Origin of the sequence: Janthinobacterium glycogeni (assembly GCF_051380725.1) — a bacterium.
Taxonomy (GTDB): domain Bacteria; phylum Pseudomonadota; class Gammaproteobacteria; order Burkholderiales; family Burkholderiaceae_D; genus Janthinobacterium.
In genome coordinates, this window is the sequence record NZ_JBNYXP010000009.1 from 56,034 (window position 1) to 171,376 (window position 115,343).

Genomic DNA, 115,343 nt, shown 5'->3' on the forward strand with positions numbered 1-115,343 from the left:
CACGAGCCCATTTCCAGGGTCAGCGGCAGGAACACGCGGCCCGTGTAGCTGGTGCCGTTCAAATACAGATAATCCCACAGGTCGCCATGCGTGCGGTATTGCCGGCTTTGCGGCTCGAACACATAGTTGTGGTTGGGGTAGCTCTGGCTGAACAGTTCTTCCAGCGCGCCGATCTCGGCCAGGTGTTCGATCGGCACCTTGGTATGGGCGTGCGGAAACCAGATACGGTCGCGCAAGCCGAAACCGGAATGGCAGTCGAGGGCGATGCTGAACTGGCGCGACAGCAGTTCGCGTTCGACGAAGTCGCACACGGCGGCGCTTTCCAGCTCCATCGGCGCGTCTGGCGCGCCGCGGTACCAGGGCAGGCGGGGGCTGTAGCGCTGGCCGCCGAGCATGAACGGCACTTTTTCGCGCGCACTCAATGGCGCATTGCGCATCAGGTCCACGCCGCGCGGATTGCAGCGCGTGGCTTGCCACATGCCGCCCGGATTGACCAGCGGCATGAACACGAGGCGCATGGTTTCCAGCTGCTGGTGCAGCGTGGCGTCCCAGCGCAGGCGCGCGACCAGGCTTTCCAGAAAGGACAACAGTACTTGCGTGCCGATGCGTTCGAGGCCGTGGATGCCGCCGAAAAAGCCCAGCACGGGCACGTCGGGGCCGGGATTGCCCATGGCGATCGAATACACGGGAAATGCGCGTCCATCGATGGCGATGCTGCAGGGCGCGGCCACTTCCAGGTGACTGCCGCCCTCGTCGATGAGGCGCTTCAGCATGACCAGCTCGGGCAGATTCTTTTCGATCATCAGGCGTCTGAAAGGGAAAGTAGCAGCCAGTGTAGCCGAAATCATTGCCGCGACCGACGTACCGCATGGCGAAATTTATGGCTCTGTCATCGGCAAGTAGGGGACATGCCGGAATCTTCCCATGGCGGTGCTGTCTGACTCTGCATACCCACCACACAGGGAGCAGATCATGCAGCCAGCCGAATGGATCCGCTTTATCGCGCAGTTTGCGCAGTTGAACCGGCGCCAGCGGCAGACAGGCATGGCCCTGCTGCGTGGCAACACGCCACACGACGCGACCGTCGCGTTGCTGGAAAGCGTGGCACAGCCGCGCTTGACCTGTCCCGCCTGCCGTTCGGCTCACCTGCACCGGCATGGTCATGCGCACGGCCTGCAGCGCTACCGCTGCGTGCCTTGCGGGCGCACCTTCAATGCGCTCACCGGCACGCCGCTGGCTCGCCTGCGCCATAAATCGCTGTGGCTCGACTACGCCGATTGCTTGCTTGCATCGGATTCCGTGCGCCAGGCGGCCAGCCAATTGGGCGTGCACCGCAACACCACGTTTCGTTGGCGCCACCGGTTTTTATCGTTGGCAAAAACGGACCGGCCGCACGGCCTGCATGGCATCGCCGAGGCCGACGAGTTATATGTGCTGGAATCGGAAAAGGGCTCCAGACAGATGACGCGTCCGGCCCGCCGCCGGGGCGGCCATGCGCAACGGCGCGGCATATCCAACGAGCAAGTCTGCATCCTGGTGGCGCGCGACCGCACGGGCCAGACCCTCGATTTCGTCACAGGCAGAGGCGCGTTGACGAAGGCGCAGCTGCACCGCTGTTTATTGCCTGTCATCGACCAGGATATCCTGCTGGTCACGGATGGCCATGCGGCCTACCGGGCGTTTGCGCGGGAAGCGGGCCTCAGTCATCAGGCCGTCAACTTGCGCGCCGGCATCCGCGTGCAGGGCGCCGCGCACGTGCAGAACGTCAATGCGTATCACAGCCGCCTGCGGCAATGGCTGCGTCCGTTTCACGGCGTCGCCACGCGCTACCTGCCAAATTACCTGGGCTGGCGCTGGATACTCGACGCCAGACGTATCCGCTCACCCGAAACGTTATTGAAAGCAACGCTGGGTGCATTCCCACATCTGACGGTGACATAGCCAAATTTATTGGTGACAAGCATGTCACGAAGCCGTCATGTTTGCTGTGTAGTCTGTTGCAGTTGACGCAAGGATTGTTAATTGTAAACACCCCAGGCGTCCGCTTTACTCCTCACACGATAGCGAGACGATAGCGATATGACAGGCAGCCCGGCATCCGTCCATGTGCTTGCGCTGGCCGGATACCTGGTACTGCTGGGTTTTCTGGCCGCGGTGGGGCCCGTGCGGGCGCAGCCTGCCGACGGCGCCGTCTTGCAGTTCGATATCGCCGCGCAAAACCTCGGCGACGCGCTGGATATCTACAGCCGCCGCACGGGCATCGCCGTGCTGATCGACCAGCGTTACGCGCAGCGCCGGTCGGCCGCCGTGCGCGGCCCCTATGCGGCCGCCGCGGCCCTGCAAGTCTTGCTGGAGGGTACGGGGCTGCAATCGCGCCTGTCCGACGCGCAAGCCGTCATCGTGTATGCCCCTGCCGCGGCTTCAGCGCCAGCCGCAGCGGACCTGCCGCCAGCCGCCATTCTGGCCGCCGCCGATATCCCGGGCGCCACGCAGGGCGGCGGCGGCCATGCGGCCTATGTGGGCCGGTTGCAGCACGTGCTGCTGGGATTGCTGTGCCGCGCCGCGCAGACGCGCCCCGGCGGCTACCGCCTGGCGCTGCAGCTGTATCTGAACCGCGCCGGCGTCGTGGACCGCGTGCATCTGCTCGACAGCACGGGCTTGCGCGCGCGCGACACGGCCATTGCGCGCGTGGTGCTGGGTATGCGCGTGGGCGCGGCGCCGCTGCCGTCGATGCCGCAGCCCGTTTCCATCCTGCTGCTGCCGCAAGGGCCGGGCAGCGAAGTCGATTGCGCCGCTGGCGCGCAAAGAAGCGCGGCGCCATGAGCCTGCCCGACCTGCGCACCCGGCTCAAAGGCCACCTCAGTTCGCGCTACGCCGTGCTGCGCTGGCGACTCGAAAGGGTGGTCGGCTGCAAGCACCATGCGGCCGATGCGCTGCAGGAAACCTGGCTGCGCCTCGAAGCGATGGTGGCGCCAGGCCCGGCCGCCGCGCCCGTCCACAATCCCGACGCCTACCTGCTGCGCATGGCCGCCAATATCGCCACCGATGCCTACCGCCGCGACCGCATCATCGTCACCGAGCGCGAACGCGAGGAGCTGATGCACATGGCCGACGAAACGGGCGACGACATCAGCGACCCGGCGCGCATCGTCTCGGCGCGGCTCGACGTGCAGGCGCTCGACGCGGCCTTGGCGGGCCTGTCGCCGCGCCGCCGCGCCATCCTGACGGCGGCGCGCATCGACGGCATGCTCAATGCGGAGATCGCCGAGCGCTTCGGCATTTCCGTGGCCATGGTCAAGAAAGAATTGCAGGCCGCCATGCAACACTGTAAAACGTGCATGGCCGACGCCGATGCGGCCCAGCGCAGCGATGTGGCGGGCCGCCGTAAATATTGATGAATCCCATGACCGCTTCCGACCGCAATCCACGCGACCTTGTTGAACATGACGACACCGCCATCGGCCGGGAGGCCGCTGCCTGGTGGGCGCGCCTGCGTGCCGACGATTTCACGCAGGCCGATGCCGACGCCTTGCGCGCCTGGTGCGCCCTCAGCCCCGGCCATGCGCGCGCCTGGCGCGAACTCCGGCAAGTGTGGCAGGCGCTCGATCCCGCCTTGACCCGCGCTGCCGCCGCGCCGCAGCGGGAAAACGTGCTGGCGTTTCCGCTGCGCCCGGGGCGGCGCGCCTTTCTCGGCGGCGCGCTGGCGGCCGGCGTGGCCGTGCTGGCCCTGCGCCCGCCGCTGGGCGCCTGGCCGTCGCTGCAGGAACTCAGCGCCGACTACCGCACGGGCACGGGCGAGCAGCGGCAACTGGCCCTGTCGCAGCAGATGACGGTGCAGATGAACACGCAGACGCGCATCAATGTGCGGGCGCCGGAAGCGATCGAACTGCTGGGCGGCGAAGCGGAAATCCTCGCCAGCGGCGCGCGCCAGCCCGTGTCGGTGGTGGCGGGCGCGGGGCGTTTATTGGCGCAGTCGGCCCGCTTCAATGTGCGCCACACGGGCGACGCCGTGTGCGTGACTTGCCTGGCGGGCGCCGTCGAGGTGGTCTGGCAACAGCGGCGCCAGACCCTTGATGCAGGACAGCAACTGGTGTACGACGATGGGGGCGCGCAGGCCGCCACGGTCGCACCAGCGGAGGAGGCCAGCGCGTGGCGCACGGGGGCGTTGTCGTTTGCCGGCAAGCCGCTTGCCGAAGTCGTCGATGAAATCAATCGCTACCGGCCGGGCCGGGTGGTGCTGCGCAATGCCGAGCTGGGGCGCCGCCTCGTGCGCATGCGTTTTTCCATCGGGCAAACCGATGGCGCGCTGGCGATGATACGCGACCTGTACGGCGCGCAAATGACCAGTTTGCCGGGCGGCATCGTGCTGCTCAGTTGATTTCCGCTGATTCCAGGTTTCCCTTTGGCAGGCTTATTTGAAAATATTTGAAAATATTTTTCAAAAAACATTATCCCTTCCGCCGCCCAGCTACGTCATGGAGGCATGGACGCTTGCGCTAACGCCAGGCTCCGTTCCCTTCTCTCTAGCCAGGAAACCATTGCCATGACCAAGCTTCACACTGCCCAGCGCCCAGTCCCAACCGTTGACACGGGCGCGCAGCGTACTTCCACGCTGGGCAGCCGCCTGCGGCTCACGCCGCTTGCTTACGCACTGACCACCATGCTGATGGCGGGCGCCTTCACCACGCCGGCGCGGGCGCAGCAGGCGTTCAGCGGCGGCTGGTTCGCGGCCAAGGGGGCGGCGCAGAATACGGCTGCCACCTCGGGCCGCCTGCCGAATGGCCAGCCGCTGCCGCTGGGCAGCCGGCCCGAGGGCCAGCAACAGCAGGCCAATCAGCAGTTGCAACGCTCGCTCAACAACCTGAACCTGGCCGCGCGCGCCATCGCCGCGCAGCAATCGGCCCAGGCGCAGGCGCGCCAGGCGGCCGCCGGCGGCGCCAGCGCGCCGAATGGCCTGGCCCAAGGCGGCTTGCAGGTCGACACCAACAGCCTGACGGCCGGCTGGCTCAATGCCCAGGCCCCCGTGCAGACGGTGGCGAACGGCAAGACGGCCGTGGTGGTGCAGCAGACGGCGGACAAGGCCATCCTGAACTGGGAAACGTTTAACGTCGGCAAGGACACGACATTGACGTTCCAGCAGCAAAAGGACTGGGCCGTGCTGAACCGCGTGAACGATCCGCAAGCGCGCCCCAGCCAGATCCAGGGCCAGATCAAGGCCGACGGCACGCTGCTGCTGGTCAACCGCAACGGCATCGTGTTTACCGGCACGAGCCAGGTCGACACGCGCAGCCTGGTGGCGGCCGCGGCCCGCATCGGCGATGCGCAATTCCAGAAGAACGGCATCTACAGCCCCGGCACGGCCGGCGCCACGAGCTTCACCGATGCGGGCGGCAAGGTCCAGGTAGAGGCCGGCGCGCGCCTGGCCAGCCATGCGCCCAAGGGCAGCACGGAAGGCGGCGGTTACGTGATGCTGCTGGGTAAGGAAGTGCACCATGCGGGCGAGATCGCCACGCCCAAGGGCCAGGCCCTGCTGGCCGCCGGCGACAGTTTTACCATTAAAAAAGGCGTGGGCACGGATGGCAATCCGCTGTCGACCACGCGCGGCAGCGAAGTCACGCCGCAGTTCGCGGCCGGCAGCACGGCGGGCAAGGTCGTCAACACGGGCCTGATCCAGGCGCGCGAAGGCGACGTCACCCTGACCGGGCGCGACGTGCGCCAGGAAGGCGTGCTGCTCGCCTCCACCACGGCGGCCACGCGCGGCACGATACACCTCAACGCCCTGGGCAGCGACGCGGCCGTCACCGTGGGGCGGGGCGCCACCACGGCCATCCTCGTCGAGGACGACGGCAAGACGACGGCGCTCGACAGCCAGCGCGACGCCATGCGCGGCCCGGCCGTGACGGACACGGAAAACGTCGTCGCCGTCAACGACCGCCGCGACCAGTCGCGCATCGAGATCGGCAGCGCCGGCACGGTGGAATTCATGGGCGACTCGCTGACCCTGGCCACGGGCGGCCAGATCGCCGTCAACGCCGCCAGCCGCAGCCTGCTGCGCGACGGCGCCCAGCTCGACGTCTCCGGCGCCGTGGGCGTGAAGGTGGCCATGGAGGCGAACAATATCGAGATCAATGTGCAGGGCAACGAGCAGCGCGACGCGCCCGTCAATCGCGATGGCAAGGCATTGCTCAACAGCAATATCTGGGTCGACCGCCGCAAGCTGGTGTTCGTACCGAAGGGCACGAACGGCTACGACAGCGACCGCTGGTACACGGCCGGCGGTTTGCTGGAAGTGGCCGGCTACCTGGGCACGCAGGGCCATTCCGTCAGCGAATGGATGGCGCAGGGCGGCACGGTCAGCTTCGGCGGCAAGGATGTCGTCACGCAGGCCGGCTCCGCCATCAACCTGTCGGGCGGCACCCTGGACGTGCAGACGGGCGCGGTGCGCCAGACCTGGCTGAAAGGCTTGGACGGCAAGCTGCACGAGGCGGGCAGCGCGCCCGCCGACCTGGCCTACCTTGGCGTGTACAAGGGTTACGAGGAAGAACACGCGCGCTGGGGCAAGGATGCCAGCGCGTTCTACGCCAATCCATTGATCGCCGCGCAACAGCGCCTGGAAAACGGCTACACGGTGGGCCGCGACGCGGGCAAGCTGGTGGTCGCCACCGGTTCGGCCGTGCTCGAAGGGGGCATCGCGGGCGATGTCTTCCAGGGCGAGCGCCAGACCCAGGCGCCGCAGGCGCTGCTGGACGGCTACCAGCAGTCGCAGTTCGCCGCCGCGCAGCGGGGGCAGCTGATCGTCGGCCAGTACCAGCCGATGTTCGACAAGCGCACTGGCGTGCTGCAGCATGCGCTGTCGGCCGTCATGGACGAGGTGCGCCTGACGCGCGTGCAGGACGGCATCGCCGCCGGCCTCGACGTGGCGGACGTGCTGGCGCCAGAGCGCCAGGGCAAGCTGCTGCTCGACACGGGCTTGCTCAATGACCAACATCTGGGCGCCATCCGCCTCGCCGCGAAAGGATCGATCACGGTCGACAGCGCGCTGCAGGTGGCCGACGGCGGCAATATCACCCTGTTCGGCAAGGACGTTGCCATCAACAGCAGCCTGCGCAGCCGTGGCGGCAGCATCGCGGCCGGCAACGTGCTGAACCAGATCGGCGCGCTGGGCATGGTCGATACTCTCGTCAATCCGGGCGCTCCCCTGGGCAAGCTGGTGTTGGCCGATGGCGTGAGCCTCGATACCAGCGGCCTGCTCAGTAACGTGCTGCGCGATCCGCTGGCCGTCGCCGGCCTGCCCTATATCAACGGCGGCAATGTATCGCTGCGGGCGAATGGCGACGTGCATATCGGCAGCGGCAGCCTGGTCGACGTCAGCTCGGGCGCGGCCATCCTGGCGCAGGCGAAACAGCAGGGCGGCAAGGGCGGCAGCGTGACCCTGGCCAGCTATGGAGCCAAGGCCGACCTGATGCTGGGCGAGGGCGCGCAAGTGCGCGGCCATGGCGTGCAAGGCGGCGGCAAGCTGGAACTGCAGGCCAACAAGATCATGATCGGCAACGTTGAAAAATCCGGCGCGGGCAGCCTGCAGCTGGACGGCGGCTTCTTCGACCAGGGTTTTTCCAGCTACAGCCTGGTCGGCAAGCAGGGCGTGACGGTCGCGGACGGCGCGCAGGTGGAGGTGCGCATGCCCGTGCTACGCGTGGTGGACAATGAGAGCCTGGCCTTGTGGACGCCGGAACAGGTCACGGAAAATGCGCTGAAGGGCACCTTGACGCAGCGCAAGGGCGCCAGCCTGGCCCTGCAAGCGGGCGATATCCAGTCCGGCGCGGCCGACATGGCGAGCGCCGAACTGCTGATAGGCAAGGGCGCGGTAGTCAGCGTCGATGCGGGCCAGTCCATCAAGCTGGCCAGCGTGGGTCAGCTGACGGTGGACGGGCGCCTGAACGCCTGGGGCGGCAAGATCAGCCTGGGCGGCGTGGGCGTCGACCGGACGGTTTCCGAGGCGGTGGAAGCGGCCGGCCATGGCCGCTCCATCTGGATCGGCGAGAACGCCGTGCTCGACGTCGCGTCGCGCGCCGTCAGCGCCACGGATGCGCAGGGCCGGCGCTACGGCAAGGTGGTCGATGGCGGCAGCATCGTCGTCGGCGGCGAGATCGACCATGCGCAGGGCAGCACTTCGGCGGCCAGCCTGTTCGTCGTCGTGCGCGACGGCGCCGTGCTCGACGCTTCCGGCGCGCACGCCGTGCTCGACGTCAATGGCGACGCCATCGACGTGGCCAGCGCGGGCGGCAGCATCGCGCTGGCGTCGAACAATGGCTTGTACCTCGATGGCCAGCTGCGGGCCAGGGCAGGCGGCGCGGGTGCGGCGGGCGGCACCCTGTCCGTGGCCACGGGCACGCCCGAATACCTGAAAGTGCTGGCCACGGACAAGGTGCTGGCAGGGCGCGAGCTGCGGCTGACGCAGCGCCAGGCCGCCAGCGACCTGGCCTCCGCCGTGACGGCACGCGATGCGGCGGCGACGCTGAAGTATGGCCATGGCCGTTTTTCCGTGGAACAGGTGGAGGCGGGCGGTTTCGGCAACCTGGCGCTGCTCGGCGCCGCTTCGTTCGATGGCGACGTGTCGCTGACGATGCGGCAAAGCTTCCAGCTGTACGGTGCGCCGCTGCTGTCGCCCGGCAGCCAGCCCGGCGCGCGCATCGGCATCGCGGCGCCGTACGTGCGCCTGGCCAGCATCAAGCCGGCCGGCCGCGATTTCTATACGACGCCGGGCAGCGCGGGGGAGTCGCCGCTCGCCAGCCAGATCAGCATCACGGGCGACCTGATCGACGTGCGCGGCATGGTGAACATGCTGGCTGACGACGTGCGCCTGAGCAGCCGCGGCGACCTGCGTTTGCTGCTGTCCCCGCTGGGCTGGGATGGCAACCAGGCGACGACGGTGCTGTCCACACCGGGCGACATGACCCTCGTTGCGGCCCAGCTGTATCCGGAATCGGGCGCCGGCGCCGCCGTGCGTGCCGGCCATGGCATCATCGATGGCAAGTTCGGCTATGACCCTGCGCGCAGCCTGACCATCGGCCGCGCAACCGACGCCGTGCCGGCCATGCCGTATTCCGCCTTCGGCTCGCTGGAGCTGGAAGCGGCGCATATCGAGCAGGGCGGCGTGGTGCGCGCGCCGCTGGGGCGCCTGGTGATCGGCGCGGCCCGCTATGACAATGACAAGAGCCTGAGCGTGAATCTGCTGGCCAACAGCATCAGTTCCGTCAGCGGCGCGGGCCTGGTCATGCCGTATGGCGGCACCGTCGATGGCCAGACCTGGAACGTCAGCGGCAAGCCGGTCACCTTGATGGGCGTGGGCGGCATCAATTCGCAGGGCGGCCTGCTCAACGGCGTGCAATTGGGCGGCGTGGCCGTGGACGTGCGGCCGGGCGCGCTGCTCGACCTGTCCGGCGGCGGCGAACTGGCGGGCGCCGGCTTCATCGCGGGCCGCGGCGGCTCCACCGATGCGCGCTACCATCCGCTGGCGCAGGTGGGCGCGAACGGCGGCTTTGTCCTGCCGGGACTGGCCACCAACCCCGTGTACGCCATCGTGCCGGGCGCGCAGGCGCCGCAAGCGCCCGCGGGCGGCGAAAAGGCGGCGTCCGATCCGGCCGTGGGCCGGCAGGTGACGATAGGCAGCGGCGTGCCGGGCCTGGCGGCCGGCACCTACACGCTGATGCCGTCCACCTATGCGTTGTTGCCGGGCGCCTTCCGCGTGGAACTGAACGGCCTGGCGGGCCAGGGCAGCACCGGCACGCTGGCGCAGCAGTTGCGCAACGGTTCCTGGGCCGCGCCCGGCACCCTGTCGATCGCCGGCACGGACATCCGCGCGCCGCTGGCCAGCCAGCTGATACTCACGCCTGCCAAGGTCTTGCGCACGTATTCGCAGTACAACGAAACCGGCTATGCCGCCTTCGCACTGGCCGATGCGCAAACGCGGGGCATTCCGCGCGCGCTGCTGCCGTCCGATGCGAAAACGCTCAAGCTGAGCATGATGCAGGACGGCGGCCTGGACACCTTCCAGTTCAAGGGCACCGGCAAGTTCGGCGCTGCGGAGGGCGGCTATGGCGGCACCGTGATCGTGATGCCGAGCAATAGCGCCAAGGGCGACATTGAAATCCTTGCCGACGGCGCGCCGGCCACCCGCGACGCCGGACTGGTCAGCGTGCGCGCTTCCAGCCTGAACAGTATCGGTGCGGCCCGTATCCTGGTGGGCAATGCGCCGTCGGTGGAGTATGGCCAGGCCGGCAACTACGTGAGTTTCGGCGCCAATTCGGCGCGCTCCATCTACCTGCGCGCGGGGGCCGTGCTGTCGGCGCCCGAGGTGTTCCTCGTCGCCCAGGACCCCAGCAGTTATCTGCTGGGTGACGGCTTGATCGATATCGCGGCCGGCGCCGGCATCAGCACCCTGGGCAAGGGCAAGGCGGCTTACGATGCCAACGACGGCTTCATCTACAAGAAGGGCCGCGCGGACGTGCACATGCTGGCCGCGTCGAACGGCTTGCTCAATGTGGCGCCCGTCAGTGGCACGGCGCGCGGCGGCATCCGCATCGGCACGGCCAGCCTGTACTCGGAAGGCACCTTGCTGCTGTCGACCAATGGCAGCTTCGCGCTGGACGACTCCGCCCGCTACGGCACGCGCAACCTGAGCCTGGCCGTGGGCGCCATCAACATGGGCAGCAGCGAAGCGCTGGCGGCGGCCCAGGCCAACGGCACGCGCGCCAACGGCCTGGCCATGAACCAGGGCGTGCTGGACCGCCTGCTGCGCGGCGACACCAGCGCGGGCGCGCCGGCCCTGCAGGCGCTGGTGCTGAGCGCGGCGGACGGCGTCAATTTCTATGGCGACGTGGTGCTCGACACCTACGACAAGACGACGGGGAAATCCACCCTGGAGCGCCTGGTGCTGACCACGCCCGCCATGTATGGCCAGGGCGATGCGGGCACGATGGCCACCATCCGCACGGCCAATCTGGTCTGGGGCGGCGCCCTTTCGCCGGCCGGCAATGTGATTGCGCACGGCGCCGGCACGGGCAGCGGCACTCTGAACCTGGAAGCGGAACGCATCGATTTCGGCTTCGGCCCGTTCACGCAGCCGGCCAGCGTCGCCTCGTTCGACCGCCTGGCGCTCGGTTTTGGCACGGTCAACCTGAAAGCGTCGGGACAAGTCACGGCCAACCACAAGGGCAGCCTGTCCGTCTACCAGTCGCAGGGCGCGTATGAGACGGGCAAGGGCTACCAGTACAGCGGCGGCAATTTGAACATCAATACGCCGCTGCTGACGGGCGACGCCGGTTCGGCGCACAGCTATACGGCGGGCGGCGCGCTGAAGGTGGCGGCGCCGGCCGGCGCGGCGCCAGCGGCACCCGTCAAAAATGGCGCCGCGCTGGGCGCCCAGCTGGCCTTGAACGGCGACAGCGTGAGCGTGGCGACGGCCGTGGTGTTGCCTAGCGGCAAGCTTACCGTCAACGCCCTGCACGACATCACCGTGGCTGACGGCGCGCGCATCGACATGGCGGGCCGCAAGACCACCTTCTTTGACGTGGACAAGTACAGCTGGGGCGGCGACGTGACCCTGGACAGCCGTGCCGGCGATATCCGCCAGGGGGCGGGCAGCGTGATCGACCTGTCGGCCGAGCACAACCGCGCTGGCAGCCTGAAGGCCGTGGCGCTCGACGGCGCGGCCGGCATGGTCGATTTGCAGGGCAAGATACTGGGCGGCGCCAGCGGCAGCTATGACGCGGGCGGCACCATGGTGCCGTACAAGCAGGGCGGCGTGGACGTGCGTGCGCAGACGCTGGGCGCCGGCGGCACCCTGGACAGCCAGTTCGCGTCGCTGAACCAGCGCCTGAATGAAGGCGCGGTGACGGGCGCGCGCAGCTTCCAGCTGAAACAGGGCGACTTGACGATCGGCAACGAGCTGAAGGCGGGCGAAGTGCAGGTGGCCGTCGACAACGGCCGCCTCACCGTCGCCGGCACGATCGACGCCAGCGGCGAGCGCGTGGGCAGCATCCGCCTGGCCGGCCAGCACGGCGTCACCCTGGCCGGCAACGCCGTGCTCGACGCGCATGGCACGGTCTTGCGCGTCGACAGCTATGGCAAGATCATCGACAGCCCGAACCGGGCCATGGTGGAACTGAATGCGGGCGAGGGCACATTGGATCTGGCCGGTGGTGCGCAGATCGACGTGCGCCACGGCACGGCGGCCGTGGTTGGCAAGGGCAAGGGCGAACACGACGGCGCCGCGCGCGGCACGGTGGAGCTGAGCGCGCCGCGCCTGGGCAGCGGCGGCGCGCGCACGGACCTTGACGCGGCCACCTTCGGCGACATCGACGTCCGTGCGGGCGGCGGATTCACCGTGCGCGGCGCGAAATCCATCGCCGTCAACGCCATGCAGCGCTACGACGACGCGGCCTACGCCACGGACCTGTCGGCCAGCGGCCGCCCTTACCAAGTGATCAACCAGGCTTATCTCGACGGCAAGCATGCGGACAGCACGACCTTCATCGATGCGGTGCTGGCCAACACGAACTTGCGCAGCGGCAAGCTGGCGGGCCTGGCCACGGCCGCCTATGCCGACGCGCTGCATCTGCGCCCCGGCGTCGATATCGTCAGCAAGACGCCCGATGGCGACCTGGTGGTGCGGGGCGACCTGGATCTCTCAAACATGCGCTACGCCAGCCTGAACCCGCGCTTTCAAGTAAGCAATCTGCGCGGTTCGGGCGAGGTGGGCAGCCTGCTGCTGCGCGCCGGCGGGGATTTGAGCATCTATGGCAGCATCAATGACGGCTTCGCGCCGCCGCCCGCCACCCAGGACGACAGCGGCTGGAAACTGCTGCCGGGACGCGACATCAACGGCAGCGACGTCATCGTGCCGGGCAAGGGCGTGACCCTGGCCGACGGCACGCTGTTCCCGGGAGGCATCGCGCTCAATTACGACTTGCCCGTCAAGGGCTTCGATCTGCTGGCTGACACGCGCCTGCCCGCGGCCGTGACCCTGGACCAGGCGATCACCGTGCCGGCAGGCACGGTGCTGGCGGCCGCCGTGCGCGACGGCGCCGGCAATATCGTCCACGCGGCGGGTACCCTGCTGGCCACGGCGCAGACCTTGACAGCCGGCATGCGCCTCGATGCGGGCAGCGTGCTCAGGCAAACGGTGAAAGTGGGCGCCATGACTTGGCCCAAGGGCGTGCCTCTGCCTGGCGTGGCCGGCGAACGCTCGGTGTTCGCCCTCAATGGCAACCTGGCGCTGGCCGTGGGTGCGCTGATACCGTCGGGCACCGACGTCAAGCTGTTGCCCAATGTGGATTCAATCGCGCTGCGTCCGGAAGTGGCGGGCAGCCAGGGCAAGCTGTGGGCTATCGCGCCCATGCTGGCCGAGGGTTCGCAAGCGTGGGGCATGCGCCTGGTGGCCGGCGCCGACCTGGAGGCGGCCGACACGCGCAGCGTGCAGGCGCATCCCGCGCACGGTACCTTGCGCCTGGCCGACAGCCACTACGGCATGTATGGCGTGCTGGTGCCGCCGAAGGGCGTGCAGTACTGGACCAAGGAAGCGCAGGAACTGGGCGAGCGCGAGGGCATCCCCGGCATCGTGGCGGGCGAACCCATCACCGAGGAATTCACCAGCCAGTTCGGCCAGACTGTCGAGGTATTCTGCGCCAACGACCCGACGCTATGCCTGCTGAAAGTGGCCTACGTGTGGACCAAGGCAGGCGCGGAAGAATTCGCCGACCCGAGCGTGAAGGCGGGCGACGTGGTCGACCTGGCCGGGCTGGGCTGGCCCACCATGTGCGAGGAAAATCCCACCTGGTGCGGCACGTCGAACCCCACGTTCGACTACAAGGCAAGCAGCCTGCGCTACAGCGTGCTGCGCACGGGCACGGGCGACCTGGACCTCGTCAGCGGCGGCAGCCTGCGCATGGACAGTCTGTATGGCGTGTACACGGCCGGTATGTCGTCCGCGCCGACGGCGGCCGGCGACCCGTACAACCTGCCGCGTGCGCGCAATGCGGACGGCAAGGTGCTGGGCAACCCCGACGGCGCCCATGAACGCCTGGTCGACGGCGGCGCCGACAGCATCTACCGCGCCTGGTATCCTGAGCAGGGCGGCAATCTGTTGCTGCAGGTGGCGGGCGACTTGAGCGGCTCGCTGGTCGACGCGGCCAGCGCAAGCAACCTGCGTCCGGTCAGCAAGGATGGCATGGCCGATTCCGTGGCAGTAGGCAACTGGCTGTGGCGCCAGGGCAGCGGCGGCGTGGCCACGGGAGGACAGCCTCAGCCGGTGGCGTGGTGGATCAATTTCGGCAGCTACGTGGGCCGCCCCACCCTGGCCGACACGGTGCTGGGCTTTACGGGTTTCGGTACCCTGGGCGGCGGCAATGTGCGCGCCGAGGTGGCGGGCGACGCCGGCGTGCTGGCGCCGCTGACCGGCAGCACCTATAACGCCAACATCAATCCCCGTTCGCAGGGCTTGCTGCTGGCCGTGGGCGGCACGGGCCGCATGCAGGCCGACGGCAGCCTGCTGCAGACGGGCGGCGGCGACCTGGACTTGCGCGTGGGCGGCGGCCTCAACCCCGGCGGCGGCTCCGCTGGCCGCCACTTGAATGGCGCGTTGGTCGATTTGCGTGGCCATGCGGAAGCGTCGGCCACGCAACTGGGCAGCGTGGCGCTGCAGTACGGCACCTGGGGGGTCGATCACGTGCCGCTGGAATCGCGTGCCTACGATGCCTTCCGCGCCACGCGCGCCGCGCCCCGGGGCGCCATGACCCTGGTACCTGGCGACGCCACGTTCAGCGTGGCAACCCTGGGCGACCAGGTGCTGCAGGATGTGGCCGACCCAGGCCGCGTGACCCCGTTCAATGCCACGCCGTTCACCGGCGCGGCGGGCGAGCAGGGGTATGGCTACAGCTGGTTCAGCCTGTGGACGCCGCACACGGCGCTCGATCTGTACTCCGCCGGTGGCAACATGATCCCGCTGACTGCGGCGATCGACACGGCCACCGACCTTGCCGTCGTCTATCCGTCCATCGTGCGGGCCGCGGCCGCGAATGGCAGTTTGTATTATGGCAAGGCGATCGGCAGTCCGAATGCCGTCCGCGACTATGACCACCCACTGCTGCTGGCGCCGTCGCCCAACGCCCAGCTGCAATGGCTGGCCAGCGACTCCATTTATGCGGGCGGTTTTTCCGTCAGCCAGTCCGGCGCCTCTGCCGACAGCATGGCGACGCCGTTCAAGCCGGGTTTCACGGGCTGGGATGTCAGTCCTTACGTGACCGATCCCCTGGCCGCGAATGTCTCGAGCACGGGGGCGCCGGCGACGCAATCGAACTTCCCGCTGTTCGCCTTCGGTCCCGACTCCTCGGCCGGTCCCGCCAACAGCGGCACGCAGACGGCCCGCATCTATGCCGTCACGGGTGACCTGGTGGGCGTGAACAGCGGCCGCATCCTCGAATTTTCCAATGCCAAGCGTGCAGGCATTACCTGGTACGAGGGCGCCCAGCCCGTGTGGATGAAGGCGGGCCGCGATATCGTCGGCAGCGGCACGGCGCAGCTGGAAGCCATTAACGGCACTGCCAGCGGCAGAGACATAAGCTTCCGCAATATCAACAACCTGGTCGTGCATAACAATGTGTATGACGTATCGGTGGTGTCGGCCGGGCGCGACATCCTGAACAGCTCCTTCAACGTGGCCGGTCCCGGCACGCTCGACATTAGCGCCGGGCGCAACATATTGATGCAGGACAAGGGCAGCGTCGTCAGCCTCGGTCCCGTGGTGGCGGGCGACAAGCGTCCGGGCGCCGGCATCGCCATGCAGGCGGGCGTGGGCGCGGCCGGACTCGATTACCTGCGCTTCGTCAAGCCCTACCTGGACCCGGCGAACGTGGCGCAGAAGGGCGTGCCGCTGGCCGACCAGGCGGGCAAGGTCGTGAAAGCGTACGGCAGCGAACTGGCGGCGTGGCTGGGCGAACGCTACGGTTTCAAGGGCACGGCCGCCGAGGTTCTGGCCTTTTACCTGGCCTTGCCCGAGCCGCAGCAGCGCGTGTTCGCCCGCAATGTGTATTTCGCGGAACTGAAGGCGGGCGGGCGCGAATACAACGATGCGGAAAGCTCGCGTTATGGCAGCTTCTTGCGCAGCCGCAACGCCATCGCGGCCCTGGCGCCGGTCACGGACGCCAACGGCAAGGCGCTTGCCTATGCGGGCGACATCGTCATGTATCGCGGCCTGTACGCGGTGCGCAATGAGAACGAGCAGCGCTGGGATTACTACCCTCGCAGCGGCTACGTGCACACGAACTTCGGCGGCGACATCCAGCTGCTGACGCCGGGCGGCAAACAGGTGTTCGGCATCGAAGGCGAGGCGCCGCCGTCGACTTCGGGCGTCATCACCAAGGGCGGCGGGAATATCAACCTGTTCTCGCACGGCAGCATCCTGCTGGGCCAGAGCCGCGTCATGACGACGTTTGGCGGCGATATCCTCGGCTGGTCGTCGCAAGGCGACATCAACGCGGGCCGTGGTTCGAAGTCGACCATCGTCTACACGCCGCCCAAGCGCGTGTATGACAACTGGGGCAACGTGACCCTCTCGTCCGACGTGCCGAGCACGGGCGCCGGCATCGCCACCCTGGCGCCGATCGCCGAAGTGCCGGCCGGCGACGTGGACTTGCTGGCCCCGCTGGGCACCATCGACGCGGGCGAGGCGGGCATTCGCGTCTCGGGCAACGTCAACCTGGCCGCGCTGACGGTGATGAACGCGGCGAACATCCAGGTCAAGGGCGAAGCGAAGGGCATGCCGACGGTGGCGTCCGTCAATGTGGCTGCCATGACGAACGCCAGCGCGGCCGCCACGCAGGCGACGGCTGCCGCGCAAGACGTCGTGCAGCGCGAGCGCGCCGCCACCCGCGCCGCGCAGCCATCCGTATTCACGGTGCGCGTGCTGGGCTTTGGCAACGACGCGCCGCCCGACAGCGCGCAAGCTTCTCCGCAGGATGGCGCGCGCATCGAGGCGGCCGACTACAACCCGCGCAGCGCCGTGCGCGTGCTGGGACTGGGGACGTTGCCGGAATCGGCCACGCGCCAGTTGACGGCGCAAGAGCGCAGCAGGTTGTCGCCATGATGGCCGGCATGGCTGGCACCTTGCCCTTGCGCATGGCAGGTGCCATGCGGCAGGCAGGCATGGTCTGGTACCGGCCCGCCATCCGGCCCCGCATGCAGGCGGCCAACGATATGGCGCCCGTGCCAGCACCGGCGCCAGGGCAGGGCCCCCGGCTGCAGGCGGTGTTGGAAAGCAATTACGCAGCCCTGCACCGGCGCCTGACGCGCCACCTGGGCTGCGCCGAGCTGGCCAGCGACAGCCTGCACGACGCCTGGCTGCGCCTGGGCGTGCTGACAGCCGGGGACGGCGCGGCGCTGGCGCACAGCCCCGTCGCCTATGTGTTTCGCGTAGCATGCAACGCGGCCATGGATAGCCTGCGCCGCAACCGCGCCTGGCTGTATGCGGACGAGGAGGATGGCGTCGCCAGCCTCGTCGATTTCCTCGCCGATACGGCGGCGGGACCGGAGCGCCTGGCCGAGCTGCATGCCGATGTGCGCCGGCTGGCGCAGGCCGTCGACTTGCTGCCGCGGCGCCATCGGCAAGTGCTCGAAGCGCTGCGCGTGGACGAGCTGACCCGCCAGGAAGTGGCTGCGCGGCACGACATGTCGCTGCGCAACGTCGATACGGCCTTGCGCCAGGCGCTCGACCATTGTGCCCGCCACACGGGCTACGCGGCGCAGGGCGGAGTCGGCACGACCCGGCGCAGCCTGAGGCTGAACGTTCGTTCGCGTACAGACTCTTAGGCATCCGGGCGTCAGACTGCTGCTTCGGGCCTGCATGCGCCCACCCAGCCAGGAGGAAGCGCGAGATGACAGACTGTAATCATATCAACGCCGGCAGGCGCGGCGTGCTGATCGCCGGCGCGCTGTCGGCCACGGCGGTGGCCGTGCCCGGCGTGACCGGGGCAGCCGAAGCGGCCCATGCCGCGGCCCAATCCGGACAGGCGCCGCCCGTCCTGATGAAAGTCGGCCTGAACGTCAACGGCCAGCGCCACAGCCTGGAACTCGACACGCGCACCACCTTGCTCGACGCCTTGCGCGAACACCTGCATCTGACGGGCACCAAGAAGGGCTGCGACCACGGCCAGTGCGGCGCCTGCACCGTCATGCTCGACGGCCAGCGCATCAATGCCTGTCTGACCCTGGCCGTGATGCATGACGGCGCCAAGGTCACCACCATCGAGGGGCTGGGCACGCCGGAGAAACTGCATCCGATGCAGGCCGCCTTCATCGCGCATGACGGTTACCAATGCGGCTACTGTACCCCGGGGCAGATCTGCTCGGCCGTCGCCGCGCTGGGCGAACTGCGCCAGGGCATCCCCAGCCACGTCAGCGCGGACTTGAATGCGGCCCCCTCGGTGACGCCCGAAGAATTGCGCGAGCGCATGAGCGGCAACCTCTGCCGCTGCGGCGCGTATTCCAACATCATCGAGGCGATTGCCGAAGTGGCGGGGAGGCCGGCATGAGAGTGTTTACTTACCAGAAGGCCGCCACGCCGGCCGAGGCGGCGGCCGCCGCCTTGAATACGCCGGGCGCCCGCTTCATCGCCGGGGGCACGAATCTGCTCGACCTGATGAAACTGGAAATCGAAACGCCCGCGCATTTGATCGACGTCAATGGCCTCGCGCTCGATACAGTGGAAACAACGAAGGACGGCGGCTTGCGCATCGGCGCCCTCGTGCGCAACACGGCCCTGGCCGCGCACGCCACGGTGCGGCGCGACTATGCGGTGCTGTCGCGCGCCTTGCTGGCCGGCGCCTCGGCGCAATTGCGCAACAAGGCGACGACGGCCGGCAACCTGCTGCAGCGCACGCGCTGCCCGTATTTCTATGACACGAACCAGGCTTGCAACAAGCGCATGCCGGGCAGCGGCTGCTCGGCCATCGGCGGCTTCAGCCGGCCGCTGGCCGTCCTGGGCGGCAGCGAGGCTTGCATCGCCACGCATCCGAGCGACATGGCCGTGGCCATGCGCGTGCTCGACGCCGCCATCGACACGGTGCGGGCCGACGGCAGCACGCGCAGCATCCCCATCGCCGACTTTTACCGCTTGCCGGGCAGTACGCCGCAGCTGGAAACGGTACTGCAGCCGGGCGAATTGATCACCAGCGTGACCTTGCCCCGGCCTATCGGCGGCACGCACGTCTACCGCAAGGTGCGCGACCGCGCCTCGTATGCGTTCGCGCTGGTGTCCGTGGCGGCCATCATCTTGCCCGATGGCACTGGCAGGCTGGCCCTGGGCGGCGTCGCGCCGCAGCCGTGGCGGCTTGCCGCCGCCGAGCAGGCCATGCCCGCTGGCGCGGCCGCCGTGAGCGAACGCCTGCTGGCCGGCGCCAGGCCGACGGCCGATAACGGTTTCAAGCTGATCCTGGCGCAGCGCACGATCGCCTCGGTGTTGGCTGACGCACAAGCGAAGAAAGGCTAGGGCCATGAAATTCACGACACCTGCGACCACCAACCCCATCGACCAGCTGAAAGTCGTCGGCCGCCCCACGGACCGCATCGACGGCCCCCAGAAAACCACGGGCACGGCGCCATACGCGTACGAACAGAACAAGGCCGCGCCGCACGCGGCCTACGGCCACGTCGTCGGCGCGGCGATTGCCAAGGGGCGCATCGCCTCGCTTGACACCAGCGCCGCGCGCCGCGCGCCCGGGGTGCTGGCCGTGGTGACGGCGGCATCGGCTGGCAAGCTGGGCAAAGGCAAGATGAACACGGCGAAGCTGCTGGGCGGGCCGGACATCGAGCATTACCATCAGGCCATCGCGCTGGTGGTGGCGGAAACCTTCGAGCAAGCGCGCTCGGCCGCGCAGTTGCTCGACGTTAAGTACGTCGAGCAGCCGGGCGCCTTCGACCTGGCCAAGGCCAAGGGCAGCGCTGCCAAGCCTAAGGATGGCAAGCCCGACAGCAAGACGGGCAACTTCGCCGGCGCCTATGCGGCTGCCCCCGTGCGCCTGGACGCGACCTACACGACGCCCGACCAGTCGCACGCCATGATGGAGCCGCACGCCTCGATCGCCGCCTGGGAGGGGGATAAATTGACGGTGTGGACGGCGAACCAGATGGTGGACTGGGGCCGCGGCGACCTGGCCCGCACCCTGGGGCTGTCGAAAGACAAGGTACGCATCGTCTCGCCGTATATTGGCGGCGGTTTCGGCGGCAAGCTGTTCGTGCGCGCGGAAGCCTTGCTGGCGGCCCTGGGCGCGCGTGCGGCGCAGCGCCCCGTCAAGGTCGCCCTGACGCGCCCTTTGATGTTCAACAACACGACGCACCGGCCCGCCACCATCCAGCGTCTGCGCCTCGGCGCCACGCGCGACGGCAAGATCACGGCCATCGGCCATGAATCGTGGTCGGGCGACCTGAAGGGCGGTCAGCCGGAAACGGCCGTGATGCAGACGCGCCTGCTGTACGCGGGCGCCAACCGCATGACGGCCATGCGCCTGGCCGTGCTCGACTTGCCAGAAGGCAACGCCATGCGCGCGCCGGGCGAGGCGCCGGGGCTGATGGCGCTGGAAATCGCGATGGACGAGCTGGCGGAAAAATTGAAAATGGATCCCATCGTCCTGCGCATCCTGAACGACACCAAGGTGGACCCGGAAAAACCGGGCAGACCGTTTTCCCAGCGCCGCCTGATCGACTGCCTGCGCACGGGCGCCGTGGAATTCGGCTGGAAGGAGAGAGCAGCCCGGCCGGGCATGCGGCGCGACGGCCGCTGGCTCGTCGGCATGGGCGTGGCGGCCGCTTTCCGCAACAACCTCGTCATGCAGTCCGCCGCCAGGGTGCGCCTCGACGGCAACGGCATCGTGACCGTGGAAACGGACATGACGGATATCGGCACGGGCAGCTATACGATCATCGCGCAGACGGCGGCGGAAATGCTGGGCGTGACCTTGAACCGGGTCGTCGTGCGCCTGGGCGATTCGGATTTTCCCGTTTCGGCCGGTTCGGGCGGGCAGTGGGGCGGCAACAGTTCGACGGCCGGCGTGTACGCGGCCTGCGTGCGCCTGCGCCAGGCCATCGCCGGCAAACTGGGCTTCGACGAGAATGAGGCGCGCTTTTCTGATGGACAAGTCAGCCAGGGCGAGCGCAGCGTCCCGCTCGCCACCGCCGCCTTGCACGGCGACGTCGTCGCGGAAGACCATATGGAATACGGCGAGCTCGATAAAAAATTTCAGCAATCGACGTTCGGCGCGCATTTCGTCGAAGTGGGCGTGGACAGCGACACGGGCGAAGTGCGCGTGCGCCGCATGCTGGCCGTGTGCGCGGCCGGCCGCATCCTGAACCCGAAAGCGGCGCGCAGCCAGGTGATCGGCGCCATGACCATGGGCGTGGGCGCGGCCCTGATGGAGGAACTGGTGGTCGACCGGCGCCGGGGCTTCTTCGTCAACCACGACCTGGCCGGCTATGAAGTGCCCGTGCACGCCGACATCCCGCACCAGGACGTCATTTTTCTCGACGAAACGGACCCCATGTCCTCGCCCATGAAGGCCAAGGGCGTGGGCGAGCTGGGCATCTGCGGCGTGGCGGCGGCCGTCGCCAACGCCGTCTACAACGCGACGGGCGTGCGTGCGCGCAACTATCCGCTGACCCTCGACAAGCTGCTGCGCGGGCTGCCCGTCATGCACTGACATCTGCCCGGCGCCGGCGCGCGCGTGACAAAGCGTGTATTTTTGGTAATTTTCAGATGCTATGCTCGGAACGCATGCTGCGGGGAAATTTCCCTATCCGCAAGGCCATGCTGCCAGGAGAATGCATGAACAGATCAACAATGCCGCCGCGGATACTGATCGTCGATGACGAGCTGGCGCACGTGCGCGCGCTGTGCGACACCTTGCGCGGCCAGGCCTACGACACCACGGGGCTCGCCTCGGGCGAGGCGGCGCTGGCCCTGCTGGCCATCGAATCGTTCGACCTGCTGCTGGTCGACCTGATGATGCCGGGCATGAACGGCATCGCCGTGGTGGAAGCGGCGCGGCTGATCGATCCGGACCTGGCCTGCATCATCATGACGGGCGAAGGCACGATCGCCTCGGCCGTGCAAGCGATGAAGGCGGGCGCGCTCGATTACGTCGTCAAGCCGTTCAAGGTGTCGGGCATTCTGCTGATACTGGCGCGGGCGCTGGAGACGCGCCAGCTGCGCATCGCCAATGCGCGCCTGGAACTGCTGCTGCGCCAGCACACGGCCGAACTCGACGCCATGAACCGGGATTTGCGGCTGGCCCGTGAAGTGGCCGAGCGGGCGAGCGAGGAAAAGACCAATTTCCTGGCCAGCATGAGCCACGAGCTGCGCACGCCGCTCAACGCCATCCTGGGCTTTTCGCAGATGCTCACGTCCGATTCCATCCCCTCGACGGCGCAGGAAAAGAAAACCTTCGCCTCGCACATCTTCGGCGCCGGCCGCCATTTACTGACGCTGATCAACGATATCCTCGACATCGCCAAAATCGAGTCGGGCAATATGGCGCTGTCGATGGAGTCCGTGGGCCTGGCCGACATCTACCACGAATGCTGGCAAATGATGGAACCGCTGGCGCGCAAGCGCGGCATCACCCTGACGTTCGTCGAAGCGGGCAGCGTGCACGTGCTGGCCGACCGCACGCGCCTCAAGCAGGTGCTGCTCAACCTGCTGTCGAACGCCGTCAAGTACAACCGCGATCAGGGCGAGATCCACGTCGATTGCCAGCCCGTCGATACACGGCGGCTGCGCCTGTCCGTGCGCGACACGGGCGGCGGGCTGAGCGCCGCGCAGCTGGAGGTGCTGTTCCAGCCCTTCAACCGCCTCGGTCGCGACGGGCGCGACGAGGAAGGCACGGGCCTGGGGCTGGTGGTCAGCAAGCGCCTGGCCGAAGCCATGCAGGCGACCATAGGCGTGGCCAGCACGCCCGGGCGCGGCAGCACCTTCTGGCTCGATATCGACAGTTGCCCCGCGCGCTACCCGCTGCAGGAAAGTCCGCGCCTGTCCGCCATTGCCCGGCCCGCTGAAGCGATGCCCCTGCCGGAGCGCAAGACGCTGCTGTATGTGGAAGAAAATCCCCTGAACGTGACCCTGATGGCGGGCCTGATCCATTTCCGCCCCGATCTCGTCCTGCTGTCGGCCGGCGACGGGCAGACGGGCCTGGACATGGCGCGCCGCCACCTGCCGCAGCTGATACTGATGGATAGCGACCTGCCCGACATCAGCGGCACGCAAGTCATGCAGCTGCTGCGCGCCGACGCCCGCACCGCGCACATCCCCGTCATCGCGCTGACGGCCGTGGCCGGACCCGGCGATATCCGCCAGGGGCTGGCGGCGGGCTTTTACCGCTATCTGACCAAGCCGATCGACTTGGTGGCGTTTTCCGAGGCCGTCAACAGCGCGCTGGAGTCGGCCACGGCGCCGTGCAGCGCATGAACGGCGCGGCGCCGGCGCGGCGGGCGGTCTGGCTGGCGGCCGCACTGCCGCTGGTGGCGCTGGCCGCCGTGGCCCTCTGGCGGCTCAATGCCCGTCCCGCGCCGCCGCCCGGCCCCGTGGAAGTGCTGCGCCTGGCCGTGAATGCGGAGTACGTGGGCAGCTGCCCCGTGCTGGCCGCGCGCGGGCAGGGCTATTTCGGGCGCGAAGGCATCGACGCGCTGCTGCAGCCGTATTCGTCGGGCAAGGCCTCGATGGAAGCCGTGCTGCAGGGCAAGGCCGACCTGGGCACCGTGTCCGACATCCCCGTGGTGCTGGCCAGCCTGCAGAACCAGTCCGTCGTCATCATCGCCAGCATCTTCGAGGCCGAGCGCGACCACGGCATCGTGGGGCGCCTGGACCGCGGCGTGTCCTCGCCCGCCAGCCTGAAGGGCAAGCGCATCGGCGTCACGTTGGGCACTTCCGGCCAGTTCACGCTCGAGGCCTTTTTGAACCGCCAGAAGCTGCTGCCCGCCGAAGTCACCTTGCGCAACTATGCGCCGGACCAGCTGGCCGGGGCGCTGGCGCGCGGCGAGGTCGATGCCGCGGCCGGCTGGGAACCGTTCCTGACGGACATGACGCATGCCATCGCGGGCAAGGCGGCCATCTTCTATGGCGAAGATGTGTATGCGGGCCTGTTCAACGTGGCCGGCGCGGGCGACTACGTGCGTGCGCATCCGGCGACGATGCGCAAGGTGCTGCGCGCACTGATCGCCGGCGCGCGCTTTTGCCGGGACGAGCCCGCTGCCGCGCGCGCGCTGTTTGCCAGGGCGTCGGCCAGCGAGGCGCAGCGCCTGCAGGCGGCCTGGCACGGTTATCAGTTCGGCGTCGTGCTCGACCAGCGCTTGCTGCTGGCGCTGGAAGACGAGGCGCGCTGGGCCATCAAGAACCGTCTGGCCGGGAACGGCGAGATGCCGAACTTCCTCGACGCCGTCTACCTGGACGGCCTGGAAGCCGTGGCGCCATCGGCCGTGACGGTCATTCATTGAGAAGGCGACCATGAAAATCGTCACGCGCTTCAAGCTGGCCGAACTGTTTTGCGTGCTGCTCGTGGCCATCATCGTCGCCGTGCTGTTTTCCACCACCATGGCGATGCAGCGCGAACTGGCGAAGAACAAGGCGGCGGCCGATATCCTGCAAGCAGTCACGTCGCTGCGCTACCTGTCGATCGAATATGCGCTGCACCATGGCGCGCGCACCCGCGCCCAGTGGCAGCTGCGCAGCGAGTCGCTGTCCACGGGCCTGCTGGCCACGCCCGCCTTCAACGGCGACGAAGAGCGCAAGCTGCTGCGCGAATTGCAGGGCGACCTGGCAAGCGTGGGCGGCCTGTTCAACCTGTTCGTCGCGAATCACCGCGAGCTGGGACAGGACCCGCAGCGGCGCGAGGTGCTGGGCGAGCTGGAGTCGCGCCTGTCCGGCCAGATCATGGGCAAGGTGCAGGGCATGATCTCGGACGCGATGCGGCTGTCCGAATTGAGCCGGCAAGGCGTGCTCGATGCGCAGCAGCGGGCCAACGTGGCTGTGATGCTGTTTGGCGGCATGATCATCGCGCTGGTGGCCGGTTTGATCTATTTCACCATGACCAGCGTCACGGGACCGCTGGAAAAGCTGCGCCAGGGCACCCTGATCGTCGGCGCAGGCAAGCTCGATTTTGTGCTCGGCGTGCATACCAGGAATGAAATCGGCGACCTGGCGCGCGCCTTCGACGGCATGACGGAAAAGCTGCGCCGCACCACCGTCTCGCGCGACGAGCTCGCGCACACGAATGCCGCCCTGGAAACGCAGATCGCCGAACGCGAGCTGGCCGAGCGCAAGGTGCATGAACAGCTCGAGCGCCTGAACCTGCTGCAGCAGATCACGCGCTCGATCGGCGAGCGGCAGGATTTGCGCAGCATTTTCCAGGTGGTGGTGCGCAGCCTGGAAGAGCAGCTGCCCATCGATTTCAGCTGCATCTGCCTGTACGAACCGGCGCAGCACGCGCTGCAGGTGACGTGCGTGGGCGTGCGCAGCGAAGCGCTGGCGCTATCGTTCATGATGAGCGAACACGCGCACATTCCCATCGACGAGAACGGCCTGTCGAGCTGCGTGCGCGGCAAGCTCGTGTATGAAGCCGACATCGCCGAAGTGGCGTTTCCGTTTCCGCAGCGCCTGGCGCAAGGGGGGCTGCGCGGCCTCGTCATGGCGCCGCTGCTGGCCGAAAACACGGTCTTCGGCATCCTGATCGTGGCGCGCCGCGCCGCGCACAGCTTTACCAGCGGCGAGTGCGAATTCCTCAGTCAGCTGAGCGAACACGTGGCGCTGGCCGCCAACCAGGCGCGGCTCTACGGGGCGCTGCAGCGCGCGTATGACGATTTACGCCAGACGCAGCAGTCTGCGATGCAGCAGGAACGCCTGCGCGCGCTGGGCCAGATGGCCAGCGGCATCGCGCACGACATCAATAACGCCATTTCCCCTGTCGCCCTGTACACCGAGTCCTTGCTGGAGACGGAAACCAATCTCAGTGTGCAGGGCCGGCATTGCCTGGAAGTGATCGAACGCGCCATCGACGACGTGGCCGCCACCGTGGCGCGCATGCGCGAATTCTACCGCCAGCGCGAACCGCAACTGGCGCTCTCGCCCATCGACGCGAACCTGGTGGTGCAGCAGGTGCTGGACCTGACGCGCGCGCGCTGGAGCGACATGCCGCAGCAGCGCGGCATCGTCATCGCCCTGCGCACGGAGCTGGCGGACGGCCTGCCTATGCTGCCCGGCAGCGCGGGCGAGCTGCGCGAAGCGCTGACGAACCTGGTCTTCAACGCCATCGACGCCATGCCGGAAGGCGGCACCCTGAGCGTGCGCACCAGCTGCATCGGCGCGCCGGGCGAGGCGGCGCGCCAGGTACGGATAGAAGTAGCCGACACGGGCATCGGCATGGACGACAATACGCGCCGCCGCTGCCTGGAACCGTTTTTCACCACCAAGGGCGAGCGTGGCACGGGTCTGGGCCTGGCCATGGTGTACGGCATGATGGAGCGCCATGGCGCCAGCATCGACATCGTCACGGCGCCGGGGCAGGGCACGGCGGTGCGCCTGGTTTTTCCCGCCTGCGCCGCGGACGAGGGGCAGCAAGCGCCCGACATGGCTCACGTTGTGCCGCCGCGCCTGCGCATCCTCGTGGTGGACGACGACCCGATGGTGCTCAAGTCCCTGCGCGACATCCTGGAAATCGATGGCCACGACGTGGTGTCGGCCGATGGGGGCCAGGCCGGCATCGACTGCTTCCTGGCCGCGCGCGACAGGCACGAGGATTTTGCCGTGGTCATCACGGACCTGGGCATGCCTCACGTGGACGGGCGCAAGGTGGCCAGCGCCGTGCGCCGCTGCTCGCCGGCCATGCCCATCATCATGCTCACGGGCTGGGGCCAGCGCCTGGCGGCCGACAGCGATTATCCCGAGCACGTCAACTGCGTGCTGGGCAAGCCGCCCCGGCTGAAGGAATTGCGGCGCGCCCTGAATGCGGTCATTTCGACGGGGTAGGGGGAGGGAAGGGCAAGGCTGTCAGCGCCTTGCCGGCTTGCTGGCAGGGGGCACTATACTTTCGTGCAAGTCGTTTCGGTAATATCCAGGTTCGCGGCCTTGCCGCTGGCATCCGAGAAGACCGTGTCATACAGGAATTGTACCGCGTAATCTTTCACCACCAGGTTGCCGCTGGCATTCAGGCGGAATTCCCGGCCCCGTCCAATCGGCGCATCTTGCGTGCTATAAATGCCGGCATAGCCGATTTTATCGGCAAGGTGGATCACCGGATAGATGCGGTCGTTGACCAATCGGCTGGCAAGATTGCCGGCGCCGCCATAATGCGCGGTATCGGGGCCGGTGATGATGCCTTGGTTTAAGGATAGCGTTTGTGCCGATGCCCCCAGATAAGGGTAGTAGGCGAGGCCCGATATCTGCAAGGTATCGCCGGCGCCGGCGGCGATCTGTCCCAGCGTTGGCGAACCAGTTGCGCATTTCCACTTGCCGTCCAATGTACCGCTGCTGATGGCCGCGGTGACCGATGGCGCGGGTGCGGCATCGCCACCACCTCCGCCGCCACAGGCGGAGAGCGTGGTTGCAAGTAGAGTGATAATAATTTTTTTCATAGTAGGATCAGTGATGCCGGCAAGGCGTGCCGTGGCGCGCCGTGATTCTACGGATATTTCCACAGGGAAAACTCACGAATTGTCACATGGCTCAATGTCAATGGGAACGCTGGATCGGCATCGAAATCATGGTCTTTCCGCTATACTGGCCCCCCCAATATTGCCGCCATCAGCCGAAAATCACCATGGACTTGAGTACCCACGCCGCCGTCGTCAATTGCGAAGCCTACCGCGACGGCAGGAAGATCGCCCACTTCGACATCGACAAGGTGGGCGACTTTCTCGGCGACCCCGATTGTTTCGTGTGGATCGGCATGGCCGGCCCCGACGTCGCGGCCATGCAGGCGCTGCAATCGGCCTTCGGCTTGCACGAGCTGGCCGTCGAGGATGCGCAGGGCGCGCACGAGCGGCCCAAGCTGGAAGAGTACGGCGACACCCTGTTCATGGTGATGCACACGGCCACCCTGGACGGCGAGGCCATCGCCTATGGCGAAACCCACGTCTTTCTCGGCCCCCGCTTCATCATCACGGTGCGCCACGGCCCCTCGGCCGGCTATGCGAAGCTGCGCGAACGCAAGGAAAGCGTGCCCGAGAAACTGGCCAGCGGCCCCGGCTACGTGCTGTATTCCATCATCGATTTCATCGTCGACCAGTACCAGCCCTGCATCGACCATCTGCAGGCGCGCTTCCAGCACCATGAATTGCAGCTGTTCAAGCCCAGCCTGAGCGAAGACAAGCTGCAGGATTTCTACCAGCTCAAGACGGAGCTGCTGAAGCTGGATTCCGCCGTCAATCCCCTGCACGACATCTGCACCCAGCTGATCCGTTTCCATGGCGACATCGTGCCCAAGGAAAACCGCATCTATTACCGCGACATTCTCGACCACGTGAAACGGGTCACGCACACGGCGGGGCAGATGCGCGAGCTGGTCAATTCGGCCATGCAGGTGGCGCTGGGGCAAATCTCGATCCGCCAGAACGAAGTCGTCAAGCGCCTGGCCGCCTGGGCCGCCATCCTGGCCGTGCCCACCATGGTCTTCAGCCTGTACGGCATGAACTTCGAGTTCATGCCGGAACTGAAGTGGCGCGGCAGCTATCCGGCCGTGATCGTCGTCATCATCGCCGGCTGCTGGTGGCTGCACCGGCGCCTGAAGCGCGAAGGCTGGCTGTAGCGGCGGCGCCGTGCCGCCATGCAAATATTGGAGAGTTTTGCCGCGCAATTGACTGCTACGATGAAATAGCATGGCGAAGGCGGTCGATGGCAGGTGGCTGAACCTCCTTGGCGTGGATAGCGTGTCCGGCCGGCGCCGTACCCCATGGCCGCCGGCGTGGAGCATATCGCCTGTCCTGCGCCACAAGGCTCCTGATTTCCAGGGGCCTTCTTTTTGCCTATGCTCCGGCCACCGCCGCAGCCGCTTCCAGGATCAGCGCCGCCACTTCCACGGGGCGCGAGGCCAGCGAGGCGTGGCTGGCGTTCAGCGTGATGACCTTGCGGGCGTTCAGGCGCGCCGCCATGCGTTCCTGGTTGACGGGGGAAATCATGCGGTCGGCGCTGGACACCTGATACCAGCTGGGTTGATGTTTCCAGGCCGGGTCGCTGACGGTGTCGCCGAACGTGCTGGCCAGCGGCGCTTTCTGCACCACGCCCAGCACGGCGCCTTCTTCCGCATCGAGGTCCTGGCAGAAGCTGTCATGGTATTGCTCGGGCTTGACCCACAGGTAGCCGTCGCTGTCGCCTTCCAGGCTGGCCGCACCGAGAGGCGGGTGCTCCTGCGTGATGCTGCCCGGGCTTTCGCCCGCGTCGGGGGCGAAGGCGGCGATGTACACGAGACCCGCCACATTCGGCGCGTTGCCGGCCACGCTGATGACGGCGCCGCCGTAGGAGTGGCCTACCAGCAATACCGGGCCGTCCACCTGCGCCACCATCTTGCGCGTGCGCTCGGCGTCGTCGGCCAGCGACGTCAAGGGCAGTTCGACGGCGCGGATGGCCGTGTGGCCCTGGCGCCGCAATTCGAGGATGACGCGGCTCCAGTGGGCGGCGCCGCCCCAGAAACCGTGGACGAGGACAATCGTGACTTGCTTGCTCATGCGGATACTCCTTGGGGCGAGGTAAACGGCGAAGACCGCGCCGTGACCGACTGCTCACTGCGCGGCGGGCAATTGCACGCTCATTGTAGACCTTCCCAGCGCATGGCCTCGATGGCATCGACCACGGTGCTTTCATGCTCGATGAAGAAGTCGCGGTGGAAACCGTCGCGTATCACCAGGCGGCGGCTGCCGGGAAGGGCGGCCGCCAGGCTGTCGAACGCGCAGGCGTTGGCGCCCAGACCGGCAAGCAGCACGATCACGTCGTCGCCTGCGCCCCCCTGTGCTGACGACCAGTCGCGCACATGCAGGCTGACGCCGGGGGCGACGGCGATCTGCCGGTCCGTCGCGCGGGCGCTGTACGGTAAGCCGCTGCCGCCGCAGGCGGCCACGGTGGCCAACGCCGCTGTGCCCAGCAAAAGCAGGCGGCGGGTGTGGCAATGCGTGCTGGCGTCGGGTGTATTGCTCATGCTGTACTCCTGGGGGGCATGAGCAGTATCGGCGCCGCGCATGAAGCACGGATGAGGGGCCGGTGAAGGACGGCTGAAGGTTTTCCCGGCCGCGCTAGTGCGACACCAGCACCGGCAACGTCATCTCTTGCAGCACCGTGCGCGTGACGCCGCCCAGCAGCGCCTCGCGCAGGCGCATGTGGCCGTAGCAGCCCATCACGACCAGGTCGCACTGGCGTTGCGCTGCCATGGCCAGCAGGGCCGCGCCCACGTCCTGGCCCGGCGGCGTGTCGTGCTGCAGCACCTCGACGTTGACGCCGTGGCGCGCCAGGTACAGGGCCAGGTCGGCGCCCGGCTGCTCGCCGTGCGCGGCAGGCTGGGCGTGCGAATTGACGACGGCCAGGGTCACTTGCCGGGCCCGTTGCAGCAGCGGCAGCGCGTCGGTGATGGCGCGCAGCGCTTCGGCGCTGCCGTTCCAGGCCAGCAGCGGATGCTGCGCGATGGCCGCTGGCACGGCGCAAGGCGCGTGCGGCACCATCAGCACGGGCCGGCCGCAATGGAGCATCAGGTATTCGGCCGTGCCGGCGATGACGCGCGACGGCGTATCCTGCGCATCCGTCTGGCCCAGGATCAGCAGGTCGCAATAGCGCGCCTGCAGCAGCAGCGCGCCTTGCGCGTCGTCATCGACGAAGCGCGTTTCGTAGGTGCCCAGGCCTTCCTCGCGGGCGATGCGCTCGAAATCGTGCAAGGCCTCGCTGGCCTGCGTGCGCAGCGCCTGCATCTGCGCCGGCGCAAACTGCAGCGCGTTGACGCCGCCGCCATACGCGTAGCGCGAGATGCCGCTCATGGCCGAACCGATCAGGTGCGCGCCTTCGGCAACGGCCAGGCGCGCGGCCAGGCGGATGCGCTGGGCGCAGTGGCGGGAATTGTCGACGTGGACCAGCAGGGTGGTGTAGGGCATGGCGTTTTCCTCGGTAGTTGGTTGTCAGGTCTGCAGCACGTAGCTGCCTGGCGCATCGCCCAGGTCGGGTCCCATGGCCGGCGGCGCCGCTTGCGCGCCCGGGCGCTGCGCCAGCCAGGCTTGCCAGGCGGGCCACCACGAACCGTCATGGTGCGGCACCTCGCGCTGCCAGCTGTCCGCGTCGATGTAGGACGCATCGTGGCGGTGCGTGGCCAGCTGATAGCTGCGGTGCGGCTGGCCCGGCGGCGAGACCACGCCCGCATTGTGGCCGCCCGAAGTGAGCAAAAAAGTGACGTCGGTGTCGGTCAGCAGCTGCAGCTTGTACACGGAGCGCCACGGCGCCACGTGGTCCGTCAGGGTGCCGACGGCGAAGATGGGCGCCTTGATGTCGGGCAGGGCGATGTGGCGGCCCGCCGTGCGGTAGCGCCCTTCGGCCAGGTCGTTGTGCAGGAACAGACGGCGCAGGTATTCCGAATGCATGCGGCAGGGCATGCGCGTGGCGTCCGCATTCCAGGCCATCAGGTCGCTGTCCTGCTCGTCGAGGCCCAGCAGATAATGGCGCAGCTGACGCGACCAGATCAGGTCGTTCGAGCGCAGCAGCTGGAAGGCGCCCGCCATCTGTTTCGTATCGAGGTAGCCCTGCTTCCACATGGCCGCTTCCAGGAAGCTGACCTGGCTCTCGTCGATGAACAGCGACAGTTCGCCCGGTTCCTTGAAATCGACCTGCGAGGCCAGCATGGTCAGGCTGGCCAGGCGCATATCGCCGTCGCGCGCCATCGTCGCGGCGGCGATCGCCAGCAGGGTGCCGCCCAGGCAGTAGCCGGCCGCGTGCACCTGCGGCGCGCCCGTGATGCGCACGACGGCGTCGAGCGCCTCCATCACGCCCAGCTGGCGGTAGTCTTCCAGCGACAGCTCGCGGTCTTCTTCCTGCGGATTTTTCCAGGAAATCATGAACACCGTGTGGCCCTGGGCCACCAGGTAGCGCACCAGCGAATTGTGCGGCGACAGGTCGAGAATATAGAACTTCATGATCCACGCCGGCAGGAACAGCAGGGGCGTCGCATGCACGCTGGCGGTCGTGGGCGCGTACTGTATCAATTCGATCAAGTCGTTGCGGTAAACCACCTTGCCCGGCGTGACGGCCACGTTCACGCCCGCTTTATACGTGCGCTGGTCGCGCGCGTGCGGCCCCAGGGCGGCGCGCTGCCAGTCCTCGGCCGCGTGGGTCATGCCGCGCGCCAGGTTGGCGCCGCCGCTTTCCAGGGTCGCTTGCTGCACCACGGGATTGGTCAGCAGGAAGTTCGACGGCGCCAGCATGTCGAGCCACTGGCGCACGGTGAAGGTGACGACATCCTCGTGGTGCGGCGCGACGCCGCGCACGCCCGTGGTGGCGCGGTGCCACCATTGCTGCTGCAGCAAGAAGCCCTGGTAGACCAGGTTGTAGGGCCAGCGCTGCCAGGCCGGGTCTTCGAAGCGCCGGTCCTGCGGCAGCGGCGCGATGCACGGCGGCTCGGCGGCGCCGCCAGCCATGGCCGATTGCATGGCGTACTGTTGCCAGCGGCCGATCTTCTTCCACGCTTCCTGCAGCAGGGTTTGCTGTTTCGAAGGCGCCAGCGCCAGGTGGCTGAGCCAGTCGGCATACGCGTTGCCCAGCGCGGCCGGCGAAATGCCGCCCGTGAACTTGCCCAGCCAGGCGTTCAGCAGCAGGTCCAGGGTGGCGCCCTCCGGCGCGGTTTCCGGATAGTCGGGCGCCGGCACGCCTTGCCAGGCGCTGCCCAGGCGCTCATGCTCCACGTTGTGCTGCGCATTGCTCGGCTGCGTCTTGCTCATCCACGGCTCCTGTCATTTTTTGACAGGATAGCAAGAGCTTGTTTAAAAAATTATGATCTACATCAAGTTTGTCCGGATGCGTGCAGCATGTGGCTTGCCGCCTGGATGGCCGCGTCCGTTTCCTGCACAAACAGCCGCAGCTGCTCGTCCAGCGCATCGAGCCGCGCCAGCAACGCGCCCTGCGGCGCCTTTGCCGCTTCGCGCTCGATGGCGGCGGCGATGGCGACGGCCGGCGCGGCGCGGAAGTTGGCCAGCAGGCCGGCCAGGGTGTGGGCTTGCCGGCTCACGGTGGGCCGGTCGCCTTCCTGCAGGGCCGCCCGCAAGGCCGCCAACTGCGCCGGCAAGGCGGTCAGGAACGATGCGCCGATGATGCCGATCACGTCGGCGTCGGCCTGGGCCAGCGCGGCGCCATAGCCGAAGCGCGGCGTGTGCTTGTTTATTTGCGACACATGCTGCTCGATCAGGCTGTGGAAGGCGGCCGCGCGGAACGGCTTGGACAGGTAGTCGTCCATGCCGCCGGCGATGCAGCGTTCGCGGTCGCCTTCGAGGGCGCTGGCCGTCATGGCGATGATGACGCTTCGCGGCATGCCTTGCGCTTCGCGCGCGCGTATCTGCGCGGTGGCTTCGAAACCGCCCATTTCCGGCATTTGCAGGTCCATCAGGATCATGTCGAAATGGCCGGCGGCCTGGCAATCGAGGGCGATGCGGCCGTTTGCCGCATGCGTGACGCGGTGGCCCGCGTTCGACAGCAGCACGGTGGCCAGTTCGCGGTTCATGGCGTTGTCCTCGACGAGCAGGATGTCCAGGCCGGGCGTGTCTTCGCGTGCGGTCTGGCGCGTCGCCACGGGCGCGGCGCTGGGCATGCCGCGGCAGGTGCCCAGCACGCTCATGGTGATGGCCAGCAATTCCTCGGGACTGGCAGGCTTGAGCAGGTAGCCGTCGATGCCCAGTTCGCGGCAGCGCGCCGCGTCGCCCAGGCTGCCGCAGGACGACAGCACGACGACGGGCACCTGGCTCCAGTGGGGCAGGGCGGACAGCGCCGATGCCGTGTCGAAGCCATTCATGCCGGGCATGGCGAAGTCCATGATGATGCAGTCCGCCGGCAAGGCGCCGCAGCAGTGCTCCAGCGCCGCCTCGCCGGACTCGCAGGCCGTGACCTTGGCGCCGCTGTGCTCGAAGATCCGGCGCAGGATGGTCAGGCTGCTGGGATTGTCGTCGACCAGCAGGATGCCGCGTCCCGCCAGCGAGGCGCCGGGCGGCGGCAAGGGCTGCTGTTCGCCGATGGGCAAGGCCAGGTCCACGCTGAAGCAGCTGCCCTTGCCCAGTTCGCTCGACAGGCCGATGCGGCCTCCCATCATCGTCACCAGACGGCGCGTGATCGACAGGCCCAGGCCCGTGCCGCCGAAGCGCCGCGTGGTCGAGCCGTCTTCCTGCTGGAAGGCGTCGAAGACGGCCTCCTGCATGTCGGCGGCGATGCCGATGCCGGTGTCGCGCACGCACAGGTGCAGGCGGGCCATGCCGTCGCCGCTGGCGCGCAGCCGTGCGCTGACGACCACTTCGCCCTGCGGCGTGAACTTGATGGCGTTGCCCGCCAGGTTGGTCAGCACCTGGCGCAGCCGGCCCGGGTCGCCGAGCAGGGTGTGCGGCAGCGCGGGATCGACGTCGAGCACCAGTTCCAGGCCGCTGGCCTGCGCCCGCATGGCGTGGGCGCGCATGGTTTCCTGCAGCAACCGGTGCAGGTCGAAGGGGATGCTTTCCAGAGTCAGCATGCCCGCCTCGATCTTCGAGAAATCGAGGATGTCGTTGATGATGCACAGCAGGGCGTCGGCCGAGGCCTTGACGATTTCCAGGTACTTGCGCTGGTGGGCATCGAGGTCGGAATCGAGCACCAGGTCCGTCATGCCCAGGATGCCGTTCATCGGCGTGCGGATCTCGTGGCTCATGTTGGCCAGAAATTCGCTCTTCGAGCGGCTGGCCGATTCGGCCACTTCCTTGGCCAGCAGCAGCGCGCGCTCGGCCGCCTTTTGACTGGAAATGTCGACGATGGTGCCCACCAGGCCGTGCAGGCTGCCGTCGGACTTCAGCAGGGCCGCCTTGCTGCACAGGACATCGACCTGCCGCGTGCCGACGATCAACCGGTCTTCGTATGTGTGGTTGCCCCGGTCCTGCAGCAGGTCCAGGTCGTGCTGCCGCGCTTGCTGCGCCTCTTGCGGCGGCAGGATATCGGCCACCGTCAGGCCCGGGATGCGCGCCTGGTCGAGATGGAAGAAGGCGCAAAAGGCGCGGTTGGCGCGCAGGTAGCGGCCGTGCACGTCCTTCAGGTACAAAGGGATAGGGATGGTCTCGATCAGCGCATCGACGAAGTTGAGGTTGTGCCGCAGCTCGCGCGCCGCCTGGCGCCGCTCCGTGATGTCCGTCAGACTGCCGGTGATGCCGGCCAGCTGCCCCAGGCCGTCGCGTTCGGCGCGCGCGCACACGTCGATCCAGCGCACGTCGCCGTCGCGCGTGACATAGCGCGCTTCATGGCGCATGCTGTCCACCTGGCCGCCCAGCAACTGGGACAGGCCGGCTGCGGCGCGCTCGCGGTCGCGCGCATCGACGAATTGCAGCACGCTCCTGCCCAGGCTGTCGGCGGCGTCGAAGCCGGTGATGGTGTGCCAGGCGGGATTGAGGAAGGTCCAGGCGCCGTGCAGGTCCGTGCGGAAGACCACCTCGTTGAGGCTGTTGACGACGTTGCGGTATTCGCGCTCGCTTTTCGCGATGGTCTCGGCCATGCGCTTGCTGTCGCTGATTTCCGTGCGGATGGCGATGTACTGATAGGGCTTGCCGGCCGCGTCGAGAAAGGGCACGATGGTGGCGTCGACCCAGTACTGCCCGCCATCCTTGGCGTGGTTGCAGATTTCGCCGTGCCAGACCTGGCCGGCCGTGATGGTTTGCCACATCTGCGCAAAGAAGGCGTCAGGATGCGTGTGGGAATTGATCAGGCGGTGCGTCTGGCCGACCAGCTCTTCGCGCGCAAATCCGCTGATGGCGCAGAATTTGTCGTTGACGTAGATGATGACGCCGGCCGTGTCGGTGATGCTGACAATGGCGTGCTGGTCCATCGCAAAGCGCTGGTTCTGCAATTCGATGCGGCGCAGTTCCTGCTGCGACACCAGCTCGGCCAGCAGCACCGACAGTCCCTCGATATCGCCTTCCTGCGGCAGGTGCAGGCCGGAATCGTCGTTGTCGAGCAGGCGCACGGCCGCCACGCGCAGCGACTGGATCACGCGGTTGCGGCTGGCCAGTTCCGTGCGCAGCAGGTCATTCGTCATGCTCAGCTCGTTCGAGCTCAGTTCCAGGCTGCGCGAGCGCAAGTCCAGGTCGCGGTCGGACTGTTCGTAGGCGCCGTCGATGCGCTGCAGCAGGGCTGGCAAGCCGGCCAGGAAACCGGCCAGTTCGGGCGGCGTGTCCGCTTTCCCGCACAGTGCCTGCGCCTGTTCCAGCAAGGCGGCGCAGGCACGCTCCGAGTCGATGTCGCAGACGCGGTGCAATTGGCGTGCCAGGGTGCGGTTCATGCTTCGCTCAACACAGTCACGGTCATCGTCTGGTTGTGCAGCTGGCATGCGCCATGGGGCTGGGCGATGCCGATTTCGCCGTTCGAGTAAAAACCGGCGATACAGGCCGCGCCGCCCAGCAGGTCGGCCACCGCTTCGACCTCTTCCTCGACCCGGTCACCCATCACCAGCTTGCGGCCCACGCAGCTGACCAGCAGGGCCAGCTGGTCGCCCTGCGCATCGGCATGGGGCACGACGCCGCGCGCGGCCGTTTCGGCCCCGTCGATCAGCCGGTTGGTACTGGAATGCATGAGCTTCAGGTAGCCGTCGGCGAGAATGTCGCCGGCCAGGGTCAGCGAACCCTGTTCCTCGTCGACGGCGAGGATGGTGCGGAAGACATTGCTTTTTTCATGCGCGGCCGTGAGCATTTCAAACGGGAACAGCAGGCCCGAAGCGGGCAGATCGCGCGCATGGTCGCCCAGGTACAGCTTGTAGATGTCGAGCGCCCGCGCGCCATCGAGGCCATACAGCACGTTGTCGACGCAGCGCGTCACCTTGCGCGCGGGGCCGAACGCCTCCCAGCCCGCATGGCTGCCGTAGCCGAGGCGGATATGCTCGCCGTACAGGCCGACGGCGACGATGGTATTGTCGGCCGCGCCGCGCGGACCCAGCGTCCACGTCTGGCGGAAGGCGCCGCCGTCCGCCGCCAGCCCGCCCGACACCGTCACGCCCGGCGGCAGGTTCGCCTGCAGGCCGGCGATAAGCGCGCTGCCGTTGATGGCCACGCCCGTGCCCAGCATGAAGACGGCCGTCAGACCGTCCTGCGGCAGCGCCTGCGCCAGGCGCTCGCCCGCCTCGTGCGAGTCCGCCATATCGCAGATGATGGCGTCGGCAATCGCCACCGTCGTGTGGGCGAAGCGGATGGCGGTGATGACGCAGCTGTCGTCGTAGACGCGCTTGCCGGCGATCTCGCCTGCCGTGGAGCAGCCGGCGATGACGGCGCCGGGCAGCTGGCGGCGCAGCGCCGCGCTCAGGTCGGGCGTGGCAAAGTAGGGGCAGGCGCCGAAGACCAGCACCAGGTCGGGCGCCATGGCGGCCAGGGGCGCCAGGGCGGCATCGAAGTCGGCATGGTGTTTCAGGATCAGTTGTTGCACGCGCATGGCGGCTCCTCGCTTACAGTGGGTGGGTGTGTTGAGGGACGGGGTCGGGCAGGCTGTCGCGGATGACGAGCACCTCGTCCCAGGCGCCCAGGAAGGCGTCGATGCACAGCGGGCAGAAATGGCTGCCCCGGTTTTGCTCCAGGTACTGGCGCGCCTCGGCCAACGGCCAGGCCGGCTTGTACGGCCGCTCCGAACTCAGTGCGTCGAAGACGTCGGCCACGGCGACGATGCGCGCCGACAGCGGTATCTGCTCTTTCGCCAGGCCGTCCGGATAGCCGCTGCCGTCGTATTTTTCGTGGTGGCCGCAGGCGATTTCCTCGGCCAGGCGGATCAGCGGCGAGTCGCTGCCGGCGAGGATATGGCCGCCGATTTTCGCGTGCTGGCGCATGATGGCCATCTCATCGGGGTCCAGCCGCCCCGGCTTGAGCAGGATATGGTCGGGCGTGGCCAGCTTGCCCACGTCGTGCATGGGCGCCGCCTTGAGCAGCAGGTCTTGCCATTGTGCGTCGAGGCCCAGTTCCCTGGCTATCAGCGCCGAGTAGCGCGCCATGCGCATGATGTGGGCGCCCGTTTCAGGGTCGCGGAATTCGGCCGCCCGCGCCAGGCGCGTGACCAGTTCCATTTCCCTGGCCGTGACGTTGGCGATGGCCTGTTCCACTTCGTGTTCGAGCAGCTTGGCGCGGTCGGCCAGCATGGTTTGCGCCGTGCGCAGGGCCAGCAGATTGCGCACGCGCAGGCTGAACTCGATGGTGTCGACGGGCTTGGTGAGAAATTCCGTCACGCCCAGCGAAAAAGCCTGCTTGCGCACGGCGTGGTCGTTTTCCGTGGTCACCATGATGATGGGAATGTTCGCCATACCCGGCATCTTGCGGAAAATGCTGAGGAATTCATTGCCCGACAGGCTGGGCATCCGGTAATCGAGCAAGACCAGGTCCGGCACGTGCGATTCGCACCAGTACAGTGCATCGACGGGATCGTTCATGCAGACAGGTTCGATGCTGCTGGCCTTGCCCGCCAGGGTCGCCAGCAGGCTCAGGTTGGTGTCGTTGTCATCGACGATCAGGATGCTCATGGTATCTCCGGCGGATGGCGGTCAGGTGGCGGGCGGGACGGCGACAGCCGGCTCAGGCGGCCAGCTTGCCCATGGCGTGCATGCCCAGGTCCGCCAGCAGGCTGTCCATGTTCAGCACGATGAGCATGCGCTCGTCGAGGGCGCCGATGGCCGTCACATGGCCGGCCATGGCCGAGCCGTGCAGCTGCGGCGGGGGCTTGATCTGCGCAGGCGTCAGCGGCACCACGTCGGCCACGCGGTCGACCACGACGCCGATGGCGCCATGCGCGAAGACGAGGATGATCACCACCGTCGAGGCGTCGTACGCGGGCTCGGCCTGGCCCAGCGCGATGCGCAGGTCGGCCAGCGGCACGATGCTGCCGCGCAGGTGGATGAAACCCTTGAGGAAGGCGGGCGCATTGGCGATGCGGGTCACGGCGCCGTAGCCGCGGATTTCCTGCACCAGGCCGATGTCGATCGCGTATTCCTCCTTGCCCAGTCCGAAGACCAGCAATTCGCGGGCGCCCGCTTGCGCCGGTTGTCCCGCTGCCGCGGCATGTGTGGTGGTCGTTTCCATGTGCTTGCTCCTGTCAGGTGCTGCGTGATGCATGAAACTGCGAAGGGTGCCGGGCGGGATTCAAGCCTGCTCGACGCGGTTGCGGCCATTTTTCTTGGCCTGGTACAGGGCGGCGTCGGCCTGCATGAAGCCGGCCTTCCAGTCGCCGTCCGCTGGCAGCGGCGCCAGGCCGATGCTGATCGTCGCCGTGATGGGCGCGTGCTCGAAATCGATGCACGCCGCGGCCACGGCAAGGCGGATGCGCTCGGCCACCTGGCGCGCCTTGATCAGGTCCGTATGGGGGAACAGCAAGCCGAACTCCTCGCCGCCCACGCGGGCGACGACATCGGCCGCCCGTGCCTGGCTCAGGATCGTGGCCGCGATGGTTTGCAGGACCGCGTCGCCGGCCGCATGGCCATGCTGGTCGTTGACCAGCTTGAAGAAATCGATGTCGGCGATGCCGATGGTCAGCGGATGGCCCGAGCGCCTGGATCGCGCGGCGGCGCGGACGGCTTCGGTCTCGAAGGCGCGGCGGTTGGGCAGCTGGGTCAGAGGATCGCTGAGGGCGATGCGCTGCAATTGCTGCCAGCGGGCCGCATTCTGCTGTTCGAGGGCGAGTTCGCGGCGCTGGTCGATGAAGAAGGCGCCCATGAAGTTTTCGTCGTCCAGGGTGCCCAGGTCCATGGCCTTGAGCACGATGGGCAGCATCGTGCCATCGCGGTGTCGAATGGCGAAATGGCGCTTGTGGCCCAGCACCCTGGACTGCTTGTGGCCGGCCAGATATGCGCCGATCCGCGCGCCATGCTGCTCCCGCACGGCGTCGGGCAGCAGTGCCTCGATCTGTTGGCCCGGCAGGCTGCCCGTGGTGTAGCCGCTCAGCGCATACATGGCGTCGTTCGCATAGCGGATGCGCGAGCCTGCATCGATGATGACGGCGGCGTCGTCGGCTGCGTCGAGCAGGCGCAAGGCCAGGGTTTTGTTCATGTGCTTGTCCCCTACAAAGAAGGCGGAGATACCGGGCGATCAAGGACATCGCCTTGCGTTCTCCTTGGGACTCATCATACATCAAATAAAATTGATTTCAACGAATATTTTGATTTTCATGATTTATGTTGATTTTCTGCACAGTCAGGCGGAGGCCAGGACGGCGCAAAAAACCCTGTCACTTCGTTTTTCTCTATGGCGCGACGCATTTTTCACGCCATCCATCGTACTATTTTGCGGAAAAATCATTTTTACTGAATTTATTTGTTGTATTTGGTAAATTTATGCAGCAAAATGCAGTAAAGCAAGACCAGTCACTGCGGATAGAGGAGATGGACATGCATACGAAGATATCGGCAAGCCGCAGCGAAGAGGCGGACCACGGTTATCCGCGCGAGGCGCAGGTCCGTCATTCGTCCGTGCGGCGCCTGAAGGCGATCGCTTACCTGGCCCTGTTGCTGGCCGTGGTGCCGGTTGCAAGCTGCATCGCCACGGGGCACGCGGGCATGCCGGTGCTGTTCAGCACCACGTGCGGCGTGGTGTCCTGCGTGGCGCCGCCTGGCAGCGTCCCCGGCTGGTAGGTGGGGCTACCAGGCCTGGCTGGCGGCATGAATCAGCAGGCCGGCCAGGCCGCCCACGATGGTGCCGTTGATGCGGATGAATTGCAGGTCGCGCCCGATGGCCAGTTCGATGCGTTCGCTCATTTCTTCCTTGCTCCACAGGTCCAGCCGGCCGGCGATGAAGGCGCCCACCTCGCCCCGGTAGCGGCGCACCAGCGCGCCGCTGCCGGCGACGATGGCGCCGTTCAGCCATGCGCGCGCATGGTCGTCCGTGCCGAGCACCTGGCCCGTGTTGCGCGCCAGGCCGGCGATCGCCTGCGCCAGCACGGGCGCGTCGGCGTGCAGGTCGGCCAGCACGCGCGCGCGGATCGCGTCCCACAGGTCGCCCAGCATCGCTTGCACCGTATCGCTGGCGATCAGCTGCAGCTGGTAGCGGCGCACCGTCTCCTGCCAGTGCGGGTCGGCCTTCAGGTGCAGCGCGCTGTCGGCGATCCAGCCGGCGACGCGCTGGCGCAGCGGGTGGGCGGGATCGACGCGTACGGCGACGGCAAACTTTTGCAGCGAGGCGATCATGCGCGGCTCATATGCCTTCACGGCCTTTTTCACCAGCGCGTTCTCGATCTGGAAGGCGCCCAGCACGAAGTCGCCGATGGCCGCGTGGTGCGCCTCGTCGTCCAGATAGGCGGCGCCGCGGTCGAGCAGGAAGTCCAGCAATTGCTGCGGCTTGCCGTCGGCGATCAGCGCGTCGATGCAGTCGGCCGCCACGTCCGATACATTCAATTGACCGAGGTAGCCGCTGGCCTGCTCGCGCAGCAGGCGGCCCAGCGTGTCGTGGTCGGCCATCGCCAGCAGCTGTTTCGCCACGCCGGCGCCGGCCATGCCCAGCTGCCGCGCGTGGCCCTCGTCACCGAGCCAGGCGGCCAGGCGCGCGGCGGGATCGGCCTGCACGATGCGCTCGGCGATGCCTTGCTCGGTAATGAAATGGTTTTCCACGAAGGCGCCCAGGCTGCGGCCGATCTCGGCCTTGCTGTTCGGGATGATGGCCGTATGCCACAGGGGGATGCCCAGCGGGTGGCGGAACAGGGCGACGACGGCGAACCAGTCGGCGATCGCCCCCACCATGGACGCTTCGGCGAACGCTTCCACATAGCCCCAGGCGGGGTGGCCGCCCCGTTGCGCGCGGGCCACGGCGAAGACCAGCGCGGCCAGCAGCAGCAAGCCGGCGGCCAGCCACTGCATGCTGCGCAGGCGCGCGCGCTTGAGCTGCTCCGTGCTCCGGTCCAGCTGTGCGATGAGGTCGGGGGAAGGTTGCATGGATGGCGGCCTGCGGGGTTGCGAGACCGCCATCTTACTGCGCCGGGCGCAGTGACGCGATTACTGTTGCGGATGCAGCAGCGAACGGCGGCGCGCGTAGCCGAAGTAGATGACCAGGCCGATCACCAGCCAGATGGAAAAGGCCAGCCACGTAACCCAGCTGAGGAAAGTCATCAGGCCCACGCACAGGATCACGGCCAGCGCCGGCACGAACGGCACGCCGGGGCAGCGGAAGGCGCGCGGCAGGTCCGGACGCTTCTTGCGCAGCACCACCACGGCGACGGAGACCATGGTGAAGGCGGCCAGGGTGCCGATGTTGATCAGCTCGGCGAGGATGTTGAGCGGGATCGTGGCGGCGATCAGGCCGAACACGATGCCGACCAGCCAGGTGGCGAAGAACGGCGTGTGGAAGCGCGGGTGCACGGTCGACAGGCGCTTGGGCAGCAGGCCGTCGCGCGACATGGCGAAGATGATGCGCGTCTGGCCGAAGGCCATCACGAGGATGACGGTGGTCATGCCGAGGATGGCGCCCAGGTCGACGAAGCCGGCGATCCAGTTTTCGCCCGCATATTGCAGGGCCAGCGAGACGGGATGGTCGACGCCGAGGAATTTCTGGTAGGGCACGATGCCCGTCATGATGGCCGAGACGACGACGTACAGCACGGCGCAAACGGCCAGCGAACCGATGATCCCGATCGGCAGGTCGCGCGACGGCTTCTTGACTTCCTCGGCGGCCGAGGTGACGGCGTCGAAGCCGATGAAGGCGAAGAAGACGAGGGCGGCGGCGCTCAGCATGCCGTGGTAGCCGAAGGGCATGTAGGGTTGCCAATTGGCCGGCTGCACGTGGCGCGCGCCGAAGATGATGAACAGCAGTACCACGCCCACCTTGATGGCCACCATGATGTTGTTCAGGCGCGCCGATTCGCGCACGCCCCAGCCCAGCATGGCCGTCAGCAGCAGCATGATGACGAGGGCCGGCAGGTTGATGAAGGTGGTCACGCCGGGCAGGGCGCCCGGCGCGGCCGTCAGGGCCACGGGCAAGGCGATGCCAAAGCCCGACAGCAGCGACTGGAAGTAGCCCGACCAGCCGACGGAAACGGCGGCCGCGGCCAGGCCGTACTCGAGCAGCAAGTCCCAGCCTATCATCCAGGCGGCCAGCTCGCCCAAAGTCGCATAGCTGTAGGTGTAGATGGAGCCGGCCACGGGCACGGTGGAAGCGAATTCCGCATAGCAGAGGGCGGCGAAGCAGCAGGCGACGGCCGCCACGACGAACGACAGCGACAGGGCGGGGCCGGCCGTCAGCGCACCCGTGCCGGTAAGCACGAAAATACCGGTGCCGACGATGGCGCCTATGCCCATGAGCACAAGGTCGAAGGGCCCCAGCACCTTGGCCAGTCCTCCCGGCTTCTTGCTGTGGGCAATCATGTCATCCAAATTCTTGGTTCTAAATAAGCTCACTGTGTCTCCTGGTGGTTTTTGTCATGGCGCCATTGCCGCCTCGTGAGTAGCACGACGCAGCCAGATTCTAGCCCACGCGCCCGTGATTCCAGAAGGAAAACCGTACGGTGCCGGGCAAGCCAGCCCTGTAAACTTGACCGGCAGGCAAAAAAAACAGCCCCGGACGGTGGGCCGGGGCTGAAAAGGAGACTGCTACAAATGGTTACTGCGGCTTACTTTGAAAAGTGCGCTTCGATCTCTTCCAGCGTCTTGCCCTTGGTTTCCGGCAGCAAGAACGCGGCCGCCAGGAAATACAGCACGGTGCAGCCGGCGCCGAAGAAGAACAGGGTCGAATACCCGTGCAAGCCCACGGTCGGCAGGAAGATGGCGGCGATCACCGTCGAGACGAACTGGTTGACCAGCAGGGCGATGCTCATGCCGTTCGAGCGGATGCGGGTCGGCATCAGCTCGGACAGGGCCAGCCACACGCACACGCCCGGTCCCACGGCAAAGCTGGAAACGAACACGCAGATGGCGATCGCCACCAGCCAGCCATGCGTGGACGAGGGCACGGGGCCCAGGCTGGCCTTCTCGATGCGCAGCGGCGCTTCGCGCCCGGCGGCCGGGTCGGCGAACGGGTTCAGGTGCAGCTTGCGGAAGAACACGCCGATCACGCTGTCGGCCTGCACGGCGTCCGCGCGGGCGATCGACACCTGGCGCAGCACGGGGTCGTCGCTGCGCAGGCTTTTCACGTTGGTGAACGGGCCGTAGGCATAGGCGATGGTCAGCTGCTGCGGCGTGCCGTCGGCGGCCGCGCCCAGGGCCGTCAAGGTGGCCGCATCGAGGCGCACGGTCAGGCCGTCGTTCTGGACTTGGGCGGCGATGGCGGGGCGCACGTCGGCCAGGTGGGCTTCGGCGCCGCGGAACAGCAGGCCGGCCGCCAGCAGCGAGACGACGATGCCGCCCGTGCCCAGCATCAGCAGGAACTTGCGGCCCTTGCGGTCGACCAGCAGCACGGCCACCACCGTCATCACGGCATTGAGCACTTTCAACAAGACGTCCGCCATGTTGGCCGAGGCGCCCGACAGGCCCGCCTGGTTCAAGATATTGACGACATAGGCGAGGATGGAATTGATGCCCGTTGCCTGGGTGCAGGCGAGGATCAGGCAGGCCAGCAGGAAGGGCAGCACGTAGCGGCGGCTCAGCAACGGGTCCCTGGCCCTGGCATTGCCGCTGGCCTTGGCCGCATTTTCCGGCGTATCGAGCATCTCGCGCAGCTCCAGCTCGGCGGCGGCGGGCAGGCGCGTGCGCAGCAGCGACTGGCGCGCCTGTTCGATGCGGCCCCGTTGCGCCAGCCAGCGCGGCGACTCGGCCAGCAGCAGCGCGCCGATGGTAAACACCAGGCCGGGTGTCAGACAGACCCAGAAGATGCTGCGCCAGGCGTGGTCCTTGGCGGTGAAAATGGCGGCGATGCGGCCCGCTTCCGGCAAGGCTTGCGCCGCCTGCGTGGCCGTTTCCACCGTCTGCGCCTGCAGCAGGCCGATCAGGGCGGCGGCCACCAGGCCGATGGTCAGCAGCAGCTGGAACAGGGCGGCGCCGCGCCCACGCTGTTGCGCGGGCAGGCACTCGGCCAGGTACAGGGGCACGACGACGCCGATCAAGCCGCCGCTGATGCCTTGCAGCAGGCGGCCCAGCAGCAGCGGCGTGTAGCCGTCGGCCAGGGCGATCAGCGGGATGCTGGCGCTGAACAGGGCGCCCGCCAGGAACATCACCCAGCGCCGGCCCAGGATATCGGCCAGGGCGCCGGCGAACAGCGACGACAGCACTGAACCCAGGAGCACGGCGGCGACGATAAAGCTCAGCTGCTGGGCCGTCAGTTTCCAGGCCACGGAGGCCGTCGATTCCAGGTAGGGCAGGGCGCCGGCGATGATGCCGATGTCTATGCCGTACAGCAATCCCCCCATGCCGGCAATAAATAGCAGGTAGCGCATGGCCCACACGGGGGCCTTGTGTGACGTGTCGTGCATGGTAACTCCGGGACGGGGTTGAGGTAGGTTGAGGTGGTCTAGCGGGTGGAAAGATCGATGGCCGCGCCTTCGACGAAGACGGACACTGGCTGTAGTGCCGAATCGAGGACGACGATATCGGCCCAGGCGCCCGGTGCCAAACGGCCCCGTTCGGATTCGCCCAGGTAATCGGCCGGGTACAGCGACAGGCGGTTCGAGGCGTCGGCCAGGTCCAGGCCCAGGTCGACGAAATTGCGCAGGGCCTGGTCCATGGTCAGCACGCTGCCGGCCAGCGAGCCCGTGGCCAGGCGCACGCAGCCCAGGCATTTGTAGACGCGCTGCGTGCCCAGGCCGTATTCGCCATCGGGCATGCCGGTGGCCGAGGTGGCGTCCGTCACGCCGTACAGGCGCGGGATGGCGCGCAGGGCCGCGCGCAGGGCGCCCTTGGCCACGTGCTGCAGGTCGGGGATGATTTCCGCGTATTCGGCATGCGCCAGCGCGGCGCCCACCATGCCGGGGTCGTAATGGGTCATGCCCGTCATGCCGTTGTACAGGTGGGTGAAGCCCGAGACGCCGGCCTTGAGCGCCGCCACGCCTTCGTCATACGTGCCGGCGCTGTGGCCGATCTGCACGCGGATGCCCATCGCCGCCAGTTGCGGGATCAATTCCAGGTGGCCGGGAATTTCCGGCGCCATGGTCAAGACCTTGATGGGGGCGATGGCGTGAAAGCGCTGCACCAGCGCCAGGCTCGCCTGCACGACGTCGGGCGGCTGCGCGCCCAGGCGGTGCAGATTCAGGAACGGACCTTCCAGGTGTACGCCCAGCATGCGCGCGCCGTTGGCCGGGCGCTCGGCGATGACGCCGGCCAGGCCTTGCAGGGCGCGCAGGATCGACGGTTCCTTCGCCGTCAGCGTGGTGCCCAGGAGGGCCGTGGTGCCGTGGCGCGCATGTACCTGCGCCACGGTGGCGCCCGCGTTGCCGCCTTCCATGATGTCGACGCCGGCCGCGCCGTGCACGTGCAGGTCGATGAAGCCGGGCAGGATGGTCAGCGCGCTGTCGGCGGCAGGGTCTTCCTGTATCTGGACGATGCGCTGGTCAAAGGTGATGGTGCCCGTGATCCAGCCAGATGGGGTAAGGATTCTGCCGCTCAGCATGTGTTATTCCGCTATAAAAAGTTCGATGCCCAGCTTTTGCAGCCCTTCGCGGTACTCCTGGCTGATGCTGGCATCGGTGATGACGGTATCGACCCGGTCCAGCTGCACGATGCGGTGCAGGCTGACGCGGCCGAACTTCGAGGCGTCCGTGAGGACGATGATTTTCTTGGCCCGTTCCACCATCTTGTGGTTCAGGCTTGCTTCCGCTTCGTGGTGGGTGGTGACGCCGAACTGCAGGTCGAAGCCGTCCACGCCCAGGAACAGCTTGTCGAAGCTGTACGCCTGCAGGCAGGTCTCGGCCTGGCTGCCCTGGATCGACAGCGACTGCTTGCGCAGCAGGCCGCCCGTCAGGATCAGGTCCACGCCGGGCGCGTCGGCCAGTTCCCACGCGATGTTCAGGCCATTCGTCGCCACCGTCACGCCCGTGGCGTCGCGCAGATGGCGCGCCAGCGAGATGGTGGTGGTGCCCGAGTCGATGATGATGTTGTCGCCCGGTTCCACCAGCCGCGCCGCATAGGCGCCGATGCGCTCCTTCTGCTCGTGGTTGATGGCGTCTTTCTGGCGTATCGTGTGCTCGGGCGGCGGCGTGCGCGTCAGGGTCGCGCCGCCGTGGCTGCGCGTGGCCATGCCTTGCGCTTCCAGCGCATTCAAGTCGCTGCGGATGGTGACCGCGGACACGCCGAGCTTTTCCACCAGATCGGTCACCTGCACCGAGCCCTGCTGGGCAAGCATTTGGAGGATGGATTCACGGCGTTGGCTGGTATTTCGCATGGTGGCGGGCTCAGTAAAAAATGAAAATACCGAGCTTAACAGATTGCCGCTTCGGCAATGACGGCCACTGCCGCATTGCGGTTGCAGGCGCGCGCATATTGCGCCAGCAAGCTGCCGATCTTGTGCTCGATCAAGGCCGGCGCCTGCGCCGGCAGGCTGCCCTGCACCACGGCCGCATACTGTTCCGGCAAATGCTGGCTCAGCAGCGGCAGCGGAATCGTCACGGCATCGAGGTTGGCCAGCAGCTTGCCGACGGCAGCCGCCACTTCTGGCTCGCCCCAGTAATAGCGGCAGCGGTCGCTCAAGCCGTAGCGGCGCATCAATCGCTGTTCTTCCGGCGTGCCCAGGTAATGCTTGATCCAGTTCTTCGGCTTGGCCACCATGACGTCGTCGAGCACCTGCATCAGCTGCGAGGTGGCGTGCGCCGGCAGCAGTTCTTCCTCGATCTGGCACAGGGCGAACAGCGCCTCGCGCAGGGCGAAGGTGGCGGCCGGGCCCACTTTCAGGATGGCGAAATGGTCGCGCACCATGGCGTGCAGCGCCGATTCGCGCTGGTAGTCGGTCGAGTGGGCTTCGAACACGAGGCCAGGCTGCTCGGCCACGAAGGCCGACAGTTCGGCGGCGGCCTCCGCATCGTAGTGCTGGATGCTGCTCTGGTCGAAATCGACGCCCGGCTGCACCACCATGGCGATGACTCTGCGCCAGGCGTCGTGCAGGCCGTTGTCGAGGAAGGCGCGGCAATGGACGTCGAGGGTGCGGCGCGCGGCCTGCGGGCTGGTGACGGCGCCGGCCTGCGCCAGCGATGCTTCGCCGCCGGGAACCGGCACTTCCGTGCCGATCACGTAGACGGGCGGCGCGAAGCCGGCGGCGGCGGCAGCCGCCTCGGCGACGATGCACAGGCGCGCCGAACGGGCGGCCACGGTTTCATCGTCGAGCTGCAAGGGATCATCGGCACAGCGCATGCTGCAATCGAGGTGGATCTTGTGGAAGCCGGCCGACGCATACGCGGCGATCAGGGTTTCGGCATGGGCCATGGCGGTGGCCGCATCGAGATGCTGCCAGGCGTTCGGGCCCAGATGGTCGCCGCCCAGCACCAGGCGGCTGGCGGGGAAGCCCTGTTCGCGGGCCAGGGCCAGCATGGTGTCGCGGAAAACGTTTGGTGTCATGCCCGTGTAGCCGCCGAACTGGTCGACCTGGTTCGACGTCGCCTCGACCAGCAGCACGGTGTCGTATTCGCTGGCCACGCGCATGGCTGCGCGCAGCACGCTCGGGTGGCTGCAGCAGACGGCGTACAGTCCCACGCGCTCGCCGCGGCGGTGCGCCTTGATCACTTGCTGGATCGGGGACAGGGTAAAAGTCGGGTTTTCCGCTTGCTTCATCATGTTGACGCCTTTGTATGTTGTCGTATCAAAAGGGCCGCGCCGCGCGCGCCGCCGGCATCGCCAAAGCGGGGCGGCAGGATAGGCGGCACGTGCACGCCGGGGAACAGATGGCGCTTCACCGCGGCCGGCAGCTTGTCGTACAGGTGCGGCAGCTTGGACAGGCCGCCGCCGAGCACGATGACGTGCGGGTCGTAGGCCAGCACCAGGCCGGCCACCGCGTGGCCCAGCAAGTCGAGGTGCACGGCCACCGTGCGTTCGGCCACGGCGTCGCCCATATTGGCGCGGGCGACGATGGCCAGCGGCTCGGCGCCGTCGCCGCCGAAATGCGCGTGCAGCTTGCGCATGGCGGGGCCGGAGACATAGCGCTCGAGGCAGCCCGCCTTGCCGCACGGGCAGGGGTATTCGGCCAGGCCGTGCTGCGCCAGCAGGGTGGCGGGCAGGCTCCAGTGGCCCCATTCGCCGGCCACGCCGTTGAAGCCGCGCAGCAGCTGGCCGCCCACGCAATAGCCGCCGCCGGCGCCGGTGCCGAGGATGGCGCCGAACATGCTGGCGGCATGGTCGGCCGCGCCGCCCTGCGCTTCCGACAGGGCGAAGCACTGGCAATCGTTGCCGATGGCGACAGGGCGCTGCAAGGCTTGCTGCAGGGTTTGCGCCACCAGTCGGCCGTTCAGGGCCGGCACGTTGGAACTCAGTTGCCGGCCGCTGGCGCTGTCGATCACGCCGGGCAAGCCGATGCCGACGGGCGCCGTCGCGCCCAGGGCGGCGTCGCCGCGCGCCACCAGGTCGACGATGGCCTGCACGAAGGCGCTAAAATCGTCGCCGGGCGTGGCCACCCGTTCGCGGAACGCTTCCGTCAGCACGCCATCGTCGTCACGGAAGGCGACCAGCTCCATCTTGCTGCCGCCGATGTCGATGCCGTGGTAGCCGGCCGTGTGATTAGAATTGGTCATGGCCATAGATGGTGACGCCCTGCACGACACGGTTGACGATGCCGCCGGCGAATGGATTGTCGGGACGCAGTTGCAGCAGCGCGGACTGGTGCAGCGCATATTGCTGCGCCATCAGCAGCCACAATGGCGCCAGCCAGGCGTCGTGCCAGGCCGGCGCGTCGGCCGCCAAGTTAGCCGCTAAGTCGGCGGATAAGTCGCCGCCGATGCCCACCGTCAGGCAGCGCTGCGCCACGCTGTCGCGCTGCAGTTCCTTCAATAGATCGTCTTCGTACTGGCGCGCCAGCGGCTTGCTGCTGCGCAGCAGGATCACCAGGGATTCCGTGGTGACGGCCGATTTCGGACCGTGGCGGAAGCCCAGCGGGGTATTCGCCATCGCCATCACGCGCCCGCCCGTCAATTCCAGGATCTTTAATGCCGCCTCCTTGGCCAGCGCTTCCAGCGGGCCGCTGCCCAGGTAGACGACGCGCTGCACGGGTGTCCAGCCCAGCTCCGCCACGGGGGCCGACCAGTCGCGCAGGGCTTGCTCGCCCAGCTGCGCCAGGGTGTCCAGGCGCGCCAGCTCCGTGTCCTTGCCCAGCACCGTCAGGGCCGCCAGCAGCATGCTGCTAAAGCTGCTCGTCATGGCGAAGCCGCGGTCGCAGCTGCCTTCCGGCATCAGCAGGTTATACGTGTTGCTGTCATTGGCGCCCTGGCGCGCCAGCTTGCCGTCCGCGTTGCAGGTGATGTTCAGGAAGCGCGCGCCGGGCACGACCTGGCGCAGCAGTTCCACGGCCGCCAGGCTTTCCGGGCTGTCGCCGCTGCGGGCAAACGAGACGAGCAGGGTGGGCGCATCCGCTTCCAGGTACAGCTCATGGTGCGTCAGCAGGGTGGTGGTGGCGATGGCGCGGATCTGCGCGGCCCAGGCGGCATTCAGGGTATCGGCGACGATTTCGCCCACATAGGCCGAGCTGCCGGCGCCCGTCAGGATGACGCGCTGCTGCGGATTGGCCAGCGCGTCGCCCAGGAAGGCGGCCAGGCTGGCCTGCTCCTTGCGCAGGATGGCGGCCAGCGCGTGCCAGATGGCTGGCTGGTGGGCGATTTCCTCGGCCGTGTGCAGGCCGCCGATGTCGCGCCAGGTTTGAATGTCACGCTGAAGAAGGGTAGTCATGGAGTGTCAGTAAAGTGTTTGTTGGAGAAAGCATAAATACTAAATTTCGAAAAGTCAAATACGAAAGTAAAACGAAAGTAAATAGTTGTGCAGCTTGCGAAATAACGCTGTCTCATTGGCGTTTTTCTCCCCATGGGTCATGCTGCGGTGCCGCATGAAACCCGGCGCCGCTGCGGCATGTCGCTGAAATGCCACGATAACGAAAGTATCTTTTGTGACATTTTGGTGAAACGTAAGAAAAATGCGCCAATTCTGGGCATTTTATTAATAAATTGGCGTTAAAACTTTCTTTTGATTGACGATATTTATTTTTCTTCTTAAAGTATTTCCATCACTTCGATTTCCTGAAAGCCAGCAGATGAAACCTCTCCCGCTTCCCCGCCGCGCCCTTGCCGCCTGCGTTCTCGCCGCCCTGGCCACCCTGGCCGTCCCTGGCCTGCATGCCGCGCCTATCGGCAATCTGCAGTCGCTCTCCGCCGTGCGCGCGGCCGACGCGGCCGAGGGCGAGGCCCTGGGCTGGGAGGTGCGCAGCGATACGGGCGTGCAGCTGCGTATCAGCCTGCCGCAGGCGGACGTGCTGCGCATCCAGGCGGGCGGCAAGGGGGGCTTGACCGGTCCCGGCGACAAGGCCGCGCCCATCGTCGTCGGCCAGCCCGCCGCGCAGGTGGCCTATACCCTGAGCGAACAGGCCGACCATATCCTGATTGGCACCGAAGCCCTGAGCCTGCGCATCGACCGCAAACCCCTGCGCTTCACCTTGTATCGCAAGGGCGACACGGTGCCTCTGTGGCGCGAAGTACAGCCGCTGTCGCTCGACGACAAGCAGGGCGTGCAAGTGCTATCGAGCCTGCCGGGCGAGCGTTACTTTGGCGGCGGCCAGCAGAATGGCCGCTTCGAATTCAAGGGCAAGCAGGTGCCCGTATCGTATTCGGGCGGCTGGGAAGAGGGCGACCGGCCGAATCCAGCGCCTTTCCTGATGAGTTCACGGGGCTGGGGCGTGCTGCGCAATACCTGGGCCGACGGCAATTACGATTTGCGCGACAAGGAACAGATCTCGCTGCAGCACGCGGAAGGCCGCTATGACGCGTATTTCTTCGTCGGCAAGGACGTGCGCGACGTCGTCGCCCGCTACACGGACTTGACGGGCCGCGCCCGCATGCTGCCCCGCTGGGCGCTGGAATACGGCGACGCCGATTGCTACAACGATGGCGACAACGTGAAAAAACCGGGCTCCGTGCCCAAAGGCTGGACCGACGGCCCCACGGGCAAGACGCCGGACGTGGTGGAAACCGTGGCGCGCAAGTACCGCGAACACGACATGCCGGGCGGCTGGATCCTGCCCAACGACGGCTATGGCTGCGGCTACACGAACTTGCCGGAAACGGTGAAGGGCCTGGCCGGCTATGGCTTCCGCACGGGCCTGTGGACGGAAAACGGCGTTGACAAGATCGCCTGGGAAGTGGGCCAGGCGGGCAGCCGCGTGCAAAAGCTGGACGTGGCGTGGACGGGCAAGGGCTACCAGTTCGCCATGGATGCGAACAAGTCGGCCTACGACGGCATCCTGAACAACTCCGACAGCCGGCCCTTTTTGTGGACGGTGATGGGCTGGGCCGGCATCCAGCGCTACGCCGTGGCGTGGACGGGCGACCAGAGCGCCAGCTGGGACTACATCCGCTGGCACATCCCGACCCTGATCGGCTCGGGCCTGTCCGGCCAGGCGTATGCGTCGGGCGACGTGGACGCCATCTTCGGCGGCAGCCCGGAAACCTATCTGCGCGACTTGCAGTGGAAAAGCTTTACGCCCGTCCTGATGGGCATGTCCGGCTGGGCCGCGGCCGAGCGCAAGCACCCGTGGTGGTTCGAGCAGCCGTACCGCGACATCAACCGCCGCTATCTGAAGCTCAAGATGCGTCTGACGCCGTATATGTATACGCTGGTGCGCGAAGCGGAGCAATCGGGCGCGCCGCTGGTGCGGGGCCTGATGTGGGATTATCCGCAAGACCCGGCCGCCTACACGGAAGCCTATAAGTATCAATTCCTGCTGGGGCGCGACGTGCTGGTGGCGCCCGTCTACCGCAGCCAGGCCGTCAGCGGCGGCTGGCGCAAGGGCATCCACCTGCCGCAGGGCACGTGGTACGACTACTGGGATGGCCGCCAGGCCACGGCCGACGCCAAGGGGCGCGACCTCGACCTGCAGGTCACCCTGGACAAGCTTCCGGTGTTCATGCGCGCCGGCGCCATCCTGCCCATGTATCCGGAAATGCTGTACGACGGCCAGAAGCCGAAAGACCAGCTCACGCTCGATATCTACCCGCACGGCGACTCCGAATACACCTTGTATGAAGACGACGGCAACACGCGCCAGTACCAGGGCGGCGCCTTCAGCCAGCAAGTCATCCGCATGCGCCAGACGGGCGGCGACGTGCAGGTCGACATCGGCGCCGTCGAAGGCAAGTACCAGGGCCAGGAAGCGCGGCGCGGCTATGCGCTGCGCATGCTGGCGGGACAGGCCCCGGCCGCCGTCAAGGCGGGCGACAGGGTGATCGCGGCGTCCGGCGACCGTGCCGCCTACGACAAGGCGTTGGACGGCTGGTTCTTCGATCCTGCCGACCGCCGGGGCACCCTGTACGTGAAGGTGGCGGCGCAGGACATCCGCCAGCCCTTGACAATGCAGGTGGCCGGCGCGCTGGCCGTGGCGAGAGTGGACGCCGATTTTCCGGCCGCCCCCGTGCCGGGCCGCGCCTTGCCGGCCGACGCCATGCAGGTGGTGGCGCGTCCTGCGGAGGAAAGCGGCTATCCGCTGGAAAACGCCTTCGACGGCAAGCCGGAGACGTGGTTCCGCACCGTGCGCAGCCCGTCCGTGAAGAGCGGGCCGCACGAATGGGTGATCGGCTTTACGGAACGCCGCCTGGTCGACGGCATCGAACTGGCGCCGCGCAACGACCAGCACTGGAAGCACGGCCAGGTGCGCGATTACGAGATCTACATCGGTGACAACAATGGCGACTGGGGCGCGGCGCTTGCGCGCGGCACCCTCAAGCTGGAACAGGGTACGCAGACGATCAACTTTCCCGCGACGGCCGGGCGTTTGCTGCGCTTCCGCGTCATGAGCACGCAAAATCCGGAAGGCGATGGCGCGGCGTCCACCGACCCGATGGTGACGGCGGTGCAGGCCGGGCCGGTGGCGCGCGCGTTCGACGCGGCGCTGGCGACCGACGTGGCGCCCGTGACCTTGTCCGAGTTCCGCGTGCTCGAGCACCGCGTGGCCGAAGGCGAGGAGGTGCAGCGCTATCTGTCCGACCTGGCGCTGCCGAAGAATATCGCGAAAGACCGGCCGACCGGCAAGGCCGCCGAGATGCGCATGAACGGGCTGTGGTTCCGCAAGGGCCTCGGCGTGGGACCTGCCAGCCGCATCGACTTGCAGCTGGCGGGCAACTGGAATCTGCTGCGCGCCGACCTGGGCGTGGACGATAGCTGCCGCAGCGCGGGCGGCTTGCAATTCCAGGTCTGGAGCGGCGAGCGGCTGCTGTATGACAGCGGCCTGGTCACGGCTCCCGGGGTGGTCAAACCCGAAATCGACGTGCGCGGCCTGAGCCAGCTCAGTTTGCGCACCCTGGGCGCGCGCGGCGCCCACCCGGCCCAGGTCTGCGGCAACTGGGCCAACGCCGTGCTGACCGGCACGGAGGGCGCGACGGTCAAGCCGCGCTAGGCACTTCATTCATTTCACTAAAAGGGAACCCCTCTTCGGACCGGGGAGGGGCTCTTGCAACCTGACGAAAACAAATCACTGATAAAAAGGGAGATGGGAATGCACTTGAAAAAACTGATGGCCGCCATGGTGGCGGTAGGACTTGGCTCAACCGCGTTGGCGTCGACGGCGCTGGCAGCGGAAGAGGAAAAACTGGCGCGCGTCGAAGTGACGGGTTCCAGCCTGAAACGCATCAACGCGGAGACGGCGTCGCCGGTGCAGGTGATCAACGCCAAGCAGATCGAGAACATGGGCGCGCTCACCTTGCTGCAAGTGCTGGACAACCTGCCCGCCGCCCGCCCGGCGCAGCAGGATTTCCGTTCGATGTTTACGGGCTCCGACGGCGGCTCGCAGGCGAACCTGCGCGGCCTCGGTGCGCAGGGCACCCTGGTGCTGCTCAATGGCCGCCGCCTGTCGTTCTACGGCGCGCCGGCCGGCTTCCAGACCATGTTCGTCAATATCGACGCCATTCCCGCCGCCGCCATCGAGCGCATGGAAATCCTGACGGACGGCGCGTCGGCCGTGTACGGCTCCGATGCCGTGGCCGGCGTCATCAACGTGATCACCAAGAAGTCGTACCAGGGCCTGGAAGCGCGCGCCAACGGCGAGTTTTCGCCCAGCGTGAAAGCCTATGCCGAGCGCCAGGCCAGCGTGCTGTATGGCCTGGGCGACCTGGCCAGCGACGGCTACAACATCTACGGTTCCGTGAACGTCTACCAGCGCGACCGCATTGCGCTGGCCGACACCTGGCAGAAGCGTCCCCCGTATTTTTATGTGAACAATCCCAATTTCATCCCGAACATGCGCGTGGGCGTGGGCAGCGAACCGGGCGTGATGAACCCCGGGACCTTCTTTGTCTTCGACAAGGCGAAGAACAATGCGCGCACCCAGCGCGCCGCGCCAGGCTGCAACACCAGCATCACGGAGGCTTCGGGCACGCGCTGCGTGTGGAATGCGCTGCCGAACCAGCTCGATACGGGGCCCACCTCGGAGCGCGCCACGGCTTACCTGAGCGGCCGGCTGAAGCTGGGCGGCGACATGGAAGCGTTCGCGGAAGGCGCCTTCACCCACATCAAGATGCGCGGCGAGAATGGTCCTTCCAGCTTCAACAGCGGCAGCACAAACAACTGGTTCTCTCGCAACACGGGCAATACCCTGAACACCTTCGCCACGCCGTTCCTGGGCCCCAACAACGTCTACCTGAAAGGCAAGCTCGATGCCGACATGGTCGCGAAGATGGGCGGCGCGGCCGGCCTGAATTATCTGCTGCAGGATGCGACGGGCCACTTCGGCCAGAAGAATGTCGATGAAAACTACCGCGCGCTCGTCGGCCTGCGCGGCAGCATCGGCGGCGGCTGGGATTTTGAAACGGCGCTCAGCGTGGCGGGCAGCCATTCCACCCTGTTCCAGACGGCCAACCTGAATATCAATGGCTTCAAGCAGGCGTTCGGCCCGTTCACGAAAGATCCCGTCAGCGGCCGCACGTATATCTCCGACAATCCCGCCTACAAGTTCGGTGAAATCAGCGAGGCCAATGCGGCGCTGCTGCGCGCCGCCTATCCGACCTTCGCCATCGAATCCTGGACCAAGCTGATGACCTGGGACGCGAAGGTCGAAGGCACCTTGTTCAAGCTGGGCGAGCGCGAAGTGCGCGCCGCCGTCGGCACCAACATCATGCGCGAAAGCTTCCTCACGCCCGGCAACGCGGATGCGGCCAATGGCCTGATCACGCAGCAGGGCGGTTCCTGGTTCGATGGCAAGCGCACCATCGCCGCCGTGTTTGGCGAAGTGGTGGTGCCGCTTTCCGACACGCTGGAAGTCAACGCGGCCGCGCGCCTGGACAAATATCCGCATTTCTCGGCCAACCTGGCGCCCAAGCTGGGCGTGATCTGGCGCGCGCGGCCCGATCTGATGCTGCGCGGGACGTATTCCGAAGGCTTCCGCGCGCCCAACCTGGCCGAATCGGGTTCGGGCGGCGTCTTTGCGCAGGTGGGCGGCATCCGCGACACGGTGCGCTGCGATGAAACGAATGCCATGGCGCGCGCCCTGATGAAATCGAAGGTGGCGACGGATGCGGATCTGGGCAAGAGTCTGCTCAATTCGAACTGCTCGACGACGGTGGGCGGCCTGACACCGCCGAACCAGAATCTGCGTCCGGAAAAAGCCAAGATTTCCACCGTGGGCCTGGTGCTGCAGCCGGCCAAGGACGTGAGCATCTCCATCGATTACTGGTTCATCAACCGCCGCGATGAAATCGTGCGCCAGGACTTCAACGAGCTGTTTACGGAACTGGTGGGCAAATACGGCCCGACGCTGGCCGGCGCCTCGAACGCCATCCGCAACGACCTGACGGATACGGACCGGGGCAATGTGGCGGCGGTGGCGGCCATGTGCGCCAATCCCGCCAATGCGGGCGTGTGCGCGGGCGGCGTGCCGGGCTATTCGGTGGGCAACCTGGGCGGCTTGATTAACTCGTACTCGAACCGGGGCCGCACCCTGATGGACGGCGTGGACATCGACGCGCGCACGCGCTTTTCGCTCGGCGACTGGGGCAAGCTGAGCACGGGCATCGCCGCCACCATCCGCAAGCGCGACACCCATGACAGCGAAGACGGCAGCGACATCAAGGGCAATACCGTCGGCTACTACGATTCGCCGCGCTACCGCGCCACCGTCAACGCCGACTGGAGCTACCGCAACTTCGTCAGCAGCGTGTTCGTCAACTACTCGGGCAAGACGCGCTGGGCGTATGGTCCCTGGGACAAGGACAACACGCCGGAAAACTGCACCGCCGCCTCGGTGGCGCTGCCGGCCGGGCAGTGCAAGGGCGCGCCGTCGTACACGACGGTGAACCTGGCCTTCAGCTGGAAGCCGATCAAGAACCTGGACGTGGGCCTGAACGTGAAAAACGCGTTCAACAAGCAGCCGTACTACGACCCGAATGGCTGGGAAGGCTACAACCATAGCCAGGACCTGTTCGGCCGCCAGTTTGCCCTGTCGGCCAGCTACAAGTTCTTTTAACGCGTGATGATGCCCCGATCCGCCAGCCGGCAGAGTGGCGGGTCGGGCATTGCCATGAAAAGAAAAGGACAACATTCCGAAATGCGCAATACGAAAGATAAACGTAAGTGAAAGGAGATTGCCATGTCTTCTTTCGCGATTTTCGCCCCGATTCCTGGCGGGGAATCCGCTCTCCCGGCCACCCGCTTGCATCCTTGTGTATCCGTCACGCCACGATAGCGAAAGTTATAGGTAGCTAGATCGAGTGATTCGAAAGATAAATCGCCTTTATTTGTTGAATTTCTCGATAAATTAGCGTTGTAACTTTCTTTTTGTTGACGATATTTATTTTTCTTTTTAAAGTAATCCCAAGAAAACGAAAATCAGCCGATACGGACTGATTTCCCGGAAGGTGCGGCTGCCTGGCTCTGCCTTCCGACGATCACCATAAAAATTGCATCCCCCCGGCTTCGCCCTGGAGCGGGGAGGGCGCGCATAACCCTCGATATAGACGGAGAGACACCATGCATACCACCCGACTCAAATTGCGCGACATCAGCCGCGCCGCCGCGATCGTGATCGCCCTGGCGGCCGGCGTGCCAGGCCAGGCCTGGGCACAGTCGAACGCCACGAGTACCATTTTCGGCGAAGTGAGCGCACCGGCCGGCGCCACCGTGGTGCTGGAAAACCTGGCGACGGGCGTGCAGCGCAGCCTGACGCCGGATACGTCGGGCCGCTATGTGGCCAACTCCATGCCGCCAGGCCGCTATGCGGTGCGCGTGCTGCGTGCCGGTTCGGTCGAAGCGTCGCAGGAAGTCGAAGCCCTGATCGGCGCCGGCGCGGAAGCGAACTTCGGCCCGGCCAGCGCCGCCGGCCCCGTGGGACAGGAGCAGACCGTCGTCGTGAAAGCGTCGCGCAATCCGATCGACGTGTCGAACACCAACAATGGCGTGATCTTCACGGCCAAGGAATTGAAAGCGCTGCCGGTCGGCAACGACGTCGCCTCCATCGTGCAGCTGACGCCGGGCGTGTCGCGCGGCACCAACAGCGTGTATGGCAATGCGCCATCGATCGGCGGCTCGGGCCAGTCGGAAAACGCCTTTTATGTCAACGGCTTCCCCATCACGAATATCCTGACCCAGGTGGGCGCGTCGGAACTGCCGTTCGGCGCGATCTCGAACCTGCAGGTGCTGTCGGGCGGCTATGGTTCGGAGTTTGGCCGTTCCACGGGCGGCGTGATCAACATCACCACCAAGAGTGGCGGCAACAAGATCGAATTCGGCGGCAAGGTCTCCATCATTCCCCGCTCGCTCAAGGGCGAGCCGGAAAACACCTATTACCCGAACACGGGCGCCAATCCCAAGACGGATGGCAATCTGCTGTACTGGAACCGCGACAATGGCAGCACCAGCAAGGTGGTCGGCCTGTATGGCAGCGGTCCCCTGATCAAGAACAAGCTGTTTGCCTTCGTGGCGCTGGAACAGACGCGCACGGACAGCCAGGCCGTTGCCGCCACTGCCGACTCGGGCACGGCCCTGGCGCGCGGCTGGAGCACCAGCCAGAGCAAGGTGGACCGCATGATGGCCAAGCTCGATTACAACCTGACGGACGACCATCACTTCGAATACACCAAGCTGTATGACCGCACGAAGACGGACAGCCAGGCGTATGGCTACAGCTACGCCACGCATGCGAGCAATGGCGTACAGGCGGGCAAGGGCGAGACGACGGTCAACTGCTGCGGTTCATCGGCCGCGCCGGGCGCCAACATCGACATCTTCAAGTACACGGGCTACCTGACGGACAACCTGACCGTGACGGCCATGATGGGCGAATCGCGCACGTCGCACACCCGCACGCCGAATGGCTACAATCCGCTGCTGGCGCAAACGTCGTCGAATACCTCGACCCAGGTGCCTGGCCTGACGTACGCCAATCCGCAAACGGTGACGGGCACCCTGGTCGACCCGTCGTCGGAAGACCGCCAGAAGGCCAAGCGCCTGGACCTTGAATACAAGCTGGGCAAGCACTCGCTGCGCGGCGGCATCGACCGCATCGACGTGGAATCGAAGGTGGGCCTGAGCCTTGCGGGCGGCTACCGCTGGAGCTACCTGAAGGCGGACGATCCGAACCGGGCCATCAACGGCGCGTTCGAGACGCCGGCCCAGGGCGGCGGCTACGGCGCGCAGGGCTATTACGTCAGCAAGGACCTGAACGCCAACCTGGCGCGCCCGACCAGCGTGCAGTCGGCGCAGTACATCCAGGACCACTACCAGGTCACGGAACGGGTGCTGCTGGACCTGGGCCTGCGCCGCGAACAGTTCACCAACTACAGCACCGACGGCGTGGCCTTCATTTCGCAGCGCAACATGATCGCCCCGCGCGTGGGCGCCACCTGGGATTACCTGGGTGACGGCACCCTGAAATTCTTCGCCAACGGCGGCCGCTACCATTTGCCCGTGCCTTCGAATTTGTCGAGCAATATGGCCAGCCCCTTCCTGGCCACCAGCGAGATGTACACCTACACGGGCGTCGATCCCGTCACTGGCGCGCCGACGGGCCTGCACGCCATCAGCAAGCCGTATTCGGCCAACAATGCCTATGGCCAGAGCCGCGATGCGCGCGAGGTGACGGCCATTGGCCTGAAGCCTTTGTCGCAGGATGAATTCTCGCTCGGTTTCGAACGCGCCCTGAGCAAGAAGCTGGTGGTGGGTGCGAGTGTGTTGTACCGCAAGCTGAACGACACCAACGACGACGTCTGCGACGCCCGTCCGCTGCAAGCCTGGGCCACGCGCAACAGCGTCGACACGAGCAAGTGGGGCGGCTTCCAGTGCGCCATCATCAACCCTGGCCGCGACAACAGCCTGATGGTGGACTTCAACGACGGCAATGGCTTGCGCCGCGTGGATATTTCCGCGGCGGAGTGGGGCAATCCGCTGCCATCGCGCACCTACCGCGCCTTGAACCTGTTCGTCGAGCATCCGTACACGAACGGCTGGTACGGCAAGCTGACCTACACCCTGTCTGCGTTGAAGGGCAATATGGAAGGCCAGACGGACAGCATAGGCGGCGGCGACGTGGGCCTGACGGTCAGCGACGACCACAAGGAACTGATGTACAACGCCTATGGCTACCTGCCGGGCGACCACCGCCATGCGTTCAAGGCCTACGGCTTCATGCAGGTCATCCCGGACGTGATGGTGGGCGCCAACCTGTCGCTGACCTCGGGCGCGCCGCGCAACTGCATCGGCGCGCTGCCCGATAACCTGCGGTTCGAGAACGATTACGGCGATTCCTACTTCTATTGCAATGGCAAGCCGGCGCCGCGCGGCAGCCAGGGGCGCCTGCCTTGGCAAGCCCAGCTGGACATGAATCTGGCCTATACTCCCAGCGCCGTCAAGGGCCTGAGCCTGAAAGTGGATGTCTTCAATGTGTTCAACAGCCAGACCGTGACCCGCTATAACGAAACGCGCGAAGACCATGGCGCCATCGCCCGCAGCTACCTGCAGGTGGCTGGCCGCACGGCGCCGCGTTCCGTGCGCTTCACGGCGGAATACACCTATTAACCTGCAGCCGGCCCGCTATGCGGCGGGCCGGCGACGATCATTACCAATGGAGCGAGAAGAGACCAATGACGACACAATTCAATCGACGCAATTTCCTGTCCGCCAGCGCCGCGCTGGCCGGTGGCGCCATGGCCGGCAGCGCCTTGCTGCCTGGCGACGCCGTTGCCGCACCGGCCGGCGGCCGCGACAAGGTCCGTCTGGGCCTGATCGGCACGGGCATGCGCGGCCAGGTGCTGCTGGCCGAGCTGGTGCGCCGCGACGACGTGGAAGTGGTGGCCCTGTGCGATATCGAACCCATCATGTTGAAACACGCGCTGGGCCAGGTGGAAAAGGCCGGCAAGCCGCGTCCGCGCACGTATGGCGAAGACCGCGACCAGAAAGCCTACAAGCGCATGCTGGACGCGGGCGGCCTCGATGGCGTGATCATCGCCACGCCGTGGGAATTCCACGCGCCGATGGCGATCGCCGCCATGCAGGCGAAGATCGCCGTCGGCTGCGAAGTGGTGGCCGGCATCACCCTGCAAGACCACTGGGACGTCCTGAACACCCAGCTGAAAACGGGCACGCCGTACATGTTGCTGGAAAACGTGTGCTACCGCCGCGACGTGATGGCGGCGCTGCAGATGGTGCGCGCGGGCCTGTTCGGCGAACTGCTGCACCTGCAGGGCGGCTACCAGCATGATTTGCGCGCCGTCAAATTCAACAGCGGCAATCCGGCCAAGCCATACGGCGGCGGCGTGGAATTCGGCGAGAAGGGCTGGTCGGAAGCCCATTGGCGCACGCAGCACTCGGTCGAGCGCAACGGCGAACTGTATCCGAGCCACGGCATCGGCCCGTGCGCCATGTACACCAACATCAACCGCGGCAACCGTTTTACGCGCATCAACGCCTTCGCCACCAAGGCGCGCGGCTTGCACGACTACATCGTCAAGCAGCCGGGCGGCGCGCAGCATGCGAACGCCAAGGTGAAATTCAAGCTGGGCGACGTGGTCACCACGACTCTGGCGTGCGAAAACGGCGAAACCATCATCCTGCAGCACGATACGAGTCTGCCGCGCCCGTATTCGCTGGGCTTCCGCGTGCAAGGCACGGACGGCCTGTGGATGGACCTGAACAATTCCATCCATATCGAGGGCGTCAGCAAGCCGCACCAGTGGGACGACTTCAAGGCATACCAGGACAAGTATGAGCACCCCGTCTGGCGCAAGTACGCGGCGCAAGCCGAGGGCGCGGGCCACGGCGGCATGGACTTCTTCGTCATCCACGCCTTTGTCGAAGCATTGAAGGCCAACGCGCCGATGCCGATCGATATCTACGATGCCGTGACGTGGAGCGCCATCACGCCGCTGTCCGAGCAATCGATCGCCGCCAACTTCCAGACCCTGGACTTCCCCGACTTCACGGGCGGGCAGTGGAAATCGCGCAAGCCGATCTTCGCCCTCGACGGCAAGTACTAAGGCTTTACAACCCGCTACCGCGCCTGCCGCCGTAGCGGCTTTTTTCTATCCCCATGCGTTTTTCAACCGCGGCGCAGGTGCGCAGGCCTGTGTTCGCCCGCCGCAAAGCTTCACCACCAGGAGACGTCGATGAAACACAGAAGTGCATTACTCCATGCCATGCTTCCCGTCATGCCCTTGCTGCTGGCCGCCTGCGGCGGCGCCACCGCCACCGCCACGGGCAACGGCAATACGGCCTTGCTGGCCTCCAGCGTGGCTGCACCCGCCACGACGGCCACCGTGGAACTGGCCGGCAACGCCTTCATCACCAGCGGGAATGAGGGCGCCGTCATCAGCGAGCGTGGCCTGGCCGGCTGGAGCAATCCAGACGCCATCGCCAGCACCTACTTCCGCGTGGCCGCGCCGGGGCCCGTGCAGGTGGCGCTCGACGCCAGCCTGGCCGATGGCGGCAACAGCACCATCCGCGTGAAGATCAACGGCGCGCCGTTCGATGTCAAGCTGGCCGGCAAGGAACGCAAGACCTATGCCGTGGGCACGGTGAACGTGGCGGCGGCCGGCTATGTCAAGGTGGACTTGCAGGGACTGTCGCGCGTGAAGGCCACGTTCGGCGACGTCTCTGCGCTGAAGGTGACGTCGAACGCCGCGCTCACCTACGCCAATGACCCCGCCAATTACTACTGGTCGCGGCGCGGCCCGTCCGTGCACATGGGTTACACGGTGCCGGCCAATCCGAGTATTTTTATAACGAGATGACGATCCCCGTGGGCCAGGACGCCATCGGCTCCTATTTCATGGCCAACGGCTTTGGCCAGGGCTATATGGGCATCCAGGTGAAATCACCGAGCGAGCGCTGGATACTGTTTTCCGTGTGGGACGCCGACAATGGCGCGAAGACCACCCTGGTCAGCAAGGGCGAGGGCGTCATCGACAATGCATTTGGCGGCGAGGGCACGGGCGGACAGACCTACCTTTCCTATAACTGGGCGCCCGGCACGACGTACCGTTTCATCACGCGCGCGCGGCCCGACGGCAAGGGCGGCAGCGATTACTCGGCCTGGTTCTTCGCGCCCGAGACGGGCAAGTGGCGCTACATCGCCACCTGGAAGCGCCCGGCGATTTCCACGTATCTGACGGGCGTGCATTCCTTCCTCGAGAACTTCATCGATACCCTGGGCTACACGGAGCGCCGCGTCCAGTTCGGCAACCAGTGGGCGAGGAACGTTTCCGGCGCCTGGTCGGAAGTGACGGCCGGGAGGTTCACCGGCGACGCCACGGCCACCAATGCACAGCGCATGGACTATGCGGGCGGGCTGGAGAGCGGCAAGTTCTACCTGCATAACGGCGGCTTCTTCGCCGAGGTCGTGAAAACCGGCCAGAATTTTACCCGGCCCGCGACTGGCCAGGCGCCCGCCGTCGATGTGGGCGCCTTGCCGATGCAATAAGCGTGGGGTCTCAGAACGGCCGCTTGCCCACCATCGCTTCGATGCCGCGATAGTAGGCGAGCGGCTGGCGTATCGTCACGCTCATCAATGCCGCCGCCTGGATGATGTCGTCTGTATCGCGCCGGTACACGACCAGCGCATCCATTTCGTCGCTGCCGTTGCCGTCGATCTGGATCAGCTCATAGCCGCCTTCATCCACGGCGCGCTGCGCCAGTTCCGTATCGAGCCACTCGAAGTAGGGCAGCGCGCTACCGCCGCTGTCCTCGAGCATTTCGTACGGGAAGTCGGGGAAGTCGTCGAACATGTCCTGTATCTGTTCGTGCAGTTCATCGAGCTTGTCGCTCGACGCCGTATAGCTGGCCAGGTGCAGGAGGATCGCCACCGTGCAGGCCTGCGCATCGCTGTCGATCCACTCGTCGCGCGGCGCGGAGGGCGCGGCGGTGATGGCGGCGACGGCCTCGTCGAGTTCTGCGCCTTCCAGGTCACCGCAGGTCAGCTTGGTCAGCAGTTCAGATAGCAGCATGTTTGCCTTTCAATGGGGCGGCATGGCCCGGATGGCCAGCGCGTGCATGATGTTGTTAATACTATCATCGCCGTGCGGCTTGCCGCGTTCTGCAGAAATCGTACTGCGCCCTTCGCCTACTTATCAACTAGATATTTTCTTGCCAAGCGGATACACCAAAAATATTCCCATGTGGAAATATTTTTCGATGCCCAGGCAGGCACAGGTGCGCTTGCCGCCCTTTTGCCCATTACTCGTTACCCATTTTCTTCATTTCATCCAGGATCATCCATGTTTGTCCGAACCACCATGCTGCGCGCGCTGGCGTGCGCCGTCTTGCTGCCTGCGCTGTTGTCCGGCTGCGTCACCGGCCACAATAGCGCGCCTGCGTTTACCTACACGACCCCCGACCCTGCCAAGGGCGTTGTCGTCGGCACCGTGTTCGAGCGCGCCGTCTTCGAGGCGCATGGCGCCAGATTCGGCATTGTCAGCAGCGACCTTGCCACCAACAAGGACAAAGATCTGTGTTTATCCAGCCATGCTCCCGCCGGCCAGGTCTCCTTGCAGAATGTCGCGCCAAAAGTGCCTACGGGCAAGGGCAGTACGTTTGCGCTGCAGCTGACGCCGGGACGCTAACGCATCCTCATCTGGCTGCTTGACTATGGAAGCAGGTCCAAGTACTCCGAATCGTCGCCGAAGGCGATCGAGTTTGACGTCGTGGCTGGCAAGGTCATCTACCTGGGACGTCTGGATGCCAACCGTTTCCTGGAAGTGGCTTCGATACACGACAATTTCGAGGAAGATATCGTCTATCTGAAGAAAGATCCCTTGCTGGCCAATGCCAGCATCGAGAACAAGGCGCTCGAGGTGCGTGAATGGTGGCTAAAGGACGCCACTGGCAAGAAACTTCTGGAAAGAAACCGCGTCAACTAAGCAGGTGCAGAGCGCGCCGCGCGCGTCACGAGCCTTCCTGACGACCGTGGACAAGGGCGTGCTCGGCACTTTGTACTGCCGGCGCGACCCTGCGCTACATGTTTTGACGCATCAGAGCGGCCAGGCTTGCTTGGTCACGGCCACGGCGACGATGTAGGCGAATACCAGCACGGCGAGCGCGAAGGCGGCGCCGCGCACGGCCGGCGTCTTGCCCCGCTTCAGGGCGATGGTGCCCAGCGCGATGTAAGCCACCAGCGCGCACAGCTTGGCGGCTAGCCAGGGCTGGCTGCCCGGCGACTGGCCGCTCCACACGGCCAGCGCGATGGCGCTGGCCAGCAGGGCCGTGTCGACCAGGTGCGGCAGGATCTTCACCCAGCGCTGCTGCAAGGCGGGCGAGGCGCGCAGCATCCAGGCGCCGCGCAACAGGAAAAGACAGCCGCTGGCGGCGGCGCAGCCCATGTGGAAATGCTTGAGGCTCAGATAATCCATGCGTGATATGGTGGCGTTGATTGATGGTGGCGCCAGCATAGCCGCCTTTGGCGTCCTGCGCCATACGCCGTCGGGACGAAATGCAGCTAACGCAGGAATTTCACGTACACGAGTTCCGGGTCGCCTTCATCGAGATGCTCGATCTGGCCGCTGCGCACGAAGCCGGCGCTGGCGAACAGCCGTTGCGCGCCGCCGTTGGACCGGTTCGTCGAGGTGAATAGCTTCTCCGTCCGGCACGCGGCTTCGGCCGCCGCCAGCAGGCGCAAGCCCACGCCGCGCCGCTGCTGCCCGGGAGCGACTACCACCAGCGAGACAAAATCGTGGCCGAAGAAGTCGTCGTGCGTGAGCGCATAACCTGCCACCTGGCCGGCGCGAATGGCCACGTGGCAGCGGCCCTTGCCGACGGCGGCGCGCACGGCGTCGCCCCGGCTGGCGTGCGCCTGCGCATACGCATCGCAAGCCAGCATGGCTTGCACATCGCCGTGCCCGGCAGCGCGCGTGACGATTTCATCTGCTTCCGTTCTGTTTTCCATGCCGCTCCCTATTGTGCCGGTGCCGAGTGTGCCAAAAATGCGCCGGTTTGTAAAACACCCGCCATCCAGGCTAGGCACGCGTCCCGTCATCTAGTCACTTTTGCCGATGCGGCTATCCAGATTGCCTTCCCAGAATCACCCTGTGGCCGATAGTGCCTTTCCCCTTCGCCACGTAAGCTGGTCGGGACGGCTGGCCAGACGGCCAGTGCATTCATGGAGAAACATCGTGGCTACCCTAGATGGCACTAAGAATAACAGTAGTAACAAGGCAGTCGAACCGGGCATGCGGCGCAAGCAGGCGTCCGTATTAATCAGCAGTACCTTCGCATTTACCATCTGCTTTGCAGTCTGGATGATGTTTGCCGTACTGGGCATCCCCATCAAGACCAGCCTGGGCTTGACTGAAACGCAATTCGGCCTGCTGGCCGCCATGCCCGTGCTGACGGGCTCCCTCGTGCGCGTGCCGCTGGGCATCTGGACAGACAAATACGGCGGACGCCGCGTCTTCTTCCTGCTGATGCTGGCCAGCGTGGTGCCGATCTACCTGATCTCCTACGCCACCGCCTACTGGCATTTCCTCGTGCTGGGCATGTTCGTGGGCCTGGCGGGCGGTTCGTTTTCCGTCGGCACGCCCTACGTGGCGCGCTGGTATGAAAAGGAGCGCCGCGGCCTGGCGATGGGCATTTTCGGCGCCGGCAACTCCGGTTCCGCGCTGACCAAGTTCGTCGCGCCGGGCATCGTCGCCGCGTTCGGCTGGCAGATGCTGCCCAAGGTGTATGCGGTGGCCATACTGGCCACGGCCATCATCTTCTGGCTGTTTTCGTACACCGACAAATCGCACCTGGCGCCATCGGGCGAAAGCTTCAGCGCGCAGATGAAGGTGCTGAAGGACCCGCGCGTGTGGCGCTACTGCCAGTACTACTCGGTGGTGTTCGGCGGCTACGTGGCGCTGGCCCTGTGGATGACGAAGTACTACGTGGCCGAATACGGTTTTGATTTGAAGCACGCGGCGCTGCTGGCCGCCTGCTTCTCGCTGCCGGGCGGCGTGCTGCGCGCCGTGGGCGGCTGGATTTCCGACAAATACGGCGCGGCGAAAGTCACCTGGGCCGTGATGTGGGTGTGCTGGGTGTGCTTCTTCCTGCTGTCGTATCCGCAAACGCAGATGGTCGTGGAAACCGTCACCGGGCCGCTGGCCTTCCATATCGGCCTGTCGCCGCTGTGGTTCACCGTGCTGCTGTTCATCGTCGGCATCGCCATGGCTGTCGGCAAGGCGTCCGTCTTTAAGTTCATCGGCGATGATTTTTCCGACAACATCGGCGCCGTCTCGGGCGTGGTGGGTCTGGCCGGCGGCCTGGGCGGCTTCATCCTGCCCGTGATGTTCGGCGCCCTGGTGGACTTCACGGGCGTGCGTTCGAGCTCCTTCATGCTCCTGTACGGCACCGTCTGTGTTTCCCTCGTCTGGATGCATTTCTCGTTCAAGCCGCAGCGCGCGGCGACTATCAATCAACCCGCAGGAGTACAAGCATGAGCCGCTATATGATCAATACCTGGGAGCCGGAAACGCCGAGCTTCTGGCAAAGCACGGGCAAGGCCACGGCCGCGCGCAATCTGTGGATCTCGATTCCTGCGCTGCTGCTGGCGTTCGCCGTGTGGATGGTGTGGAGCGTGGTGGTGGTCAACCTGCCCAACATCGGTTTTACCTACAGTAACAACCAGCTGTTCTGGCTGACGGCCTTGCCGGGCCTGTCCGGCGCCACCTTGCGCATCTTTTACTCGTTCATGGTGCCTATCTTCGGCGGCCGGCGCTGGACGGCCATTTCCACGGGCTCGCTCCTGATCCCCGCCATCGGCATCGGCCTGGCCGTGCAGGATGTGAACACTGGCTATCCGACCATGCTGATCCTGGCCCTGCTGTGCGGCTTCGGCGGCGGCAATTTCGCCTCGTCGATGGCCAACATCAGCTTTTTCTATCCGAAGGCGAGCAAGGGCTTCGCGCTGGGCATGAATGCGGGCCTGGGCAACTTGGGCGTGTCGGTGGTGCAGTTCGTCGTGCCGCTGGTGATCACCTTCGCCGTCTTCGGCGCCTGGGGCGGCGATTCGCTGACCTGGGTCAAGAATGGCGTGAGCAAGGAGATGTGGCTGCAAAACGCGGGCTTCATCTGGGTGCCGTTCATCGCGCTGTCCACTTTGCTGGCCTGGTTCGGCATGAATGACCTGGCATCGGCCAAGGCCTCGTTTTCCGAACAGGCCGTGATCTTCAAGCGCAAGCATAACTGGCTCATGTGCTGGCTGTACACGGGCACCTTCGGCTCCTTCATCGGTTATTCGGCCGCGTTCCCGCTGCTGATCAAGATCCAGTTTCCCGATGTGAACCCGCTCGATTACGCCTTCCTGGGACCTTTGGTCGGCGCGCTGGCGCGCGTGGCCGGCGGCGTGATTTCCGACAAACTGGGCGGCGCCCGCGTCACCCTGTGGTCTTTCCTCTTGATGATAGGCGCCGTGCTGGGCGTGCTGTATTTCATGCCGCAAGCGGGCGTGGGTGGAAGTTTCAACGGCTTCTTCTGGATGTTTATGCTGCTGTTCGCCGGCACGGGCATCGGCAATGCGTCGACCTTCCGCATGATTCCCGTGATCTTCCTGACGGAACACCAGCGCGCTGCCGCCGGCAAGGGCAAGGCGGCGCAGGAGCAAGCGATCGTCGACGCCAACAAGGAAGGCGCTGCCGTCCTGGGCTTCACGTCGGCCGTGGCGGCCTACGGCGCCTTCTTCATCCCGAAAAGCTACGGCACGTCGATTGCGCTGACGGGCAGCCCCGACGCGGCCCTGTGGTGCTTCATCGGCTTTTACGTGAGCTGCGTCGCGATTACCTGGTGGTGCTATGCGCGCAAGAATGCGCCCATGCCTTGCTAAAGTTGGAATGCCTGGCAAGTCATGCTTGCCGGGCGCTGTATGAGTACGAGAGGTGGAAATGGAAGAACTGGAAAAATTCGTCAACGGCTTCAGCCTGTTTCAGCAGCAGTACTTCAGCGAGCCGCAGACCTTGTACGACAGCCTGCGCGACGGGCAGCGGCCCTCGACCTTGCTGATCGGCTGCTGCGATTCGCGGGTCGATCCCATGCTGCTGACGGGCAGCGACCCGGGCGACATGTTCGTCGTGCGCAATATCGCCAATCTGGTGCCGCCGTGCACGCCCGACGCGCCGCCCGGCGTCAGCTCGGCCATCGAGTTTGCCGTCTGCAAGCTCGAAGTGGCCAGGGTCATCGTGCTCGGGCATGCGCGCTGCGGCGGCATCCGCGCGCTGCTGGAACCGCAGCCGCGCGCGGAAGGCCAGGAAACGGACTTCGTGGGGCAGTGGATGCGCATCGCCGAACCGGTGGCGCAGCGCGTGCGGCGCGAACTGGCGCACCGTTCATCGGCAGAGCAGCACCACGCGTGCGAACTGGCCAGCATCCTGCAGTCGCTGGACAACCTGCTTACCTACCCGTGGCTCAAGCGGCGGGTGGAGCAGGGCGTGTTGAAACTGCATGGATGGTATTTCGACATCGACAGCGGGGCGCTGATGGCCTATTCGGCGCGCCAGCAGCAGTTTTTGCCGCTTGTCTGTCCGATCGAGCGGGCGCGCCATCTGCATGAGCGCCCTTGGCCGGATGCGGCCAGGTAATCCGAAACGTGCCGTCAACAATGTGTCGGATTAGGCCGCAGGCCGTAATCCGACAACTTCCCTCAGCTAAAACGCAATAAATCCCCGCTGCGGTCAAACGCCAGCAGGCTGTCGATGCGGCCTTGCTCGATGGCCGTCACCATGGCGCGCAGGGGCGCCTCGCATTCCTGCGCTGCGGGCGGCTGGCCCTCGCGACCCGCCAGTCCCGCCACGAAGACCACGTCCCAGTGCGTCTGCATCTGTTTCGACTCCTCCTTCAATGTCTCGAAGCTGCCCAGTTCATCGGGCAGCTTGTCGGCGCACATCACGGGCGTGAGGGACTTGCCCTGGCCGCCGGGCTGGGCCTGCGCCTGGGTAAAGGTGAACAGCAGGCGTTGCGGCTGCTCCTGGTTGCGGGCGCTGCGCAGCAGGCTGGCGTAATCGGTAATTGGCATGATGCTCTTTCTCTGTGTTGAACGATGACGACAGGTATACCGCAGCCCGCCCGCGCCGCCCATAGGCAATAGTGACTATCCGGGTGACTACGCGCCTATGCATTCCTGGTGCCGGAAACCGACTTCTTGCCAATACCGCCGGCCACGCCGCGTCGATAGACTGTTTGTATCGACGCGTGGGCCATCCGGCTTGCAGCGTTTTTATGACCTGGCGCCGCTCTTGCGGCGCAATGTGGAGGTAGCATGAGTCACTTTCTGGACCGTCTTAAATTTTTTAGCAAGCCCGCCGAGCCGTTCTCGAACGGCCACGGCACCGTGGTCGATGAAGACCGCACCTGGGAAAACGCCTACCGCCAGCGCTGGCAGCACGACAAGATCGTGCGCTCCACGCATGGCGTGAACTGTACCGGCTCGTGCAGCTGGAAGGTGTATGTCAAGAATGGCCTGATCACCTGGGAAACCCAGCAAACCGATTACCCGCGCACGCGGCCCGACCTGCCGAATCACGAACCGCGCGGCTGCCCGCGCGGCGCCAGCTATTCCTGGTACGTGTATTCGGCCCAGCGCGTGAAATACCCGATGGTGCGCGGCCGCCTGATGGAAATGTGGCGCGAAGCGCGCAAGACCATGGACCCCGTCACGGCCTGGGACTGGATCAGCCAGGACCCGGTGCGCTCGCAGCAGTACAAATCCATCCGCGGCCTGGGCGGCTTCGTGCGCGCCACGTGGGAAGAATCGAATGAAATCATCGCCGCCGCGAATGCGCTGACGATCAAGAAATACGGCCCGGACCGCATCGTCGGCTTCTCGCCGATTCCCGCCATGTCGATGGTCAGCTATGCCTCCGGCACGCGCTACCTGTCGCTGATCGGCGGCGTGGCCCTGAGTTTCTACGACTGGTACTGCGACTTGCCGCCGGCCAGCCCGCAAGTGTGGGGCGAGCAGACGGACGTGCCGGAATCGGCCGACTGGTACAACTCGACCTATCTGATGGTGTGGGGCTCGAACGTGCCGATGACGCGCACGCCGGACGCCCACTTCTACACGGAAGTGCGCTACAAGGGCACGAAAACCGTGGCCATCTCGCCCGATTACGGCGAAATGGTGAAGTTCGGCGACATCTGGCTGGCGCCGAAACAGGGCACGGACGCCGCGCTGGCGCTGGCCATGGGCCACGTCATCCTCAAGGAATTCCACTCGGAAGGGCAGAGCGCCTACTTCCGCGACTATGCGCGCCAGTACACGGACTTCCCCATGCTGGTGCTGCTCAAGGAGCATAACGGCACACTGGTGCCCGATTACTTCCTGCGCGCTTCGCACCTGGACAACAACCTCGACGAAACCAACAACCCGGAATGGAAGACCCTCGTCATCGACGAAACCACGGGGGCGATCACGGCGCCGGCCGGCTCCATCGGCTTCCGCTGGGGCGAGTCGGGCAAATGGAACCTGGAGCAGAAGGCGGGCGGCAGCGGCGCGCCCATCGTGCCGATGCTCTCCATGATCAACGACAGCGACGCCGTCACGGAAGTGGGTTTCGCCTACTTCGGCGGCAAGGATGCGTCCGACATGCTGCTGCGCAAGGTGCCGGTGAAAACCATCCGCCTTGCCGACGGCACGACGGGCCTCGTGACCACCGTGTTCGACCTGACCCTGGCCAACTACGGCATCGACCGTGGCCTCGGCGGCGCCAATGTCGCCGAAAGCTATGACGACGACGTGCCCTACACCCCCGCGTGGCAAGAGAAGCACACGGGCGTGAAACGCGCCGACGTCATCACCGTGGCGCGCCAGTTTGCGGAAAACGCGGACCAGACGCGCGGCAAGAGCATGGTCATCGTGGGCGCCGGCCTGAATCACTGGTACCACATGGATATGACCTATCGCGGCATCATCAACATGCTCATGATGTGCGGCTGTATCGGCCAGTCGGGCGGCGGCTGGGCCCATTACGTGGGCCAGGAAAAACTGCGTCCGCAAACGGGTTGGACGCCTTTGGCCTTCGCCCAGGACTGGGTGCGTCCGATGCGCCAGATGAACGGCACCTCGTTCTTCTATGCCCACACGAGCCAATGGCGCCACGAAAAGCTGGAAACGGGCGACATCGCCTCGCCATCGGCGGCCGGCGGCACGGGTGACCTGACCCTGCTCGATTACAACGCCAAGGCCGAGCGCATGGGCTGGCTGCCATCGGCGCCGCAGCTGCAAACCAATCCGCTCGAGGTGGCCAAGGCCGCCAAGGCGGCAGGGCAGGCGCCGGCCGCGTATGCGCTCGACCAGATCAAGGCGGGCCAGCTGCAGTTCTCGTGCGACGATCCCGACAACCCAGCCAACTTCCCGCGCAATATGTTCGTCTGGCGCTCGAACATCCTGGGCAGCTCGGGCAAGGGCCACGAGTACTTCCTGAAATACCTGCTGGGCACGCAGAATGGCTTGCTCAGCGACGAAGACGACTGCATCACGCCGAAACAGGTGAAAGTGCGTCCTGCCGCCGAAGGCAAGCTCGATCTGCTGGTGGTGCTGGACTTCCGCATGTCGACCACCTGCCTGTATGGCGACGTGGTGCTGCCGACGGCCACCTGGTATGAAAAAGACGATCTGAATACGTCGGACATGCACCCGTTCATCCATCCGCTGTCCGAAGCCGTGCAGCCGCTGTGGCAATCGAAGTCGGACTGGGAAATCTACAAGGGGCTGGCCGAGAAATTCTCGGAAATCGGCGGCGAGCTGCTGGGCACCCAGCAAGACATCATTTTGACGCCGCTGATGCACGACACCCCGGGCGAACTGGGCCAGCCTTTCGATCCCAAGGACTGGCGCGCCGGCGAATGCGACGCCATTCCCGGCAAGACCATGCCGAACATGACGGTGGTCGAGCGCAATTATCGCGACGTCTACAAGAAGTTCACCTCGATCGGACCGCTGCTGGAAACCATCGGCAACGGCGGCAAGGGCATTTCCTGGAAAACGGGCCATGAAGTCGACGTGCTGCGCGGCATCAACCGCACGGTGCTCGATGAAGGCGTGTCGAAGGGCCAGCCGCGCCTCGATACGGCCATCGATGCGGCCGAGATGATCCTGTCGCTGGCGCCGGAAACGAATGGCCACGTGGCCGTGAAAGCCTGGGCCGCGCTGTCCGCCATCACGGGACGCGAGCATACGCACCTGGCGCTGCCGCGCGAGCATGACAGCATCCGCTTCCGCGACGTGCAGGCGCAGCCGCGCAAGATCATTTCCTCGCCCACCTGGTCGGGCCTGGAAAGCGAGGAAGTCAGCTACACGGCCGGCTATACCAACGTGCATGAACTGATCCCATGGCGCACCCTGACGGGCCGCCAGCAGTTCTACCAGGATCACCTGTGGATGCGCGATTTCGGTGAAGGGCTGTGCGTGTACAAGCCGGCGATCAACACGAAGACGACGGAAGCGCTGCTGGGCACCAAGCCGAACGGCAACAAGGAACTGGCGCTGAACTTTTTGACGCCGCACCAGAAGTGGGGCATCCACTCCACGTATTCGGACAACCTGCGCATGCTGACCCTGTCGCGCGGCGGACCGCACGTGTGGCTCTCGGAAACCGACGCGAAGACGGCCGGCATCGTCGACAACGACTGGATCGAGGTCTTCAATGTGAACGGCAGCCTGACGGCGCGCGCCATCGTCAGCCAGCGCATCCCGGCCGGCATGACGATGATGTATCACGCCCAGGAAAAGATCATCAACGTGCCTGGCGCCGAGATGACGGGCAAGCGGGGCGGCATCCATAACTCGGTGACGCGCGCCGTGCCCAAGCCGACGCACATGATCGGCGGTTACGCCCAGCTGGCGTACGGCTTCAATTACTACGGCACGGTGGGCTCCAACCGCGATGAATTCGTATTGGTGCGCAAGATGAACAAGGTTGACTGGCTCGAAGGCCCGTTGCAGGAAGAAGGAGCATAGTATGAAAATCAGAGCGCAAATCGGCATGGTGCTGAACCTGGACAAGTGCATCGGCTGCCACACCTGTTCCGTCACCTGCAAGAACGTGTGGACCAGCCGTGACGGCGTCGAGTACGCATGGTTCAACAACGTGGAAACCAAGCCCGGCATCGGCTATCCGAAGCAGTGGGAAAACCAGGACAAGTGGAATGGCGGCTGGCGCCGCACGGACGCGGGCAAGATCGAGCCGCGCCAGGGCAGCCGTCTGAAGATCCTGGCCAATATCTTCGCCAACCCGAACCTGCCTGCCATCGACGAGTACTACGAGCCGTTCACCTACGACTACGAGCACCTGCAAAGCGCGCCGCTGTCGCAGACGCCGCCGACGGCCCGTCCGATCTCCGTGCTGACGGGGAAAAAGATGGACAAGATCGAGTGGGGTCCGAACTGGGAAGATGACCTGGGCGGCGAGTTCGCCCAGCGCAGCAAGGATAAACTGTTCGACAATATGCAGAAGGAGATGTACGGCACGTTCGAAAACACCTTCATGATGTATTTGCCGCGCCTGTGCGAGCATTGCCTCAATCCGACGTGCGTGGCATCGTGCCCGTCCGGCTCCGTGTACAAGCGCGAAGACGACGGCATCGTGCTGATCGACCAGGACAAGTGCCGCGGCTGGCGCATGTGCATCTCCGGTTGCCCGTACAAGAAGATTTACTACAATTGGTCGTCCGGCAAGGCGGAGAAGTGCACCTTCTGCTTCCCCCGCATCGAAGCCGGCCAGCCTACCGTGTGCTCGGAAACGTGCGTGGGCCGCATCCGCTACCTGGGCGTGCTGCTGTACGACGCCGACAAGATCGAGGCTGCAGCCTCCGTGCCGCAGGAGCAGGACCTGTACCAGGCGCAGCTCGACCTGTTCCTCGACCCGCACGACCCGGCCATCATCGCCGAGGCGCGCCGCCAGGGCATCCCGGACCTGTGGCTCGATGCTGCCGTCAAGTCGCCCGTCTACAAGATGGCCGTCGAGTGGAAGGTGGCGTTCCCGCTGCATCCGGAATACCGCACCTTGCCGATGGTGTGGTACGTGCCGCCGCTGTCGCCGATCCAGGCGGCCGCCGAATCGGGCAAGCTGGGCGTGAACGGCATGCTGCCGGACACCCAAAGCCTGCGCATTCCCGTGCAGTACCTGGCCAATCTGCTGACGGCCGGCGACCAGCCGCCCATCGTCACGGCGCTGGACCGCATGCTGGCCATGCGTGCCTACATGCGCAGCAAGACGGTCGAGAAGGTGGAAAACCTCACGGTCCTCAAGCAAGTGGGATTGACCAAGGCGCAGGTGGAGGACATGTACCACATCATGGCCATCGCCAACTACGAAGACCGTTTCGTCATCCCCAGCAGCCATAAGGAAATGGCCGAGGACAGCTTCAACGAGAAGGGTTCGTGCGGCTTCAGCTTCGGCAACGGCTGCTCGGACGGCAGCAGCGAACCGACCTTGTTCGGCAAGAAAAAACACGGTTCGGCCATCTTCATGCAGATGCCGAAGTCGCGCAAAACGGCGCCCGGCGCTTAAGGAGCTCATATGGAACACGCTATGCATCACTATCAAGCCCTTTCCCGCCTGCTGCTGTATCCCGAGCCCGAGCTGATCGAACACCTGCCGCAGCTCGATGCCGCGCTGGCGGCAGTGCCGGAGCAGCACGCGCTGCTGCGGCCCTTGCTGGCGCACCTGGAAAGCAGCAGCCTGATCGACCTGCAGCAGCAGTACGTGGCCACCTTCGACCGCAATCCGTCGCACTCGCTGCACCTGTTCGAGCACATCCACGGCGAATCGCGCGACCGGGGCCAGGCCATGGTCGACCTGATGGAGGAATACAAGCGCCACGGCCTGCAGATGGTGGGCGACGACTTGCCCGACTTCGTGCCCCTGTTCCTGGAATTCCTGGCGCAGCTCGACGAGGCAGCATCGGCGCCGCTCTTGGGCGACGCCGTCCACGTGCTGGCGCACATCGGCCGCAAGCTGACGGCCAACGGCAGTCCGTATGCGCCCGTCTTCACCTTGCTCGAACGCCTGAGCCCCGTGGCGGCAGAAATGCTGGCCGAACCGCCGGTGCGCGACATGGATGAAGCGCTGGAAACCTTCGGTCCCGGTGCGGACGGCGTCGAGCCCTTGCTGCGCCAAGCCCCGGGCGGCGTCCATCCCGTGCATTTTCACCCGCAGCCGCGGCGCGCCGCTTAATTGGCCGCCTGCGCCCGCATGAGGAGAGTACATCATGAGTAATTATTTGCATCAATTTGTGTATGGTATTTATCCATACATCGCGCTGGCCATCTTTTTCCTGGGCAGCCTGATCCGTTTCGACCGCGAGCAATACACGTGGAAGTCCGATTCCAGCCAGCTGCTGCACCGTGGCAGCCTGCGCCTGGGCAATATCCTGTTCCACCTCGGCATCATCGGCCTGCTGTTCGGCCATGCGGCCGGCTTGCTCACCCCCGTCTGGGTGTGGGACACGCTGGGTGTGTCGCACAGCCTGAAACAGGGCGTGGCCATGGCGGCCGGCGGCGTGATGGGCGGCCTGTGCCTGGTCGGCATCCTGATCCTGCTGGCGCGCCGCTTCGGCAATGCACGGCTGCGCGCCGTCACCACGGCCGGCGACAAGCTGGTGATGGTGTGGATCCTGCTGGCCTTGCTGCTGGGTCTGTCGTCGATCTTCGTCTCGGCTTCGCACATGGATGGCCACATGATGGTCTTGCTGATGAACTGGGCGCAGCACATCGTGACCTTGCGCGGTGACGCCGCCAGCTTCATCGTCGATGCGCCGCTGGTGTTCAAGCTGCACCTGTTCATGGGCATGTCGCTGTTCGTCATCTTCCCGTTCACCCGTCTGGTGCACGTATGGAGCGGCTTTGGCGCCATCGGATATCTGGGCCGCGCTTATCAACTGGTGCGCCGCCGCTAAAAAACGCCATGAAAAATCTACTGCGCGTAGCGATTTGCGGCCTGCGATGCTCACTGTGCATGCGCACAGCTGTGCTTCTCAGCCGCAAATCATCTCCGCTCGCGACGATTTTTCAGGCTATTTATGGAAGGAAAGTAAGATGGGAATCTCCGTCAATGGCATCGATATCGACGATGCCGACATCGCGCAGGAACTGCCGCATCACGACGGCGCCGGCAATCCGCTGAAACAGGCCGTACATGAACTGGTGCTGCGCCGGCTGCTGCTGGCCGAGGCCGAACGTCTCGGCGTGCAGGGCGGCAGCATGGATGACCGCATCGAGGCGCTGTTCGAGCAGGAAGTGCGCGTGCCGCCCGCCGACGATGCGGCTTGCCGCACCTTTTATGCGCAGCGCCCGCAGTTGTTTCGCAGCGGGGCGCTGGTCGAGGCGCGCCACATCCTGTTCCAGGTGACGCCGGAGGCGCCCCTGGAGCTGCTGCGCACGACGGCGCAAGCCGTGCTCGACGCCCTGAAACTGGCGCCCGAGCGCTTCGGCGAGCTGGCGGCGCAGTATTCGAACTGCCCGTCCGGCGCCCTGGGCGGCAACCTGGGCCAGCTGTCGCCGGGCCAGAGCGTGCCGGAGTTCGACGCGCTGCTGTTCCGCCTGGAAGAGGGCGCGCTGGCCGGCCATTTGCTGGAAACGCGCTTCGGCTACCACATCGTGCAGGTGCTGCGCCGGGTCGAAGGCCAGGCCATACCGTACGAAGCGGTGCAGGCGCAGATCGCCGACCGCCTGGCGCGGGCGGCGTGGCAGCGCGCGGTGCACCAGTACCTGCACTTGCTCGTGGGACGGGCCGACATTGCCGGTATCGAGCTCGAAGGCACAGCCAGCCCGCTGGTGCAATAGCTAAAAAGGCGTAGTGCGCTACGTCTTCTGGGGCGCAGTCAGATCGTGCCCCAGCCCTTACAATCAAGGTAGAAACAGGAGTAGCGTCATGGGTAGCGTCCAGTTACAGGACCGTTTTGGCCGTTCGATCGATTATGTGCGGCTGTCCGTCACCGACCGCTGCGATTTGCGCTGCGGTTATTGCATGCCCAAGGGCTTTCGCGGCTTCGAGGAGCCGAAGGACTGGCTGACGTTCGACGAGATCGAGCGCCTGCTGGGCATTTTTGTGCGCCTCGGCACGCGCCGCGTGCGCCTGACGGGCGGCGAGCCGCTGTTGCGGCGCAACCTGCCCGAGCTGGCGCAAAGGCTGTCCGCGCTGCCCGGTTTGGACGATCTGTCGCTGTCGACGAACGCCACCCAATTGGGCAAGCACGCCGTGGCCTTGCGCGCGGCGGGCGTGGACCGCATCAACGTCAGCCTCGATTCGCTCGACCGCGCCTGCATGCAGCAGATCACGGGGCGCGACAGCCTGCAGCCTATTCTGGACGGCCTGATGGCGGGCAAGGCGGCCGGCTTCGACCCGGTCAAGATCAATATGGTGGCCATGCGCGGCGTCAATGACGGCCAGATCGAAGCCATGGCGGCCTTCTGCATCGAGCAGCAGTTCATCCTGCGCCTGATCGAAGCCATGCCGATGGGCAGCACGGGCCGCAATGCCAGCTACATGCCGCTGGGGCCCGTGCGCGAACGCCTGGCGGCCCGCTTCGGCCTGGTGCCGCAGGCGATGGAGCTCGGTGGCGGGCCGGCGCGCTACATGGCGACCCCTGATGGGCGCTCGAGCATCGGCTTCATCACGCCGATGTCGCAGCATTTTTGCGCCACCTGCAACCGGGTGCGCCTGTCCGTCGATGGTACCCTGTATTTGTGCCTGGGACAGGAAGAGAAATTCGCGTTCGGCCCCATGCTGCGCGGCGGGGCCACGGATGCGCAGATCGAAGCGGCGATCCGCGCCGCCATCGAACTGAAGCCGCAGCAGCACGATTTCAATACGCAGCCCGATAAAATCATCCGGTTCATGGCACAGACGGGCGGCTGAGGCAGTTTGCATTTACATTCAAGGGCGGTATGAAATTCAAGGCGATGTTTTCCTCCTGGCAGAAGCTGTCGACCAAGATCGTCGGCGCGCTGCTGCTCATGCTGGTGCTGGCCTTGAGCGCCATCGGCTGCACCCTGTTTTTATCGTGGCAGCTCGAAGGCAGTTCGGCCGCCATCAACGAGACGGGCCGGCTGCGCATGCAGACCTACCGCCTGACACTGCTGCTTGCCAGCGACGCCCGCGAGCAGGCGCGTCAGCAAGTGCTGCTGATCGACGAGACCCTGGCCAAGATCGGCCACGGCGACCCGCAGCGCCCCCTGTTCCTTCCCCCCAGCACGGCCATCAAGTCCGAATTCGAACGCATCGGCGTCGCCTGGCGCAGCGCCTTGCGTCCGGCCGCCCTGGCCGCCGATTCCATCACGCGCGCGCGCCAGTTCGAGCATGACGCCGACACCTTCGTCGGTCAGGTCGACCAGCTGGTGCGCCTGATTGAGCACGACAGCGAACAGCGCACCTTCTGGCTGCGCGCCTCGCAGCTGATCCTCGTCGGCATGGCCGTCATCGGCACGGTCAGCATGATTTACCTGATGTTCATGCTCATCATCGAACCGGTGACGCGGCTGCGCCTGGGCATGCAGCGCATGAAGGAGCGCGACTTCAGCGTGCGCCTGGCCGTGGAAAGCAATGACGAATTCGGCCAGCTGGCCAGTGGCTTCAACCAGATGGCCGACCGCCTGCAGGCGCTGTACGGCAACCTGGAAGAGGGCGTGCGCAGCAAGACGGCCACCCTCGAATACCGCAACCGCGAACTGGCGCTGCTGTACGAAAGCGCGGCCTTTTTGCAGCGCCCGCAGCCGCTGGAAGACATCTGCGGCGGCTTCATGCAGCGCATCGTCGATTATTTCGAGGCCGACGGCTCCACCGTGCGCGTGCTCGACGCCGAGCGGGGCAACCTGCACATGGTGGTGCATACGGGCCTGTCCGAAGAACTGGTGGCATCCGAGCATTGCCTGAAGGTGGGTGACTGCCTGTGCGGCACGGCCGTCGAGATGAAGGTGGCGAAGGTGCACGACATGCGGCGCATCGACAAGGCGCACGAGCTGCGCTGCCACCGCGAGGGCTTTGCCACCGTCTCCGTTTTCCATATCCACGCGCACGAACAGCACCTGGGCTTCTTCAACCTGCATTTCCGCCATGCGCGCGTGTTTTCCGCGCGCGAGCTGGCCTTGCTGGAAACCCTGGGCCAGCTGCTGGGCATCGCGCTGGAAAACCTGCGCCTGGCCGCGCGCGAACGCGAAATGGCCATTTCCGAAGAGCGCAACCTGGTGGCGCAGGGCCTGCACGACAGCATCGCGCAAAGTCTCAATTTCCTCAACCTGCAGGTGCAGATGCTCGACGACTCCGTGCGCAATGCGCGTTTCGACGAGGTGGCGGGCATCGTGCCGGCCCTGCACGCGGGCGTGAAGGAGAGCTACGAGGACGTGCGCGAACTGCTGGCCAACTTCCGCAGCCGCCTGATGGAAGATGACCTGATCGGCTCCCTGCGCGCGGCGCTCGACAAATTCCGCCGCCAGACGGGCATCGACGCCGAGCTGCTGGCCGACGTCGACGGCGCGCCATTCCCCCGCGAGCAGCAATTGCAGTTATTATTCATCGTGCAGGAAGCGCTGTCGAACATCCGCAAGCACGCGCAGGCCAGCCACGTCGAGGTACGCCTCGCCGATCATCAGGATTTCACCTTGACGATCAGCGACAACGGCGTCGGCTTCGACGCTGTCGACGTGCTGGAAAAGGGCGACAGCCATGTCGGCATCCATATCATGCGCGAGCGCGCGCAGCGCATCGACGCCACGTTCGACGTGCATGCCTGCCCCGGCGGCGGCACGACCGTCGAACTGCATCTGTCGCGCGAGCAGCGCCGCGCCGCCTAAGCCACTATCTGAAAGTATAAAAAAATGGAGACTCCCGATAAACCGATCACCGTCATGCTGGTGGACGACCACGCGCTGTTCCGCAGCGGCATACGCTCGCTGCTGCAGCGCCATACGGAGTTTTCCGTCGTGGGCGAGGCCGCCGATGGCGTGGAAGGCATCAAGCGCGCCATCCAGCTGCAGCCCGACGTGGTGCTGCTGGACCTGAACATGGCCGGCATGTCCGGCGTGGAAGCGCTGCAGCTGATGCAGCACGACTGCCCCGACACGGCCATCGTCATGCTCACCGTGTCGGAAGACGCCGAAGACCTGGCCACGGCCCTGCGCGCGGGCGCCTGCGGCTATTTGATCAAGAATATCGACGCCGACTACCTGGTGCGCGCCATCCGCCGCGCGGCCGCCGGCGAAGTCGTCATCGCCGAAGCCATGACGGGCAAGCTGGTGGCGCAGCTGCAGGCGGGCACGCGGCGCGAGGAACCCGTGTCGGAGCTCGACAAGCTCACGCCGCGCGAAAAGGAAATCATCGACTGCCTGTCGCGCGGCGAGAGCAACAAGGGCATCGCCCGCACCCTGGACCTGGCCGAAAGCACGGTCAAGATCCACGTGCAGAACGTGCTGAAAAAACTCAACCTCACGAGCCGCGTGCAGGCGGCCGTGTACGCGGTCGAGCACCGCCAGGGCAAGTAGCCGCCGTTGTAATGGGGGCCGACCCGCCGGGTCAGACCCCATGGTCACTTGTCGCTATCCCTCTAGTCCTTTATGCCGATGGCGGTTGCTGCGCTTTTAAAGTAGTATATTGAATATATCTTTAAAAGCGAGCCCGTCATGGCCATTACCCCGATCAGCGAACCTTCCCCACCTTCTACGACAGCAGGCGCGGCGCCCTGGCAGGGCGGCCACGCCGTCTGGCAACTGGGTTTCCGCCCGTTCTACCTGCTGGCGGCCGTGTTCGCGGCCATCGCCATTCCCCTGTGGCTGGCCAGCTATGCGGGATTGCCGACGGGCGGCCTGCACGTGGGGCTGGGCTGGCATATGCATGAAATGGTGTTCGGCTTCGCGCTGGCCGTCGTCGTCGGTTTCCTCTACACGGCGGGGCGCAACTGGACGGGCTTGCCCACGCCGCACGGCGCTCCGCTGATGGCGCTGGTGGCGCTGTGGCTGGCAGGACGCGCGGCCATGCTGTGCGGTCCCGGGCTGTTGCCGGCGCTGGTCGACTGGCTGTTCCTGCCGCTGGCCGCCTGGCCCCTGTATCAGGTGCTGCGCCGCTCGGGCAATACGCGCAACCTGTTTCTCGTCGGTCTGCTGGCCCTGCTGGCGCTGGCCAATGGCCTGTTCCACGCGGCCGTGCTGGGCTGGCTGCCGCTGTCGCTGTTCTTGCCCGTGCAGGCGGCCATCTTCATCATCGTGCTGATCGAATCGGTGATCGGCGCGCGCGTCATTCCCATGTTTACCCGTAATGGCGCACCCAATATCGATCCCAATCGCACGCCGGTGGCCAGCCCGAAGCGCGCGCTGGTCGCCGTGGCCTGCATGGCGGCGGCCGCGATCGCGTGGCTGGCCGGCGCGCCGGCCTGGCTGACGGCGCCGCTGGCCCTGGCGGCAAGCGGCGTGTCGCTGGCCAATCTGCTGGCCTGGCAGCCGCAGCGCACGGTGCGCGTGCCGCTGCTGTGGATTTTGCACCTGTCGTACGCGTGGATCGGCATCGGCTTTGCGCTGCTGGCGGCCGCCAGCCTGGGTCTGCTGCCAGCCAGCGCCGCTTTGCACGCGCTGACGGTGGGATCGATGGCGGGCCTGATCATCGGCATGATGACGCGCACCACCCTGGGCCACACGGGACGTGCGCTCAAGGGCGGCAGGGCGGAAGCGGCGATGTATTGGCTGATCCAGCTTGGCGCGCTGGCGCGCCTGCTGGCTGCCGTCGGTCCCGCCTCGCTGTCCATGCCGCTGCTGCTGGCCGCGGGCGCGTGCTGGTCGCTGGCCTTTGGCCTGTATGCGTGCGTGTACGCGCCATACCTGTGGCGCGCGCGGGTGGATGGGCGCGAAGGCTAGGCGGCCGTCAGAACGGGCGCCAGGCCAGCAGTTTCCTGATTTCCGGCGTCCAGTAGGACAGCGATTCGCCCACGACGAATAGCAGCAGGCCCAGCATCAATGCTCTCAGCAGCAAATCCCTGCACCAGATCATGTCGTCTCCCTCCTTTAGTATTGCTAATTTTATCATTGGCATGTTCCGCCATGGTGCGTTTCCGGCATGGCGGGCTGGCCGGGCGCCGGCGTCTGTGCCGTGAGAGCGGCGACGGCGTCGATGGCGTGCGCCAGCGCCTGTTCCAGGGCATCGAGCGCGGCTGACGCATCGTCGCCCGCATGCAGCAGCTGTTCGGCTTGCTGGGCGGCTTGCAGGGTGGCGGGCAGGGCCAGGCTGCCTGCCACGCCGGCCAGTTTGTGCGCCAGCGCGGCGGCGTCGCCGCGTGCATTGGCCGCCAGCAGCGCGCGCATGGCGCCCACCGTGTTGCGGTAAGTGTTGCCAAAGTGCGACAGATGCTGGCGGTAGGGCGCTTCGTCGAGCCATTGCGCCATCCCTTGCGCCAGGTCGATCACGGGCGCCGCGCCGCCTGCCCGCGAGGGCGGCGCCGCTTCGGTCGCTGCCGGCGGCAGGGCCGGCAGCCCTTGCGCATGGCGCCGGTGCGCGCTCGCGATCAGGGCGATGGTCTGCGGCACGTCGAAAGGTTTGCTGATGAAATGGTTCACGCCCGCTTCCAGCGCCGCCGTGCGCTGTGTCCGGAACGCCCCGGCCGTCAGGGCCACCACGGGCAAGTCCTGGAACTGCGGCAGCTGGCGCAGCGCGCGCGTCGCCTGCAAGCCATCCATGACGGGCATCTGCACATCCATCAGCACGATGTCGACATCGGACGGGTGGGCCAGCAGCCAGTCCAGCGCCTGCTGGCCATCGCAGGCGAACGAGGGCAGGGCGCCCTGATCGCACAGGATATGGTTGACCACGTCGCGGTTGATGTCGCTGTCGTCGACCACCAGCACGCGCACGCCGGCCAGCACGCGTGCGCCCAGCGCTGCGTGGCCGGCGTCCAGGCCGGACGCTTCGGCGCGCCGCTGGCGCGCTTCCATCGTCGCGTTGTACAGGCTGGAAGCCGTCACCGGTTCGTTGAGGATGGCATCGGCCGGATTGGCCGGATCCGTATGGCGGCGCGCGGGCGCTGTCGCCGGCGCCCCGCTGGCCGCCAGGATCACGATGGGGCAATCCTGCGGCGGCAGGTGCTCGCGCAGGGCGCGCGCCGTGGTTTCCCCGTCCATGTCCGGCAGGCGCGCGGCCAGCACGATGACGCCGGGCCGCGCATCCTCGGCGCAGGCCAGCGCATGCTCAAGCGCCGCCTGGCCGCCGGACACGGCATGCACGCGCCAGCCCAGGCCCTGCGCGACGGCGGCCACGGCGGCGCGCGAGTCGGCCTTGCCATCGGCCAGCAAGACGCGCAAGCCCTGCATGTCGGGCGAAGACGGGGCGCTGGCGGGCATCAGCTGCAGCGGCACCGTGAAACTGAATGTGCTGCCCTGGCCCATGACGCTTGTCAGGCGCATGGAGCCGCCCATCAGGCGCACCAGCTGGCGGCAGATGGTCAGGCCCAGGCCCGTGCCGCCGAAGCGGCGCGTGGTGGAGCTGTCGGCCTGGGCGAAGGCGGAAAAGATCGCCTCCTGCACCTCGGGCGCGATGCCGATGCCTGTGTCGCGCACGCAAAAGCACAGTACCGCGGCGTCGCCGTCGCGGCTCTCCAGTGCGCTCGTCAGCTCGACCGTGCCATGCGCGGTGAACTTGATGGCATTGCTGGTCAGGTTGACCAGCACCTGTTCCAGGCGCAGCGCGTCGCCCATCACCTGGTCGACGCCGTCGGGCAGCGGCCCGATGCGCACTTCGATCGGCTTGTCATGCGCGGCCACGCCCATGCTGGCGGCGATCTTTTCGATCACCTCGGCCAGGCGGAACGGCGCCCGTTCGATGGTCATGTGGCCCGCCTCGATTTTCGATACGTCCAGCACGTCGTTGATGATGCCCAGCAGGGACTGGCCGGCGGCGCGGATCTTGCGCGCCATGAGCAGCGCTTCGCCATCAAGGCCGTCCCGTTCCAGCAGCCAGGCCATGCCGAGAATGGCGTTGAGCGGCGAGCGGATTTCATGGCTCATGTTGGCGAGGAATTCCGCCTTGCTGCGGTTGGCCGATTCGGCCGCGTCGCGCGCCAGCAGCATGGCCTCTTCGGCCTGCTTTTGCGTGGAAATATCCTGGGCAAAGATCAGGGTCGCCGGTCCATCCTTGAGCACCACGCGCGTGGTGGTCTTGAACATGGGCACGGGCAGGCCCTGCTTGCCCAAGCCGATGGCCTCGAACACCTGTTCGCTGGGCGAATCCGCCTCGATCAGCGCTTCATTGGCGGCCAGCGCCGCCAGCGATGGCGCGGAAATCATGGCGGACCAGGGCAGGCCGTTCAGATTGTCATCCGCCGTGTAGCCGTGCAGCCTGCGGTAGCGGGGGTTCGAGTAGATGAAGCGGCCGTGGCGCAGGATGGCGATGGCCACGGGCGCATCTTCGATCAGGGTGCGAAAGCGCGTTTCGCTGTCGGACACGGCTTGCATGGCCTGGCGCTCCCTTTCCTGCTCCGCATGCCAGGCGGCCTGCTGCCGGCGCCGCCGCTGGCTCCAGTACAGCAGGCTGGCCGCGGCCAGCGCCAGCACGGCAAAGGAAAGGACGTAGCCGAGCCCCTGGCGTTGCAGCGGGGCGGCGATGGCCGCTTCTTCGCGGCTCAGGCCGATGATGAGGGCGCGGTCCATGTGCAGGGCCGGCGGGGCGATGGTCGCCATGGACATGACGCGGGGGGCGGCGGGGGCGCTGGCAATTTCGACGCCGCTCAGGACGCCCGCCTGATAGCCGCTGTCGCGAAAGCGCCGCAGGAAGCTGCCGGGGACGTCCATATTGGCGCCATTGGCAGTCCTGGCCGGGTAATTCAGGAACTGCCGGCCGTCGCCATGCAGGACCACGGCCCAGACGTCGGGGGCGTACATGGCGGTGCGGAACTTGGCCGTGAAGTATTCCGGGGCGAAGGTGGCCACCACCACGCCGGCAAAGCGGCCTTGTTTGTCCTGCACCATGCGCGACGCCGTGATGACCAGGTCGCCCTTGAAGGTATGGAAGGGCGCCGAGATGTACAGCATGCGCGCATCGGGGGCGTCGCGCGCCGTCTGGAAGTAGCCGCGGCGCGAAAAATCCTGGTCCGCCAGTTCCGCAATATTGGTGGCGACCGGCTTGCCTTGCGCATCGATGACCAGCATGGTGCGCACGCCAGGCATGGCGTCGACCAGCGCGGCCAGGCGCCGGGGCAGCGCCTGCCCGGCGTCGGGCGCGGCGCCGGCGGCAAGATAGTCGCGGATCACGCCGCCCAGCACCAGGTTGGTTGCCTCCAGGTCGGTTTCGATATTTTTTGCCAGCAGCGCCGTCAGCACGCTCAGGCGTTCGCGTTCGGCCGCGTCATGGCGCCTCGCCTCGGCCAGATGCGCATAGGCGAGGGCGGAAGCCACGATGAGCAGCCCGAGGAGCAAGAACAGCCATTCGATCCATTGTCTGCGCACCGCCGTCGCATCTGTGTGATAGGTCATGTGGCGATGCTATACCCGATATGGATGAAGAACAACTTTTGCGCACAACTAGGCATGTAATAGTGTGGTCAATTTGCCCCCAAGGGGCAGGTGCAGGCGGAAGACGGCGCCCTGGCCCGGTGCGGACGCCACGCCGATGCTGCCGCCCATCAGTACGACGAGCTGGCGCGCGATGGCCAGGCCCATGCCGGCGCCGTCATGGGCGCGGCTCGGTGAATCGTCCGCCTGCGAGAATTTGTCGAAGATGACGCCCTGCTGCGCCTGCGCGATGCCGATGCCCGTATCGCGCACCTCGATCTGCAGGTCCGCGCCGCTGCGCATGACGTGCACGTCGACCCGCCCCGCAGCCGTGTAGCGGATGGCGTTATCCAGCAGGATATCGAGCACGCGCACGAGGCGGACGCGGTCGCAATCGATGCTGGGCGGCGTGGCGGGCGCCACTTGCGCGGACAGCTGCAAGCCCTTGTGGGCCGCGCGCGGCCGGTGCGGCGCCAGCGCCAGTTCCAGCAGCTGGTCCAATGGCGCGGCGCTGGACTCCAGCCTTACCTGGTCTTGCTCGAGCGCGCTCAATTCCATCGCCGCCTCGACCATGGACAGCAACTGGCGGCCGCTGTCCTGTATCGTTTGCGCGTAGGCGGCCTGTTCCGGCTCGCGCAGCTGCTCCAGCAGCAGCTCGGAGAAACCGAGGATGCCGTTGAGGGGCGTGCGCAATTCATGTGACATGTTCGACAGGAAGCGCGACTTGGCTTCGCTGGCGGCGATGGCCCTGGCGCGGCTGTCGACCAGGCGGCCGATCAGCAGCACCAGCGCGGCCCACGACAGCACGATCAGCGCGCTCGTGACGGCCGCCATCAGCAAGGTCTGGTTGCGGCGCGAGACGTAGTCGGCCAATACGGTGTCGCGGTCCAGTCCGACCAGCATGTAGAGCGGATAGTTGGCCAGTTTTTCGAACGCATACAGGCGCAGGATGCCATCGACGGGACTGCGCTCGGTGAAGCTGCCCCGCGTTTTACCTTGCATCAAGGAAAATACCTTGCTGCCGCCGATATCCTGGCCGATGGTGTCGACGGCGCCGACCCGGCGCGCGCGCACCACGCCGTCGTTGCCGACCAGTTCGGTGGAGCTGTTGTCGCCCAGGTCGACTTCGTCGTACAGGCGGGTAAAGTAATACGGGTCCATCGAGACCACCACTACGCCCTTGAAGCGGCCATCGGCATGGTTGATGCGGCGCGTCATCTGGATCGACCATTTTTTCGACACGCGGCCCAGCACCGGCTTGCTGATATACAGTTCGCCGCTGTCGCGCTGCATGTGTACCCGGATGTGCTCTCGGTCGGCCAGGTTGGTGGGCTGGAAAGGGCGGCTCGACAGCACCATGTCGCCCCGTTCGTCGACGATGGTAAACAGGTTGTACAGGGGGCCGGGATTGAGGCCTTGCCGCAGATCGGCCACGATGTCGAGGCGGCTGCCCAGCGCCTGGTAGCGGCTGCGCAAATACGTAACCGCCTGGTCCGCCGCCTCGATCGTGCGGATCGCGTGCTCGTCGAAGACGCGCGCCATGCTGCGCGCATCGCGCGCGGCGCCGGCGATGGCCGCGTCATGGGCGTGCCGCAGTTGCAGCATGGTGATGCCCCACAAGCCCGCCAGCAGCATGGCCATGAAGAGCGACAGCAGGATGCGCGTATCCCAACGCTCCCAACGCTCCCAGGCCATGGCCTTCCAGTATCTGTGCTGCCGCATGCCGCCTCCGCAAGGTCCGCCAGTGTGCCGTTGTGCGAGGATGCCCGGCGTCGCTGGCGCGTCGATTTATCAATTATAGCGAATATAATTGATTATAACGAATAAAATGATTTTTCGCGGGAGAAGTGTTGTATTGCGCGCCGGCCCGGGCGGCTAGCGTATCGCCGCCTGACGCGCCAGCCAGCGGTCGACCATGTCGCGCAGCTGGGCGGCCGTAAACGGCTTGGACAGATAATCGTCCATGCCGGCCGCCAGGCAGCGCTGCCGGTCGTCCTCGGTGACGCCGGCCGTGAGGGCGATGACGGGCAGGCGCGGCGCGCCGCTGGCCGCTTCGCGGGCACGCAGGGCCTGGCATGCCTGGTAGCCGTCCATGACGGGCATCATGCAGTCCATCAGGACCAGGTCGTACTGCTGCGCGGCCAGCGCCTGCAGGCCCAGCTCGCCGTTCTCCGCCGTGTCGATGCTGTAGCCGCGCGCGCCCAGCTGCAGGCACACCAGCTGCCGGTTCAGCGCCGTGTCTTCGACGAGCAGGATGCGCGCGCCCGGTTCTGATGCGGGAACGGGTGCGCAGGCGGCTGCGGATTCCGATGGCGCGGCTGTCTCCGGCTCCGGCTCCGTCGCCTGGGCCGCCATGCAGGGGATGCGCACGGTGAAGCGGGAGCCGGCGCCGGGCACGCTGCTGCAGAAAATCTCGCCGCCCAGCAGCGCCACCAGGTGCTTGCAGATGGTCAGGCCCAGCCCCGTGCCGCCATAGGCGCCGCTGATGCTGTCGTCGGCCTGGCAAAACGGCTCGAAGATGCGGCTCAGCTGCTGCCCCGTCATGCCGATGCCCTGGTCGCTGACCATGGCGACGAGGCAGGCGCTGGCGCCGTCCGGCGTGGCCGGTTCCAGGTGCAGGCGTACGGTCACCGTGCCCGAGGGCGTGAACTTGATGGCATTGCTGAGCAGGTTGCCGAGGATTTGCGCGAGGCGCGTGCGGTCCGAGCAGATCAGCGGCGGCACGCTGTTGCCGATTTCGCTGACCAGGAACAGCTGCCTGGCGTCGGCCTGCGGGCGGTGCAGCGCCAGCACGTCGTCGAGCAGCAGGCGCGGGTCGAAGTCGCGCAGCTCGATGCCCATCTGGCCTGCCTCGACCTTGGACAGGTCGAGGATGTCGTTCAGGATGCGCATCAGGTGCTGCACGCCGTCGCCGATGCGCTGCGCATGCTGCCGCTGCGACGCATCGAGCGCGGTATCCTGCAGCAGTTCGGCCATGCCGGCGATGCCGGCCATCGGCGTGCGGATCTCGTGGCTCATGACGGCCAGGAAGCGCGACTTGGCGGCATTCGCCGCTTCCGCGCGCGTTTGCAGCGCCAGCGCCATGGCCGCATCGCGTTCCTGGCGCCGCAGCAGGGCCAGGATCAGCGCGATGGCCCCGGCCAGCACGAGCAGGCTGACCACGGCCGCCCCGCCCATGGTGCGCAGCATGCGCCGCCAGCCCGCCAGATAGACCGCGTCGGTGACGGTCACATTGACGGCCAGCGGATAGTCGCGCACCAGCCGGATGCCGGCCAGGCGGTCGACCGTGCGTCCCTGGTCAGCCGCGCGCGGCGTGTCCACCTGCAGCACGCCATCGGTCTTGCCCTGTTCCAGCAGGCGGTAGGTGCTGCCTGTCAGGTTGCGCTTGCCCATCATCTCGGGCACGGCCGGCCAGCGGGCCAGCAGCGTGTAGTCGCTGCGGTACAGGGAAAAAGCCGTATGTTCGCCGATGCTGGTGCTCTGGAAAAATTTGCTGAAGAAGTCGCATGACAGGCCGACCAGCACCACGCCCAGGAAGCGGCCGTCCGGTGCGTTGATGCGCCGGCTGATATAGAAGGTCCAGGCGCCAGTGCCCTTGTTTTGCACGGGCGCGCTGACGTGCATGCCGCCGTTCGGGTGGCGCCGGTGATACTCGAAGTAATCGCGCTCGCCGAGGCCGATGGGCGGCGCGGGAAAGGCGCGGCTGAAAACCAGCACGCTGGCGTCGCTGCCGACGATGGACACGACGTCCACTTGCGGCACGCCGCCGATCTTGTGCCGCAGCGTCTGGTGCATGGCCTGGGTCGCGACGGCGGCGGCCAGCGCCTGCGCGTCGGCGGGCGCGGCGGCCTCGATCTCGTTGCTGACGCTGTCGAGCACCAAACGGGCCGCCGTCATGCTCTGCGCCGTGTTTTCCGCCAGCAGCAGCGACAGGTTCGACAGGTCCTGTTTCCAGTCATCGACGGCTTCGCGGTGCAGCAGCACGCCGGAGACGGCGATGCGCAGCGCCAGCAGGCCCACCAGCACCAGGCCCACGACGGCCGTCACGGTGCGCGGCCGGTAGCGGTGCACCAGGCGCAGGATGGCCTGGCGGGCGTTCATTCCTGCGCGCCCGTGTATTCAAGCATGCTGCGGCGTACCTCCTGCTCCACTTCCGCGACCAGCGCCGCCGTTTCGGTCAGCCAGTCCGGTGCCGCCGCGCCCTGATGGCGCACCAGCTGTTCGAGTGCCGCCAGACGCGCCACCAGGGCGCTGGCGCCCAGCAGGGCTGCGGTGCCGCGCAAGGTATGGCAGCTATGCACGATGGCTTGCGCCGCGCCGCCGCGCACGGCCTGCCCGACGCGGGCAAACATGGCCGGCGATGTATCGAGGTAGGTCTGCGACAGGGCGCGGAACATCTCCAGGTCGTGGCCGGTGGCGCGGAACAGCACGGCAGGATCGATGTGGCGATAGGCTGGCATGGCGGCTCCGTGGCGAGGGAAAAGCGGTGGCGGCCTAGGCGGCCAGGCTGTTGCGCCGCGCATGGCCGGCGCAGCAGGCGCGCAGATAGCCGCGCAGTTCGTCGTAATTGACGGGCTTGGCAAAGAACACGACGCCGGGCGGCACGCCGCCCCGTTCTTCCAGCTCTTCCTGCGTCAGGCTCGACAGCATGGCGATGTGCATGTCCGCCAGCAGCGGGTCGGCCAGGATGGTACGGATCACTTCGTAGCCGTCGATGCCTTCCATGACGATGTCGGCCAGCAGGATGTCGGGCTGATCGCGGGCGATTTCCATCAGCGCCTGGTAGCCGTTCTCGCAAAAGCGCAAGTCCGCCTGCAAGCCCCATGAACCGATCTGTTTTTCATACAGCGCGCGTTCGATCGGATTGTCCTCGATCACGAGGATGGACGGTGGACGGCCCGATGGGACGGGGCGGTTGGCCCGTGCCGCGCGCTGGTCCTGGCCCGGCTGGCCGGGATTGCCCTTGTAGGCCTCGACGGCCGCGAGGGGAATGCGCCGGTGGCCGCCCTTGGTTTTCCAGGCTTCGATTACGCCGGCCTCGACCAGTTGTTGCACCGATGTGACCGAGATGCCGAGGATTTCTGCGGCCTTTTGGGTAGTGCAAACGTCAGCAGTATGCATGATGGGCTTTATGGTCGCGGATGTAGTTGAAGGGAATGATACGCAATCGGGCTCAAAAAATCAATTTCAACGATTTAGATGAATTCACTAAAAACCTCGCGGGCGGCGGGCCGGACTCGCGTGCGCGTGCGGCAAGGGGCAATATGCGCCTGCGGTTCCAGGATATCGCGCCGCTCGCTCCACTCGGCGCCGCTGTGGCGTAGCAGGGTTTCCATGTCGTTTCTGTCCAGGCCCAGTACCCGCGCGGCGGCCAGGGCCGGCCCGCGCGGCCCCGCGCCGTTGCGCAATATCAGGTCGGCGAAACTGCTGGCCAGCTTCAGCAGCCAGGCCAGGTCCGTCATGCGCCCGGCCCGTCCGAAGCCGGGCGGCGCGGCATGGCAGCGTACGGTGTCGCACAGGATGTCGGGCATGCCCCAGCCCCGCATGAGCAAGGCCGACAGCGCCAGCTGGTGGTGACCGAAGCGCTGCGACTCCGCGCACAGCAGCCGGGCCCTGGCGCCATTGCCGTACTGGCCCAGCAGTTCTCCATATGCCTGCGGATGCCAGGTGGCCAGGGCCAGCTGGCCGCAGTTGGCCAGCAAGCCGCAACTGTACAGCTCATCGGCCGGCGCCAGCTGCAGCGCATCGCCGGCCACGCGGGCCGCGCACGCCATGGCCAGCGCGTGCGACCAGTAGCGTTGAGCGTCGAAGTGCGCGCACGTGGCCGCGGGCAGGGCAGGTGCGGCGAACGCCTGACGCAGGGCGGGCAGGCCGATCGCGGCCAGCATCGCCGCGCTGAGCGCCGCATGCGTGCGCTCGCCCGGTGGCACGCCCGCATTCGCCAGGCCGATGACCTTGCCCGTCAGGGCAGGATCGCAGCCCAGTTGTTCCGCCAGCTCATCGAGCGACACCTGCTGCTGGCACAAGTTCGTCAGCCAGTGGCACCGCCCGGCGGGCGAAGGCAGGATGGCGCCGTCGAGCAGGCGCGCCAGGTCGATGTGCGCGCTCATGGCCGGCTCCCGACGCCGCTGCGGTCATCGGCTTGCGCCGCCCCCGCCGTCTGCAGGACCGTGACGGCCTGCGACAGCGCGTCGAGCGCCATCAGCAGTTCCGCATGCAGGCGGCGCAACGCGCCGATATCGTTGGAAAAGCCCGCGTGCACTGCCTGGCGCGCCAGCGCCTGCAGCGGGAGCAGGCCCATGGACTGGCAGCCGTCGAGGATTTCCTGCGCCAGCACGCGCGCCGGCGCGGTCCGTTCGCAGCGCAGCGCGTGGGCGATGCCGGCCAGGCGATCGCGCGTTTCGGCCACGAACAGGGCCAGGATCTCGCCCTGCAGGCGCCGGTCGCAGCCGAACATGGCGTCCAGGCGCGCCGCGTCGAAGGGCGGCGTGTCCTGCGCCCTGGGTGCTGGCGGCGGTGCGCTGTCAGCCACCTTGGCCGGCGGGACCGTTTTGCGCATTTGCAGCAGCGCATGCAGATCGGCTGGCGCCGCGCGGCCGGTCCGGCGCCAGCGGGTGCGGCGCCAGAGCAGGGCCGCCAGCAGCAACGCCAGGCCGGCCAGGGCCAGCGCCGGGCGCATCAGCGACAGGTCTTCGCAGCGAAGGAAGGGGTGGATGGCGAGTAAGGTGTTCATGACAGTGCTCCAGTGCGATCTATGCAAGTGATCCTGCGTGACGGCGGACCTAAAAGACGTCCCAGTCGCCGGCATCGGCGGCGGCAGGCGCCGCTTTTCTGGCGTGGCCCGTGCGCGTGGCGACCAGCTTGAGCGCCGCCTTGTGCTGTGCGGGCCGCGGGGCGGCTGGCGCTTGCGGCGCCGCCCCGGCCTGTGCTGGCGCCAGCTTGAAGGCGCCCACCACGCCGGCCAGCCTGGCCGCCTGCTCCTGCAGCGATTGCGATGCGGCCGCCGCTTCCTCGACCAGGGCCGCATTCTGCTGCGTGACTTCATCCATTTGCGTGACGGCGCGGTTGATTTCCTCGATGCCCGTGCTTTGCTCTGCGCTGGCGGCCGAGATTTCGCTGACGATGTCGGTCACGCCGCGTACCGTGTCGACCACTTCCGTCATGGCCGCGCCGGCCTGCTGCACCAGCTTGCCGCCCTGTTCGACCTGTTCCACGGAGTCGCCGATGAGTACCTTGATTTCCTTGGCGGCGGCCGCCGAACGGTGCGCCAGGTTGCGCACTTCCGTGGCCACGACGGCAAAGCCGCGTCCCTGTTCCCCGGCGCGTGCCGCTTCCACGGCCGCGTTCAGGGCGAGGATATTGGTCTGGAAGGCGATGCCGTCGATGACGCTGATGATGTCGGCGATCTTGTTGGACGAGCTGTCGATCGCTTCCATGGTGCGTATCACGTCGCCCATCACTTCGCCGCCCCGCTGCGCCTTGTCCGAGGCGCTGACGGCCATTTGCTTGGCCTGGCGGGCGTTGTCCGCGTTTTGCCGCACGGTGGCCGTCAGTTCTTCCATGGCCGAGGCGGTTTCTTCCAGCGAGCCGGCCTGCTGCTCCGTGCGCGCCGACAGGTCCAGGTTGCCGGCCGCGATCTGGCCCGATGCCGTGCTGATGCTGTCCGTGCCGGAACGCACTTCGGCCACGATGCGTACCAGGCTCGCGCTCATGTCCGCCATGGCCTTCATCAGCTGGCCCACCTCGTCGTTTGACGTGGTGTTCACTTGCACGCTGAGGTCGCCGCCCGCGATGGTGCGGGCCACGTCGATGGCGCCGGCCAGCGAGGCGGCGATGCGCCGCGCCAGCAGCAGACCCATGCCGGCCACCAGCGCCGTCACGGCCAGGGCCATGCCGATGGAAATCCAGCGCGCACTGGCGGCGGCAGCGGCGCCGTCGGCCGCGCCCTTGGCGGACAGGTTTTCGTTGTAGCGGTGGTGGGCGGCGAGGGCGTCGACCAGTTCCTTGACGATGGACTGGTTTTCCATCAGCAAGTCGCGTGCCGCGTCCAGTTCGCCCGCGTTCGACAGCGCCAGCACTTTGTCGCGCACCGTGTCGTAGCGTGCCAGCACGGCACGGTCGGCGGTCAGCAGCGCGCGGTCCTGCTCGTCGGTGATATCGTCTTTTTCATACTGGTCGAGCGCCTTGCCGACCGCCGCGCGCGCTTCCCTGATGCCCGCTTCGAGCTTGTCGCGCCTGGCCGCATCCTTGCTGGCCATGTGCTGCCAGACGGCCGTGCGCATCTGCGCGAACGGCACGAAAGCCTGGTTCAAGGTCAGCAGGCTGGGCACCGTGTTGACGGTGGCATAGCTGGCCGCCGTGTACACGCGGTCCATCTGGTAAATGCCGAAACCCGCCAGGGCGGCCAGTCCGAGGACGACGGAAAGAATCAATGCGTACAGCCGTTTAGCGATGGTCATGATGGGCGCCGCTCCAATAAAGTGAAATGCAAGAAAAAGTGCTTGGTTTTGCTGTTTTTTTCATTCTACGATAAAAATTCGTTTTATTCGAGAAATTTGTTGGTTATTTATTTTATTCAATGATTTTCATCAAAATCGCGCCGCTGTGGCTGGCTTGACGGTCAGCTCGTGTATAAAAAGCCACACGGCATGCATGGGCCGTTCTGGCGTGTGGCACGCTTTGTCAAATAGTGAAAAAATGCAATTTCTTTGATCGCCATCAAATACGGTGCGCAGGCGCGTGCCGCCGACTGACTCTTGTAAAGGAGCATCATGACTGCCTCTGCCCGGCCTGGACCCTTGCTTGTCATCACCGCAGTCATCTTCATCCTGCTGGGCCTGGCGCTTGCCGGCGGCGGCGCCTGGCTCGTCAGCCTTGGCGGTTCCTGGTATTACGTCGTGGCCGGCATCGGCATGCTGATCGCGGGCGCGCTCGTGTGGCAGGGGCGGCGCAGCGTCCAGCTGTTTCTCGCGCTGCTGCTGTTCGCCACCCTGATCTGGTCCGTCATCGAAGTAAAGTTCGACTGGTGGCAATTGCTGCCGCGCCTCGATATCTGGTTCGCCGCCGCCGTCTGGCTGTTGCTGCCGTTCGTCGACCGCCGCCTCGATCCGCCCCTGGCCGCCGGGGTGAAGCCGCGCGATCCCGGCAAGAGCGCCTTGCTTGCCGCCGTCCTGGTGACGGCCGCCGTGGGCGTGTTCTCGCTGTTCCAGGATTACTACACCCTGCATGGCGAAGTGCCGGCAGAGAACATGGCGGCCGCGCCGCAAGGCGATGTCGCGCCGGGCGTGGCGCCCAACGACTGGGCCGCGTATGGCCGTTCCGGCTATGGCGACCGCTATGCGCCGGCCGCGCAGATCACGCCGGCCAACGCTGCGCAGCTGAAACAGGCGTGGGTGTACCACACGGGCGACTTCAAGGGACCGAACGACCCGGGCGAGATCGCCAACGAGGTCACGCCGCTGAAAGTGAACGGCATGCTATACCTGTGCACGCCGCATAACATCGTCATCGCGCTCGATCCGGACACGGGCAAGGAACTGTGGCGCCACGATCCGAAGATCAACCGCGACGCGTCGAGCTACCAGCACATGATCTGCCGCGGCGTGGCGTATTGGGACGTCAACGCGGGCCGCGCCAAGGGCGACCCTGCACCCGAGGCGGCCGGCATGGAGTGCCCGCGCCGCATCTTCGCGCCCACCATGGATGCGACCCTGATTGCCGTCAATGCCGATACGGGCGCAGCCTGCAAAAGCTTTGGCGAAAACGGCGTGATCGGCCTGTACCACGGCATGGGCATGAAGAAGCGGGGCTTTTTGATGCCGACGTCGCCGCCGGCCGTGGCGCAAAACGTGGTGGTGATGGCGGCCAGCGTGACCGACAACTTTTCCACGGAGGAGCCGTCGGGCGTGATTCGTGGCTACGATCCCGTCACCGGCAAGCTGATGTGGAACTGGGATGCCTCGAACCCCGACGACACGGCGCCGATCGCCGATGGCAAGACCTATACGAACAACTCGCCCAATTCTTGGGGCGTGTCCAGCGTCGATGAAAAGCTGGGCATGGTCTACATTCCGATGGGCAATGAGACGCCCGACACGTGGGGCGGCAACCGCAATCCCCATGGCGAGAAATACAATAGCGCCATCGTCGCGCTGGACCTGGCGACAGGCAAGGTGCGCTGGGTCTATCAGACCGTGCACCACGATATCTGGGACATGGATATCGGCGGCCAGCCCACCCTGGTCGACATCGACACGCCGAAAGGCAAGGTGCCGTCCGTGGTGGCCACAACCAAGCGGGGCGACATCTATGTGATCGACCGCCGCGACGGCAGCCTGGTCGTGCCGGCGCCGGAAAAACCCGTGCCAACGGCCAACGCGGCCCCTGGCGACAAGCTGTCGCCCACGCAGCCGTTCTCGGCCCTCACTTTCCTGCCCGAGAAGCACATCAGCGAAACGGACATGTGGGGCACGACGCCGTTCGACCAGCTCGCGTGCCGCATCATCTTCCGCCAGCACCGCTATGAAGGGCCGTTCACGCCGCAAACGGTGGCCGAAGGCAAGATCAAAGGCGCCATCATCTCGCCGGGCCCGCTGGGCATCTTCGAATGGGGCGGGGCGGCTGTCGATCCCGTGCGCCAATTGCTGCTGGTGAACCCAGACTACATGGGCTTCCTGGAACGCCTGGTGCCGCGCGCGCAAGCCAATGCGCCGGGCGGCACGGGCACGGAAATGGGTTTACAACCGCAGACGGGCGTGCCGTTTGCCGTGGAAATCAAGCCCTTTCTGTCGCCGCTGGGCTTCCCATGCCAGGCGCCGCCGTGGGGATATATCGCCGCCGTCGACCTGCGCACCATGAAAAAAGTGTGGATGCACAAGAACGGCACCACGCGCGACAGCGCCCCCGTGCCCATCGCCTTGCCGCTGGGCGTGCCCAGCCTGGGAGGCATCAGCACGACGGGCGGCGGCGTGGCCTTCCTCAGCAGCACGCTCGACTATTACATCCGCGGCTACGACGTGCGCAACGGCAAGACCGTATGGAAAGCCCGCCTGCCGGCCGGCGGCCAGGCTACGCCGATGAGCTATGTCTCCGACAAGACGGGCAAGCAATATGTGGTGGTGATGGCCGGTGGCCATGGGTCATTGGGCACGAAGATGGGGGACAGCCTGGTGGCGTTTGCCTTGCCGGACGAGGTCGTGAAGGAGGCGGGGAAAACAAAATAGGGAAAGGATGGTGGCGCGCCATGCGGCGGATGGCGCGGCAGGATACCGCTGGTCAGAATGCTGTTTGCCAGGCGCGGAAGCGGGGTGGTATATTTAGCAATCAGCGCAGCGTTACTTGCCGCCGACCCCGGCATGCCTGGGGATGCTGGCACAGGCGGCACGCGGCCACCGACATTTGTTTCAGTTGAAAGGCAGGCATGAGCGCAGCCAGGACGGGATGGATCGGGACGCTCAGTGCCATCCTGAGTTTTCTTGCGGTATTTCTCATCTACACGAGTCTTGAACATTTCCCGGGCACGGTGACCGTATTGGCCATCGTCGTCTGCGGCTTCGTCATCGGCCTGGGCCAGGGCTGGTTTGTCCAGCCGACACAACATCGAACCATCGGCATGGCTACCTTCGTCGGCCTGTTGATCCTATGGCTCCTGGTCGTGCTCGTTACCTATGGATTTGCCTTGCTGGCCGTGCCGCTGCTGGCCGCGTTTGCGCTGCTGGTTTTCTTCGGTGCCAGACTGGGGAATCATTTGCGCGCGGCGGCTTGCCGGACGGCATAGCAAGACGCCGCCATGAGCGGGCCGGGGTGCTTCAGTTGGCCGCTGGAAAGAATTGTGCCCTGCATGGCGTTGCCGCAAACTGGTTGCGGCAACGCCGTTTTTATTGCGCCGCCAATCCCAGCTTCAGTCCCACCAGCTTGCCCGGCGCGGCATCCGTTTTTTCCGGCGCGCCCGCGCTGACCCTGGCTGCCGGCGTGCCATCCTGCTGCAATGCCGCCAGAATCGCTGCGCTGCGCTGGGCGCCCAGCTTGCTCAAGGCGTCGGCAGGTAAGGGTTGCTTGGCTTCCAGCTGCTCGCGCAAGCCGGCATAGAAGGCGCCCGTATCGGCCACTTGCAGCTCTCCCTCGATCAGCTTGCCCAGGCGTTGGAAGACGGGGATCTTGGCCGCCGCTGGCGCGGAGGCGTTGGCGGCGGCCGCCGCTGTGGCTGGTATGGCCGATTCCGCCGCCTTTTTCTGCTTGTCCAGCTCGGCCTTGCCGAAGCGCTCGCCATACAGGTCGCGCAGGGCGCCCCGTATCTTGCGTTCGCCCAGGTTCAACGGTCCCGGCTCCTCGCCCGCTTCCAGCTTGATGCCGGCCTTGGCGGCGACGGCGCGGCGCACGGCCTGGGCGCGCAGGGCGGCCGCATCCGTGTCGCTGTACTGGCCCGGCACGGCCAGCTTCAGCTGTTCGCGCTTGGCGAGGATCTGCGCCACCTGCTTGAGCTTTTCCCGTTCCGGCGGCAGCAGCACGGCGCTGCCCGGGTCAAAATCGATGGCTTCGAGCTTGTCGGCGCTGATGCCCAGCAAGTTGCCCAGCGCGCGGAACGGCGCCGTGACGATTTTCGTCAGCACATTGCCCACGGCTTTCCAGATCAGGGCGCCATAGCTGAATTGCGGATCGTTCATGTCGCCCGACACGGGCAAGCCCAGGTCGATGCGCCCGTTGCTATCCTTGAGGATGGCCAGCGCCAGTTCCAGCGGCAGCTTCAGGGCGTCCGGGCTGTCGATGCGCTCGCCCAGGGTCAGCTTGTCGAGCACGACCTGGTTGGTGCCGTCGAGCTGGCGGTTGCGCACCTTGTATTGCAAGTCCAGCGAAATCTTGCCTTCCGCTACTTTATAGCCGGCGAATTTCATCGTGTACGGCGAGGCGGACACCATGTCGACGTTCTTGAACACCACGTTCAAGTCCGTATTGTCGGTCGGGGCGAAGGGATTGAGTTGTCCGCGCACGCGCGCCAGGCCGAATTCGTCGATGCGGCCATCGAGTTCGATCTGGCTGCGCGCATCGCGCTTCGTCGACAGCCCAGTGACGACGCCGTTGAGCTCATAAATCTTGGCGGCGAACTGGGGCCGCAGGCTCAGGTCGGCAAAATCCAGCTTGGCATTCTGCAGGCGCACGCGGCGCACGCGCACGGGGAAGGCGGCGTCGGCGGCCGGCGCGGTGGCGGTAGCAGTAGCCGGGGAGGGTGCCGTGGCTGGCTCGGGCGCCTTGACCAGCAAACGCTGCGCGTTCAGGCTGCGGTCGTTTTCGATGATCAGCTGGGCGTTCGGTTCCACCACGCGCAGCTCGGGGATGTCGACGAAGTCGGGGCCCACGCTGGCCGTCAGCTTGTCGGCGCGCACGCTTTTCCACGAGGCGAAGCGCTTGCCATCCGTTTCATTGAGCACGAGGCCGGCGATGTCGACTCCGCCCTCATAGCGTACTTTCGGCGCTTTCGGCGCGCCGCCGCCCGTCGTCAGGCGACCGCTGCCGGAGAGCGTGCCGCCCGCCAGCTTCAGTTTCAGATGCTGCGCCAGCAAGGGTTGCACGGGCGCCAGGGTCAGCTGTTTCAAATTCAATTGCGCATCGACGGCGCCCGTGCCCGGCACGAACTTGCCATTCGCCGTGAGCAAGCCGCCTTCGCGCAGGCCCACGCCCAGTTCGAACGGCAGCGCCTGCTGCATATCGTTGCTGACGTTCTGCAGGGACAGGCGCGCATCCTGCAGCGTGCCCTTGATGCCCGTGCCCGCATCGTCGAAGCGCGCGCCGAACTGGCTCAGTTCTATCTTGTCTATCTTGGTGGACCAGGACGCGGATGGCGCATCCTTGGCCGGGTCAGCCTTGCTGGAGGTGAACACGGGCAATTTTTGTGCAATCGCAAACTCGCCCTGGCGGTTGCGTGCCAGGTCGATCTGCGCACCGCTGGCCGTCACGGCGCCCAGGTGCGCGGTATGCGCCGCCAGGTCGATCTTGCCTTCCGTAAATCCCAGTTGGGCCAGCTTGAACGGCGTTTGCGCGCCGCGCTGCATGGCGAGTTCGGCCAGGCTGAAGCTCGCGCCGTCGATGACGGTGGCCATGCCCGATGGCCCCTGCTGCATGCCCAGTTGCATCTGCAACTGTAACTGTCTGGCGCTCAACTGCAGGGCGGGGGTAACGGTTTCATCGATGGCGGAGACGTCCACATTGGCCAGCGTCAGCTGATGCAAGTCCACTTTCCACTTGCCCGGCTTCGATGCGGCGGCGGGCGTGGCGGCGGCCGGGGCGGGATTGCCCGGCAGCATCAGGTTCGCCACGTCGATCTCGCCGCGGCTGTCTCGCCGCACGGCCACCTTGCCGCCGTACAGATTGATTTTATCCACGCTGACGCTCTGGCGCGCCAGGTCCACGTTCACGCCGGCGATGCCCAGGGTGCTCAGCGCGGTAAACGGTGCACCCTTGCCATCTTGCACCAGCGCCAGGTCGCGCAAGGCCAGGCCCGCGCCTTTGACGGTCGCTTCGAGCGTGCCGTCGGCATAGGAAAAGGCGTAGGGCAGGCGCGCCGACAGCTTGCCGCTGGTCACTTGCGCGCGCGTATAGGCTTTCAGATAGGCGGCCAGGCCGGGCAGGGAAGCGTCGTTCAGTATCAGTTCGCCTTCGCCCCGGATCGGGCTGAGCGAGGCCGTGCCGCGCCAGTGCAGCTTGCCGCCGCGCGCCGCGTCGGCGCTGAGGCTGTAGCTGCCGTTGGCGTCGGGCAGGGTGGAGATATTGTCGAGTGTAAAGTTAATCGGCGTGAAGTTATCCGCATAGCCCGCCTTCTGGTCTTGCCAATCCACTTTGCCGTGTTCCAGCGCAAAGTGGGCGATGACGAGGCGCGGCATGCCGCCGTCGCTTTTTTCCGGGTGATGGCGTTGCCAGGTGGCCAGCACTTCGGCCAGGTTGAACTTGCCGTCCGGCGTGATCGTCAGCTGGGCTTGCGGCGCCGTGATGCGGATTTCCGCCAGGCTCCAGGCGCGGCGCACGATGGATTTCCATTCCAGCTGCACGGCCAGGGCGCCGATGGACAGCAGCGGCGCGCCGCTCTTGCCATCCGCGCCGGGGGCTTCCTGGAAAGCGATCTGGTCCGCTTCCAGGCGCAAGGTAAACGGGTTGAAGCGCACGTCGTCGATGCTGGCCTGGCGCGCGAGTTCTTTCTCTGCAAATTTGGGCAACTGGTGCTTGATGACGTAGGGCACCAGCCAGAAGCCGGCCGCGCTGTAGGCGGCGAGGGCGCAGCCTGTGCCCAGGGCCCAGCGCTGCCAGCGTTTCCAGCGAAATGTTTTCGTCTGCACGCTTTTGTTGTCGATTGTGTTCACGAACTTACCTTTTGATCTTGTTGTGGCGGCACATCCTGCACGCCGTGACTGTCAGTATGCCTTTTTGCTGACTCATCTGCAAAATTCAAACGTGTTCAAGTGATAACAGGCGCCACGGCGGCCTTGTTTCTCCTGCAAAACTCACACAAACTCACTCTTACTTGATAATGATTCTCATTATCGGTATCATACCCCTTAACCGTAAGTTTCCATCTGTACATATTGAAAGCCTGAACTCATGCCTGTCATTTCTCCCCGCACCCGCTTGCTTCCAGTCGCCGCTGCCTTGTCGCTGGCCTTCGCTTCCCACGCAGCCTCCGCCGCCAATGGGGCCAATGGCCAGGATGACCTGACGGCTGGCGATGCGAAAGTCATGCAGGCCGTGCAAGTGACGGGCGCCCGCGCGCAAGGCCTGGTACCGCTCACCACGGAGGCGGGCAGTTTTCGCGGCGCTAACATCATGGACGTGCCGTCGACCGTCAACGTGATCACGCGCGAATTGCTGGAGCAGCAAGCCGTGTCCGGCCTGTACGACGCCGTGCGCAATACGGCCGGCGTGACGCGCCAGCAAAATGGCGGCGAAACCTGGGATCAACTGGTCATACGCGGCATCGCCGTGGAAAACCGCACGAATTACCGCCTCAACGGCTCCATGCCCATCATGAACTTCTCGCAAGTGCCCATGGAAAACAAGGAGCGCGTGGAAGTGCTCAAGGGTGCCTCGGCCCTGTACTATGGTTTTACCTCGCCGGCCGGCGTGGTCAACTTCGTCACCAAGCGGGCCGGCGGCAAGCCCGTCACGAGCATGGGCTTGACGCTCGATGACCGTGGCAGTGCCGTGGCGAATATCGACGTGGGTCGCCGTTTTGGCGCGCAGCAGGAATTCGGCGTGCGCATCAATGCCGCCGGCGGCACCCTGGGTTCCTATCTCGATAACGTCGGCAATGGCAACCGCCGCTTCCTTTCCGCGGCGCTCGACTGGCGCGTGACGAACAAGTTGCTGCTGAAAGCCGACCTGGAATACGACCGCCGCCGTGTGACGGAGCAGGCGGGCGTGGCCTTGCCGACGGCCGTGAAGGGCGCGATCACCTTGCCGCGCGCCGTCGCCCCCCGCAAGCTGATCGGCCCGGACTGGTCGGCTTTCGAGGCGCAGACGAAAAACGCGCAATTGCGCGCCGATTACGCCATCGCCGATGGCTGGGCCTTGACGGTGGAGGCGGGCCACTCGGAAACGGCGCGCGACCGCCGCCTGGCCATCTTCCGCCTGAACAACGCGGCGGCCCTGGCCACGGGTGCGGGCCGCATCACGGGCAATATCCAGCACAGCGTGACGGCCTCGGACTTGCTGCGCGCGGAACTGGCCGGCAATTTCCACACGGGCTACATCGCCCATGAACTGACCCTGGGGGCCTCGCGCACGGACAAGTCGCAAGATCCGATTTACCAGAGCAATTACACGATCGCCGCGCAAAACCTGTACGACCCCGTACCCGTGACGACTGTCGTGTTCGGCCCCAAGCCGACTTCGCCGACGACGGCCGCGCTCGACACGCGCGACACGGGTTTGTATGCGCTCGACCGTATGGTCTTCAGTCCGCAATGGCAAAGCGTCATCGGTGTGCGCCGCAGCAGCTATCAAAGCGACCAGGGCGCCAGCCACTACGACGTGAGCAAGACCACGCCGATGGCGTCATTGATCTACAAGGCCACGCCCGAGCTGTCGTTCTACGCATCCACGGCGCGCGGGCTGGAAGAAGGCGAGACGGGGCCGACCGGCACCGCCAACCAGGGCGTCAAGATGGCGCCCGGCGTGAGCAAACAAAAGGAGCTGGGCGCGCGCTGGCTGACCCCAAGCGGCACCTTGCTCTCCGCCGCCTTGTTCGACATCACGCGTCCCGGCTATTACACGAACAGCAGCAATGTATTCACCTCGGATGGCGAACAGCGCTACCGCGGCCTGGAACTGTCGACGCAAGGCAAGCTGACGCGCCAGCTGTCGTGGCAGACGTCGGCCCAGTTGCTCGACCCGCGCTTTGCGCACATCAACGCCGACTACAATGGCAAGGCGCCGGAAAACGCGTCGAAGCGCACGGCCAGCGCCTTCCTCGCCTATGCCTTCGACGCCGTGCCGGGCCTGTCCGTCAATGGCGGCGCGTATTATTACAGCGCCCGTCCCGTGAACGACCTGAACCAGGCCTTTCTCGGCGGCGTGACCTTGTTCAGCGCGGGCGCCCGCTATGCGAGCCGCGTGCTGGACAAGGCCGTCGTGTGGCAGCTGAACGTGGAAAACCTTGCCGACAAGCGTTACTGGGCCGGCGCCGGCACGCGCCTGGCGTCCGGCGCGCCGCGCGCCGTCAAACTGTCGATGAAGGTGGATTTGTAGGCAAGGCTTGACCTGTGCCCTGTGCGCAGGGTGCTTGCCCTGATACAATGTTGCCATGTTCATCAGCAAAGGCAAGGCCGGCATCGTCCTGTGGATCGCGTGTATCGCCATCTTCCTGGCCGCGCTCGCCCCCACGGTGTCGCGCGCGCTGACGGTCGCCAGCGGCCTGGCCGTGCCCAGTCTGGAAATCTGCTCGGTGGCCGGCGGCATGACCATGCTGCCCGCGACACCCTCCACGGACGCGCCCGATACCAAGGGCAGCATGCGCATGGGCGATTGCCCGTGCTGCAGCATGCATGCGGCCACCCTCGATATTCCCCCACCGACCCTCGTGCTCGCATCCGGAGAAGTCCTCACGGGCTTGCTGCCCCTGCTGTTCTACCAATCCGCCACGCCCTTGTTCGCCTGGACGCCCGTCCAGCCGCGCGGGCCGCCCGCCGCTTTCTGATCTGTCCTTTCCCTGAACTGCCGTGCGCGCGCGTGCCGTGCGCTGGCGCCTGTTCGTCTTACCCATACAGCATCTGAAAGCAGCACCATGAAACATTTACCGTTATTGATTTCCCTCGCCGTCGCCATGCCTGCCGTGGCGCAAACGCGCCCTGAAGAGGTTCTGCCCGAAATGAAAGTCATCGTCACGGCCATAGGCGACGGCTACCGTCCCGCCGCCGACACGGCGCTGATGCTCTCCAGCACGCCCGGCTACAGCGTGGCGGCCGGCGGCGGCGTGTCCGGCTTGCCAGTGGTTAATGGCTTTGCGGATGACCGCATCAAGATCCGCATCGACGGCATGGAATTGACGTCGGCCTGCGCCAATCACATGAATGCGCCGCTGTCCTACATCGATCCGCAGCAAGTGCAGCGCATCCGCCTGATCGCGGGCGTGACGCCCGTCAGCGCGGGCGGCGACAGCATCGGCGGCACCATCGAGGTGCAGTCGAACGCGCCCGTGTTCGCCCGGCCCGGCGCCGGCCTGCTCACGCAAGGCAGCTTTGCCGTCTCTGGACGCAGCGTCAACAACAGCGTGGCGACCAGCGTGCATGCGTCGGCCGGCAGCGACACCTTGAGCGTCGGCTACAGCGGCGCTTACACGCGCGGCCACAGCTATGAAGACGGCCGTGGCAACACCGTGCTGGCCAGCATGTATGAAAGCATCAACCAGGCCATCGTGCTGGCGGCGAAAGGGCAGGGCCAGCAGCTGACCCTGCGCGCCGGCGTGCAGCACATCCCGTACCAGGGTTTCCCCAACCAGTACATGGACATGACGGACAACCACGGCCAGTTCGCCAATCTCGCTTACCAGGGCACATTTGCCTGGGGCGTGCTGGACGCGCGCGCCTACTGGCAGCAGACGGACCACGAGATGGGCTTCTTCAGCAGCGAGCGCAAGGGCACGATGCCGATGCTCACGCACGGGCGCAACACGGGCTATGCGCTGATGGCCAGCCTGCCGACAGGAACGGGCGAGTTGCGCCTGGGCCAGGAGTGGCACGGTTTCCGCCTCGACGATTATTGGCCCGCCGTGCCCGGTTCCATGATGATGGGGCCGCGCACCTACCTGAACATCAATGACGGCAAGCGCGAGCGCACCGTGCTGTTCGGCGAGCTGGAAACGCGCCACGATGGTCGCTGGACCAGCGTGCTGGGCGTGCGCGGCGAATCCGTGCGCATGGACACGGGCGACGTGCAATCGTACGGCACCAACATGATGAACATGCCGGACGTGATGGCCGCCAGGGCCTTCAATGCGCGCAGCCGCAGCCAGCGCGACACGAATATCGATGCCTCCGCGCAAGCCACCTTCACGCCCGATGCGGCCAGCAGGTATGAATTCGCGCTGGCGCGCAAGGTGCGTTCGCCCAACCTGTACGAGCGCTACTCGTGGGGCCGCGGCTCGATGGCCATGACCATGACCAACTGGTTTGGCGACGGCAACGGCTATGTGGGCGATATCGACCTGAAACCCGAGACCGCTTATACGGCCGCGTTCACGGCCGACTGGCATGGCGGCGGCGAGGAGGGCTGGTTCTTGCGCGTCAACCCCTACTACAGCAAGGTCGACAATTACATCGACGTGGACGTGCTGGCGCCTTTCCACCCGTATATGAAAATGGGCGCGAACGGCAACCTGCTGCGCTTTGCCAACCACCACGCAAAACTGTACGGCGCGAATGTGGCGTGGCAACTGCCGCTGGCCGGTAGCGCGCGCTGGGGCAGTTTCATGGCGACGGGCAATGCGGCATACACGCGGGGCAAGCGCAGCGATGGCGGCGACCTGTACCGCATGATGCCGCTCAACGCCGTGCTGGCCGTCGAGCACAAGCTGGGCGCCTGGAGCAGCCGCATCGAAACGAAGATCGTGGCCCGCAAGGACAAGGTCGACGCGCGCCGCTTCGAACCGGAAACGGGCGGCTATGCCCTCGTCAACCTGCGCAGCAGCGTGGCGCTGAACAGCAAGGCCAGCCTGAGCGCCGGTATCAGCAACCTGTTCAACCGCGCGTATGCGGACCCGCTCGGCGGCGTGTATCTGTCGGGACTGAAGGCGAACGGCGGGGCGCTGCAAGCCTTGCCGGCCGAGGGACGGTCGATTGATCTGGGGCTGCAGCTGAAGTTCTAAGGCTGGCAATGGGCTATGGCGCCTTCCTGCTGCCGGTGATGGTGGAGGGCGCCTGCGGGAGTGACGGCATCGACGCTAGTCAGGTGTTTGTGACAATGTGCGCATGTTTCTTTTCGGTAATTTGGTATTCTCCATGGCGTCCTGTTTCCGGCATTTGCCGCACCGGCGCGCGATAGGGATGCTTGTTGCTATCGGTGGATAGGATGCTGGCTTACAAAAAAGGTGTACATGATCGCGTTTAAAGATTTCCGTTCTACTACTTCGGGCAGTCCTCTTTCCGATGGCATCGACAAATCGCTGGTATTGGCCAATGAGTGGCTGGCAAAAACAGGCGTGCGTCCTGTCAACATTGAAACCCTCACGGAAACCAGGGGCGTGGTGACGATAATCCAGGTTGAGCGGGGTCTGCGGGTGTGGTATGAAGTGGCGCCTCCTCCCTTGCAGTCCTGAGCTGTTCAGGCAGACCATTCCCAGCTCACCGGCCGCAGAGCCATCAATTGCCGCCCCCGCTCTTTTTTCGCCGTGACCCCGTTAGCACGCGCAGCGCGGTGGCGATCGGCACCTTGTTCTTGGCCAGGTAGGCGGCGGCCGTGGCGGTATCGAGCATTTCCTGGAAAATAATGCCGACCTCGACCTTTTGGGCCGTCAAATCGTCCTGCCTTGCGCAGTCGAGGATATCCATATTCGTAGCAGTGACTTTGTCATTCTTGGAGCGCATTTTTGCCTCGGTAGAAAAGAGAAAAAATGTCTCCTTTGTTTGCCTTTAAGATAACTTATTTTTGTGACTTTGTGGAAATTTTTCTTTAATCGATAGTGCCTTCAAGAATTAAATTTAGCTATGGGCCAAGGTCAGTGCGTGGCAATGAATGCACGATACATGATCTTGCGTCATGCATTGCCTGATCAACCATCGTTTGCCAGCGGCGTCCGGATGCGCTCTAATCATGGCTTGTTCCTACACGAGGTTGACATGCTGCCCACTCCCGCCATCGCCGCGCTGCGCGAAAAATTTCCCTTGATTACAGAACTGATGGCCTTGCAGCCCTTGAGCTGGTTCAATCCCCGCATCGCCCCGGCGGCCGAAGGCCTGCAGGACGTGGGATTGACGGCGGCCGATGTGGCCGACGCCAGCGCGCGCCTGGCGCGTTTTGCGCCTTATCTGGCCAAGGCGTTTCCCGAAACGCAGGCCGGCGGCGGCGTCATCGAGTCGCCCGTCGTGCCGCTGCCCGCCATGCAGGCGGCGCCAGGTTTGGGGTTAGACATGACGAGCGGTCAGCTGTGGCTCAAGCAGGACAGCCATTTGCCCATTTCCGGCTCGATCAAGGCGCGCGGCGGCATCTATGAAGTGTTGAAACATGCGGAGATGCTGGCGCTGGACGCCGGCTTGTTGAAGGAGGGCGATGACTACAGCGTGCTGGCCAGCGACGCCGTACGCGCCTTTTTTGGCCAGTATGCGATCGCCGTCGGTTCCACGGGCAACCTCGGCTTGTCGATCGGCATCATGAGCGCGCGCCTGGGCTTTCGCGCCACCGTGCACATGTCGCTTGACGCGCGGCAATGGAAGAAAGATAAATTGCGCAGCCACGGCGTCACCGTCGTCGAGTACGCGACCGATTACAGCGTGGCCGTGGAAGCGGGGCGCAAGCAGGCCGAGAACGACCCCGCCTGCCACTTCGTCGACGATGAAAATTCGCATGATTTATTCCTCGGCTATGCGGTGGCGGGCCAGCGCCTGAAAGCCCAGTTCGAAGCGGCCGGCGTCGCGGTGGACGAGGAGCACCGGCTGTTCGTCTACCTGCCGTGCGGCGTGGGCGGCGGTCCCGGCGGCGTGGCCTTCGGTCTGAAGCTGGCGTTCGGCGATTTTGTTCACTGCGTCTTCGTCGAGCCGACCCACTCGCCGTGCATGTTGCTGGGCGTGCACACGGGCTTGCACGAGGGAATCAGCGTGCAGGAGATCGGCATCGACAACCTGACGGCCGCCGATGGCCTGGCCGTGGGACGCCCGTCCGGCTTCGTCGGGCGCGCCATGCAGCGGCTGATCGACGGCTACGCCACCGTCACCGATGACGAACTGTACCGCTTGCTGGCGACGCTGGAGCAAACGCAAGGCTTGCGCCTGGAGCCGTCCGCCGTGGCCGGTTTCGCGGGCATTCTCGCCGTGCTGGCCGCGCCGCAGTACCAGCAGCACCTGGACAAGTCCACGCACCTGGTGTGGGGCACGGGCGGCAGCATGGTGCCGGAGCAGGAAATGGACGCCTACGTGGCGCGCGGCCGCGCCTTGCTGGCGGCCGGAGCCGCGTGATGCCGCCCGGCGCGCCGCGCATGGCCACGCTGACGGCCAGCCAGTTCGCCAATCTGCACACGTTTCTCGTGGCGGCGCGCCATGCTAGCTTCGCGCTGGCCGCGCAGGAACTGGCGCTCACGCCCAGCGCCGTCAGCCACCGCATCGCGCGGCTGGAAAGCGGCCTGGGATTGCGGCTGTTCCAGCGCCTGACGCGGCAAGTCAAACTGACGAGCGACGGCGAGCGTATCTTTGCCGCCCTGCAAATCGGCTGGGATGGCCTGCAGGCGGCGCTGGCCGGCGGCGATGCGCTGGCCGGCAGCATCTCCGTGCATGCGCGCCCGTCCATCGCCCATTGCTGGCTGGTGCCGCGCCTGGCAGGGTTCGCCGCGCGGTATCGGGACCTGTCGATCGACTTGCGTGTGGGTAATGATAGCGTGGACTTTCGCGCCGGCCAGGCCGACCTGGCCTTGCACTACGGCGACGGCCACTTTCCTGGCCTCGCATCGCGCAAGCTGATGGACGAATGGCTGGCGCCCGTGTGCAGTCCGGAATATGCGCGCGAACACGGCTTGTTTGACGCGCCGCACCAGCTGTCCAGCGCGACGCTGTTGCACGATACGCTGGCCTGGCCCGCCTGCGCGCCCGACGCCGAGTGGCGCCTGTGGCTGGACGCGCAGGCGCCAGAGGTGAACCTGCCTGCGCGCAGCCTGCGTTTCGACCGCGCCGACCTGTGCGCGCAGGCGGCCATCCACCACGCGGGCGTGGCCATGGGCCGGCGCCAGCTGGTGCAGCCATGGCTGGACAGCGGCGCACTGGTGCTGCCGTTCGGCGGGTTTAACCTGGCCAGTCCGCAGGCGTATTATCTCGTGCATGGCGGGCGCGCCGCGCTGCCGGCAAGAGTGCAGGCCTTGTTCGACTGGCTGCTGGGCTAGGGCCGGGGTCGGACCCGGCGGGTCTGACCCCCGGTACGCCGCTTCAGCCACATTTGATACACTGCGGCCCTTGCTGGAATCAGCGCAGGAAGGAAGCACCATGCACACATCATCCCTATTGACTGCCGCCACGCCGCCGGTTTTGCGCGAACTGCGCACGACTGCGCTCGCCTGCCTGCTGGAACCGGACCCGGCGACCAAGGTGGCGATGGTGGCGGCCATGGCCGAGGCCGAACTGGCGCTGGACGCCAAGGCGTTTCTGGCCCCAACCGGCGCCGTGCCGGGCCGGCCCGAACGTCCGGAGCTGGTGCCGCCGCGCCTGGTGGGACGGCGCTCGATGATCACGCCGGAAGGGCGCGCCATGCTGGTCCACGCGCTTGCCCACATCGAGTTCAATGCGATGAACCTGGCGCTCGACGCCCTGTGGCGCTTCCCGGACTTGCCCTTTGAATACTACACGGACTGGCTGCGCGTGGCGAAAGAAGAGGCCACGCACTTCGCCATGCTGCAGGCGCATCTGCAGGTGCTGGGCCACACGTATGGCGACTTTCCCGGCCACGACAGTCTGTGGGAAATGGTCGACAAGACGCGCGGCGACGTGCTGGCGCGCATGGCGCTGGTGCCGCGCACGCTGGAAGCGCGGGGGCTCGATGCGATTCCCCCGCTGCGCGCCAAGCTGGCGCAGGCGGGCGACATGGCCGCCGCCGCCATCCTCGACATCATCCTGCGCGATGAAGTGGGGCACGTGGAAATCGGCAACCGCTGGTACGGCTACCTGTGCGATCAAAGGGGTCTGGAGCTGCGCGCCACGTATGCGGAACTGGCGCGGCGCCACGAAGCGCCCACCCTGCGCGGCCCGTTCAACCTGGAAGCGCGGCGCCGGGCCGGGTTTTCGGAGCTGGAGCTGTCCGACTTGCCGGCCTGACGCCATCGCGGCATTCCTTTCACGGATGCGCTGTCAGGCTGATGTGCCAGTGGCTTAAATGTCCTTTCTCGATATGCACCTTGATGGGCTTGAGCCAGGCGCCTGCGCCGGGGATCTTGTCGGCGGCATTGGCGGAAAAACGCCCGTCGACGAGGGCCAGCTTGACGAAGCTGGGGCCGATGTAGACGACGCGCGTCCTGGCCGGCAATGCTTCCTGGGCCAGCATGGCCCGGTTGGCCGCGATCCATGCCACCAAGGCGGCCAGCCTGGGCTTTTGCGCCGGGTTGGCCACCACTTCCGCCTTCGCGTCGGCGATCAGCTTCTTGATGGCGGCGCCATTGCCCTGGCCGCCCAGCGCGTCCGTGTAGCCGCCCGTGCCGTCCGCGTAGCGCAAGTCGATCTGCTGGCCGTCACTGTGGCCGCTGTGGCCGAGGATGGAGCGGCCCGCCGCCGTCTGCGTCACGTGCTGGCCGCTGATGTCGTCGAAGCGGTAGGCATTGCCTGCCAGCCAGGCGATGGCCAGGCGCGTGGCCCACGAATCGCCGCCCGCATCGCGCGTGCCGTAGCGCCGCGCCGCCAGCGCCGCTTCATTGTTGGCCAGGTACAGGGGAATGTAGGCCGTGTTACCCTTCAATTCCACTTGTCCCCCTTCGGCCGGGTCGGAGCTGGCATCGGTATTGTCGATGCGGCCCTTCAGGCGCACCGTGATGACGGCCTTCTTGTCGAGCTTGTCGCCGGCGAAGACGGGCAGTACCAGGCCGGGAAATTTCACCTTGCCATGACTCTTGGTATTGACCTGAGACAGTAAATTCACCGTGCTGAAGGCGGGATTGCCGCCGCCGGCCGATATGCCGATGTTGACTTCCGTAATCGTCGCCGTTGCCGGCGTGTAGTGCAGTTCCAGCGGCAAGGTATGGGTGGCCGTGTTCGTCCCTTGCGATACGGATACATACGGTCCGGGCAAATTGCCCGTCAGCTTGATGGGCTGCAGCACGGGGTGGCCGGCCTTGTTCGGCGAGAGGAATTTCGCCTGCGTCACCTTCAAACCCTTGCACACGAGGCTCAGTTCCACCGTCGTCACGGTGGGCAGGAAGCTGTCGCCGATATTCGTCGCGCTGACATTGCCGCCCAGGGTCAGCGCCCCATCCCTGGTTTGCTTGCTGACGTCGACGCAATCGGTCCTGACGATCGTGCCCTGCGTGAAGTGGCTCTGGTTGACGGCGCCCGCGGCGGCCAGGTTGACCCCGGGCAGCCCGGTGACGGAGTAGGACCAGGTATCGTTGTACTGGCTTTGCGCCGTCGTGTAGACGGGGTACTCGGCCGTCCTGACGGTGATTTTCACGCCCACGTTTTTCGTGCCTTTCGGCACCGTGTAGCTGACGGGCACGCTGACGGTCTGGTTTTGCGCGGCCGCCGTGGCCGTGAATTCCTTGCTGCCCTCGTCATCCTGCGGCGTCACGTCCGGCGCGGCGCGGGGCGCGGCTGCCTCGGCGCGCGCGGGCGGACCGGCGCCATCCTGCGTGACCGTGGCGGCCACATAGCCTTGCGATGCGGCGCGCTGGGCCAGGCCGGGGCCGTACGGATAAACCATGGCCACGTTGATGGTGGTGCTGTTGTCGAAGACGGCGGCGCTGACGCTGACCACGCCCGGGTGGACGAGGTCGTTCAAGGTCAGCTGGTAGGTATCGGGCAGCACGCCATCGAAATGGAAGGCGCCCGTGGCATCGACCACGGCCACCTGGCGCTGGTGGCTGTTATAACCGGTCAACAGCATTTTCTTGCCAGCCAGCCCCGTGGCGTTGCCGCCTGCGGGCGTGCGCAGCTGGCCTTGCAGCACGGCACCGGACTTGATGGCGATCAAGGCATAGCTGGCCGTAAATTCGCCGTCCCGCGAAACGAAATTGAGGTTTACGTCGTAGACGCCGTTGGGCAGGAGCACCAGCATCTGCTGCATGGCGGCGGCGCTGATGCGGAAACTGTTGCTGGCCGCATCGAAGACCCAATACTGCTTGAGGCTGACGGACGCGCCGCCCGGCATCGACAGCAGGCCGTCGCTGTCGTCCTGCAGGGTCGTGGGGGCGGCGCCCATCAGGCGAAATTCCAGGGCGGCCGGCTGCAGGCGGTTGTTCGGCCCCAGTCCCGTGACGGCCAGCACGGGCGCCGTGGCGGGCACGTTGCCGTCGTCGTCCGGTTCCACATAGGTTTCCACGGCCGTGGGCAGTTCCGTCTGGATCAGCACATTCAGGGTGGTGACGCTGTTGCCCTTGCTGATCAAAAACTGCGCGTGCTGGTCCGCGCCCGTGTCGCCGGGCGTGGAAAAGCGCAGGCTGCCTTCCTGCAGCAGCACGTCCGTGACGGCGCCGCTGGCCTTGACGCTGTCGGCGCCGTCCGTAAAACCCAGCTCGGCCAGCGACAGCACGACCACCTGCGCGGGCTGTACGGGATCGAGTTCGATGCTGCCGTTGGCGCTGAAGGTCCACGCCAGGCCTGCGCTCTGGAAGGCAATGTCGCGTTCGATGCGCACGGTGATGGTGTCGTCGGGCGTGACGGTGGCGCCCGCGTCGATGTTGCCGGCCAGCACATCGCCATCGATGATGGTGCTGCCTTCGGGCACGCTGGCCAGCGTGGCTCGTACATTGCTGGCCGCCTCGTTGCTGTTGTTGCGGATGTGTACGCGGTAGGTGTAGTCCCAGGCGGTGCGGCTGACGCGCTGTTCGGCCACTTTTTCCAGCAAGGTCACTTCGAAGTCGCCTGCGGCCTGGACGCTGGTGGCCGCGGCGGCCAGCATGATTTTTGGCGTGGGCGGCTGCGTGGGATCGTTGGACCCGCCGCAGGCGCACAGGGCCGGCGCCAGCGCGGCGGCCAGCGCTGCGGCGGCCAGCTGGCGCCGCCGCAGGCAGGTCATGGCCAGCATGCCGGCCAGCAGCAGCCATGGCGTGGAGGGCAGGGCGATGGCGGCCGGTTGCGTGAGGCCCGTCTCGAGCGCGATGAAGGAGACGGGATCGACGATGGAAAACGGCTGGGCGCCGGGACTGCCCGCGCCCAGGTAATCGAAGGTGACGGAAAAGCCCGTGGCCGTGGCGCCGGGATGGATGCCGCCGGCCAGCGCCAGCGCGTCGAGGTAGCCGCTGGCGGGAATGGCGGGATCGGGCTGCACCAGCAGCGCGTCCCAGCCGGGCGCCGTGGAAACGTTGTGCAGGTTGGCGTACTGGCCCACGCTGAAGAACACGGTGAATTCTTCGATGGGTACGGCCAGCGTGGTATTGCTGACCGTATAGTCGTAGCGCCACTGCGTGCCGCCCAGCGCTGTGGCCGTGTAGCCGATGCTGGTGGCGTGCGCGGCCGACATTGCGCACAGCAGCAGCGCCAGCAGCACCTGTTTGATAAAGCTCATGATCGTCCTCCCGTCGACTGGCGCCAAGCGTGCCCAGGCAAGAGGTCAAGCAGGAAGCATACCCGTACAAATTATGCTGTAAAAACAGGGACTTGAATAATGCGGGCGGGCACCGGTGTCAAATCTGCCGACACGGGACGTCATGGCGGAGCGCTGTCAGCGCTGTCCTACCCGTCTTGTCGAAACTGTCTGATTGTATGCCTTGCGGAAACACGCGATGATCGTGTTCATGCTGCAACAGCCAACCAGTCCGACGGAGT

General features: G+C 66.1%; 78 protein-coding genes (1 of these 78 only partly in view). 43 read left to right on the forward strand and 35 right to left on the reverse strand.

The annotated features are described in order from the left end of the window. Positions 1–803, reverse strand: partial view of a M14 family zinc carboxypeptidase gene (locus ACQ4W4_RS20390; RefSeq protein ID WP_436543497.1) — the 5' portion only. The gene continues 214 nt to the left of window position 1, outside the view; the window shows 803 of its 1,017 coding nt (coding positions 1–803); its start codon is at positions 801–803; its stop codon lies beyond the left edge, outside the window. 169 nt (positions 804–972) lie between these two features. Here ACQ4W4_RS20390 and ACQ4W4_RS20395 point away from each other — a divergent pair, with 169 nt between their 5' ends. From ACQ4W4_RS20395 to ACQ4W4_RS20450, 12 genes are all read left to right on the forward strand, one after another. After that, on the forward strand, positions 973–1,941 hold the full coding sequence (locus tag ACQ4W4_RS20395; RefSeq protein WP_436543498.1) for an IS1595 family transposase: 969 nt from the start codon (positions 973–975) through the stop codon (positions 1,939–1,941). 138 nt (positions 1,942–2,079) lie between these two features. Beyond that, on the forward strand, positions 2,080–2,823 hold the full coding sequence (locus tag ACQ4W4_RS20400; protein ID WP_436543499.1) for a hypothetical protein: 744 nt from the start codon (positions 2,080–2,082) through the stop codon (positions 2,821–2,823). After that, complete coding sequence (locus ACQ4W4_RS20405) at positions 2,820–3,395, forward strand: RNA polymerase sigma factor (RefSeq protein WP_436543500.1); 576 nt, start codon at positions 2,820–2,822, stop codon at positions 3,393–3,395. Before ACQ4W4_RS20400 ends, ACQ4W4_RS20405 begins: the two co-directional genes overlap by 4 nt. Before the next feature lie 8 nt (positions 3,396–3,403). Further along, the gene (locus ACQ4W4_RS20410) at positions 3,404–4,378 is read left to right on the forward strand and encodes a FecR family protein (protein ID WP_436543501.1); all 975 of its coding nucleotides are present in this window, start codon (positions 3,404–3,406) and stop codon (positions 4,376–4,378) included. A 165-nt stretch (positions 4,379–4,543) separates the two neighbouring features. Continuing rightward, positions 4,544–17,140, forward strand: a complete 12,597-nt coding sequence (locus ACQ4W4_RS20415) for a filamentous hemagglutinin family protein (RefSeq protein WP_436543502.1) — start codon at positions 4,544–4,546, stop codon at positions 17,138–17,140. Continuing rightward, positions 17,137–17,862 (forward strand): RNA polymerase sigma factor, encoded by a 726-nt coding sequence (locus tag ACQ4W4_RS20420; RefSeq protein WP_436543503.1) that lies wholly within the window; start codon positions 17,137–17,139, stop codon positions 17,860–17,862. The genes ACQ4W4_RS20415 and ACQ4W4_RS20420 overlap by 4 nt, the downstream gene beginning before the upstream one ends. 65 nt (positions 17,863–17,927) lie before the next feature. Continuing rightward, positions 17,928–18,584, forward strand: a complete 657-nt coding sequence (paoA, locus tag ACQ4W4_RS20425) for an aldehyde dehydrogenase iron-sulfur subunit PaoA (RefSeq protein ID WP_436543504.1) — start codon at positions 17,928–17,930, stop codon at positions 18,582–18,584. After that, a complete protein-coding gene (locus ACQ4W4_RS20430) occupies positions 18,581–19,540 on the forward strand; it encodes an FAD binding domain-containing protein (RefSeq protein WP_436543505.1) in 960 nt (319 codons plus the stop codon). Before paoA ends, ACQ4W4_RS20430 begins: the two co-directional genes overlap by 4 nt. Positions 19,541–19,544: 4 nt before the next feature. After that, on the forward strand, positions 19,545–21,743 hold the full coding sequence (gene paoC / locus ACQ4W4_RS20435) for an aldehyde oxidoreductase molybdenum-binding subunit PaoC (protein ID WP_436543506.1): 2,199 nt from the start codon (positions 19,545–19,547) through the stop codon (positions 21,741–21,743). Between the two features lie 125 nt (positions 21,744–21,868). Then, a complete protein-coding gene (locus ACQ4W4_RS20440; protein ID WP_436543507.1) occupies positions 21,869–23,506 on the forward strand; it encodes a response regulator in 1,638 nt (545 codons plus the stop codon). Continuing rightward, positions 23,503–24,531: an ABC transporter substrate-binding protein gene (locus tag ACQ4W4_RS20445; protein ID WP_436543639.1), complete on the forward strand. Its 1,029-nt coding sequence runs from the start codon at positions 23,503–23,505 to the stop codon at positions 24,529–24,531. Before ACQ4W4_RS20440 ends, ACQ4W4_RS20445 begins: the two co-directional genes overlap by 4 nt. Positions 24,532–24,541: 10 nt before the next feature. After that, positions 24,542–27,058 carry an ATP-binding protein gene (locus ACQ4W4_RS20450; RefSeq protein WP_436543508.1) on the forward strand — a complete coding sequence of 839 codons (2,517 nt, stop codon included), beginning with the start codon at positions 24,542–24,544 and terminating at the stop codon, positions 27,056–27,058. A gap of 53 nt (positions 27,059–27,111) precedes the next feature. Here ACQ4W4_RS20450 and ACQ4W4_RS20455 read toward each other — a convergent pair whose 3' ends face one another. Next, a complete protein-coding gene (locus ACQ4W4_RS20455) occupies positions 27,112–27,663 on the reverse strand; it encodes a hypothetical protein (RefSeq protein ID WP_436543509.1) in 552 nt (183 codons plus the stop codon). Positions 27,664–27,848: 185 nt separating this feature from the next. Here ACQ4W4_RS20455 and ACQ4W4_RS20460 point away from each other — a divergent pair, with 185 nt between their 5' ends. Next, positions 27,849–28,835: a magnesium and cobalt transport protein CorA gene (locus ACQ4W4_RS20460; RefSeq protein WP_436543640.1), complete on the forward strand. Its 987-nt coding sequence runs from the start codon at positions 27,849–27,851 to the stop codon at positions 28,833–28,835. A 217-nt stretch (positions 28,836–29,052) separates the two neighbouring features. Here the strand turns inward: ACQ4W4_RS20460 and ACQ4W4_RS20465 are convergent, their stop codons facing one another. From ACQ4W4_RS20465 to ACQ4W4_RS20505, 9 genes are all read right to left on the reverse strand, one after another. Then, positions 29,053–29,751, reverse strand: coding sequence for an alpha/beta hydrolase (locus ACQ4W4_RS20465; protein ID WP_436543510.1), 699 nt, complete (start codon positions 29,749–29,751; stop codon positions 29,053–29,055). An 80-nt stretch (positions 29,752–29,831) separates the two neighbouring features. After that, positions 29,832–30,218: a hypothetical protein gene (locus tag ACQ4W4_RS20470; RefSeq protein ID WP_436543511.1), complete on the reverse strand. Its 387-nt coding sequence runs from the start codon at positions 30,216–30,218 to the stop codon at positions 29,832–29,834. A 94-nt stretch (positions 30,219–30,312) separates the two neighbouring features. Then, a complete protein-coding gene (locus tag ACQ4W4_RS20475; protein WP_436543512.1) occupies positions 30,313–31,158 on the reverse strand; it encodes a universal stress protein in 846 nt (281 codons plus the stop codon). A gap of 24 nt (positions 31,159–31,182) precedes the next feature. Further along, positions 31,183–32,988: a PHA/PHB synthase family protein gene (locus ACQ4W4_RS20480; RefSeq protein ID WP_436543513.1), complete on the reverse strand. Its 1,806-nt coding sequence runs from the start codon at positions 32,986–32,988 to the stop codon at positions 31,183–31,185. Positions 32,989–33,050: 62 nt separating this feature from the next. Then, positions 33,051–36,545, reverse strand: a complete 3,495-nt coding sequence (locus ACQ4W4_RS20485) for a PAS domain S-box protein (protein ID WP_436543514.1) — start codon at positions 36,543–36,545, stop codon at positions 33,051–33,053. Next, positions 36,542–37,684 (reverse strand): FIST signal transduction protein, encoded by a 1,143-nt coding sequence (locus ACQ4W4_RS20490; RefSeq protein ID WP_436543515.1) that lies wholly within the window; start codon positions 37,682–37,684, stop codon positions 36,542–36,544. Before ACQ4W4_RS20490 ends, ACQ4W4_RS20485 begins: the two co-directional genes overlap by 4 nt. A 13-nt stretch (positions 37,685–37,697) precedes the next feature. After that, positions 37,698–38,756, reverse strand: coding sequence for an HD domain-containing phosphohydrolase (locus ACQ4W4_RS20495; RefSeq protein WP_436543516.1), 1,059 nt, complete (start codon positions 38,754–38,756; stop codon positions 37,698–37,700). A 52-nt stretch (positions 38,757–38,808) separates the two neighbouring features. After that, the gene (locus tag ACQ4W4_RS20500) at positions 38,809–39,312 is read right to left on the reverse strand and encodes a chemotaxis protein CheW (protein WP_436543517.1); all 504 of its coding nucleotides are present in this window, start codon (positions 39,310–39,312) and stop codon (positions 38,809–38,811) included. 60 nt (positions 39,313–39,372) lie between these two features. Then, on the reverse strand, positions 39,373–40,275 hold the full coding sequence (locus ACQ4W4_RS20505; protein WP_436543518.1) for a GGDEF domain-containing protein: 903 nt from the start codon (positions 40,273–40,275) through the stop codon (positions 39,373–39,375). Positions 40,276–40,613: 338 nt separating this feature from the next. Between ACQ4W4_RS20505 and ACQ4W4_RS20510 the strand changes: the two genes are divergently transcribed. After that, positions 40,614–40,856 carry a hypothetical protein gene (locus tag ACQ4W4_RS20510; protein ID WP_436543519.1) on the forward strand — a complete coding sequence of 81 codons (243 nt, stop codon included), beginning with the start codon at positions 40,614–40,616 and terminating at the stop codon, positions 40,854–40,856. Between the two features lie 6 nt (positions 40,857–40,862). On the opposite strand, the gene ACQ4W4_RS20515 is transcribed toward ACQ4W4_RS20510, so the two are convergent. The 8 genes from ACQ4W4_RS20515 to ACQ4W4_RS20550 all read right to left on the reverse strand — a co-directional run bounded on the left by ACQ4W4_RS20515 (position 40,863) and on the right by ACQ4W4_RS20550 (position 50,996). Next, complete coding sequence (locus ACQ4W4_RS20515) at positions 40,863–42,149, reverse strand: DUF445 domain-containing protein (RefSeq protein ID WP_436543520.1); 1,287 nt, start codon at positions 42,147–42,149, stop codon at positions 40,863–40,865. 60 nt (positions 42,150–42,209) lie between these two features. Further along, positions 42,210–43,607: a branched-chain amino acid transporter BcaP gene (bcaP, locus tag ACQ4W4_RS20520; protein ID WP_436543521.1), complete on the reverse strand. Its 1,398-nt coding sequence runs from the start codon at positions 43,605–43,607 to the stop codon at positions 42,210–42,212. Positions 43,608–43,819: 212 nt separating this feature from the next. Further along, a complete protein-coding gene (locus ACQ4W4_RS20525) occupies positions 43,820–45,613 on the reverse strand; it encodes an MFS transporter (protein ID WP_436543522.1) in 1,794 nt (597 codons plus the stop codon). A 38-nt stretch (positions 45,614–45,651) separates the two neighbouring features. Continuing rightward, a complete protein-coding gene (locus ACQ4W4_RS20530; RefSeq protein WP_436543523.1) occupies positions 45,652–46,746 on the reverse strand; it encodes an N-acetylglucosamine-6-phosphate deacetylase in 1,095 nt (364 codons plus the stop codon). Positions 46,747–46,749: 3 nt separating this feature from the next. Then, positions 46,750–47,517: a DeoR family transcriptional regulator gene (locus ACQ4W4_RS20535; RefSeq protein WP_034781637.1), complete on the reverse strand. Its 768-nt coding sequence runs from the start codon at positions 47,515–47,517 to the stop codon at positions 46,750–46,752. Between the two features lie 35 nt (positions 47,518–47,552). Next, positions 47,553–48,896: a D-tagatose-bisphosphate aldolase, class II, non-catalytic subunit gene (locus ACQ4W4_RS20540; RefSeq protein ID WP_436543641.1), complete on the reverse strand. Its 1,344-nt coding sequence runs from the start codon at positions 48,894–48,896 to the stop codon at positions 47,553–47,555. Next, complete coding sequence (locus ACQ4W4_RS20545; protein ID WP_436543524.1) at positions 48,896–49,849, reverse strand: ROK family protein; 954 nt, start codon at positions 49,847–49,849, stop codon at positions 48,896–48,898. The genes ACQ4W4_RS20540 and ACQ4W4_RS20545 overlap by 1 nt, the downstream gene beginning before the upstream one ends. Next, complete coding sequence (locus tag ACQ4W4_RS20550) at positions 49,836–50,996, reverse strand: SIS domain-containing protein (RefSeq protein ID WP_436543525.1); 1,161 nt, start codon at positions 50,994–50,996, stop codon at positions 49,836–49,838. Before ACQ4W4_RS20550 ends, ACQ4W4_RS20545 begins: the two co-directional genes overlap by 14 nt. Positions 50,997–51,354: 358 nt before the next feature. Between ACQ4W4_RS20550 and ACQ4W4_RS20555 the strand changes: the two genes are divergently transcribed. From ACQ4W4_RS20555 to ACQ4W4_RS20580, 6 genes are all read left to right on the forward strand, one after another. Then, positions 51,355–54,705, forward strand: coding sequence for a TIM-barrel domain-containing protein (locus ACQ4W4_RS20555; protein ID WP_436543526.1), 3,351 nt, complete (start codon positions 51,355–51,357; stop codon positions 54,703–54,705). 99 nt (positions 54,706–54,804) lie between these two features. Then, positions 54,805–57,765, forward strand: coding sequence for a TonB-dependent receptor plug domain-containing protein (locus ACQ4W4_RS20560; protein WP_436543527.1), 2,961 nt, complete (start codon positions 54,805–54,807; stop codon positions 57,763–57,765). 503 nt (positions 57,766–58,268) lie between these two features. Continuing rightward, positions 58,269–61,310: a TonB-dependent receptor gene (locus ACQ4W4_RS20565; protein WP_436543528.1), complete on the forward strand. Its 3,042-nt coding sequence runs from the start codon at positions 58,269–58,271 to the stop codon at positions 61,308–61,310. Positions 61,311–61,375: 65 nt separating this feature from the next. Then, positions 61,376–62,767, forward strand: coding sequence for a Gfo/Idh/MocA family protein (locus ACQ4W4_RS20570; RefSeq protein ID WP_436543529.1), 1,392 nt, complete (start codon positions 61,376–61,378; stop codon positions 62,765–62,767). A gap of 129 nt (positions 62,768–62,896) precedes the next feature. Beyond that, positions 62,897–63,520 carry a DUF5077 domain-containing protein gene (locus ACQ4W4_RS20575; protein ID WP_436543530.1) on the forward strand — a complete coding sequence of 208 codons (624 nt, stop codon included), beginning with the start codon at positions 62,897–62,899 and terminating at the stop codon, positions 63,518–63,520. Then, complete coding sequence (locus ACQ4W4_RS20580) at positions 63,517–64,209, forward strand: DUF3472 domain-containing protein (protein ID WP_436543531.1); 693 nt, start codon at positions 63,517–63,519, stop codon at positions 64,207–64,209. The genes ACQ4W4_RS20575 and ACQ4W4_RS20580 overlap by 4 nt, the downstream gene beginning before the upstream one ends. Before the next feature lie 10 nt (positions 64,210–64,219). Here the strand turns inward: ACQ4W4_RS20580 and ACQ4W4_RS20585 are convergent, their stop codons facing one another. Then, a complete protein-coding gene (locus ACQ4W4_RS20585; protein ID WP_436543532.1) occupies positions 64,220–64,732 on the reverse strand; it encodes a hypothetical protein in 513 nt (170 codons plus the stop codon). Between the two features lie 270 nt (positions 64,733–65,002). Here ACQ4W4_RS20585 and ACQ4W4_RS20590 point away from each other — a divergent pair, with 270 nt between their 5' ends. Both ACQ4W4_RS20590 and ACQ4W4_RS20595 read left to right on the forward strand, forming a co-directional pair. After that, positions 65,003–65,347, forward strand: coding sequence for a hypothetical protein (locus ACQ4W4_RS20590; RefSeq protein WP_436543533.1), 345 nt, complete (start codon positions 65,003–65,005; stop codon positions 65,345–65,347). 81 nt (positions 65,348–65,428) lie between these two features. Then, entirely contained in the window at positions 65,429–65,644 is a 216-nt protein-coding gene (locus ACQ4W4_RS20595) for a hypothetical protein (RefSeq protein WP_436543534.1), read from the forward strand. A 111-nt stretch (positions 65,645–65,755) separates the two neighbouring features. Here the strand turns inward: ACQ4W4_RS20595 and ACQ4W4_RS20600 are convergent, their stop codons facing one another. Then, positions 65,756–66,133 (reverse strand): SirB2 family protein, encoded by a 378-nt coding sequence (locus ACQ4W4_RS20600; protein WP_070223635.1) that lies wholly within the window; start codon positions 66,131–66,133, stop codon positions 65,756–65,758. An 86-nt stretch (positions 66,134–66,219) separates the two neighbouring features. Continuing rightward, entirely contained in the window at positions 66,220–66,666 is a 447-nt protein-coding gene (locus ACQ4W4_RS20605; protein WP_436543535.1) for a GNAT family N-acetyltransferase, read from the reverse strand. Between the two features lie 283 nt (positions 66,667–66,949). Between ACQ4W4_RS20605 and ACQ4W4_RS20610 the strand changes: the two genes are divergently transcribed. The 3 genes from ACQ4W4_RS20610 to ACQ4W4_RS20620 are packed head-to-tail and all read left to right on the forward strand — an operon-like array spanning position 66,950 to position 70,327. Beyond that, entirely contained in the window at positions 66,950–68,194 is a 1,245-nt protein-coding gene (locus ACQ4W4_RS20610; protein ID WP_436543642.1) for an MFS transporter, read from the forward strand. Then, positions 68,191–69,576: a NarK family nitrate/nitrite MFS transporter gene (locus tag ACQ4W4_RS20615; RefSeq protein ID WP_436543536.1), complete on the forward strand. Its 1,386-nt coding sequence runs from the start codon at positions 68,191–68,193 to the stop codon at positions 69,574–69,576. Before ACQ4W4_RS20610 ends, ACQ4W4_RS20615 begins: the two co-directional genes overlap by 4 nt. Positions 69,577–69,634: 58 nt before the next feature. Beyond that, on the forward strand, positions 69,635–70,327 hold the full coding sequence (locus tag ACQ4W4_RS20620) for a carbonic anhydrase (protein WP_436543537.1): 693 nt from the start codon (positions 69,635–69,637) through the stop codon (positions 70,325–70,327). Between the two features lie 62 nt (positions 70,328–70,389). Here the strand turns inward: ACQ4W4_RS20620 and ACQ4W4_RS20625 are convergent, their stop codons facing one another. After that, on the reverse strand, positions 70,390–70,761 hold the full coding sequence (locus ACQ4W4_RS20625; protein ID WP_230538234.1) for a ribonucleotide reductase subunit alpha: 372 nt from the start codon (positions 70,759–70,761) through the stop codon (positions 70,390–70,392). Positions 70,762–71,004: 243 nt separating this feature from the next. Between ACQ4W4_RS20625 and ACQ4W4_RS20630 the strand changes: the two genes are divergently transcribed. The 9 genes from ACQ4W4_RS20630 to ACQ4W4_RS20670 all read left to right on the forward strand — a co-directional run bounded on the left by ACQ4W4_RS20630 (position 71,005) and on the right by ACQ4W4_RS20670 (position 83,583). Then, a complete protein-coding gene (locus tag ACQ4W4_RS20630; RefSeq protein ID WP_436543538.1) occupies positions 71,005–74,703 on the forward strand; it encodes a nitrate reductase subunit alpha in 3,699 nt (1,232 codons plus the stop codon). Position 74,704: 1 nt separating this feature from the next. Then, entirely contained in the window at positions 74,705–76,255 is a 1,551-nt protein-coding gene (narH, locus tag ACQ4W4_RS20635; protein WP_436543539.1) for a nitrate reductase subunit beta, read from the forward strand. 9 nt (positions 76,256–76,264) lie between these two features. Beyond that, the gene (gene narJ, locus ACQ4W4_RS20640; RefSeq protein WP_436543540.1) at positions 76,265–76,921 is read left to right on the forward strand and encodes a nitrate reductase molybdenum cofactor assembly chaperone; all 657 of its coding nucleotides are present in this window, start codon (positions 76,265–76,267) and stop codon (positions 76,919–76,921) included. Between the two features lie 34 nt (positions 76,922–76,955). Further along, positions 76,956–77,642, forward strand: coding sequence for a respiratory nitrate reductase subunit gamma (gene narI / locus ACQ4W4_RS20645; protein ID WP_436543541.1), 687 nt, complete (start codon positions 76,956–76,958; stop codon positions 77,640–77,642). 139 nt (positions 77,643–77,781) lie between these two features. Further along, complete coding sequence (locus tag ACQ4W4_RS20650) at positions 77,782–78,528, forward strand: peptidylprolyl isomerase (RefSeq protein WP_436543542.1); 747 nt, start codon at positions 77,782–77,784, stop codon at positions 78,526–78,528. An 88-nt stretch (positions 78,529–78,616) separates the two neighbouring features. Further along, positions 78,617–79,603 (forward strand): GTP 3',8-cyclase MoaA, encoded by a 987-nt coding sequence (moaA, locus tag ACQ4W4_RS20655; protein ID WP_436543543.1) that lies wholly within the window; start codon positions 78,617–78,619, stop codon positions 79,601–79,603. Between the two features lie 29 nt (positions 79,604–79,632). After that, positions 79,633–81,534, forward strand: a complete 1,902-nt coding sequence (locus ACQ4W4_RS20660) for a type IV pili methyl-accepting chemotaxis transducer N-terminal domain-containing protein (protein ID WP_436543544.1) — start codon at positions 79,633–79,635, stop codon at positions 81,532–81,534. Between the two features lie 24 nt (positions 81,535–81,558). Then, a complete protein-coding gene (locus ACQ4W4_RS20665; protein ID WP_086147379.1) occupies positions 81,559–82,221 on the forward strand; it encodes a response regulator in 663 nt (220 codons plus the stop codon). Positions 82,222–82,359: 138 nt separating this feature from the next. Beyond that, a complete protein-coding gene (locus ACQ4W4_RS20670) occupies positions 82,360–83,583 on the forward strand; it encodes an NnrS family protein (protein WP_436543545.1) in 1,224 nt (407 codons plus the stop codon). Positions 83,584–83,590: 7 nt separating this feature from the next. Here the strand turns inward: ACQ4W4_RS20670 and ACQ4W4_RS20675 are convergent, their stop codons facing one another. The 9 genes from ACQ4W4_RS20675 to ACQ4W4_RS20715 form a co-directional block, all read right to left on the reverse strand. Continuing rightward, positions 83,591–83,716: a hypothetical protein gene (locus ACQ4W4_RS20675; protein ID WP_257218626.1), complete on the reverse strand. Its 126-nt coding sequence runs from the start codon at positions 83,714–83,716 to the stop codon at positions 83,591–83,593. Between the two features lie 32 nt (positions 83,717–83,748). Then, positions 83,749–87,186, reverse strand: a complete 3,438-nt coding sequence (locus tag ACQ4W4_RS20680) for a response regulator (protein ID WP_436543546.1) — start codon at positions 87,184–87,186, stop codon at positions 83,749–83,751. A 48-nt stretch (positions 87,187–87,234) separates the two neighbouring features. Then, complete coding sequence (locus tag ACQ4W4_RS20685) at positions 87,235–88,926, reverse strand: sensor histidine kinase (RefSeq protein WP_436543547.1); 1,692 nt, start codon at positions 88,924–88,926, stop codon at positions 87,235–87,237. A gap of 153 nt (positions 88,927–89,079) precedes the next feature. After that, positions 89,080–91,305: a hybrid sensor histidine kinase/response regulator gene (locus tag ACQ4W4_RS20690; protein ID WP_436543548.1), complete on the reverse strand. Its 2,226-nt coding sequence runs from the start codon at positions 91,303–91,305 to the stop codon at positions 89,080–89,082. After that, entirely contained in the window at positions 91,302–91,664 is a 363-nt protein-coding gene (locus ACQ4W4_RS20695; RefSeq protein WP_436543549.1) for an Hpt domain-containing protein, read from the reverse strand. Before ACQ4W4_RS20695 ends, ACQ4W4_RS20690 begins: the two co-directional genes overlap by 4 nt. 34 nt (positions 91,665–91,698) lie before the next feature. Beyond that, positions 91,699–92,325: a response regulator gene (locus tag ACQ4W4_RS20700; RefSeq protein ID WP_070288176.1), complete on the reverse strand. Its 627-nt coding sequence runs from the start codon at positions 92,323–92,325 to the stop codon at positions 91,699–91,701. Between the two features lie 74 nt (positions 92,326–92,399). Beyond that, entirely contained in the window at positions 92,400–93,314 is a 915-nt protein-coding gene (locus ACQ4W4_RS20705) for an HDOD domain-containing protein (protein ID WP_436543550.1), read from the reverse strand. Continuing rightward, complete coding sequence (locus tag ACQ4W4_RS20710; RefSeq protein ID WP_436543551.1) at positions 93,311–93,937, reverse strand: hypothetical protein; 627 nt, start codon at positions 93,935–93,937, stop codon at positions 93,311–93,313. Before ACQ4W4_RS20710 ends, ACQ4W4_RS20705 begins: the two co-directional genes overlap by 4 nt. 49 nt (positions 93,938–93,986) lie before the next feature. Further along, positions 93,987–95,663, reverse strand: coding sequence for a methyl-accepting chemotaxis protein (locus tag ACQ4W4_RS20715; RefSeq protein WP_436543552.1), 1,677 nt, complete (start codon positions 95,661–95,663; stop codon positions 93,987–93,989). Positions 95,664–95,975: 312 nt separating this feature from the next. Between ACQ4W4_RS20715 and ACQ4W4_RS20720 the strand changes: the two genes are divergently transcribed. Both ACQ4W4_RS20720 and ACQ4W4_RS20725 read left to right on the forward strand, forming a co-directional pair. Continuing rightward, complete coding sequence (locus ACQ4W4_RS20720; RefSeq protein WP_436543553.1) at positions 95,976–98,426, forward strand: membrane-bound PQQ-dependent dehydrogenase, glucose/quinate/shikimate family; 2,451 nt, start codon at positions 95,976–95,978, stop codon at positions 98,424–98,426. A 197-nt stretch (positions 98,427–98,623) separates the two neighbouring features. Continuing rightward, positions 98,624–98,980 (forward strand): hypothetical protein, encoded by a 357-nt coding sequence (locus ACQ4W4_RS20725; protein ID WP_436543554.1) that lies wholly within the window; start codon positions 98,624–98,626, stop codon positions 98,978–98,980. Positions 98,981–99,080: 100 nt separating this feature from the next. Here the strand turns inward: ACQ4W4_RS20725 and ACQ4W4_RS20730 are convergent, their stop codons facing one another. Then, positions 99,081–102,551, reverse strand: a complete 3,471-nt coding sequence (locus tag ACQ4W4_RS20730; protein WP_436543555.1) for a DUF748 domain-containing protein — start codon at positions 102,549–102,551, stop codon at positions 99,081–99,083. 238 nt (positions 102,552–102,789) lie between these two features. Here ACQ4W4_RS20730 and ACQ4W4_RS20735 point away from each other — a divergent pair, with 238 nt between their 5' ends. From ACQ4W4_RS20735 to ACQ4W4_RS20750, 4 genes are all read left to right on the forward strand, one after another. Beyond that, complete coding sequence (locus tag ACQ4W4_RS20735) at positions 102,790–104,934, forward strand: TonB-dependent siderophore receptor (RefSeq protein ID WP_436543556.1); 2,145 nt, start codon at positions 102,790–102,792, stop codon at positions 104,932–104,934. A gap of 55 nt (positions 104,935–104,989) precedes the next feature. Beyond that, positions 104,990–105,382 carry a DUF2946 domain-containing protein gene (locus ACQ4W4_RS20740; RefSeq protein ID WP_436543557.1) on the forward strand — a complete coding sequence of 131 codons (393 nt, stop codon included), beginning with the start codon at positions 104,990–104,992 and terminating at the stop codon, positions 105,380–105,382. Between the two features lie 87 nt (positions 105,383–105,469). Further along, positions 105,470–107,548, forward strand: a complete 2,079-nt coding sequence (locus tag ACQ4W4_RS20745; protein ID WP_436543558.1) for a TonB-dependent receptor — start codon at positions 105,470–105,472, stop codon at positions 107,546–107,548. A gap of 228 nt (positions 107,549–107,776) precedes the next feature. Continuing rightward, positions 107,777–107,998: a hypothetical protein gene (locus ACQ4W4_RS20750; RefSeq protein ID WP_436543559.1), complete on the forward strand. Its 222-nt coding sequence runs from the start codon at positions 107,777–107,779 to the stop codon at positions 107,996–107,998. Between the two features lie 43 nt (positions 107,999–108,041). Here the strand turns inward: ACQ4W4_RS20750 and ACQ4W4_RS20755 are convergent, their stop codons facing one another. After that, positions 108,042–108,230, reverse strand: a complete 189-nt coding sequence (locus tag ACQ4W4_RS20755) for a hypothetical protein (RefSeq protein WP_139178412.1) — start codon at positions 108,228–108,230, stop codon at positions 108,042–108,044. Positions 108,231–108,518: 288 nt separating this feature from the next. On the opposite strand from ACQ4W4_RS20755, the gene dsdA reads away from it, so the two are divergent. The 3 genes from dsdA (at position 108,519) to ACQ4W4_RS20770 (ending at position 111,689) form a co-directional block, all read left to right on the forward strand. Then, a complete protein-coding gene (dsdA, locus tag ACQ4W4_RS20760; RefSeq protein WP_436543560.1) occupies positions 108,519–109,850 on the forward strand; it encodes a D-serine ammonia-lyase in 1,332 nt (443 codons plus the stop codon). Beyond that, on the forward strand, positions 109,850–110,764 hold the full coding sequence (gene dsdC, locus ACQ4W4_RS20765; RefSeq protein ID WP_436543643.1) for a DNA-binding transcriptional regulator DsdC: 915 nt from the start codon (positions 109,850–109,852) through the stop codon (positions 110,762–110,764). Before dsdA ends, dsdC begins: the two co-directional genes overlap by 1 nt. 100 nt (positions 110,765–110,864) lie before the next feature. Next, positions 110,865–111,689 carry a ferritin-like domain-containing protein gene (locus ACQ4W4_RS20770; protein ID WP_436543561.1) on the forward strand — a complete coding sequence of 275 codons (825 nt, stop codon included), beginning with the start codon at positions 110,865–110,867 and terminating at the stop codon, positions 111,687–111,689. A 19-nt stretch (positions 111,690–111,708) separates the two neighbouring features. Here the strand turns inward: ACQ4W4_RS20770 and ACQ4W4_RS20775 are convergent, their stop codons facing one another. Beyond that, positions 111,709–115,083 (reverse strand): hypothetical protein, encoded by a 3,375-nt coding sequence (locus tag ACQ4W4_RS20775; protein WP_436543562.1) that lies wholly within the window; start codon positions 115,081–115,083, stop codon positions 111,709–111,711. Positions 115,084–115,343: the final 260 nt, after the last annotated feature.

Excerpts from the sequence above, each read along its gene's own strand:
- ACQ4W4_RS20570 (WP_436543529.1), top strand. The coding sequence starts at position 61,376 with ATGACGACACAATTCAATCGACGCAATTTCCTGTCCGCCAGCGCCGCG.
- ACQ4W4_RS20590 (WP_436543533.1), top strand. The coding sequence starts at position 65,003 with ATGTTTGTCCGAACCACCATGCTGCGCGCGCTGGCGTGCGCCGTCTTG.
- ACQ4W4_RS20480 (WP_436543513.1), bottom strand. The coding sequence starts at position 32,988 with ATGAGCAAGACGCAGCCGAGCAATGCGCAGCACAACGTGGAGCATGAG.
- ACQ4W4_RS20710 (WP_436543551.1), bottom strand. The coding sequence starts at position 93,937 with ATGAACACCTTACTCGCCATCCACCCCTTCCTTCGCTGCGAAGACCTG.
- ACQ4W4_RS20660 (WP_436543544.1), top strand. The coding sequence starts at position 79,633 with ATGAAATTCAAGGCGATGTTTTCCTCCTGGCAGAAGCTGTCGACCAAG.
- ACQ4W4_RS20565 (WP_436543528.1), top strand. The coding sequence starts at position 58,269 with ATGCATACCACCCGACTCAAATTGCGCGACATCAGCCGCGCCGCCGCG.
- ACQ4W4_RS20445 (WP_436543639.1), top strand. The coding sequence starts at position 23,503 with ATGAACGGCGCGGCGCCGGCGCGGCGGGCGGTCTGGCTGGCGGCCGCA.
- ACQ4W4_RS20685 (WP_436543547.1), bottom strand. The coding sequence starts at position 88,926 with ATGCGGCAGCACAGATACTGGAAGGCCATGGCCTGGGAGCGTTGGGAG.
- ACQ4W4_RS20550 (WP_436543525.1), bottom strand. The coding sequence starts at position 50,996 with ATGACTACCCTTCTTCAGCGTGACATTCAAACCTGGCGCGACATCGGC.
- ACQ4W4_RS20500 (WP_436543517.1), bottom strand. The coding sequence starts at position 39,312 with ATGGAAACGACCACCACACATGCCGCGGCAGCGGGACAACCGGCGCAA.
- ACQ4W4_RS20695 (WP_436543549.1), bottom strand. The coding sequence starts at position 91,664 with ATGCCAGCCTATCGCCACATCGATCCTGCCGTGCTGTTCCGCGCCACC.
- ACQ4W4_RS20600 (WP_070223635.1), bottom strand. The coding sequence starts at position 66,133 with ATGGATTATCTGAGCCTCAAGCATTTCCACATGGGCTGCGCCGCCGCC.
- ACQ4W4_RS20605 (WP_436543535.1), bottom strand. The coding sequence starts at position 66,666 with ATGGAAAACAGAACGGAAGCAGATGAAATCGTCACGCGCGCTGCCGGG.
- ACQ4W4_RS20705 (WP_436543550.1), bottom strand. The coding sequence starts at position 93,314 with ATGAGCGCGCACATCGACCTGGCGCGCCTGCTCGACGGCGCCATCCTG.
- ACQ4W4_RS20455 (WP_436543509.1), bottom strand. The coding sequence starts at position 27,663 with ATGAAAAAAATTATTATCACTCTACTTGCAACCACGCTCTCCGCCTGT.
- ACQ4W4_RS20545 (WP_436543524.1), bottom strand. The coding sequence starts at position 49,849 with ATGACCAATTCTAATCACACGGCCGGCTACCACGGCATCGACATCGGC.
- ACQ4W4_RS20420 (WP_436543503.1), top strand. The coding sequence starts at position 17,137 with ATGATGGCCGGCATGGCTGGCACCTTGCCCTTGCGCATGGCAGGTGCC.
- ACQ4W4_RS20405 (WP_436543500.1), top strand. The coding sequence starts at position 2,820 with ATGAGCCTGCCCGACCTGCGCACCCGGCTCAAAGGCCACCTCAGTTCG.
- paoA (WP_436543504.1), top strand. The coding sequence starts at position 17,928 with ATGACAGACTGTAATCATATCAACGCCGGCAGGCGCGGCGTGCTGATC.
- ACQ4W4_RS20415 (WP_436543502.1), top strand. The coding sequence starts at position 4,544 with ATGACCAAGCTTCACACTGCCCAGCGCCCAGTCCCAACCGTTGACACG.
- narH (WP_436543539.1), top strand. The coding sequence starts at position 74,705 with ATGAAAATCAGAGCGCAAATCGGCATGGTGCTGAACCTGGACAAGTGC.
- ACQ4W4_RS20620 (WP_436543537.1), top strand. The coding sequence starts at position 69,635 with ATGGAAGAACTGGAAAAATTCGTCAACGGCTTCAGCCTGTTTCAGCAG.
- ACQ4W4_RS20720 (WP_436543553.1), top strand. The coding sequence starts at position 95,976 with ATGACTGCCTCTGCCCGGCCTGGACCCTTGCTTGTCATCACCGCAGTC.
- ACQ4W4_RS20585 (WP_436543532.1), bottom strand. The coding sequence starts at position 64,732 with ATGCTGCTATCTGAACTGCTGACCAAGCTGACCTGCGGTGACCTGGAA.
- ACQ4W4_RS20465 (WP_436543510.1), bottom strand. The coding sequence starts at position 29,751 with ATGAGCAAGCAAGTCACGATTGTCCTCGTCCACGGTTTCTGGGGCGGC.
- ACQ4W4_RS20525 (WP_436543522.1), bottom strand. The coding sequence starts at position 45,613 with ATGCACGACACGTCACACAAGGCCCCCGTGTGGGCCATGCGCTACCTG.
- ACQ4W4_RS20395 (WP_436543498.1), top strand. The coding sequence starts at position 973 with ATGCAGCCAGCCGAATGGATCCGCTTTATCGCGCAGTTTGCGCAGTTG.
- ACQ4W4_RS20630 (WP_436543538.1), top strand. The coding sequence starts at position 71,005 with ATGAGTCACTTTCTGGACCGTCTTAAATTTTTTAGCAAGCCCGCCGAG.
- ACQ4W4_RS20750 (WP_436543559.1), top strand. The coding sequence starts at position 107,777 with ATGATCGCGTTTAAAGATTTCCGTTCTACTACTTCGGGCAGTCCTCTT.
- ACQ4W4_RS20470 (WP_436543511.1), bottom strand. The coding sequence starts at position 30,218 with ATGAGCAATACACCCGACGCCAGCACGCATTGCCACACCCGCCGCCTG.
- ACQ4W4_RS20515 (WP_436543520.1), bottom strand. The coding sequence starts at position 42,149 with ATGCAACCTTCCCCCGACCTCATCGCACAGCTGGACCGGAGCACGGAG.
- ACQ4W4_RS20400 (WP_436543499.1), top strand. The coding sequence starts at position 2,080 with ATGACAGGCAGCCCGGCATCCGTCCATGTGCTTGCGCTGGCCGGATAC.
- ACQ4W4_RS20735 (WP_436543556.1), top strand. The coding sequence starts at position 102,790 with ATGCCTGTCATTTCTCCCCGCACCCGCTTGCTTCCAGTCGCCGCTGCC.
- dsdC (WP_436543643.1), top strand. The coding sequence starts at position 109,850 with ATGCCGCCCGGCGCGCCGCGCATGGCCACGCTGACGGCCAGCCAGTTC.
- ACQ4W4_RS20485 (WP_436543514.1), bottom strand. The coding sequence starts at position 36,545 with ATGAACCGCACCCTGGCACGCCAATTGCACCGCGTCTGCGACATCGAC.
- ACQ4W4_RS20650 (WP_436543542.1), top strand. The coding sequence starts at position 77,782 with ATGGGAATCTCCGTCAATGGCATCGATATCGACGATGCCGACATCGCG.
- dsdA (WP_436543560.1), top strand. The coding sequence starts at position 108,519 with ATGCTGCCCACTCCCGCCATCGCCGCGCTGCGCGAAAAATTTCCCTTG.
- ACQ4W4_RS20560 (WP_436543527.1), top strand. The coding sequence starts at position 54,805 with ATGCACTTGAAAAAACTGATGGCCGCCATGGTGGCGGTAGGACTTGGC.
- ACQ4W4_RS20495 (WP_436543516.1), bottom strand. The coding sequence starts at position 38,756 with ATGAGCATCCTGATCGTCGATGACAACGACACCAACCTGAGCCTGCTG.
- ACQ4W4_RS20430 (WP_436543505.1), top strand. The coding sequence starts at position 18,581 with ATGAGAGTGTTTACTTACCAGAAGGCCGCCACGCCGGCCGAGGCGGCG.
- ACQ4W4_RS20700 (WP_070288176.1), bottom strand. The coding sequence starts at position 92,325 with ATGCATACTGCTGACGTTTGCACTACCCAAAAGGCCGCAGAAATCCTC.
- ACQ4W4_RS20530 (WP_436543523.1), bottom strand. The coding sequence starts at position 46,746 with ATGCTGAGCGGCAGAATCCTTACCCCATCTGGCTGGATCACGGGCACC.
- ACQ4W4_RS20440 (WP_436543507.1), top strand. The coding sequence starts at position 21,869 with ATGAACAGATCAACAATGCCGCCGCGGATACTGATCGTCGATGACGAG.
- ACQ4W4_RS20410 (WP_436543501.1), top strand. The coding sequence starts at position 3,404 with ATGACCGCTTCCGACCGCAATCCACGCGACCTTGTTGAACATGACGAC.
- ACQ4W4_RS20615 (WP_436543536.1), top strand. The coding sequence starts at position 68,191 with ATGAGCCGCTATATGATCAATACCTGGGAGCCGGAAACGCCGAGCTTC.
- ACQ4W4_RS20505 (WP_436543518.1), bottom strand. The coding sequence starts at position 40,275 with ATGAACAAAACCCTGGCCTTGCGCCTGCTCGACGCAGCCGACGACGCC.
- ACQ4W4_RS20625 (WP_230538234.1), bottom strand. The coding sequence starts at position 70,761 with ATGCCAATTACCGATTACGCCAGCCTGCTGCGCAGCGCCCGCAACCAG.
- narJ (WP_436543540.1), top strand. The coding sequence starts at position 76,265 with ATGGAACACGCTATGCATCACTATCAAGCCCTTTCCCGCCTGCTGCTG.
- ACQ4W4_RS20610 (WP_436543642.1), top strand. The coding sequence starts at position 66,950 with ATGCGGCGCAAGCAGGCGTCCGTATTAATCAGCAGTACCTTCGCATTT.
- ACQ4W4_RS20460 (WP_436543640.1), top strand. The coding sequence starts at position 27,849 with ATGGACTTGAGTACCCACGCCGCCGTCGTCAATTGCGAAGCCTACCGC.
- moaA (WP_436543543.1), top strand. The coding sequence starts at position 78,617 with ATGGGTAGCGTCCAGTTACAGGACCGTTTTGGCCGTTCGATCGATTAT.
- ACQ4W4_RS20775 (WP_436543562.1), bottom strand. The coding sequence starts at position 115,083 with ATGAGCTTTATCAAACAGGTGCTGCTGGCGCTGCTGCTGTGCGCAATG.
- ACQ4W4_RS20510 (WP_436543519.1), top strand. The coding sequence starts at position 40,614 with ATGCATACGAAGATATCGGCAAGCCGCAGCGAAGAGGCGGACCACGGT.
- ACQ4W4_RS20770 (WP_436543561.1), top strand. The coding sequence starts at position 110,865 with ATGCACACATCATCCCTATTGACTGCCGCCACGCCGCCGGTTTTGCGC.
- ACQ4W4_RS20555 (WP_436543526.1), top strand. The coding sequence starts at position 51,355 with ATGAAACCTCTCCCGCTTCCCCGCCGCGCCCTTGCCGCCTGCGTTCTC.
- ACQ4W4_RS20540 (WP_436543641.1), bottom strand. The coding sequence starts at position 48,896 with ATGAAGCAAGCGGAAAACCCGACTTTTACCCTGTCCCCGATCCAGCAA.
- paoC (WP_436543506.1), top strand. The coding sequence starts at position 19,545 with ATGAAATTCACGACACCTGCGACCACCAACCCCATCGACCAGCTGAAA.
- ACQ4W4_RS20450 (WP_436543508.1), top strand. The coding sequence starts at position 24,542 with ATGAAAATCGTCACGCGCTTCAAGCTGGCCGAACTGTTTTGCGTGCTG.
- ACQ4W4_RS20745 (WP_436543558.1), top strand. The coding sequence starts at position 105,470 with ATGAAACATTTACCGTTATTGATTTCCCTCGCCGTCGCCATGCCTGCC.
- ACQ4W4_RS20670 (WP_436543545.1), top strand. The coding sequence starts at position 82,360 with ATGGCCATTACCCCGATCAGCGAACCTTCCCCACCTTCTACGACAGCA.
- ACQ4W4_RS20580 (WP_436543531.1), top strand. The coding sequence starts at position 63,517 with ATGACGATCCCCGTGGGCCAGGACGCCATCGGCTCCTATTTCATGGCC.
- ACQ4W4_RS20680 (WP_436543546.1), bottom strand. The coding sequence starts at position 87,186 with ATGACCTATCACACAGATGCGACGGCGGTGCGCAGACAATGGATCGAA.
- ACQ4W4_RS20725 (WP_436543554.1), top strand. The coding sequence starts at position 98,624 with ATGAGCGCAGCCAGGACGGGATGGATCGGGACGCTCAGTGCCATCCTG.
- ACQ4W4_RS20755 (WP_139178412.1), bottom strand. The coding sequence starts at position 108,230 with ATGGATATCCTCGACTGCGCAAGGCAGGACGATTTGACGGCCCAAAAG.
- ACQ4W4_RS20490 (WP_436543515.1), bottom strand. The coding sequence starts at position 37,684 with ATGCGCGTGCAACAACTGATCCTGAAACACCATGCCGACTTCGATGCC.
- ACQ4W4_RS20740 (WP_436543557.1), top strand. The coding sequence starts at position 104,990 with ATGTTCATCAGCAAAGGCAAGGCCGGCATCGTCCTGTGGATCGCGTGT.
- ACQ4W4_RS20675 (WP_257218626.1), bottom strand. The coding sequence starts at position 83,716 with ATGATCTGGTGCAGGGATTTGCTGCTGAGAGCATTGATGCTGGGCCTG.
- ACQ4W4_RS20575 (WP_436543530.1), top strand. The coding sequence starts at position 62,897 with ATGAAACACAGAAGTGCATTACTCCATGCCATGCTTCCCGTCATGCCC.
- ACQ4W4_RS20535 (WP_034781637.1), bottom strand. The coding sequence starts at position 47,517 with ATGCGAAATACCAGCCAACGCCGTGAATCCATCCTCCAAATGCTTGCC.
- ACQ4W4_RS20715 (WP_436543552.1), bottom strand. The coding sequence starts at position 95,663 with ATGACCATCGCTAAACGGCTGTACGCATTGATTCTTTCCGTCGTCCTC.
- ACQ4W4_RS20690 (WP_436543548.1), bottom strand. The coding sequence starts at position 91,305 with ATGAACGCCCGCCAGGCCATCCTGCGCCTGGTGCACCGCTACCGGCCG.
- ACQ4W4_RS20475 (WP_436543512.1), bottom strand. The coding sequence starts at position 31,158 with ATGCCCTACACCACCCTGCTGGTCCACGTCGACAATTCCCGCCACTGC.
- ACQ4W4_RS20665 (WP_086147379.1), top strand. The coding sequence starts at position 81,559 with ATGGAGACTCCCGATAAACCGATCACCGTCATGCTGGTGGACGACCAC.
- narI (WP_436543541.1), top strand. The coding sequence starts at position 76,956 with ATGAGTAATTATTTGCATCAATTTGTGTATGGTATTTATCCATACATC.